The following is a 99,826-nucleotide window of genomic DNA, read 5'->3' as shown; positions in this document are numbered from 1 at the left end:
CTCCATAAACGGGTTCTTATGCCTCAGTTGTAAGTGTCTACCATGTCCCCGAACAAGTGTTCACTATGTCCCCGGACCGTACACCCACGGGGAGAGGGGATAAAGGCACGACGCCTTTCCCTAAGTATTTCGCGCTGCAGGAAGGCGGCAAACCTGTGAATCCCCGGGAGCTTACATAAGTAAGTGACCGGGGTGAACAGGTGCAGCCAACGCATCTGCAGCGTGAAAGACGACGGGAAATTAGCCGTCGATACCTTTGCTGCGCAGGTAATCTTCGTAGTTACCGCTGAAGTCCACCACGCGCTCTGGCGTAATTTCGATCACGCGGGTCGCCAGGGAGCTGACGAACTCACGGTCGTGAGAGACGAAGATCAGGGTGCCCTGGTACATCTCCAGCGCCATGTTCAGCGATTCGATCGATTCCATGTCCAGGTGGTTAGTCGGTTCGTCCATCACCAGAATGTTCGGTTTTTCCATCATCAGCTTGCCGAAGAGCATGCGGCCTTTTTCACCACCGGAGAGCACTTTGGCCGGCTTTTTGATGTCGTCCTGGCTGAACAGCAGACGACCCAGAATGCTGCGCACCGCCTGCTCGTCGTCACCTTCCTGCTTCCACTGGCTCATCCAGTCGAAGACGGTCAGGTCATTTTCGAACTCGTACTCATGATCCTGCGCGTAGTAGCCAATCTGCGCGTTCTCGGACCATTTCACGGTGCCGTTGTCCGGCTGCAGTTCACCCACCAGGGTTTTCAGCAGGGTAGATTTACCCACACCGTTGGCGCCCAGAATGGCAATTTTCTCGCCCACTTCCAGCAGCAGGTTGAAGTTTTTAAACAGCGGGCCTTCATCAAAGCCTTTGGTAAGCGCCTCAACTTCCAGCGCGTTACGGAACAGCTTCTTGTCCTGCTCAAAGCGAATGAACGGGTTCTGACGGCTGGAGGCTTTAACCTCTTCCAGCTTGATTTTGTCGATCTGACGGGCACGCGATGTTGCCTGACGGGATTTAGAGGCGTTGGCGCTGAAGCGGCTCACGAAGGATTGCAGGTCCGCAATCTGCGCTTTCTTCTTGGCGTTGTCGGCAAGCAGACGTTCACGCGCCTGGGTGGCTGCCGTCATGTACTCGTCGTAGTTGCCCGGATAAACGCGCAGCTCGCCGTAGTCCAGATCCGCCATGTGCGTACAGACCATGTTCAGGAAGTGACGGTCGTGCGAGATGATGATCATCGTGCTGTCGCGGTCGTTCAGCGTCTGCTCCAGCCAGCGGATGGTATCGATGTCCAGGTTGTTCGTTGGTTCGTCGAGCAGCAGGATGTCCGGGTTAGAGAACAGCGCCTGTGCCAGCAGCACGCGCAGCTTCCAGCCTGGCGCGACTTCGCTCATCGGGCCGTAATGCTGTTCAACCGGAATACCCACGCCCAGCAGCAGCTCGCCCGCACGCGCTTCCGCAGAGTAGCCATCCATTTCGCCGTACTGGGTTTCCAGATCGGCCACTTTATAGCCGTCTTCTTCGCTCATTTCGGCGAGACCGTAGATACGATCGCGCTCCTGCTTCACTTCCCACAGCTCCGCGTGCCCCATGATCACGGTGTCGAGCACGGTGAACTCTTCGAAGGCGAACTGATCCTGACGCAGCTTACCGATACGCTCGTTCGGATCGAGCGACACGTTGCCCAGCGTCGGCTCTAAATCGCCGCCGAGGATCTTCATAAAGGTGGATTTTCCGCTACCGTTGGCACCAATCAGGCCGTAACGGTTGCCGCCGCCAAATTTGACGGAAATGTTTTCGAACAGCGGCTTACTGCCAAACTGCATAGTGACGTTGCTGGTAACTAACACGGAGAGATTCCTGCGAAAAGTGTGATAAACATGGCATTATGCCACAATTCCGAATTGAGATCCCGTGTTGCGGCAATCCACTAAACTTTAACAAAATCGAAAAAAATGTGATTTCGTACACATCTGAATTCCCTGTAAGCGGGAATGCACATATAATGCGCTCCCATCACAGATTCAGACTTATCAACTCATCGCCTGAATGGCTTAGATACCTCGCACAACATGAACATGAAATTAACAACGCTTTTTGCGGCGGCGTTAGCCGTAGTAGGTTTTTGTAAGACCGCGTCTGCGGTGACGTATCCCCTGCCGACAGACGGAAGCCGTCTGGTGGGTCAAAACCAGGTGGTGACGGTGCCTGAGGGTAACTCTCAGCCGCTGGAGTATTTCGCCGCGCAGTACCAGCTGGGCCTGTCCAACATGCTGGAAGCGAACCCGGGCGTTGACCCGTATCTGCCAAAAGCGGGTACCGTGCTGAATATTCCTCAGCAGCTGATCCTGCCGGATACCGTTCATGAAGGCATCGTGATTAACAGCGCCGAAATGCGTCTGTATTACTACCCGAAAGGCACCAACACCGTTATCGTGCTGCCAATCGGTATCGGCCAGCTGGGCAAAGACACCCCGCTGAACTGGACCACCAAAGTAGAGCGTAAGAAAGCGGGCCCAACCTGGACGCCGACGGCTAAAATGCACGCAGAATACATCGCTGCAGGCGAGCCGCTGCCCGCCGTTGTGCCGGCCGGCCCGGATAACCCGATGGGTCTGTACGCGCTGTACATTGGCCGTCTGTACGCCATCCACGGCACCAACGCCAACTTCGGTATCGGCCTGCGCGTGAGCCACGGCTGCGTGCGCCTGCGTAACGACGACATCAAGTTCCTGTTCGAAAACGTGCCGGTCGGTACGCGCGTGCAGTTCATCAACGAACCGGTGAAAGCGACGTCTGAGCCAGACGGCAGCCGCTACATCGAAGTGCACAACCCGCTCTCCACCAGCGAAGACCAGATTAACAACAACGAGATCGTGCCGATTACGCTGAACAGCGCGGTGCAGTCCGTGACCTCTCAGCCAGACGTGGAAACCACCATCGTCGACCAGGCGATTCAGAACCGTTCCGGTATGCCGGTGCGTCTGAACTGATCACGCGTATTAAAAAAGCGGGCTTCGAGGCCCGCTTTTTTTTATCCGTTATTCACGATAACAATCCCGCCGTGGTCGTAGCGATAGTGGCAGTGCGCATACTCCAGCGGCGTGCCATCTTCCAGATAAATGACCTGCTCCACCTCCAGCACCGGATCGGTTTCCTCACAGACCAGATGCTCTCTGTCCAGCGCGCTGGGCTTTAGAGCCCGCACGATCCGGTATGACCCCATAATTTTCAGCCCCAGGGTTTCCTGAACGTACTGAAACACTGACCCTTGAAGGTGGTTTTTCGTCAGGCCCGGCACCAGATTCATCGGCATCACCGTGGAATCCAGCGACATGGGTTCGCCGTTCAGTAAACGCAGGCGAATGAAGTCGTAGATCGGCGCATCGGCGTTAATCATCAGCGACGCCTGCTCTTTTTCGTTCGGGAAGCGCAGTTCGAAATGCACCACCTGGCTCGTGACCGTACCCAGATGCGCCCAGGTTTTGGTCGCGCCAAAGTAGTCGCTGCCGGAGAGATCCCACTGCGAGAGCTGGAGGAAGTTTTTGCGGATGAACGTCCCCTGCCCCTGACGGGTGTAGACCAGCCCTTCGACGATCAGCTGGCGCATCGCCTGCTGAATAGTCATCCGGCTGGTGCTGAACTCCGCCGCCAGTGCAAACTGGTCCGGCAGGGGTTCGTTGGCGGCGTACTGCTGGCTGATAATGCGTTTCTTAATTTCCCGCGCTATGGTGATGTACTTCGCCGCCATCGTCCTTCCTTTCTGTTAGTTTTCTATCCCGCTGTTTTTCAAGGCCACTCGCTCGGCAATTTTGAGGAAAGGCAGGTAGAAGAATACACCAAATACGATGATTGCCAACTGGACCACCACCGCCCGCCAGTCCCCCGCCGTCGCCAGCCAGGCGCTGAGGATCGGCGGCGTGGTCCACGGGATCATCACCACGCAGCGCGACATTAACCCCAGCGTGGTGCAGAGCCAGGCGAAGTAAATGCCGATGGCGGGCAGCAGCACAAACGGGATCATCAGCGGCAGGTTAAAGACGATCGGCAGGCCGAAAATCACCGGCTCGTTGATGTTGAATAAGCCAGGTGCCAGCGACAGACGCGCCACCTGCTTCGCCGACTGCTGGCGCGAGAAGATAAAGATGGCGATCAGCAGCGAGATCGTGCTGCCCGTGCCGCCCACCATGCCAAACGTCGGCACAAAGATGTTGTTGATGATGTGCGGGATCGGTTGTCCGTTGGCGAAGGCCAGCATGTTCTCGTTGGTGTTGATCAGCAGGAACGGCTCCAGCACCACGCTGTTGACCACCGACTGATGAATACCGAGCGTGAACAGGAAGTTGCCGAAGCTGTAGATGAAAATCGTCCCCGGCAGGCTGGTGTTGATCAGCCTCAGCGGCTGCTGAATAAAGGTCGTAATGAGGTGGATCAGATCCGTGTGCAGCACGTTCGCCAGCAGCGCCGCCAGCACCGCGAACAGGGAGAGCGTGAGGATGGTCGGAATCAGCGCGGTAAAGGATTTGCTCACCGCCGGAGGTACGTTTTCCCCAAGCGAAATGTGCAGCGCCTTCAGGCGCGAAATAGCGATGAAGACCTCCGTTGAGAGCAACCCAATCAGCACCCCGGCGAAAATCCCGGTGGAGCCGATATTGGCGAACGTCAGCACCTGCGTCACGCTGACCGCAGCGTCGCTGCCGACGGGCGTAACCTGTAAGCGCATCGGCATCATGATGATAAAACTGCTGACGGCGATTACCACTGCCGAGACCGGATTGTCGAAATCTTTGTTGCGCGCCAGCGACCAGGCAATCATCGGGGCCAGCAGCAGCGCAGCGATGTTCAGCGTGCCGTTGATAATCGCCTCGCCCCATACCTGAAAGTGCGCCAGCGTATCGCCCTTGAACATCCACGGGAACACCACGTTGTTCACCAGCACCGCCAGACCAGCGAGGATGAAAATCGGCATCACCGTGGCGAAGGCGTCGCGCAGGGATCGCAGGTGCACCTGGTTTGCCAGGCGCGCCGAGAACTCAACAAATTTGTCGACAAAAGACTGCATGTGCGGTGTGATTTTTGTTTCAGACATAGCGGAGTGTTCCCATCAATCAGTCACAAAAACGGCCCGGCAGCGTACGGCTTACATCTCGCGTCCGTTGGTATGGATAACCTGTTTTAACCACGCGTAGCTCTTCTTCGGCACGCGCTTCAGGTCTTTCAGGTCATGATTCTCGCGGTTGACGTAGACCACGCCGTAGCGCTTACGCATATCCCCCTGCGAGCTGAGAATGTCAATTAACCCCCAGCCGAGATAGCCAATGACCTCTGCGCCATCCTCGAACATGGCTTCCTTCATGGCCTCGATATGCGCCCGGTGGTAGTCGATGCGGTAGGTATCCTCAATCGGGTTAACCCCGTCCCAGGACTCAATCACCCCAATACCGTTTTCAATCGGGAAGACCGGCATGCGCCAGTCGTTGGCATAACGCGTGATGATGGTGCGAAAACCGAGCGGGTCGATCTGCCAGTTCCACTCGGTGGCTTTCAGGTAGGGGTTATTTTTCTCACCGTGCAGCAGGTAATAGTTGACCGGCGTGCCTTCCGGGATCGCATCGCTGTCCAGCGTTTTGCTGGCGTAGTAGCTGAAGGCCATAAAGTCGTTTTTCGTGCGGGCAAACAGAGCGAGATCGTCGGCGCGATAGATATCACCGAAGCCCTCCTGCTCCACCACCGCCATCACCGCCGGGCTGTAGCCCTGACCGGCAAAGACGCGCAGCAGGTTCTGGTTGAGGAATTCGTCATACTGCTGGGCGCAGAAGATATCGCGCGGCTTGCAGGTGGCCGGATAGATCAGCTGGTGCGCCAGCATGCCGCCCATTAGCTGGCCCGGTTTTGTCTGGTGCAGATACTCGGTCAGCGACATGTGCGCCACCATCGCATGGTGCTGAAGCTCATACAGCTCGCGCAGGGTTTTCTCGCCTTTCATATAGCCGGAAATGCGGAACGCTTCCGGCATATGGAAGATGTTCTGCTCGTTAAAGGTCAGCCAGTACTTTACCCGGTCGCCGAAGCAGTCGATCATCTTTTTGCCGTAGCGGATAAAAGCCTCCACCACGCGGCGATCGTTGAAGCCGTTGTACTCCTGCGCCAGCGCCAGCGGCATGTCGAAGTGGTAGAGGCAGACCATCGGCTCGATGCCGCGGGCGATGAGATCGTCAATAAAGCGGTCGTAAAAGGCGATGCCCTCGTCGTTGAACGCGCCGTCGCCCTGCGGGCAGACGCGGCTCCAGGAGATCTGGAAGCGGTAGCAGTTCATGCCCAGATCCTGCATCAGATCGAAATCTTCCCGGTAGCGGTGGTAGGAGTCGGTCGCCACCTTCCAGTCGGAGACGTTTTCTCCGGCTTCACGAATGTCGTACACCGACATCCCCTTCCCACCCTCGTTCCAGGCCCCTTCCGTCTGCATGCTGGACACCGAGTTGCCCCATAAAAAGTTGGCCGGCAGTGAATTGTTCATGCTCTCTCCCTATATGACTAGTCATTTAAAATCTCATGACTAGTCATATAGGCGAAGATGAAATTTCGATCAAAGGGGAGGATCGTTTTTTGTGAGGAATGTCGGAAAGAAGCGCTGAGCAGGAAAAATGAATAGCGAAATCCTGTTATTTAGGCCTGAGCGCTAGCCTATGCAGAATCACATTTCCCGAACGTGCCACTGGCTGGCCTCATAAAATCATTATTAACTTAATGCGCACCAACCACGGCCCAGGCCAGAACATAAAAATCTCAACCCTATCAAATGGAAAATGACGCTCATGAAGATATCTACTCGCCGTATCGCATTCGCTCTCAGCTTAGCGTTGCCCGGCTCAATGACTCACGCGGCAACGGTGTATACGGGTGATAAAGTGCAGGGAGTGCCGGTTATCTCTACGCTGGATGTATCAGACCTGCCAGCCGGACAACATCGCTTCATGTTCGAGGGGGTTGAGACAGGAACGGGACAGCGCTGGTATGTACCCATAATGGTGGCAAAAGGGAAAACGGACGGGAAGAAAGTCCTTCTGCAGGCGGGCGTCCACGGGGATGAGCTAAACGGCGTGCGCATCGTACAAAAAGTGATGGAACAACTGGCCCCCGAAAAAATGAACGGCAGCGTTATTGGCATCATTGGCCCAAACCGTTCTGGCCTTGAGAGAGTCTCCCGGACATGGTCTGTTTCAACCGATGGGGGTGAAACGATCGACTACAATCGCGTCCATCCAGGAAAAGAAACGGGTAACCCTGCTGAGCGTCAGGCATGGATGATGTGGAACAAGGTTTACAAGGGAAATGTCGACCTGGCGATTGACTATCACACCCAGTCTACCGGAACGGCTTATCCGCTGTTCATTTATGCCGACTACCGCAATGCGGATGCCCGGACAATTGCGGAACTTTTTCCGGCAGATCAAATTAAGAAAGACCCCGGCGAAGCCGGCTCAATGGAAACCACCTTTATTCAACATGGTATCCCGGCGATAACGGCCGAGACGGGAGAGCCGAGGATTTACCAGCAGGATATGATTGCCCGGGGTTTAGAGGGTGCTCTCAATGTACTGATCCATTACAAGGTGATTGAAGGCAAAATCGGCGCAACCGCTAGCAGCAATAAAACGTATATTGGTAATGCTATCAGTTCCATACGAGCAACTACGGGTGGGTTTGCGGAAGTTTTCGTTAAACCCGGCGACACGGTAAAAGCAGGACAAGAGGTCGCCCTGCAGCGAAATGCTTTCGGTGATGTTGTCGCGAAGTATTCAGCGGAAAGGGACGGCAAAGTACTGGCAATTGGAACAGATGTGGTCAGAGAGCCCCGAGCCCTGCTGGTAAGAGTCCTTGAGCAAAACCCAGCCGCAACCTGCAAAGACGGCTGCTGATTACCGCCACAGCCCATCGTTGAATCGGCAAAAGCAGCTTATCGTCATTTCTTCGATATCATCCCCGGCAGGCGAAGCGCCGCCGGGGATGAGGAGCGTTATTGTTGCGCAAGCTGATTGCGACGATACTCCCCCTGCCGCTCCAGCATCCAGCCCGGATATTCACGCGGCAGCGCGCTGACGGCATCCAGCTGTTTAAGCTCGTCTTCGCTTAAGCGGATCCCGGTGGCGGCAATGTTGTCGTCCAGCTGTTCAACGCGCTTCGCGCCAATGATGACGCTGGTCACCGCCTTCTGGTGCAGCAGCCACGCCAGCGCGATTTGCGCCACGGAGACGCCCTTACTTTCGGCAATCACGCGCATCACGTCCACGCAGTCAAAGGCGCGATCTTTGTTCACCGGCGGGAAGTCGAACGCCAGACGGCGGCTACCGGCTTCGCTCTGCCCGTCGCGACCATATTTTCCACTCAGCAGGCCGCCCGCCAGCGGGCTCCAGACCATCAACCCGACGCCTTCGCTCTGCATCATCGGCACCAGCTCGCGCTCAAGTTCGCGCCCAGCGATGGTGTAGTACGCCTGGAGGGATGCGAAACGCGCCAGCCCGAGTCGCTCGGAAATGCCCAGCGCTTTGGCTATCTGCCACGCCGCCCAGTTCGAGACGCCGATGTAGCGCACGTGGCCGTGCTGCACCAGGTTATCCAGCGCATACAGCGTCTCCTCAATCGGCGTGGCCGGATCGAAACCGTGAAGCTGATAGAGATCGATATGATCGAGCTGCAGGCGGCGCAGGCTCTCCTTCACGCTGCTGATGATGTGATAGCGCGAGCTGCCGCGCGAGTTCACCCCCGCAGTGCCCGTTTCGCCGAACACCTTGGTGGCAACCACCACATTCTCGCGCGGGACATTGAGGTTTTTCAGCGCCTGCCCGAGGATCGCCTCCGAGCGCCCTTCCGAGTAAACGTCCGCGGTATCGATAAAGTTGATCCCGGCATCCAGCGCGCGGCCCACCAGCTGTTCTGCTTCGCTCTGCTGGAGCTGACCAATCTTGCCCCACATGCCGCCTTCTCCGCCGAAGGTCATGGTGCCGAGGCACAGTTCAGAAACGAACAGACCGGTGTTGCCCAGTTTTTGATAACGCATAAGATAATCCTCGCATGTCGATTGGGTACCCGATAGTTATACCCGCCCCTCAGCCATCGCGAATGTGGCGTTCCTGTCCGTTTCTTGCCCAATCCTCTGAATATTTATCCGCGCGGGGCGTCGCCAAAGACGCTGTAGTCCGGGAGCTGCACCTGCTGATACGGCTCCCAGCCGCCGCCGAGCGCCTTGTAGAGCGCCACCAGATCGAGAGCGCTTTGTACCTGCGCCTGCGCCCGCTGCTGCTCGGCCTGCGCCAGCTGCCGCTGGGCGTCCAGCACGTCGATAAAGCTGGCGATCCCCTGGCGGTAGCTGTCGCTGGCTAAATCAAAGGCGTTTTGCAGGGCATCAATGGTTTTCGCCAGGCCCGCCTCACGCTGCTGGTCGGTGCGATAGCTCACCAGGGCATTTTCGACATCGCCGAGCGCGGTCAGCACCGTCTGGCGATAGTCCAGTACCGCAGCGCCCTGCTGCGCGCGCGCCACCTTGACGCTGGAGACCAGCCGACCGCCCTGGAAAATCGGAATGGAAACCTGCGGGCCGAAGCTGTAGAAGTGGCTGCTCCAGTCGGTCAGCCAGCCGGATTCGCTGTTGCGCAGGCCAAACTGTCCGGAGAGGGTTAAGCTCGGGAACAGCTCGGCCACCGAGACGCCAATCTGCGCCGTGGCGGCATGAAGGTTGGCCTCCGCTTCGCGCACGTCCGGACGGCGGCGCGCCAGCGTGGACGGTATACCAGTCTGCACGATATCCGGCAGCGCGGGCATTGGCTGCGCGGATTGAAGCTCGCTATCCAGCGCCCCCGGCGGCTTGCCGAGCAGAATAGCCAGCCCGTTCATCGCCTGGCGTTCCTGGGCCTGATACTGCGGCAGCTGGGCTTCAAGATTACCCAGCTGCGCCCGGGCGTTTTCCACGTCCATCTGCGGTGACAGCCCGCCGCGCTGGCGGCTTTCGGTCAGGTCCAGCGTCTGCTGCGCGCTTTTAATCTGAGTGTTCAGGGTAGCGATAATGCTCTGCGCCCCGCGCAGCTGTAGCCACGCCCGCGCCACTTCCGCTTCCAGCGACACCAGCGCATCGTTACGCTGTTCGATGGCGGCCTTCTGCTGCGCCTCGGCGGCTTCCACCTGACGGCGCACCTTGCCCCAGAGGTCGATTTCCCACTGGGCGTCGAAGCTGCCCTGATAAAGGTTAATCGGCTGCGTCAGCGGTCCCAGCGCGCCTCTGAGTTCAGGGTCGACATTATCCAGCTGGTCGTACACGCCGTGGGATTTTAGCTCCCCTTCCAGCCCGAGCTGCTGGCGCGTCGCCTGCAGATTGCCGTTCACCGACGGGAAAAATGCCCCGCCCGCCTGGTTAATCTGTTCACGCGCCCCGGCAATGCGCAGTACCGTTTGCTGCAACGTCAGGTTTCCGGCGATGGCGCGTTCAACCAGACTGTCGAGCTGCGGCGAGCCGAAGGTTTTCCACCAGCGCGGATTGGTCGCGGCGGAGGTGGTTTGCGATTTTACCGCGCTGTCGCCCTTATCGTTCCAGTGCGTAACGGCGGGTGGCGCAGGCTGCTGGTAGTCCGGCCCGACGGCGCAGCCCACCAGCAGCATCATTATCATCAGGGGGTGTAAACGTCTGTGTATCATCAGTGTGCTCCTGCACTCCCCTCGCTCTTAACCGGCGAGAGCAACAAACAAAACGGAATCAATAGCAAGGCCACGGCGCTCAGAATGGTGAAGACGTCGATGTAGGCCAAAAAGCGCGACTGCTCGATCATCGTCTGGTACATCCGCCCGGTGGCAATCCCGGTCGGATCGCCCACCTGGGTGGTGAAGTTCTGGATCGCCTGGGCGCTTTCGCGAATCGCCAGCTGGAACTGCTCGTTAAACGGCGAGGCGTGGTAGGCAAGGTGTGCGCTGTGCGCCTGCGCGCGCTCGGTGATGGCCGCCGTCGAGAGAGAAATCCCGATGGATCCCGCCACGTTGCGGAACATGGTAAACAGCGCCGCCGCATCGGCGTTGAGCCGTCTCGGTATCGAGATGAAGGCGATGGTGGTGAGCGGCACAAACAGGAACCCCAGACCAATCGACTGGGCGCTGCGGAACAGCACCAGGGTTTCGAAGTCAATATCCGGCGTCAGCGTGCGCGACCAGAAGAACGACACCGCCAGGCAGGTAAAGCCAAAGGCGATGATCCAGCGCGTCTGCACCACCGGCATCAGCTTCAGCACCAGCGGGATGGTCAGCACGATCAGTACCGCGCCGGGCGAAAGCACCAGCCCGGACCAGGTGGCGGTATAGCCCAGATCCTGCTGCGCCAGCTGCGGGATCACCACCGAGCTGCCGTAGAGGATCATCGCCATCCCCGCCATCAGCAGGCTGGAGATCGCGAAGTTGCGGTCCTTCATGCAGTGCAGATCCACCACCGGCTTTTTGGCATACATCAGCCAGTAGATTGCGCCAATAATGCCAACCAGCGTCAGCACCGCGAAGGTGCGGATAAAGTTCGAGTAGAACCAGTCATCATCCTCGCCCCGGTCGAGCATCACCTGCAAACAGCCCAGGCCGAGGGCGATCAGGCCGATCCCCGTCCAGTCGATGGTCAGCTTCTCTTTTGATTTGCTCTCCCACGGCGGATCTTCCAGCAGCTGGTAGATCGCCAGCACCGTCACAATCCCCACCGGGATGTTGATAAAGAACACCCAGCGCCAGGAGTAGTTGTCGGTGATCCAGCCCCCCAGCGTCGGGCCGAGCACCGGCGCGACGATAATCGCAATGGAGGAAAGCCCAAACGCTTTGCCCCTGTCCTCCGGCTTGAAGTAGTCAAGCAGCACCGACTGCTGGGTGGGCTGCAACCCGCCGCCAAAGAAGCCCTGCATCACGCGGAACAGGATGATTTGCCACAGCTCGGTGGCGATGCCGCACAGAAACGAGCAGATGGTGAACATCACAATGCAAATGAGGAAGAACTGCTTGCGGCCAAACAGCCGGCTCAGGAACGCCGAGATGGGCAGCACGATGCCGTTCGCCACCAGGTAGCTTGTCAGTACCCAGGTGGATTCGTCGTAGCTGGCCGAGAGCGACCCCGCCACGTGCGGCAGCGCGACGTTGACGATGGTGGTGTCCAGAATTTCCATGAACACCGCCAGGGTGACGACAATCGCCACCGCCCACGGGTTACTGGCGGGCTTCCAGTTATCGTGGCTATGATCCGTCATTCCACGGTGACCTTCGGTTCAACCGACAGCCCCAGCGGCAGCGGCTTGTTCGGATCCAGACCTTTATCAATGACGATTTTTACCGGCACGCGCTGAACAATCTTCACGAAGTTACCGGTGGCGTTTTCCGACGGGAAGGCGGAGAAGCGCGAGCCGCTGCCCTGCTGGATGCTGTCGATATGGCCTTCAAGCTCCATATCCGGCCAGGCATCCACGGAGACGCTAACCTTATCGCCGGGCTTCATGCGCTCAAGCTGGGACTCTTTAAAGTTCGCCACCACCCATACGTTCGGGGAGACCAGCGAGAACAGCGCGGTGCCCGCCTGAACCAGCGTGCCGGGCTGCACGTTGCGTTTGGTGACAAAGCCGTCGAACGGGGCGCGGACTTCGGTGTAAGAGAGGTTCAGATTCGCGGTTTCCAGCTGCGCTTTGGCCTGTTCGACCTGACGCTCGCGGGCTTCGACGTTGGTCTCCTGCTGGCGGATTTGCAGCTGTACCTGCTCCGCCACTTCCAGCTGCGCCTGTGCGCTGGCAAGGCCAGCCTGGGCGCTGCGCAGCTGAGCGTTCGCAGAATCAATACTTTGCTGGGTGGTCGCGCGCGGGTCGACGCCGCGCTGGCGGCGGTATTCCGCCTGCGCGTTCGCCAGATCGGCCTGCGCTTTCAGCACCTGCGCTTTGGCTTCATCACGCTGGGCGGGATACTGCACTTTTGAGAGCGCCAGCTGCGCCTGGGCCTGATGCAGCTGCGCGATAGCCAGCCCAAGCTGAGCCTGAGCCTGATCGCGCTGGGCGGTGGTATCGCGAGGATCGATCACCACCAGCACGTCCCCTTTCTTCACGCGCTGGTTATCCCGCACGCGAAGCTCGGTAACGTAGCCCGCCGTTTTGGGGGCAATGGTCACCACGTCGCCGTCGGTAAAGGCGTCGTCGGTGGTCTCTTCGTTGCGGGTTAAAAACCACCAGACCAGCGCCACGATCACCATCACGATGACCACGATGCCAAGGATAATTAACGGTTTTTTGCCCGGGCGTTTACGCTCGTTATTGTTTTTATCCTGCTCGTCAGCAGGTGGATTTTGTTCTTCTGCCATAATTCAGCAACGGTCCTGTCAGTGAGCGGCATCACACTATGCCGTTCACTAAAGCTAGGACGTTGCTATACATTTGCCAGGAAAAACTGACAAATTGCGCACTATATGAGAAGGAATAGTCCGAAACCGATCGCCGCAGCCCAGAGCAGCATCGGGATCGACCAGAGGTGGAAGCGCCACCAGATGCGACGGTCGTTGGCCATGCGCAGGGCGATCAGGTTTGCCAGGGAGCCGGGCAGCAGCCCAAACCCACCGATGTTCACCGCCCAGGCCAGTAACGTGTCCGGCGGAACGTAGTTGAGCAGCAGAATGGTGGCAGGCACGTTGCTGATAAACTGCGACAGGCCAATCGCCGTCAGCCACAGCCCCGGCTGCGACAGCGTGCTGACACTGTGCAGAACGTTTTGCAGCACCGGAAGCTGAATAAGCAGATGCACGTCGATGAACATCGCCATAAAGACCAGCAGCAGCGTCCAGTCCACGCTCACCAGCACGCGCCGCGCCAGCACGACAAAGCCCGCGGCGACGAGCAGGACGCCCGCCAGCTCATACCTCAGCTCCAGGGCGAACAGGAAGACGATATACAGCCCGAGGCAGCTCCAGACCAGCCGCGGCTGCCACTGCGGGCCCGTGGTCCCGCTATGGTATTGCAGCTTTTTATCCGGAAACGCGAACCAGCAGACCGCCAGCAGCGATAGCATCATCACCAGCGCCAGAGGCGCCATCTGCCAGGTAAAGGCGGCGAATGACAGACCGGAACGTCCCCAGAGAAGAATATTTTGCGGGTTGCCGATGGGCGTCAACAGAGAACCGGCGTTAACGGCGAGCGCTTCAAAGATGATCAGTCTGCTGACCGGGATCTCGCAAAGCTTACGCAGGGTGAGCGTGAGGGGTACGATGATAAACAGCGCCACATCGTTGGTCAGAAACGTCGACAGCACCGCGGCGGAGAACACCATAAACAGGGCCAGCCTGCGCTCGGTGGCAAAACGGCGCACCATTTTACGCCCCAGGACGTCAAAATAGCCGCTCAGCTCGACCCCTTTGGTCAGCATCATTAACCCACTCAGGGTGATGATGGTGCGCCAGTCAATCGCCGCAGACCAGGCCTGTGGCGCAAACGGCACAAACAGGCTTAACCCGGCGCCAATGATTAATAAGAGATGGAAGAAACGATCACGTGAGAGGGCCTGCAGTCCAGGGATTTTCATTCAGCAGAGGGACCATATTTAAGGGTAAATTCGCGAAACTTCACCAGCGTCTCTTCGCTAACGTGGTGCTCCATTCCTTCCGCATCCCGACGGGCAATTTCCGGGCTGACGCCCAGCACCAGCAAAAAGTTCTCGACAAGCTGATGGCGCTCGCGGCTCTCCTGCGCAAGCTTCTCCCCTTCCGGCGTCAGAAACACGCCGCGCCAGGGGATCATTTCGATCAGGCCTACCGAGGCCAGACGTTTTAACATTTTAGCGACCGTTGGCTGCGAAACCCCCAGCCTGGCGGCCATATCGACCTGACGCGCTTCCCCAACCTCGCGGATCAGATCGGAAATCAGTTCAACATAATCATCAATCAGTTCACGCCGGTGCGCTTCACGGACCTGGCGAAAACCTTCGACATGTTCTTCAACATTCACCAGTTGCGTCGTTTTTTTAATGGCTGGCTTACCTGCGCGACGGTTCATTGTACTTCCTCATTGGGGTGACGCTTCCAGCGCCCGGTATCGAGAGCGCACATTGTAAACCATCCCTCCACAAGCACAAAAAATTAACGAAATAGCCATAGCTATACAATATAGCCTGTGCTATATCTGTATGTAATGCAGTCACCCTTCACGGATCGAAGGGATCAAACATCAGGAGGTTTCATGAACGAATTCAAGAGGTGTATGAACGTGTTTACCCACTCTCCTTTTAAAGTGCGCTTAATGCTGTTGAACATGCTGTGCGATATGTTTAACAACAAACCGCATCAGGACGACAAACCTTCCCACTAAGCGGCGTTGCGGTACGCCGCTTCATTTTTCTGTCACACTTCCGCTGTAAACTGACCAATTCCCGATAATTTTTGCGGATTTGCAGCCCCCTTCGCAAAACATCTGTTTAGCAACTGTTGACCTTAATTCACGCTCGCACTATCTTCTTGCAGCCCTGCACAATTTGCGGCTCGCTGAAGCGGACCTCTCATTCCCTTTCCACGCACTGTCCGGCAGGCTTTGACCCTTGGCGCCAGGGTGAGCACATGGCGTTTTTGTGATAGTGACCTATGAATGTAACCCTGATAGATACCATCGTTACCCGCAGCCGGGCCTTAAGCCCGTGGACGGGATTTTACTTTTTGCAGTCGCTGCTGATTAACTTTGCGCTCGGCTATCCCTTCAGCCTGCTTTATGCAGTGGCTTTCACCTGCATCCTGCATGTGCTGTGGCGAGCGGCCCCGCGCGTGCAGAAAGCGTTGGTAGGGGTCTGTTCGCTGATTGCTGCGATGTATTTCCCGTTTGGCCAGGCCTACGGCGCGCCAAACTTCAACACCCTGCTGGCGCTGCACTCCACCAATATGGAAGAGTCGACGGAGATCCTGACGATCTTCCCCTGGTACAGCTACGTCGTCGGCCTCTTTATCTTTGCGCTTGGCGTCATCGCGGTTCGTCGCAAAGCAGACGCGAAGAGATCATGGGGAAAAATGGAGTCTCTGTGCCTGGCGTTTAGCGTGGGGACGTTTTTCGTTGCGCCGGTGCAAAACCTGGCCTGGGGCGGCGTGTTCAAGCTGAAAGATACGGGCTATCCGGTGTTCCGTTTCGTTAAAGACGTCGTCGTGAACAATAAAGAGGTTCTCGACGAGCAGGCGCGCATGGCTGAACTTTCCAATATGAAAGAGACCTGGAACGTGCTGGCGGTTAAGCCGAAATACCATACCTATGTGGTGGTGATTGGCGAGAGCGCACGTCGCGACGCGCTGGGCGCATTTGGCGGGCACTGGAATAACACACCGTTTGCCAGCTCTGTCAACGGCACCCTGTTTACCGATTATGTGGCGGCCAGCGGCTCGACGCAGAAATCGCTCGGCCTGACGCTGAACCGCGTGGTGGATGGCAAACCTCAGTTTCAGGATAATTTTGTCACGCTGGCCAACCGCGCCGGTTTTCAGACCTGGTGGTTCTCCAATCAGGGGCAAATTGGCGAATACGACACCGCCATCGCCAGTATTGCTAAGCGTGCTGACGAAGTGCAGTTCCTGAAGAGCGGCGACTTTGAAGCCGACAAAAACACCAAAGACGAGGCGCTGCTGAAGATGACGGCGCAGGTCTTTGCTACCCAGCGCACCCAGCCGCAGCTGATTGTTCTGCACCTGATGGGATCGCACCCGCAGGCCTGCGATCGCACTGGCGGTAAATACGCGGAGTTTGTGCAGTCGAAAGAGACCTCTTGCTATCTCTATACCATGACGCAAACCGACGAGCTGCTCAGCAAGCTTTACGATCAGCTGCGCAATACGGGCGAAAGCTTCTCTGTGGTCTATTTCTCTGATCACGGGCTGGCGTTTAAAGAGCGTGGCAAAGAAGTGCAGTATCTGGCGCACGACGACCAGTTCCAGCAGAATTTCCAGGTGCCGTTTATGGTGCTGTCGAGCGATGATAAAACGCATCGCGTTATCAAAGCGCGGCGCTCGGCGAATGATTTCCTGCAGTTCTTCTCGCAGTGGACGGGGATTAAGGCCAAAGAGATAAAAAATGATTACCCGTTTATCTCCAACAAGAAAGCGCCCCCAGTGTACGTTACCAACTTCAAGTTACAGAAAGTTGACTATAACCATCTGGGTACCGATATTTTTGATATAAAGAGTAAGTAAGCTGTGCGATCTCGTGCGGTCTGATGCCCTCACCCTGACCCTCTCTCACAAGGAGAGGGGAAAAAGCTAAAAAAAAATCCGCCACATTGGGCGGATTTTTTATTAGCTCACCGAAGTGATTAGAAGCGGTAACCTACGCCCGCGATCCAGGTGCCAACGTCAACGTTGCGGATACGGCTCTGCTCATAGGAGAAGTCCAGCGCCACGTCCTGGATTGGGTTGAACTGCAGGCCTGCGCCATAGGAGAAGCCGTAGTCGCTGTTGCTTGCAGTGCGGTTCAGACCCTGGTTTTCGGTCTGCTGGAATTTACCGTAGCCAACACCTACAACACCGTAGATGCTCGCCCAGTCGTTCAGACGGTAAGCTGGACCAGCAGTGATACCGTAGTACTGGCCTTTGTTGTATGCGCCGTTTTCAGTACGATCTTTCTCGGTGTAGGTGAAAGAACCGATCACGCCCAGCGGGTTGTTATCCTGCTCGTAACGATACTTCAGGTTGAAACCGTTGGTTTTGTTCATCACGCCCTGCATATCGCTCTGAGCGTAACCACCAGTTACAGTAGAAGTAGCAGCTACAGCGGTACCTGCGGAAACAGCCAGTACAGCGGCCAGTGCTGAAAGACATGCAATTTTTTTCATAACCACCTCAAATGTGCTTCAAGTAAGTCCGTAAGTTTTAAATATATCAAAAAATTTTGCGAAACTCTTTGTGATTCGTGATGTCTAATGAGGCCTTTCCTGTAACAGAACGTTTCCAACCTCAGCTAACTCTTTCAAATCACATGCGATTTTTCCTACTAAACGCCCATATTGCGCGTCTGCGCCGTTACATTCATCCAGATTATTCCTAATCTTTCAGGTGATAAATCCACCAGCGCTTAACCATTTTACGGATTTCACGGGTCTTTTTTTTCAACCTAGTCTCAACCGTAGCTGTATATTTCCTTTACACTGCAACCTTTACTCCACTTGACATTAGCTGACAGGAGAAAGGATGCCTGGGTTATCCCGCACGTCGTCGGTCTGGTTGCCGGTAGCCGTCATACTTATTGCCATGTTGTCCATCCAAAGCGGTGCTTCGCTGGCAAAATCGCTTTTTCCACTGGTGGGTGCGCCCGGGGTAACAGCCCTGCGTATCGTGCTGGGAACGGCGATACTGGTCGTCATCTTCAAACCCTGGCGTCTGCGCTTCAAAAAAGAGCAACGTCTTCCCCTGCTTTTTTATGGTCTGTCCCTCGGGGCAATGAACTATATGTTCTACCTCTCCATCCAGACCATCCCGCTGGGGATTGCCGTCGCGCTGGAGTTTACCGGCCCGCTGGCGGTCGCGCTTTTCTCGTCACGTCGTCCGGTGGATTTTATCTGGGTCGTGCTGGCCGTTCTGGGCTTATGGTTCCTGCTGCCGCTCGGCCAGAATGTCTCTGAGATTGATCTCACGGGCGCAGCGCTGGCGCTGGGAGCAGGAGCCTGCTGGGCTGTCTATATACTCACCGGGCAGCGAGCGGGTGAAGAGCATGGCCCGGCAACGGTCGCCCTGGGTTCCGTGATTGCGGCTATCGTTTTTGTGCCGATCGGTATGGCGCAGGCCACGGAGTCTATCTGGCAATGGTCAGTCATGCCCATCGGGCTGGCGGTCGCTATTCTTTCAACGGCTCTCCCCTATTCTCTGGAGATGATTGCCCTGACGCGTCTGCCGACGCGCATATTTGGCACTCTGATGAGCATGGAGCCCGCCCTTGCGGCGATCTCCGGGATGGTGTTCCTGGGCGAAACGCTGACGTTTACCCAGACGCTGGCGCTCTGCTCAATTATCGCGGCGTCAATGGGGTCAACGCTCACCATGCGCCCTGAACCTAAAGTTGAGAAAATCGACATCGGCTAATGCCATATATTCTGCATGGCTTCACGGCCATGCAGAATAAAGGCCAGAATGCCATCCGTTATAATTTCTTACATAGTTTGTCAAATTACCGAAATATCCTTCCCCACCCATTCTCCTCAATGCGAATTAAGATTGATCTGTATCAATTTTAAAATTATCTTTTAATTTCAATAAATTAAATTATCAACCTCCTTCTTGCTATTAAACCGATAGGCACAGCCAGACCGCAGAGAAAAAATCCGGTGCTATACTTAGTTCCGTAATTACCTGGGACATAAACATCAAGAGGATATGAGATTATGAGTACCGCTAAACTGGTGAAAACGAAAGCGTCTAATCTGCTTTATACCCGTAACGATGTATCGGATAGCGACAAAAAAGCGACCATTGAGTTGCTGAATCGCCAGGTGATCCAGTTCATCGATCTTTCGCTGATCACCAAACAGGCCCACTGGAATATGCGCGGTGCAAACTTTATCGCCGTCCATGAAATGCTGGATGGCTTCCGCACAGCACTGGTGACACACCTCGATACGATGGCTGAACGTGCCGTTCAGCTGGGTGGTGTCGCGCTTGGTACCACGCAGGTGATCAACAGCAAAACGCCGCTGAAAAGCTACCCGCTGGATATCCACACCGTTCAGGATCACCTGAAAGAGCTGGCGGACCGCTACGCGATTGTGGCTAATGACGTGCGCAAAGCGATTAGCGAAGCCAAGGATGAAGATACCGCAGACATCTTCACCGCCGCATCCCGCGACCTGGATCAGTTCCTGTGGTTTATCGAATCTAACATCGAGTAATCCATAAGACTTTCCTGTCAAACCCTCGCCTCTGGTGAGGGTTTTGCACATTTATGGTGCACAGTTTTTGCCTGAGACGGTGCAAAAGTGAATAAATTGTAATAATCACCTCACACAACCGTTAATGGAAGATTGTTTTTTCGTCAGAATTTACGCTTAATATCTCCCCGTCAGTTGACCCAAACGAAGCGCACCAAAATGGTGCTCCATGCTGGTGCAACACGACATCATTGCCACGCTTTTTGTGCAATGGATGATTTCATCCCCTTTGTAAAACAACAGCTTGTAAAGTTGGCACGATTTTTTCATTGTGCCAGTCGTTCTCGCAGGGGATCGCCCCGTGGATATAAAAGGAAATGCTATGAAGTCTGTATTAAAAGTTTCACTGGCTGCACTTACCCTGGCTTTTGCGGTGTCTTCTCAGGCTGCCGACAAACTGGTTGTGGCGACCGACACGGCGTTCGTTCCGTTTGAATTCAAACAGGGTGACAAATACGTTGGTTTTGATGTTGATCTGTGGGCCGCTATCGCCAAAGAACTCAAACTGGACTACACCCTGAAGCCGATGGACTTCAGCGGCATCATCCCGGCGCTGCAAACCAAAAACGTCGATCTGGCGCTGGCGGGCATCACCATTACCGAAGAACGTAAAAAAGCGATCGACTTCTCTGACGGCTACTACAAAAGCGGCCTGCTGGTGATGGTCAAAGCGGATAATAACGACGTAAAAAGCGTGAAAGACCTCGACGGTAAAGTGGTGGCAGTGAAGAGCGGCACCGGTTCCGTGGATTACGCGAAAGCGAACATCAAAACCAAAGACCTGCGCCAGTTCCCGAACATTGACAACGCGTATATGGAACTCGGCACCAACCGTGCTGACGCTGTTCTGCACGACACGCCGAACATCCTGTACTTCATTAAAACGGCGGGTAACGGCAAGTTCAAAGCCGTGGGCGACTCTCTGGAAGCTCAGCAGTACGGTATCGCGTTCCCGAAAGGCAGCGACGATCTGCGCACCAAAGTTAACGGCGCACTGAAAACGCTGAAAGAGAACGGCACCTACAACGAAATCTATAAAAAATGGTTCGGTACTGAGCCTAAATAATTTTACCTGAATTCAGGTTTATAGCGCCCGGCGGCGCTCACGCTGGCCGGGCCTACATTTTTCGTTTTTCACCACGGTATACAGGAATACATCATGCAGTTTGACTGGAGCGCCATCTGGCCTGCCATTCCACTCTTGCTTGAAGGCGCTAAAATGACCCTGTGGATTTCGGTCCTGGGTCTGGTAGGTGGGTTGATTATCGGTCTTGTCGCCGGTTTCGCCCGCACCTACGGTGGCTGGATTGCAAACCACATCGCACTGGTTTTCATCGAAGTGATCCGCGGCACGCCGATTGTCGTGCAGGTCATGTTTATCTACTTCGCCCTGCCAATGGCCTTCACCGACCTGCGCATCGATCCGTTCAGCGCGGCCGTCGTGACCATTATGATCAACTCGGGCGCCTACATCGCGGAAATCACCCGCGGGGCGGTGCTGTCGATTCATAAAGGTTTCAGCGAAGCCGGTCTGGCATTAGGTCTTTCTCGTCGCGAAACGATCCGCCACGTTATTCTCCCGCTGGCGCTGCGCCGCATGCTGCCGCCGCTGGGTAACCAGTGGATTATCAGCATTAAAGATACATCGCTGTTCATCGTTATCGGCGTGGCCGAACTGACCCGTCAGGGCCAGGAAATCATTGCGGGCAACTTCCGCGCGCTGGAAATCTGGAGTGCGGTCGCCGTTGTTTATCTGATCATTACGCTGGTACTGAGCTTCGTTCTGCGCCGTCTTGAAAGAAGGATGAAAATCCTGTGATTGAATTTAAAAACGTCTCCAAGCACTTTGGCCCAACCCAGGTGCTGCACAATATCGATCTGAATATCAAGCAGGGTGAAGTGGTGGTGATTATCGGGCCTTCCGGTTCCGGTAAATCGACCCTGCTGCGCTGCATCAACAAGCTGGAAGAGATCACCAGCGGCGATCTGATCGTTGACGGTCTGAAGGTAAACGACCCGAAAGTGGACGAGCGTCTGATTCGTCAGGAAGCGGGCATGGTGTTCCAGCAGTTCTACCTGTTCCCGCACCTGACGGCGCTGGAAAACGTGATGTTTGGCCCACTGCGCGTGCGCGGTGCCAACAAAGCGGCGGCGGAAGCGCTGGCAAAAGATCTGCTGGCGAAGGTTGGCCTGGCGGAGCGGGCGCACCACTACCCTTCCGAGCTCTCCGGTGGCCAGCAGCAGCGCGTGGCGATTGCGCGCGCGCTGGCGGTGAAACCGAAGATGATGCTGTTTGATGAGCCGACGTCCGCACTCGACCCGGAACTGCGCCACGAGGTGTTGAAAGTCATGCAGGATCTGGCGGAAGAAGGGATGACGATGGTGATCGTGACCCACGAAATCGGCTTTGCTGAGAAAGTGGCTTCCCGCCTGATCTTTATTGATAAAGGCCGCATCGCCGAAGACGGTAACCCGCAGGAATTGATCGCGAATCCGCCTAGCCAGCGTCTGCAGGAGTTCCTGCAGCACGTCTCCTGATCCCTCGCTACATACCGAGCCGGGCTTGCCCGGCTTTTTTACGCCAGATTGTTCCCAAAAACTTCCCTCCGCCTCTCGCCCTCTATACTTATCATTTTGCACGATATTTTTGTCGGAGGACGCCGTGCCGTGGATCCTGCTGCTGTTGATAAGCCTGTTTAGTGCGCCATCGCTCGCCGTGGCAATCCCCGGCGTCACCACCGGAGCAACTGCTACTCAGCAAAATACGCCGCCTCCGGAGCCGGATGTAGAACAAAAAAAAGCGGCCTATAGCGCACTTGCCGACGTCCTTGAGAATGACACCTCCCGGCAGGAGCTGATCGATCAGTTGAGGAAGGTGGCCGCCACGCCGCCTCAGGATCCGGTTCCGACCATTACGCCACCGCAGGTCGAAGAGGAAAAGACGGTACTGGAAAACGTCACCGACATCAGCCGCCGCTACGGGGAAGCCCTGTCGTCGCGTTTTGCCCAGCTCTATCGAAATCTTATTGGCACCTCGTATAAACCTTTTAATCCCCACACCTTCACCGCAGCCGCCACGCAGTTTGCGATTCTGGCGGGTGCCGTATTCATTTTTTACTGGCTGCTGCGCCTGTGCGCCTGGCCGCTCTACCGGAAGATGGGCCACTGGGGACGGAAAAAAAATCAGCATAAAAGCAGCTGGCTGCACCTCCCGGCCATGATTACCGGGGCGTTTATCATCGATTTACTGCTGCTGGCCCTGACGCTGTTTGTCGGTCAGGTGCTGGCGGACCGCCTCAATACGGGCAACAAAACCATTGCCTTCCAGCAGGCGCTCTTCCTGAATGCGTTTGCGCTCATCGAATTTTTTAAAGCGGTGCTGCGCGTCATCTTTTGCCCGCGCGTGCCTGAACTTCGCCCTTTCAACATCAACGACGACAGCGCGAAATACTGGGCCGTGCGGCTAAGCGTGCTCAGCGGGCTGATAGGATACGGCCTGCTGGTTGCCGTGCCGATTATATCCAACCAGGTCAACGTGCAGTTTGGCGCGCTGGCGAACGTGCTGATTATGCTCTGTATAACCGTCTGGTCTCTGTACCTTATCTTCCACAATAAAAGGGCGATCACCGAGAGTCTGCTGCATCTGGCCGACCGTTCCCTCTCTTTCTTCAGCCTGTTTATCCGCGCCTTCGCGCTGGTGTGGCACTGGCTGGCAAGCGCGTACTTTATTGTGCTGTGCTTCTTCTCGCTGTTCGACCCGGGAAACAGCCTGAAATTTATGATGGGGGCGACGTTTAAAAGCCTGGCGATTATCGGCATCGCGGCGTTTGTGTCCGGGCTGTTGTCCCGCTGGATCTCGAAAACCATCACCCTGTCGCCGCAGGTGCAGCGTAATTACCCGGAACTGCAAAAGCGGGTGAACGGCTGGATGTCGGTATCGCTGAAGGTGGCGCGCATCCTCACCGTCTGCGTGGCAATTATGCTGCTGCTGAATGCGTGGAGCCTGTTTGATTTCTGGAACTGGCTGCATAACGGCGCAGGCGAGAAGACCGTCGATATTTTAATTCGTATCGCGCTGATTCTGTTCTTCTCCGCCGTCGGCTGGACGCTGCTGGCGAGCCTTATCGAGAACCGTCTGGTATCGGATATTCACGGCAGACCGCTCCCCAGCGCCCGCGCGCGCACGCTGTTGACCCTGTTCCGCAATGCGCTGGCGGTGATCATCAGCACCATCACCATCATGATTGTGCTATCGGAAATCGGCGTGAATATCGCCCCGCTGCTGGCGGGTGCTGGCGCGCTGGGTCTGGCGATCTCCTTCGGCTCGCAAACGCTGGTGAAGGATATTATTACCGGCATCTTTATCCAGTTTGAGAACGGGATGAACACAGGGGATCTGGTGACCATCGGGCCGCTGACCGGTACCGTGGAGAGGATGTCGATTCGCTCGGTAGGCGTGCGTCAGGATACCGGGGCATATCACATCATTCCCTGGTCATCGATCACTACCTTCGCCAACTTTGTGCGCGGCATTGGCTCCGTTGTGGCCAACTACGATGTGGATCGTCATGAGGATGCCGACAAAGCGAAGCAGGCGCTGCGGGATGCGGTCAGTGAACTGATGGAAATGGAGGATATTCGCGGGCTGGTGATTGGCGAGCCGTCGTTTGCCGGCATCGTTGGGCTGACCAACACGGCTTTCACCCTGCGCGTGTCGTTCACCACCCAGCCGCTGAAGCAGTGGACGGTGCGCTTTGCCCTCGACAGCATGGTGAAAAAGCACTTCGATCTGGCGAACGTGCGAACGCCGGTGCAGACGTATCAGGTATTGTCGCCGCCCGCCTCGCCGCTCCCTCCGCAGGAGCCGACGCTGTAACCGAGCCGGGTGGCGGCTTTGCCCTACCCGGCCTACGGCGGGATACTATTTGCGACGTTTGTTATCGTCCATAAACGACCAGGCGATAAAGCGGCTCTGCTTCTGGCCCTGCGCCATCTCTTTTTTCACCACTTTTACGGCGCCCGCTTCGCTCAGCGCGCGGTAGAGCGGCGGCAGGTTATCCCCGCGGGAAACCAGCGTCGTGAACCACTTCACCTGACGGCCAAACTGTTTGCTTTCCGCAATCATGCGCAGGATGAAGGCAACTTCACCGCCCTCGCACCACAGCTCCTGCTGCTGCCCGCCGAAGTTCAGCGCGGCGTCTTCCACCTGACCGAGGTTGCGGCGTTTACGTTCGCTGCCCGCGCGAGCCGCTGCCGCCGAATCATGAAACGGCGGGTTGCACATCGTAGCGTCATAGCTTTCGTTTTTATGAATAATGCCGTTGAAGATGGCAGCCGCCTCTTTCTGACGACGCAGACGAATGGAACGGCTCAGGCCAGGGTTCGCGCTGATAATCGCCTGCGCGCTGGCAAAGGCCTCGGCGCCGATTTCGCTCCCGGTAAAGCGCCAGTGATATTCATGTACGCCAATAAGCGGGTAAATCAGGTTTGCCCCGGTGCCTATATCCAGGATGGAAGCCTGCTGCGGTACAGCGCCGTCACGATCTTCGGCAAGCAGATCGGCAAGGTGATGAACGTAATCAGCACGGCCCGGCACAGGGGGGCAGAGAAAGCCTTCCGGAATATCCCAGTGAGCCACACCGTAAAAATGCGCCAGCAGGGCTTTGTTCAGCGTTTTCACCGCCTGCGGATCGGCAAAGTTGACGGTCGGCTCACCCGCTGGGGTCTGGACAATATAGTCCTGCAGCGCAGGGCAGCTCTGGCACAGGGCGTTCATGTCGTAGCGGCTGCGGTGGCGATTTCGTGGGTGCAATCCCGGCTTTTGGGAAGTCATGGCGTTCTCCTTTAAACAGCGGCGTAAGATACCCTGTGCTGGCCCAGCGGTAAATCTTTCTCTGCGGCGCTTAAAAAAACACCGTAAATCAAACACCTCTACGTCTATGATCTGTCAGCGAATTGTCAGTTTTTATCGTTCAAAAAATAAGCAGATCATCATCAAATATTTGCGCTAAGTCACACTCGTCAGGCTTCTAAACTTAAAGGGAATCACCTGTTGTTTCCTCATGAGGATGTGATTATGAAAAAGTACCTGACCCTTGCTGTTATCGCCGGCGCCCTGGCAACGGCTTCATTTTCTGCGATGGCCGTTCAGTCACTGAATGAAAGTACCGATACTAGCCAGCTGCGTCCGGCGGGCACCGTCTCGGTAAGTCGCGCAAGTAACCTTGACGATCTGCAGAATAAACTGGCCGAAAAAGCCCGCCAGGAAGGTGCGAAAGGCTTTGTCGTGAACTCCGCTGGCGGAGATAACCATATGTACGGCACAGCAACCATCTATAAATAATTTTTTCCTCCACAACAAGACTGCATCTGCCTGCCGGATGCAGTTCATTTCCACTTTATCTTGATTGTTCATTTTTTAACCCCATATTAAAAACAGGGTATAAACCGATTTCAGGAGGATGCCATGGCTTCCGGTTGGGCGAATGACGACGCCGTTAACGAACAGATCAACAGTACCATTGAAGATGCGGTTGCGCGCGCTCGCGGCGAGATTCCGCGCGGCGAAAGTTTGAAGGAGTGCGAAGAATGCGGAGAGCCGATCCCGGAGGCGCGGCGTAAAGCCATTCCAGGCGTAAGGTTATGTATTACCTGCCAGCAGGATAAAGATTCAAAAAATGCGTCACATTCAGGTTATAATCGCAGAGGATCGAAAGATAGCCAGTTACGCTGACTCTCCTTTACCTAAGTTAACCCTGCCTGCACTTACCTTTACGCTCACGGTTTTTAGCGAACCGCGTAGCAAAATGTGCCCTTCATCTTTGTTCTGTAAAGCGCATCCACAAGAAGTGTAAAGCGCTGGTTTGAATTTATTAATATTCAATAAGTTATTTGTCATTCAATTTTTTTGACTGATCACGTCAATTCTCTTCGATTTTATCCGTCAGGAAAAAACGTGATACTTATCACATCGACGGAACATCGTCCCCTTAACAGAAAACACCTGCGAGAGATTAATTATGAAAACCATCAAATATGCTGTAGCTGCTGTTGCCCTGTCCGCTCTGTCTTTCGGCGCATTCGCCGTAGAGCCTGTTTCATCCACTCAGGCCCAGAGCATGAATAAAATCGGTGTGGTAAGTGCAGAAGGCGCGACCACGCTGGACGGCCTGGAAGCCAAGCTGGCTGAGAAAGCCGCTGCTGCCGGTGCAAGCGGATACACCATCACCTCCGCTAACACCAATAACAAGCTGAGCGGTACTGCGGTTATCTACAAATAATCGCCTGAAATGAATGCTGTACCCTCGCCAAACCCTCTGGTGAGCTGCTCCAACCCTCATTGACCCTGTTGTTTGTTACCCTTGCTTGCCCGTCCGCCACTGGACGGGCTTTTTTTTGCTTAAAACGACTGTGCCACCCGCTGTAACCCCGCTTCCACCGTCTCTACCTCCCCTGTCGCCAGCAAGCAGCAGGCCATTTGCAGTTTGATCGACTGTGGGACCGGCACATTTCCGGCCAGGCACTGCGTAATCCAGTGCGCGGTAACCTGCGGATCTTTTGACTCCGGCAGAATCACATCGCTGTTTTCTTCCCCGCGTTCAAGCACAACGCGCGTACCGGCAGAATCGATCAGCATCAGCTGTGGGCAACGCTGCGGGTTGGCGTACACCTCCCCTTCTGTTCCGTGCATCAGCAGTGCGCGTCCACCGATTTCGGCAAAGAACTGACCGACGCGCGTCACGTACTCCGGATGAGAAACACTGGAAAGACGCAGTGCGGCATCCTCAGCAAACGGCGTTGCCAGCTTCGCCAGGGTGTGCGCACTGTTACGCACGCCCATGCGCCAGCGCATGTCCAGCTGCTTTTCCAAAGGCGGGCAGAGCGCACGAACGGGAATATAGACCGGCTGGTTCCCCTCCAGCTTTGCCTGCGCCTGGCCGGCATGGAGAGTCGGTTCAATGCCCAGCAGTTCAAAGATGGTTTCTGTCAGCACGCGCGTGGGATCTTCGCTGACCCCATGTACCACCACCGGGAACCCCAGCTTATGTAACAATATAGCCAGCAGCGGCGTCAGGTTTGCCTGCTTGCGCGCCCCGTTATAGCTCGGGATCACAATCGGCATCGGTTTTGCCACTGGCGGCGTTAAGCGCAGCGTTTGCGCCTGCATCGCCTCGTAGAAACCACGCATCTCCGCTTCGCCTTCACCTTTGATACGCAGCGCAATCAGGATGCCGCCCATTTCCAGGTCCGGTACCTCGCCGTTGAGCATACGGGTGTAAAGCGCGCGAGCGGTTTCATGGTCCAGGTCGCGGGCGTGGTTTTTCCCACGTCCTACCTCTTTGATAATTTTGCGATAATCCACGACATTTCTCCTGACAGCCTATCTTGTTAACACTATAGCCCTGATGAATGGCTCTCCGTTAGTTTTTTATCCCTTAAGGCAACCTTCTGTTTTAATAGCAAAAAATAAACACAAGCTTTTTTTCAATTATTTGTGATTTCTATAGCAGATTCGTATTCATACATTTTTTGATTAAATAACCAGCGGAAAGTCATTAAGGGTCAACGGTGAAAACGTCCAGGCAACGCTATCACCCGAAACATATCAGGATTTGCTATGAACAAGGTTGCTTTAGGTTTAATCATCGCCGCAGCGGTGGGATGTTCTGCATCCACGTTTGCGGCAACGAACGGTGAAGGGCAAATAAACTTCACCGGCGAAATTATCGATTCTGCTTGTCAGGTCGTAAATGGATTAAGTAATCCATTAAATGTACAGCTGGGGAAAGTGTCTAAAACGGTATTTACCGGTGCAGGCTCTACCAGCACCTTAACGAAGTTTGATATTCAGTTAACGAATTGTCCTGACACGGTCACCTCCGCCGCCATTAACTTTGGCGGAACACCGGATGCGAATAACAATTCAACGCTTGCCTTAACGCCAGATACCGATGCGGCGACAGGGGTGGCGATTCAGCTGGTGGATGCCTCGCAGCAGCCTGTCAGCCTGTATACGCCGTCTCAGCAGTATCAGTTAACCTCCGGCACGGCGGTTAACGATCTGGAGTTCGGCGCACGCTATATCCAAACCGGCCCGGCAATTACCGCAGGCCCTGCTAACTCCGTTTCAACCTTCACCGTTATTTATAACTGATCTTATCAATCCGGAGATATTAATGCTTTCGCGAGCATTAATATCTTCTCTATTCATTGAGAAATCTTTATGCGCCACGGTTATTTACTGAGCACACTTTTACTGGTAGCAACTGCTTCACATGCTGGGGTCATTATTAACGGCACCCGACTGGTCTATCAGGGAGATAAAAAGGAATCTTCTCTTGGTCTTTCAAATCCAGATGCGACGGATTATCTGGTGCAGTCCTGGGTTGATTCCGGCGGTAAAAACCTGGCCAAAGCCCCATTCCTGATCACCCCGCCGCTTTTCCGTCTGGATGCGCACGAAGATAACGTTCTGCGCGTGGTGCGTACGGGCGGAAATTTACCGGAAGACAGGGAATCCCTGTACTGGTTGAACATTAAAGCAATCCCTTCCTCAAAACACGTTGAGGGGGTAAATACGCTGCAAATCGCCATTAATACTCGAATCAAATTACTGTATCGCCCGTCTGCGGTAAAAGGCAGACCAGAAAATGTGGCGGATAAACTTGAATGGCGCCGCGAAGGGAACGATCTGGTGGTGAATAACCCCACGCCGTTCTATATGAATTTCCAGACCGTTACGCTGAATGGTCATAAAGTCGCGAAAGCCACCTGGGCTGTTCCGAAAACGGAAACGCATTTTGCCTTACCGGGTAATGTCGGGGGCGCGAACGTGACGTATTCCATTATTACCGACTTCGGCAGCATCAGCCATACCTGGTCGAAATCCGTTCATTAATTCTTTTGCCCGGTAATAAAATAATTATGTACAGCCATAAAAAGCCGTTCACCTGCCGATTATCTTCATTGCTGGTCATTCTCTGTGGCCTGGCAATGGCGATCTTTGCGCAGCAGGTTATGGCTGATGATTATTTTAACCCTGCCCTGCTGGATATTGATAATCCCCAGCAGGGTAAAACCGATCTGTCCATCTATGAAAAAGGGCCAGGTCAGGCGCCGGGGAAATATGAGGTCGCGGTATTTATCAATAATAATAAAATTGATACCCGCAACGTGACCTTTACGCTTCAGAAAGATTCGCAGGGCAACAGCACGCTGCAGCCTTGCTTTAGCCTTGAGGAATTAAAAAGCCTCGGCATCAAAACCAAAAAATTTCCGCAGCTGATGGCCAAAGGCCAGTGTGCTGATTTACATGTCATTCCTGCGGCATCCGCCACCTTTCGCGTTCGCAACCAGCAACTGCTGATGAGCATCCCTCAAACGGCGCTGGGCCAGGTGCCTCGCGGTTACATTGACCCGAAAGAGTTTGACGAAGGGATCACTGCGGGCCTGCTTAATTACAGCGCCAATGCCAGCCACAGCCGCGCGCGACAGCACGGTGAGCAGGATAACAGCAGCCAGTACGTAAACCTGCGCCCAGGCCTGAACGTTGGCGCATGGCGCATTCGCAACTATTCCACCTGGAATCGCAGCACCACCGGCCATGAGGAGGAACAGAAATTCACCTCCGTTTATACCTATGCGCAACGCGATATCGTGGCAATGAAAAGCGACATCACCGTCGGCCAGAGCTCATCCCCTGCCGACGTGTTTGACAGCGTTCCCTACACCGGGGTGGAGCTGAAATCCGACAGCGACATGCTGCCGGACAGCGAGAAAGGCTACGCGCCGATTATCCGCGGCACGGCCCACAGCAACGCGCTGGTGGTGGTTCGCCAGAACGGCTACGTCATTTATCAGAACACGGTCGCGCCGGGCGCCTTCGAAATTAACGATCTCTACCCCACCGGCAGCAGCGGCGACCTGCAGGTTACTGTGAAAGAGACCGACGGCAGCGAAAGCCATTTTGTCGTGCCGTTTGCCTCCGTGCCGGTCTTGCAGCGTGAAAAAAACCTGCGCTACAGCGTGACCGCCGGGCGTTATCGTTCCTATGACAACGATGTCGAAAAGACCCCGTTTGCCCAGGGCAGCGCCATCTACGGTTTACCCTACGGTATCACCGCCTACGGCGGCGTTCAGCAGAGCAGCCATTATCAGTCTCAGGCAGTGGGCGTCGGGAAAAACATGGGCGATTTAGGCGCCTTCTCCATTGACGTCACTCGCGCCAAAGCCCTGCTGAAAAAACAGCAGGCCAGCAAAGGCCAGTCGTGGCGCGTGCGCTACAGCAAAGATATCGCCCAGTCAGGCACCAACTTCTCGCTGGCCGGCTACCGCTATAACAGCAAAGGGTTTTACACCCTGGAAGACACCATGGAGTCGTATACCCGCTCTGACGACTGGTCTGAACCGCAGCAGCGCCGCGCCCGTACCGAAGCCACCGTCGATCAGACGCTGCCGGAAGGCTGGGGTTCCGTAACCCTGAGCCTGGTGAAAGAGACCTACTGGACCCAGAGCCAGGACATGACCTCGGTGAGCGTCAGCTACAACAACAGCTGGCACGGCGTGAGCTACAGCCTCAGCTACAGCATGAACAAAAACACCCGCGACAGCGACGAAGACGGCAATGAGGTGACGAACGACAACCAGTTCGCGCTGAGCGTCTCGGTGCCGCTGGACCACTGGATGCATAACACCTGGGCCACCTACAACCTGAACAACACCAAAGATGGCACCACGCAGAATATCGGTCTGAACGGTACGGCGCTGAAAGAAGATAACCTCAACTGGAATATTCAGGAGGGGGTGAGCAGTACCGGCAGCGGCAACTCCACCAGCCTCAACGCCGATTACAAAGCAACGTACGGCGAACTGAGCGGCGGCGTCAGCCAGGACAAATATCAGCAGACCGTGAACGTCGGCCTGCAGGGCGGCGTGGTTGCCCATGCGAACGGCATCACCCTGAGCCAGCCGCTCGGTGAGACCATCGCGCTGGTGAAAGCGCCGGGCACGCACGGGACGCATATCACTAATCAGACCGGCGTTGAAACCGACTTCCGCGGCTACACCGTTGTCCCGTATGTGACCGCGTATCGCCACAACACCATTGCGCTGGATACCGAAACGCTGCCGGACAATGCCGACGTCACCCACGCCGCGCAGGTCGTCACCCCAACTCGCGGGGCCGTGGTGCGCGCCAGCTTTAACACCCGCGTGGGCAACCGCGTGCTGATGACGCTGATGCACAACGGCAAACCGCTGCCGTTCGGCGCGACGGTCACTACAGAGGATAAGGACAGCGAGTTTATTGTGGGTAATGACGGCCAGACCTATCTTTCGGGTCTGCCGCAGCAGGGGCATCTCGCCGTTTCCTGGGGACAGGACGCGAGCGAGCACTGCATCGCTGACTATGCGCTAACGGATGAGAAAGAGAAAACCAGCATCATTAACGCTGCCGCGCAGTGTCATTGATACACCGTTCAGGCTAACGACTATGCAAATGTTAAAACAATGCTTTTTCTTACTGATTCTGGGCACCGCGGCATTATTTATGCCGCATGCGAAGGCTGACTGCACTACGCCCGATATGCCGAAAATGATCAACGTTGCCACCATTTCGGTCCCGACAACGCTGGCAGTAGGCGCTACCATTCCCGGTACGGAGCAGACTGTACACGTCGCGGGTAACTGCAACCATCCTTACGAAAGCGGGATGGAAATCATCTCCTGCTATTACGGAAGTGGTTCGGAGATACCCGGGTTGACCGGCGTTTATGACACAGGCGTGCCTGGAGTCGGCATTGCCTTAAGGAACGACCAGGGCCAGCGCATTTCAGGCGGGGGAAAGGTCGCCTGCGATTCCCGCAGTACGCCCATCGGCTATGTCTCGACCGATGGTTATCAGTCCTTTGATTTTAACGTCACGCTTGAGCTGGTTAAAACCAGTGATGCGGTACAGTCCGGCACGCTGCTTCAGGCGCAAACAGAGTTCGGTATTGGCGTATATGGCAACGACGGCATTGGTTCACCCAATGTTATCTCCTACGCAGGAAACGTTAACTTCCAGAACGTCACCTGCTCCGTTTCCCCAAAAAACCTGACCATTAATCTGGGCGACTTCCCGGTCAGCGATTTTATTAGCGTGGGGATGTTATCCAGCCCGGCGCAAAACTTTGACGTGACGGTGAACTGCAACAGCAACGTGCAGCCTGAAGTTAAGGTCACCAGTTCAAATGGTTATGAACCGGGGTCAGCAGGGGTGATCAAACTCACCCGGCAGCCCGGCATGGCAACCGGCGTCGGGGTCAGAATGCTGGTTGATAACCAACTCGCCACCTTTGACACCTACGTGAACACCCAAAGCCAGGCAATCGCCAACCAGACGCTGGCGATCCCGTTTGAGGTTCGCTACGAACAAACCAGCAACGTCGTGACGCCTGGCCCCGCCAACACCGTTGCCACCGTTACCCTCGCTTATAAGTGACGATCATGAAAAAAACAGCTTTGATGCTGGCGCTGGGCCTGATAGCCCAGGCCCACGCCGATGATATTCAGATCCAGATGACGGGGAATATTTACGCCAACACCTGCGTCATTGACAGCGCCAGCCGCAACCTGACGGTAGATTTAGGCCAGGCAGTATCAGGCAATTTCAGGGACGTCGGGGATACCGGCGAGTGGAAAGATTTTTCGCTCTCGGTATCGCACTGTCCCGCCACGCTGGCGCTTGCCACGGCCTATTTCTACGGCCAGGCAGACAGCGTGCACCCGACAAAATTCGCCAACACCGGCAGCGCGAAGGGGCTGGCGCTGGAGCTGGCCGACCGACAGGACAAGATCCTGATCGCCCCGCAGGCGGCGTTTAACGTGCCGATTAACCCGACTGACCACACGGCCACGTTTCCGCTCTCCGCCCGCTATTACGCCACGTCTATGCCCGTCTCCGCAGGCACGTTCAGCAGCGTGATTCAGGTGACCTTTACTTACCAGTAGGACCGCGCCCCTTAGCACGGATGCTTTTCCTGCGCCCGGCGGCCAGTTTTGCCGGGCGTTTTTTTACTTCAGGCACCTCCGGCTGCTCAATCGGAAAGATCGGCAGTGCGTTCAGCAGCCGCTGACCGTAGTTTTTGGTGAGCAAACGCTTGTCGTAAATCACTACCTCACCCCAGCAGCCGTGGCTACGAATAAGACGCCCCACCTGCTGAATCAGGTTAAACGACGCCGCAGGCAGGCTCTGCACCTCAAACGGATAGCGGTTGAGGCTTTTCAGCCACTCGCCCTCGGTGATCACCACCGGGCTGTCGATAGGCGGAAAGGCGATCTTATGGATATGCACCTGCGTCAGGTAATCCCCCTTCAAATCCAGCCCTTCGGCAAAGGACTGTAGCCCCACCAGCACGCTGCGCTCGCCGTTATCAATACGTTTGCGGTGCGTTTCCACCAGCCGGTAACGGGGCTGGTCGCCCTGCACCAGCAGGAGTAAACGCAGGTCGGTGACGTGCTCCAGGAAGCGCTGCATCGCCCGCCCGCTGGCAAACAGCACCAGCATGCCGGGATATTTTTTACTTTCGACCTGCTCGCGGAAGTAGGCCGCCATCTCCGCAATGTGCTGCTCTTCGTTGTCGATAAGCGGCTCGTATTTCATGCGTGGAATGACCAGCTTGCCCTGCTCGCAGTGGTTGAACGGCGAGTCCAGCGCCACAAAACGATCGCCCGCTTTCTCCTTCAGGCCACTCATCTCCTGCAACCGTGAAAAGCTGTTCAGAGAGCGCAGCGTCGCAGAGGTAACGACCACGTGCGGCACGCTGCGCCAGATCAGCTTTTCCAGCTGATCGGCCACGCGGATGCCCACGCAGTGGAAAAAGAGATGCACCTGCCCGTCGCGCACTTCGCGGGTGGCCCATTTGGTGACCGGCGCGCCCGACGCCTGCGCCATCGAGGCCAGCCGCCAGAGCTTGCTCTGCGCCTCAAACATCCCCAGCGCGCGGTTCATCTGCAGCAGGATGCGGTGCAGCCGCACCACGTCGTGCGAGCCAGTTTTCTCGCTGAGGTCGTTCAGGAACATCTCCGCCAGCCCGCGCAGCTTTTCCAGATGCTTCGCCAGCTGCTGGCAGATCTCCATCACCTCGTCCGGCAACTCGCCCATCGCGAAGCGGTGTTCTGCCTCCTGGGCTGCCGGAAGATAAAGATTGAGGATGTTGTTCAGAGACGAGATAAGGCTGTAAACCTCTTCGCAGTGGTCGCTCAGACGCTCGGGGACCGCCAGCGGCGGCGTGGTTTTCGGGCGAAACTGCTCCATGCAGGTCGCCACCAGTTTGCAGAACAGATCCAGCTGAAGTCGGAACCACGGAGCGGTGATTTCCGCGCTCATCTCCAGCGCGTCCCGCGCCACGTCAGGCAGGTGGTGGCCTTCGTCGAGCACCAGTAGCAGATTTTTCGGCTCCGGCAGCACCGCTTCGCTCTCCAGCGCCGCCATCACCAGCGCGTGGTTGGCGACAACCACCTCCGCCTCCTGGATCTCGCGCCGGGCGACGAAGAACGGGCATTCCCGGTAGTAGTGACAGTTGCGGTTCAGGCAGCTTGCTTTATCGGTACTGAGCCTGCGCCACAGGTCGTCGCTAATCGCCAGGCTGGTGTGATCCCGCAGGCCGTCCCACTTATAGCCGTCGAGCTCGGCTTTCAGCTTTGCGCACTGCTCCTGCTCGGCTTTATTGTTTGGCGTCAGCTCGTCATCCAGAAAGGCGAGCAGATCCTGCTGCGAGGGCTCGCTGCTGGCCAGCGCCGCCAGGTTACGCGGACAGACGTAGCGCCCGCGCCCAAAGGCGGCGGTGAAGCGGAGATCGGGGATGATTTTGCGCAGCAGCGGCAAATCTTTGCTGAAGATCTGGTCCTGCAAGGCCACGTTCGCAGTGCTGACCACCAGCGTTTTGTCCTCTTCCCGCGCGATGGCGATGCCGGGAATGAGATACGACAGGGTTTTCCCGACGCCGGTCGGGGCTTCAATCGCCAGATGTCGCCCGTCGTCCCCGGCGAGCGTTTTTGCCACGTCGGCAATCATCTGCCGCTGCGGCGCTCGGGGGATAAAATCGGGGATCTGCTGCTGAAGCGCCTTATACCAGGCGCCTATTTGCGCTTTCAGCGCCGCGGTTAAAGCCATTGGAAAACCTGAAATACTGTATAAACAGCCACTATTGTGGCACTTTCTCTTCGCCGTCGCAAAAAGAAAAGCCCGGCTTTACGACCGGGCTTCCAGATTACTGCGGGTTAGCAGGCTTGCGCGGGCGGCGTCGGCGCTGCCCCTCGCCTGCCGGTTTCCCTTCACCGCTGCGCCACGGGCTTTCACCGGCCGGCTTGCCGTCGTTATTACGACGCGGCGGTTTGCCGGATGACTTCGGCGCGCCACCTTCAGCACGACGCGGCTGCTGGCCGCGACCACCGCCGCCCTGACCGCGACCACCACCCTGACGACCGTTCTGAATCGGCTCGGCTTTGATGGACGGGTCCACTTCATAGCCCGGGGTTTCGATGCGCGGGATCTCTTTCTTCAGCAGGCGTTCGATGTCGCGCAGCAGCTTGTGCTCGTCCACGCAGACCAGAGAGAGCGCCTCACCTGTTGCTGCCGCACGGCCGGTACGACCGATACGGTGAACGTAGTCTTCCGGGACGTTTGGCAGCTCGTAGTTCACCACGTGCGGCAGCTCTTCAATATCGAGGCCACGGGCAGCGATGTCGGTCGCCACCAGCACGCGGATGTCGCCGGACTTGAAGTCCGCCAGCGCGCGGGTACGCGCGCCCTGGCTCTTGTTACCGTGGATCGCCGCGCTGCGGATGCCGTCTTTATTCAGCTGTTCCGCCAGGTGGTTGGCACCGTGCTTGGTGCGGGTAAAGACCAGCACCTGCTGCCAGTTGCCCTGACCGATCATCTGGGAGAGCAGCTCCCGCTTGCGCTTTTTATCCACAAAGTGAACGTGCTGCGTCACCTGCTCGGAAGCGGTGTTGCGGCGCGCCACTTCCACTTCCAGCGGGTTATGCAGCAGCTTTTCCGCCAGCGCCTTGATCTCATCAGAGAAGGTCGCGGAAAAGAGCAGGTTCTGGCGACGCGGCGGCAGCTTCGCCAGCACGCGACGAATATCATGAATGAAGCCCATATCGAGCATGCGGTCGGCTTCGTCCAGCACCAGAATTTCAATGCTGTCGAGCTTCACCGCGTTCTGGTGTTCCAGATCCAGCAGACGGCCCGGCGTTGCCACCAGCACGTCCACGCCGCCGCGCAGCTTCATCATCTGCGGGTTAATGCTCACGCCACCGAAAACCACCAGCGAGCGAATGTTGAGATAGCGGCTGTACTCACGCACGTTCTCGCCAATCTGGGCTGCCAGCTCGCGGGTTGGGGTGAGGATCAGCGCGCGCACCGGACGACGGCCTTTGGCGTGCGGCTGGTTTTTTACCAGAAGCTCTAACAGCGGCAGGGTAAAGCCCGCGGTTTTACCGGTGCCGGTCTGGGCGCTGGCCATCAGGTCACGGCCCTGAAGCACGGCCGGAATAGCCTGCTGCTGGATAGGGGTTGGCTCAACGTAGCCCTGCTCTGCGATCGCGCGCAGAATTTCCGGGTTCAGGCCAAGGGAATCAAAAGACATAAAAACTCCGAACCGCCCCGACCATCACAGGTGTAGTTTTCAGGGAGATATCACGAATAGAAGGACAAAAACCACAATGTCGCGAAGGTGCGGAGTGTAGCAGCTTTTGTGACGTGGCGCATAAAATATCCCTGTCATATCCCTCGACGATTTAGAGATTCAGGTATAATTTTAATCAATCGATTGATTAATTTTTAATGCCGACATGAATACGACACCGACGACAACCAAAGGTGAACAGGCCAAAAGCCAGCTTATCGCCGCCGCGCTGGCGCAGTTTGGCGAGTATGGCCTGCATGCCACCACGCGGGATATCGCCGCCCAGGCCGGGCAAAACATTGCGGCCATTACCTACTATTTTGGCTCAAAAGAGGATTTATACCTCGCCTGCGCCCAGTGGATTGCCGATTTTATTGGCAACAATTTTCGCCCGCACGTTGAGGAGGCCACCGCGCTGCTGAGCCAGCCGACGCCGGATCGTACCGCTATCAGGCAACTTATTCTCAATGCCTGCCACAATATGATCCGCCTGCTGACGCACGACGATACGCTCAACCTGAGCAAATTTATCTCCCGCGAGCAGCTCTCCCCCACTGCAGCTTATCAGCTGGTACACGATCAGGTGATTGCCCCGATGCACACCCATCTGACCCGGCTGATTGCCGCCTATACCGGGCGGGACGCCAGCGATACCGACACCATTTTGCATACCCACGCCCTGCTGGGCGAAATTCTCGCCTTCCGTCTGGGGCGTGAAACCATCCTGTTACGCACGGGCTGGGCACAATTCGATGAGGATAAAGCCGCGCAGATTAGCCAGGTCATCACCTGTCATCTCGATCTGATCCTGCAAGGCTTAACGCAAAGGAGCCTGAAGTGATGAAAAAACCTGTCGCCATCGTTCTGGTGGTTGTTGTTTTGCTTGCCGCGGGAATCGGTGGCTGGCTGTGGTATCAGAGCCAGCAGGATCGGGGCCTGACGCTGTACGGTAACGTGGATATTCGCACGGTGAATATGAGCTTCCGCGTCGGCGGACGTCTCGCCTCGCTGAGCGTTGACGAAGGCGACGCCATCAAAGCCGGGCAGACGCTGGGCGTGCTGGATAAAGCTCCCTTTGAGAACGCGCTGATGCAGGCAAAAGCCGGCGTCTCCGTCGCCCAGGCGCAGTATGACCTGATGCTGGCAGGCTATCGCGATGAGGAGATTGCCCAGGCCGCTGCCGCCGTTAAGCAGGCCAAAGCCGCCTACGACTACGCGCAGAACTTCTATAACCGCCAGCAGGGGCTGTGGAAAAGCCGCACCATTTCCGCCAACGATCTGGAAAACGCGCGGTCATCCCGCGACCAGGCGCAGGCGACGCTGAAATCCGCGCAGGATAAATTAAGCCAGTACCGCTCCGGTAACCGCGAGCAGGACATCGCCCAGGCGAAAGCCAGCCTCGAGCAGGCGCAGGCGCAGCTGGCTCAGGCGGAGCTGGATCTGCACGACACTATCTTAACCGCCCCGTCTGACGGCACGCTGATGACCCGCGCGGTAGAGCCGGGCAGCATGCTCAGCGCGGGCAGCACCGTCTTGACGCTGTCCTTAACCCGTCCGGTATGGGTGCGGGCCTACATTGATGAGCCGAATCTCGGCCAGATGCAGCCGGGCCGCGAGCTGCTGCTCTATACCGACGGTCGCCCGGACAAGCCGTATCACGGCAAAGTGGGCTTTGTCTCCCCTACCGCCGAATTCACGCCGAAAACCGTTGAAACGCCGGATCTGCGTACCGACCTCGTGTACCGTCTGCGCATCATCGTCACCGACGCGGACGACGCGCTGCGTCAGGGCATGCCTGTTACCGTAACCTTAAACGACGGGGAACGACATGAATGATGCGGTTATCCAGCTCAATAATCTGGTCAAACGCTTCCCCGGAATGGATAAACCGGCGGTCGCGCCGCTGAACTGCACCATTCAGAAAGGCTACGTGACCGGACTGGTGGGCCCGGACGGCGCGGGCAAAACCACGCTGATGCGGATGCTGGCGGGGCTGCTGAAGCCGGATGAAGGCTCGGCCAGCGTGCTTGGCCTTGACCCGATAAAAGACGACAGCGCGCTCCACGCCATGCTCGGCTATATGCCGCAGAAGTTTGGCCTGTACGAAGATCTGACGGTGATGGAGAACCTCAATCTGTACGCCGACCTGCGCAGCGTCACCGGTGAAACCCGGCAGAAAACCTTCGCCCGACTGCTCGAATTTACCTCCCTCGGCCCGTTCACCGACCGGCTGGCGGGCAAGCTTTCCGGCGGGATGAAGCAGAAACTGGGGCTGGCCTGCACGCTGGTGGGCGAGCCGAAGGTGCTGTTGCTCGATGAACCCGGCGTCGGTGTAGACCCGATCTCCCGCCGCGAGCTGTGGCAGATGGTGCACGAGCTGGCGGGCGACGGGATGCTGATCCTCTGGAGCACCTCCTACCTCGACGAAGCGGAGCAGTGCCGTGACGTGCTGCTGATGAACGAGGGCGAACTGCTCTATCAGGGCGAACCGACCGAGCTGACGCACACCATGGCCGGGCGCAGTTTTCTGCTGCACAGCCCGCAGGAGTCCAACCGCAGGCTGCTGCAGCGGGTGCTGAAGCTGCCGCAGGTGAGCGACGGGATGATTCAGGGCCGCTCGGTGCGCGTGATCCTCAAAAAAGAGGCCACCGTCGACGATATTCGCCGTGCGCCGGGCATGCCTGAGATTGAAATGGACGAGACCGCCCCGCGCTTTGAAGATGCGTTTATCGATCTGCTGGGCGGTGCAGGCACATCGGAATCGCCCCTTGGCGCGATCCTGCACACGGTGGAAGGCACGCCGGGCGAAACGGTGATCGAAGCAAAATCGCTCACCAAAAAATTCGGGGACTTCGCCGCCACCGACAACGTCAACTTTGCGGTGAAGCGCGGCGAGATATTTGGCCTGCTCGGGCCGAACGGGGCGGGAAAATCCACCACCTTTAAAATGATGTGCGGCCTGCTGGTGCCGACGTCCGGCAAGGCGCTGGTGCTGGACATGGATCTTAAAGTCAGCTCCGGCAAGGCGCGCCAGCATCTCGGCTATATGGCGCAGAAGTTCTCGCTGTACGGCAACCTGACGGTCGAGCAGAATCTGCGCTTTTTCTCTGGGGTGTACGGCCTGCGCGGGCGGGCGCAGAATGAAAAAATCCGCCGCATGAGCGACGCCTTCGGGTTAACGAATATTGCGTCCCACGCCACCGACGAGCTGCCGCTCGGCTTTAAGCAGCGGCTGGCGCTGGCCTGCTCGCTGATGCACGAGCCGGATATCCTGTTTCTTGATGAACCCACGTCAGGCGTCGATCCCCTCACCCGCCGCGAGTTCTGGCTGCACATTAACAGCATGGTGGAAAAAGGCGTGACCGTGATGGTCACCACCCACTTTATGGACGAGGCAGAGTATTGCGACCGCATCGGGCTGGTCTACCGCGGCAAGCTGATTGCCCACGGCACGCCGGACGACCTGAAAGCGCAGGCCGCCGACGACGCACAGCCAGACCCGACCATGGAGCAGGCGTTTATCACCCTCATCCACGACTGGGATAAGGAGAATGCTCATGCGCAGTAACGCCCTTTCCTGGCGCCGGGTGCGCGCCCTGTGCATCAAAGAGACGCGGCAGATCGTGCGCGATCCCAGCAGCTGGCTGATTGCGGTGGTGATCCCCCTGCTGCTGCTGTTTATCTTTGGCTACGGCATTAACCTCGACTCCAGCAAGCTGCGGGTCGGTATTTTGCTGGAGCAGCAGAGCGAAGAGGCGCTGGACTTCACCCATGCCATGACCGGCTCACCCTACATTGACGCCACCGTCAGCGACAACCGGCAGGAACTGATTCAGAAAATGCAGGCCGGGAAAATTCGCGGCCTGATCGTCATCCCGGTGGATTTCGCCGCCAACATGGCGCGCCCGGGCGCCGATGCGCCGATTCAGGTGATTACCGACGGCAGCGAGCCGAACACCGCCAACTTCGTGCAGGGCTATGCGGAGGGGATCTGGCAGCTCTGGCAGATGCAGCGCGCCGAAGACCGGGGCGAGACGTTTGAACCGCTCATCGATGTGCAGACGCGCTACTGGTTTAACCCCGCCGCCATCAGCCAGCACTTTATTATTCCGGGGGCGGTGACCATCATTATGACGGTGATTGGCGCGATCCTCACCTCGCTGGTCATCGCCCGCGAGTGGGAGCGCGGCACTATGGAGGCGCTGCTCTCCACCGAGGTGACGCGGGTTGAGCTGCTGCTGTGCAAGCTCATCCCCTACTACTTCCTCGGCATGCTGGCGATGCTGCTCTGCATGCTGGTCGCGGTCTTTATTCTTGGCGTGCCGTATCGCGGCTCGCTGGTGGTACTGTTCTTTATCACCAGCCTGTTTTTGCTCAGCACGCTGGGGATGGGGCTGCTCATCTCCACCATCACCCGCAACCAGTTTAACGCCGCGCAGGTGGCGCTCAACGCCGCCTTCCTGCCATCGATTATGCTCTCCGGTTTTATCTTCCAGATAGACAGCATGCCGGCGGTGATCCGCGCCGTGACCTACATCATTCCGGCGCGCTACTTCGTGAGCACGCTGCAAAGCCTGTTCCTGGCGGGGAATATCCCGGTGGTGCTGATTATCAATACCCTGTTTTTGCTGGCGTCGGCGGTGATGTTTATCGGGTTGACGTGGCTGAAAACCAAACGGCGACTGGATTAAGGAGCGCACATGTTTCACCGCTTATGGACATTGATCCGCAAAGAGCTGCAGTCCCTGCTGCGCGAGCCGCAAACCCGCGCCATTCTGGTGCTGCCGGTGCTGCTTCAGGTTTTATTGTTCCCGTTTGCCGCCACCCTTGAGGTAACTAACGCCACCATTGCCATTTATAATGAAGACAACGGCAAACACGCCGTCGAGCTGACGCAGCGTTTTGCCCGGGCGAAAGCCTTTACCCACATCCTGCTGCTGAAAAGCCCGCAGGAGATCCAGCCCACTATCGACACGCAAAAAGCGCTGCTGCTGGTGCGTTTCCCGGCGGATTTCTCCCGCAATCTGGACACCTTCCAGACCGCGCCGATGCAGCTGATCCTCGACGGGCGCAACTCCAACAGCGCCCAGATAGCGGCCAACTACCTGCAGCAGATAGTGAAGGAGTATCAGCAGGAGCTGATGGAGGGCAAACCGAAGCCCAATAACAGCGAGCTGGTGGTGCGCAACTGGTACAACCCGAATCTGGACTACAAGTGGTTTGTGGTGCCGTCGCTGATCGCCATGATCACCACCATCGGGGTGATGATCGTGACCTCTCTGTCCGTGGCCCGCGAGCGCGAACAGGGCACGCTGGATCAGCTGCTGGTTTCCCCGCTCGCCACTTGGCAGATTTTCGTCGGCAAAGCGGTGCCGGCGCTGATCGTCGCCACCTTCCAGGCCACCATCGTGCTGGGAGTGGGAATTTGGGCCTACGAGATCCCGTTCGCCGGATCGCTGGCGCTGTTTTACTTCACGATGGTGATTTACGGGCTGTCGCTGGTGGGGTTTGGGCTGCTGATTTCAGCGCTCTGCTCCACGCAGCAGCAGGCGTTTATCGGGGTATTCGTCTTTATGATGCCGGCGATTCTGCTCTCCGGGTACGTGTCGCCCGTCGAGAACATGCCGGTGTGGCTGCAGGATTTAACGTGGATAAACCCAATTCGACACTTTACGGATATCACCAAGCAGATCTATCTGAAGGATGCGAGTCTGGACATTGTCTGGGGAAGTTTGTGGCCGCTACTGGTCATAGCGGCCACGACGGGGTCAGTGGCCTATGCGATGTTTAGACGCAACATTGCGTAGCTTTTTCTCTTTAGTGAGCAGCGACACTACCGCTGGCCCTGCAAGGATTGCCAGACCCGCGAGGGCCAGCAGCAGGTTGTTTTGCAGCACGCGTGACAGCAGCCACAGCACGATCATCGCGGCACCAAAGTACCAGGTGGTGGTGAGCTCTTCGAGCACATCACCCACCTCGCGCCAGCGCGCGTCATGGTGGCGCTGTAAGAACAGCATCGACAGCACGGTGACGCCATAGAGGACGCATAGCCCTAAGCCAACACGCACCAACGTGCCGCTCATCAAGCCCATCACCAGTACGGCCACGACCAGTAAATGCAACATTATCTGCCAGCAACTCAAACCCGTTGCGACACGAACACGTTGTTGCCACTTCATGGCTTCTCTCCTGAAGGATTTTTCTCTGCTTAATCAGACTACCGCACTTTACGGAAAATTCCGTAACGCCGCATCTTTTTGTGACGCCGACTACACTTTATTTTCATCGGGATAGTCACCCAGGAAGGTGTTTATGAGCAAAAAAACGCAGCATTTCTCGCTTAAGGTGCTGACGATAAACATTCATAAGGGCTTCACAGCATTTAACCGCCGCTTCATTTTACCGGAGCTGCGCGACGCGGTACGCACCGTCAGCGCGGACATTGTCTGCCTGCAGGAGGTGATGGGCGCGCACGAGGTACACCCCATGCATTTTGAAAACTGGCCCGATACGCCGCACTATGAATTCCTGGCCGACACCATGTGGAGCGATTACGCTTACGGCCGCAACGCGGTCTATCCGGAAGGCCATCACGGTAATGCGGTGCTGTCGCGTTTTCCTATAGAACATTATGAGAACCGGGACGTTTCCGTCGGGGAGAGCGAAAAGCGCGGGCTGCTTTACTGCCGCATCACGCCGCCGGAACTTGACGTTCCGGTTCACGTGGGCTGCGTTCACCTCGGACTGCGTGAAGCCCACCGCCAGGCGCAGCTGCAGATGCTGGCGGACTGGACCAATGCGCTGCCGGACGGCGAACCCGTGGTGGTCGCCGGGGATTTTAACGACTGGCGGCAGCGCGCCAACCATCCGCTGAAGGTCAAAGCGGGACTGGAGGAAATTTTCACCCGGGCACATGGTCGTCCCGCACGGACGTTTCCGGTGCGCTTCCCCCTGCTGCGCCTGGACCGCATCTACGTGAAAAATGCGCATGCCAGCAGCCCGACGGCGCTGGCGTTACTGAACTGGCGACATCTTTCCGACCATGCCCCGCTGAGCGCGGAGATCCACTTATGAAATGCACATGGCAGGAAGGTAACCGTATTACGCTGCTGGAAAACGGCGATAACTTTTATCCGGCGGTCTTTGAGGCGATTAGCCACGCACAGCAGAAAGTCTACCTTGAAACGTTTATCTGGTTTGAAGACGACGTTGGCAGGCAGCTGCACAGCGTACTGCTGCATGCCGCCCGGCGCGGGATAAAAATCGAGGCCCTGCTCGATGGATATGGCTCGCCGGATCTTAGCGATGAATTTGTTAACGAGCTCACCGCCGCCGGCGTGGTGTTCCGCTACTACGATCCCGGTCCGCGTCTGTTCGGCATGCGCACCAACCTGTTCCGCCGCATGCACCGCAAAACCGTCGTAGTGGACGAAACGGTGGCGTTCGTGGGCGGCATTAACTACTCCGCCGAGCATATGTCGGATTACGGCCCGGAGGCCAAGCAGGACTACGCGATCCGCATTGAGGGACCGGTTGTTCAGGACATCCAGCTGTTCGTGCTGGAAAACTTGCCCGGTAAAGAGGCCGCTCGCCGCTGGTGGCGACGCCGTCATCGCCCGGAAGAGAACCGCAAGCCCGGCGAAGCGCAGGCGCTGTTTGTCTGGCGGGACAACGAGGAGCATCGGGACGATATTGAACGTCATTACCTGAAGATGCTGGCCAATGCGAAGCGCGAAGTGATTATCGCCAACGCCTATTTCTTCCCCGGCTACCGTATTCTGCACGCCATGCGCAACGCGGCCCGACGCGGCGTGAGCGTTAAACTGATTGTGCAGGGCGAGCCGGATATGCCGATTGTTAAGGTGGGCGCGCGCCTGCTCTACCGCTACCTGGTGAAAAGCGGCGTGCAGATATATGAATACCGCCGCCGCCCGCTGCACGGCAAAGTGGCCGTCATGGATGACCACTGGGCAACCGTCGGCTCCAGTAACCTCGATCCGCTGAGCCTGTCGCTTAACCTGGAAGCGAACCTGATCATCCACGACCGTCAGTTTAACCAGACCCTGCGGGATAACCTTCAGGGACTTATCCATAAGGACTGTGTGCGGGTGGATGAGTCCATGGTGCCGAAACGGAGCTGGTGGAACGTTGGCATCGGCGTGGTGGTGTTCCACTTCCTGCGCCACTTCCCGGCGATGGTCGGCTGGCTGCCGGCGCATACGCCAAAGCTGGCGCAGGTTGATCCGCCGGTACAACCTGAAATGGAAACCCAGGACCGCGTTGAAGCGGAAGATGGAGGCAAACCCTGATGTCAAAATCTCATCCTCGCTGGCGGCTGGCGAAAAAAATCCTCACCTGGGTATTTTTTATCGCGGTCGCGGTACTGCTGGTGGTCTACGCGCAGAAAGTGGACTGGGAAGAGGTGTGGAAGGTTATCCGCAACTATAACCGGCTGGTGCTGCTGGGTGCCGTAGGGCTGGTTATAGTCAGCTACCTGATGTACGGCTGCTACGACCTGCTCGGTCGCGCCTACTGCGGCCACAAGCTGGCTAAACGTCAGGTGATGCTGGTGTCGTTTATCTGCTACGCCTTCAACCTGACGCTGAGCACCTGGGTGGGCGGCATCGGCATGCGCTATCGCCTGTACTCGCGTCTCGGATTACCGGGTGGCACCATCACCCGCATTTTCTCGCTGAGTATCACAACCAACTGGCTGGGGTACATTCTGCTGGGTGGGGTGATTTTCACCATCGGCGTGGTGCAGCTGCCCGCGCACTGGTATATCGACGAGGCCACGCTGCGCATTCTCGGCATCGTGCTGCTGCTGATCATCGCAGTGTATCTGTGGGCCTGCGCCTTTGCCAAACGCCGCCATATGACCATTAAAGGGCAGAAACTGGTACTGCCGTCGTGGAAGTTCGCGGTGCTGCAGATGGCGGTATCCAGCGCCAACTGGATGGCGATGGGGGCGATCATCTGGCTGTTGATTGGCGAGGACGTGAACTACTTCTTCGTGCTGGGCGTGCTGCTGGTGAGCAGTATCGCCGGGGTTATCGTGCATATTCCGGCGGGAATTGGGGTGCTGGAGGCGGTGTTTATCGCGCTGCTGGCCGGAGAACATGTTTCACAGGGGACGATTATTGCCGCCCTGCTCGCCTACCGCATGCTCTATTACTTCCTGCCGCTGGCGCTGGCAACGGTCTGTTATCTGGTGCTGGAGAGCCGGGCGAAAAAGTTACGGGCGAAAAATGAGAAGGCAATGGCGAAATAAAAGCAAAACGGCAACCTTGTTGCCGTTTTTAGTGTTTGTTCCCTCTCCCGTGGGAGAGGGTCAGGGTGAGGGCACCAGACCGCACCGCCACCCGGCAAAGCAACCTCAGCGACGGTTGCCGAAAATCCGCAGCAGCATCAGGAACAGGTTGATGAAGTCCAGATAGAGCGTCAGCGCACCCAGAATCGAGTATTTGCGCAGGTTTGAACTGTCGCGCACGTCAATCTGCTCGCCGATGTTTTTCAGCTTCTGAGTGTCGTAGGCCGTCAAGCCAACGAAGACCACCACCCCGATATAGGTCACGGCCCACATCAGCGCGTCGCTCTTGAGCCACAGGTTCACCAGCGATGCCAGCACAATCCCGATCAGCCCCATAAACAGCATATTACCTAAGCCGCTCAGGTCACGTTTGGTGGTGTAACCGTACAGGCTCATCACGCCAAACATCCCGCCGGTCACCACGAAGGTGCTGGCGATGGAGGAGTAGGTGTAGACGATGAAAATGCTGGAGAGCGTCAAACCGGTCAGCGCCGAATAGAGCATAAACAGCGTGGTCGCCATTCCGGCACTGAGTTTCTGCACCAGACCGGAAAGCACAAACACCAGCGCCAGCTGTGCGATAATCAGCCCAAAGAAGGTGATTTTGCTGGAGAAGATAAACATCATCAGCTCAGGTGTGTTCGCCGCATACCACGCGATGAACGCGGTAAGCAGCAGGCCGACCGTCATCCAGCCGTACACCTGCGCCATATACGTCTGCAGCCCGCTACGGGTCTGCTGTACTATTGAATCGGAACGCGGAAATCGGTCCATGATTCACTCCTGATTAAGGTTAAGAAGACACACACGTTAAGAGTAACACATCCACGTAAACCGACTACCAACGACTGGCGGCCTGTTTATCGCTGTCGCGAGATTCCACCCAGCGGTCACCTTCCGGCGTGGCTTCGCGCTTCCAGAACGGCGCTTTGGTTTTGAGGTAATCCATAATGAACTCCCCTGCCGCAAAGGCGCTACCGCGGTGCGCGCTGGTCACGCCGACAAAAACAATCTCTTCGCCGGGCCACATCTCGCCGATGCGGTGGATCACCGTGACCCGCCCGAGCGGCCAGCGGCCTCGCGCTTCATCCACAATTGCCGCCAGCGATTTCTCCGTCATGCCCGGATAGTGCTCCAGCGTCAGCGCTTTTACGCTGTCGCCGAGATTGTGGTTACGCACTTTACCGGTGAACGTAACGACCGCGCCGTCTTCATCGCGCTCCGCCAGCCAGTCATATTCTGTACCGACGTTAAAGCGCTCGGGACCGACCAGAATTCGGGTTTCAGCCATCTTAGCCCCCTGTGACCGGCGGGAAGAAGGCCACTTCATCCCCTTCAGTCAGCGGGTGGGTGAACTCCACCAGCGTCTGGTTAACGGCCGCCAGCAGCTTGCCTTCGTCGAGCGCCAGCGCCCAGCGGTCGCTTTGTGCCGCCAGGTGCGCGCGCAGGGCGGCGACGTTTTCAAAAGAGGCGTCCAGCGTCAGGCTGTCGGTATTGACCAGCTCACGCACCTGGGCGAAAAAGAGCACCTTAATCATGGCTGTCCACCTTAAAATCACCGGATTTGCCGCCGCTTTTTGCCAGCAGACGAACCGGGCCAATCACCATATCTTTCTGCACCGCTTTGCACATGTCGTAGATGGTCAGCGCGGCGACGGAGGCCGCCGTCAGGGCTTCCATCTCCACGCCGGTTTTGCCGGTTAAGCGGCAGAGGGACTCAATACGCACGCGGTTGTGCTCCGGCTGCGCCTGCAGGTTCACTTCCACCTTGCTCAGCATCAGCGGATGGCAGAGCGGGATGAGGTCCCAGGTCCGTTTTGCAGCCTGAATACCGGCGATGCGGGCGGTGGCAAAGACGTCGCCCTTATGGTGACTGCCGTCGATAATCATCGCCAGCGTCTCCGGCAGCATGGTGACGAATGCCTCAGCACGCGCCTCGCGCACCGTTTCGGCCTTGGCGGAGACATCCACCATATGCGCTTCGCCAGCGGCGTTAATGTGGGTCAGTTGTGACATAGTTTACTTCTTCAAATGGGGATGAAAATTACACGGACGGGTACGGGCATCCAGCTGCGGGGCAATAATATTTTCCCATGCGGTGCGGCAGGCTTTGGTCGAGCCCGGCATGGCGAAAATCAGCGTGTTGTTTGCCACGCCGGCCACCGCGCGCGACTGCAGCGTGGAGGTACCAATCTCTTCAAAGGAGAGCATGCGGAACACTTCGCCGAAGCCTTCCACCTCGCGGTCAAACAGCGGGATCAGCGCCTCGGGGGCCTGATCGCCTGCGGTAAAGCCGGTGCCGCCGGTGATCAGCACCACCTGCACCTCAGCACTGGCGATCCACTGAGAGACCTGCGCGCGAATGGCGTAGCGGTTCTCTTTCACAATCGCTTTATCGACGATGGTATGCCCCGCGTCATGGGCCGCCTCACGCAGCCAGTGGCCGGAGGTATCATCATCTTCTCCACGGCGGTCGGAAACGGTAAGAATAGCAATGCGTGTCGGGATAAATTCTGCGCTGACCTGACTCATCTTCTGGTTCCTTCTAAAGACTGATTACCCGCCGATGTAGGACAGGTTCTGAGTAATGCCGGTATTGCCCTGATGCAGGAAGTGGGTCTGCTTTTTGTGCGTCAGCGCTTCAGAAATGCGCGCTTCAAGCGCGGCCTGCTGCGCATCGTCTTCCAGCAGATCGCGCAGTTCTACGCCGCCATCCCCGAACAGGCAGAGGTGCAGCTTGCCCACCGACGATACGCGCAGGCGGTTGCAGCTGGCGCAGAAGTCTTTCTCATAGGGCATGATAAGCCCAATTTCGCCTTCGTAATCCGGGTGACAAAAGACCTGTGCCGGGCCGTCGCTGCGCTGGCGGATCTGGTGGATCCAGCCGCGTTTCAGCAGCTCGTCGCGCAACACCATGCCGGAAATATGGTGACGGCGGAACAGTTCGCTGCCCTCGCCCGTTTCCATCAGCTCGATAAAACGCAGTTGAATGGGACGGGATTTAATCCACGCCAGGAAGGTGTCCAGCTGATGGTGGTTTACGTCGCGCATCAGCACCGTGTTGACTTTGACCTTTTCGAACCCGGCGGTAAACGCCGCATCGATGCCGTCCATCACCTGGCGGAACTTGTCCTGACCGGTAATGGCGTGAAACTGCCGGGCATCAAGGCTGTCCACGCTGACGTTGATCGCGGTTAGGCCAGCGTCGCGCCAGTTGGCCACGTCACGCGCCATGCGATAACCGTTGGTGGTCACCGCGATCTGGCGGATGCGTTCGTTTTCGCGTACCGCGGCAATGATGTCGGGGAAATCGCGGCGCAGGGAGGGTTCGCCACCGGTCAGACGGACTTTTTCAGTACCGAGCTCAGAGAATGCACGCGTGACGCGGCGCACTTCATCCACGGAGAGAAAGCCATTATTGGTGACGCTGCCCGGCTTGTAGCCATCGGGCAGACAGTAGGTGCAACGGAAGTTGCACACATCGGTAATCGACAGACGCAAGTAGTAAAACTTACGCGCGAAAGCATCAGTAAGTTGTGAAGCCATGTACACCTTTCCAGATCGGGAGGCACAGTCATTTCTTTCTGTACCCTGGTGGCAAATCCGCCACGGCCAGGGCGCCATATCATTCGACACAGGCGCCAGGGCTAGAGTGTATGTTTTCAGTTTTGAAAACGTGGTTATGGCGATAGTAGCGTGGAAATCGACACTCCGCCATTGTCGCTTTTCGCTATATAATTATGTATATAGCGATTCAGTCCTGCATTTTCGCTACAGAATACCTAAAAACCGCATTTTCGCATTGATATACGTCATTTTGCATTGGGTGAGGCATCGTCTTTTGGGGGTAGTTAGGTTACTGTTACGCGATCGAACGTGATAAGGAATACGTATGCGCAATCGCACTTTTGCGGATCTTGACCGAGTGGTCGCTCTTGGCGGAGGCCACGGCCTGGGCCGCGTCATGTCCTCTTTGTCGTCACTGGGCTCACGGCTGACAGGGATAGTGACAACCACCGACAACGGCGGCTCAACCGGGCGGATCAGGCGGGCTGAAGGCGGCATTGCCTGGGGAGATATGCGCAACTGCCTGAACCAGTTAATTACCGAGCCGAGCGTCGCGTCGGCGATGTTTGAGTACCGTTTTGGCGGCAATGGCGAACTTTCCGGGCATAACCTCGGAAATCTGATGTTAAAGGCGCTGGATCACCTGAGCGTACGGCCTCTGGAAGCCATCAACTTAATCCGTAATCTGCTCAAGGTGGATGCATTCCTGATCCCCATGTCTGAACAACCGGTTGACTTGATGGCAATCGATGCCGAAGGGCATGAAGTTTACGGCGAGGTGAATATTGACCAGCTCCTCCTGCCGCCAACGGAGTTGATGACCTATCCGAGCGTGCCCGCCACGCGAGAAGCGGTGGAGGCCATTGGTGAAGCGGATCTTATCCTGATCGGTCCAGGCAGTTTTTATACCAGCCTGATGCCCATTCTGCTGGTAAAAGAGCTGGCGCAGGCGCTGCGTCGCACCCCTGCCCCGATGGTCTATATCGGTAACCTGGGCCGTGAGCTGAGCCCGGCAGCGGCGAGCCTGTCGCTGGCGGACAAGCTGGACCTGATGGAGCAGTACGTCGGTAAGAAAATTATCGACGGTGTCGTGGTTGGGCCAAAAGTGGATGTGACAGGGATTGGCGATCGCGTGGTGGTGCAGGAGCCGCTGGAAGCCAGCGATATTAAATATCGTCACGACCGCCACCTGCTGCGCGAGGCGCTGGAGAAAGCGATTCAGGCGTTGGGTTAGGTTCGCTTTGTGCGGCCTGATGCCCTCACCCCAGCCCTCTCCCACGGGGAGAGGGGGAATACACGCCGCTTTACCTATGATGCCGCGATAAACAGATCCCGCAGCTGATGCAGCTGGTCGCGGATCTGTGCCGCCTCTTCGAACTCCAGGTTCTGGGCGTGCTGCATCATCTGCCCTTCCAGCTCGTGGATTTTCTGCTGCAGCGCCTTCGGCGTCAGTACGACGGTATCTTCTTCCACCACTGAACGTGCCTTGCCGCGGCCTTTCGCTTTGGTCTTAGCAATGTTCTGACCCAGCGCCAGAATATCCACCACCTTCTTGTTCAGCCCCTGCGGTGTAATGCCGTGCTCTTCGTTGTAGCGCTGCTGCTTCTCGCGTCGGCGTTCCGTTTCGCCAATCGCTTTCGCCATCGACGGGGTGATTTTGTCGCCGTACAGAATCGCTTTCCCGTTGACGTTACGCGCGGCGCGGCCAATGGTCTGGATCAGGGAGCGTTCAGAGCGCAGGAAGCCCTCTTTATCGGCGTCCAGAATCGCCACCAGCGAAACTTCCGGCATATCCAGACCTTCTCGCAACAGGTTGATCCCCACCAGCACATCAAATTCTCCCAGACGCAGATCGCGGATAATCTCCATGCGCTCCACGGTGTCGATATCCGAGTGCAGATAGCGCACCTTCTCACCGTGTTCTTCAAGATACTCGGTCAGGTCTTCCGCCATGCGCTTGGTGAGCGTCGTCACCAGCACGCGCTCGTTGATGGCGGAACGGGCGCGGATCTCAGAGAGCAGATCGTCCACCTGGGTCGCCACCGGGCGCACTTCGATAATCGGGTCCAGCAGCCCGGTCGGACGGACCACCTGGTCGATCACCTCATCGCCCGATTTTTCCAGCTCGTAGTTGCCCGGCGTAGCCGACACGTAGATGGTCTGCGGCGCCAGCGCCTCAAACTCTTCAAACTTCATCGGACGGTTATCCAGCGCTGACGGCAGGCGGAAGCCGTACTCCACCAGCGTCTCTTTACGCGCGCGGTCGCCGCGGTACATCCCGCCGATCTGCGGGATCGTGACGTGGGATTCGTCGATCACCAGCAGACCGTCGGCCGGAAGGTAGTCAAACAGCGTCGGCGGTGGCTCGCCCGGCCCGCGCCCGGAGAGGAAGCGCGAGTAGTTTTCGATACCCGAGCAGTAGCCCAGCTCGTTCATCATCTCCAGATCAAACTGGGTGCGCTGGCTCAGGCGCTGCTCTTCCAGCAGCTTATTGTTAGCCAGAAGCACCTTACGGCGCTCTGCAAGCTCCTCTTTGATCTCTTCCATCGCCTGCACGATACGCTCGCGTGGTGTCACGTAGTGCGTTTTAGGGTAGATGGTAAAACGCTGTATCACCGACTCAACGTGGCCGGTCAGCGGGTCGAACAGTGACAAACGCTCGACCTCTTCGTCAAACAGCTCGACGCGCAGCGCCATATCGTCCGATTCCGCCGGGAAGATGTCGATCACCTCACCACGTACGCGGAACGTCCCGCGCTGGAAGGCCTGGTCATTACGGGTGTACTGCAGTTCGGCCAGACGGCGCAAAATTGCGCGCTGATCGATGATCATCCCCTGCGTCAGGTGCAGCATCATCTTCAGATAGAGATCCGGATCGCCCAGGCCGTAAATCGCCGAAACAGACGCGACCACAACCACATCGCGACGCTCAAGCAGCGCCTTGGTCGCCGACAGTCGCATCTGTTCGATGTGTTCGTTCACCGAAGCATCTTTCTCGATGAAGGTATCAGAGCTCGGCACATAGGCTTCCGGCTGGTAGTAATCGTAGTACGAGACAAAATACTCCACCGCGTTTTCCGGGAAGAACTCTTTCATCTCGCCGTAAAGCTGTGCCGCGAGGGTTTTATTGGGTGCAAGCACCATCGTGGGGCGCTGCAGGTCAGCGATCACGTTGGCGACAGTAAACGTTTTGCCCGAGCCGGTTACTCCCAGCAGCGTCTGGTGCGCCAGCCCGTCTTCCAGCCCCTCTTTAAGACGACGGATCGCCTCAGGCTGATCGCCAGAGGGGCGGAAAGCAGAATTCAGTTTGAACGGTTTACTCATGGGCGACGACCTGATGACGTTATAAGCGGCAGGTGAGTAATTTTACTCGTTGTTGCCAGGAATGCCAGTAAAAAACACTGGATGAAAAACCAGTAGCGTGTCAGGATATTTAGCGTAGCGGCGGAGTCATTAGCGCGTTAGGGGACAAAATTTAGGCTCTGACGAGATAAAAAACCAGCCAGGTTGGGTTATCCCCAGAACTTTTTCTTTTTTAACATTTGTCAAGCCAGGTAATGATAGTTTTATGGCAACGAGTGACACTTTCATTACGGTAATTGCTTTTATCTAAGCAATTAAATTTTAAACGATATTTTCTAAAGCCGCGTTTCGCGTCAATTTGGGCGAAAGCCGCGTCTTCTCTCGCTTATCGCGTGTTTTCTAACTCTAATGCACATGGTTATCCACAGGAATAGTGGATAACTGCTTCCAGCCCGTGTAGACCGCCGCTCAGCAAATTCCCGGATTTTCCCACGAGGCGGCAACAAAAAATTTTTATAGCTCTTTTTTGACGATAAACAGTTGAGTCATTCATAACCAACAGATGCGATCCTGCTCACATTTCAGCCATTTTTCGTCCTGCACCACAACTCATCATTCCCGGCACCGTCGATGTGCAAGCCACGCGTTTTTACCCTGCTCTCTTGTGGCTTATTCCTAAAAAAGTCGTTTTTTTAATCGATTTCAGGTTTCTGGCAAGCGTTTTGCAGCTTCACGTCAGGCCTATCCCTACGCATTTTTAAGGAGAGAAAGATGTTGAGTCTGCGTGCAGTGAATCAGTTTTACGGAAGCCAACATACGCTATGGAACGTGGATTTGGATTTTCCGCAAGGGATGTGTACAGGCGTCATAGGCCTGCCGGGGATGGGCAAAACCACCCTGATGAACTGCATTACCGGAAACATCCCCGTCGAAAGCGGCACGATTATCTGGCATGAAGCGGGCGCACCGCCGCGTGATTTGCTCAGCCCGGCACCGGAACAACGTTCAGAGCCGGGAATAGGCTATGTGCCGCAGGACAGGCGTATTTTCTCTCAACTGACGATTGAGGAGAATCTGCATATTGCCATGCGGGCGATGGGGAAACCCGACCCGGCGGCGAAAAGCGACGTATACGATCTGTTCCCGGAACTCTACGCGCGTCGTCAGACGCGGGGCAATACCCTTTCGCCAGAGGATCAGTATCAGCTTGCCCTGGCGAATGCACTGGTCAACCGCCCACGGATGCTGATTCTGGATGAGCCTACGCATGGGGCAGGACACGGATTTGCCCAGAAGCTGGCGCAGCTGCTGGTGCGCTTAAACCGGGAGTTAGGCATGACGGTGCTGCTGGCGGAGCAGCAGCTGCCGTTTATCCGCCGGGTGGCGGATCGGTTTTGCATGCTTTATCGCGGGCGTAACGTGGCTCAGGGCCACGTTAGCGAGCTGAACGATGAGCTCATTGCCCACTGGATGTCGCGGGAAGCAAGACGCTGAGGTCGAGATAACGCCCGGTTTCGGCCTGCTCAGCATCGCCAGCAATCCAGGGGATTTCCCCGAGGAACGGTGCCGGGAGCACGCGCTTGAGGGTCGCCAGATACTCCTGATGCCGCCTGCCCGGCGCAACCACGTCGTTGGCTATCCAGCCTGCCAGCGTCAGCCCTGCCTGCTGAACGGCCTGCGCCGTCAGCATGGCGTGATTGATGCAGCCCAGCTTCACGCCGACGACCAGAATGACCGGAAGCCGCTCGGCCTGTACCCAGTCAGCAAAGGTCTGCGTGTCCGAAAGCGGCGTAAACCAGCCTCCCGCGCCTTCCACCAGCACCCAGTCGGCCTGGCTTTCCAGCGTCCGTAACCCGGCAGACAGCACGGCGAAATCAATCGGACGGCCTTCGTCAGCGCTGATAATGTGCGGCGACGTCGGCTCGGCAAAGGTATAGGGATTCACCGCCGAATAGGCAAGCTCAAGGCTACTGTTACGCTGGAGCGTCAGCGCGTCGGTGTTGCGTAACCCTTCCCCCGTCATCTCGCTGCCGGAAGCCACGGGCTTATATCCGGCGGTGTTTTTTCCGAGCCGTCGTGCCGCCTGCAGCAGCGCAGCGCTGGCAACCGTTTTGCCCACTTCCGTATCCGTGCCGGTAACAAAATAACGTTCAGTCACGTTCGATAATCCCATGAAAAAGTTGATAAGAGAGCGGGAAAAGGCCCCGCTGCTGCGGCCAGGCCAGCTCCAGGCGTTGCAGCTGCCCCCGGGTCAGCGGTTTTTTCTCCCGCCCGGCGTGCAGGTGCGTGGCGCCGATACCCTTCAGAGAGCGCATGGCGCTGAACGCGTCGCTAAAATTAAGCGTGATGGTTTGCACCGTGCTGCGACAGCGCCAGCCTGCCAGCGCCTGCGTCACCTGCTCATACGATAAAAAGCGGTTCGCGTGCGGCTGCTCATCCACCGCTTTCCACGCCTGATTCAGCTCCGGCAGAGAACTTTCCAGCAAGGTGGTAAAGGCCACCTTTCCGCCCGGTCGTGCGACGCGATAAAGCTCGCGTAACGCCTGCGGCAGGCTGCTGCACCACTGCACCGCCAGATGGCTCCAGACCAGATCGAACTGCGCGTCCGCCAGCGGGATCGCCTCGATATCGGCCACTACATAGTGGTGCGCAGCCTGCTGCTGGCGCGCCTCGTCCAGCATGGCGGGCGACAGGTCGATGGCCGTCACCTCGCTCCCCGCCTCGCGCCAGTAGCGGCTGTTGCTGCCGGGACCACAGCCGGCGTCCAGCACCTGCGGGAAACGGTTCTCGCCAAGCGCGGCCAGAAGCCCCTGCGCGCTCTGGCGCTGGAGTTCATCGTGCTGCGAATAGCTCCGCGCGGCCCGGCCAAACGCCGCCGCAACGGCCTGCTTATTCACCGGCATCATGAAGCGCCTCCAGCAGCGTCTGGATATCCTGCGCCTCATGCGCCGCCGTCAGGGTTAAGCGCAGACGCGCGGTGCCCGGCGGAACGGTTGGCGGACGAATGGCCGTTACCCACATCCCCCGCTCGCGCAGCGCCTGGGCCAGCGCCAGCGCGCGGCCGTTTTCGCCGACAATCACGGGCTGGATGGCGCTCTGCGAATCGGGACTCTGGAAGGGAAGCGCCGCCAGTCCCTGACGGAAGCAGGAGATGTGCTCTGCCAGCTGCTGACGGCGTTCATCCCCTTCTGCGCTACGGATCACCGCCAGCGACGCCGACAGCGCCACGGCCTGCGCCGGGGGCATGCTGGTGCTGTAGATGAGGTGACGGGCAAACTGCAGCAGATAGTCGGCGACAGATTCGCTGCACAGCACGGCGGCGCCGCTGACGCCAAAGCCTTTGCCGAAGGTAACCACCAGCAGTTCCGGCTTCACGTTTTGTTGATGGGCGCTGCCGCGTCCTTCATCGCCCATCACCCCAGTACCGTGAGCATCATCGACCAGCAGCCAGGCCTTTTGCCGCTTTGCGGCCTCGTGAAGCGCGGCAAGCGGCGCACTGTCGCCGTCCATGCTGAACACCCCTTCCGTGACTGCCAGCTGTTGCCCGTCGCAGGGTTTGTCCAGCAGCGAGGCGAGCTGTGACGCATCGTTATGGGCAAAACGCCGCAGCTGGGCGGGACTTAAGTTTGCCGCCTCCAGCAGCGAGGCGTGGCTTAAACGGTCGGCGACAATGCGGTCCTCTTTCCCCATCATGGCCGCGATGACCGCCTGGTTGGCGGCAAAGCCGGAGATAAACAGCAGCGCGCGCGGATAGCCCAGCCAGTCGGCCAGCTCTTCCTCCAGCGCCTGATGCGCCGTGGTGTATCCGCTGACGTGCCCCGAGCCACCGCTGCCCACGCCAAACCGCTCCGCGCCCTGCTGCCAGGCGCGGACGATGGCCGGATGCTGGCTCAGTCCGAGATAGTCATTGCTGGAGAAATTACAAAACTGCCGTCCCTCGCGGGTCAGAAAACGGCCCGCGCCGTTTTCCACCACCCTGCGAACGCGAAACGCCTCTGCCGCCCGGCGTTCTTCCAGCGCGGCATTAATCCGTACCTGCCAGGTCATACGGCTGCCGCGTTGTAGAACTGGTCGGTGTCGGCGTTGAGAATCTGCTGCTCCAGCTGCTGCTGTTGCTCGTTATCGCCCGTCAGCACCTCGGTCTGGTGCGGGTTCAGCCCCAGCTTGCGGAACAGCTGGACGTCTTTGTCCTCTTCCGGGTTCGGCGTGGTCAGCAGCTTGCAGCCGTAGAAGATGGAGTTGGCGCCGGCCATAAAGCACATCGCCTGGGTCTGCTCGTTCATCTGCTCGCGGCCCGCAGAGAGGCGAACGTAAGACGTTGGCATCATGATGCGCGCCACCGCGATGGTGCGAATAAAATCAAACGCATCCACATCCTCGTTATCCGCCAGCGGCGTGCCCTTGACCTTCACCAGCATGTTGATCGGCACGCTTTCCGGCGGGGTGGGCAGGTTCGCCAGCTGCAGCAGCAGACCCGCGCGGTCTTTCACCGTTTCGCCTAAGCCCACGATGCCGCCGGAGCAGACCTTGATCCCTGCATCACGCACTTTGTCCAGCGTATCCAGACGCTCCTGGTAGGTACGCGTGGTGATGATATTGCCGTAAAACTCCGGGGAGGTGTCGAGGTTGTGGTTGTAGTAATCCAGCCCAGCCGCCGAGAGGCGCTGCGCCTGCTCCTCGTTCAGCGTGCCGAGGGTCATGCAGGCCTCAAGCCCCATCTCCTTCACGCCTTTCACCATCTGCTCCAGATACGGCATATCGCGATCGTGCGGGTTTTTCCACGCCGCGCCCATGCAGAAGCGGGTTGAACCGGCGTTTTTCGCCTTGCGCGCGGAGTCGAGGACCTGCTCGACCTCCATCAGGCGCTCTGACTCCAGGCCGGTTTTGTAGCGCGCGCTCTGCGGGCAGTATTTGCAGTCTTCGGGGCAGGCGCCGGTCTTGATCGACAGCAGCGTGCTGACCTGAACATGGCGAGGATCGAAGTGCTGACGATGCACCTGTTGGGCTTCGAACATCAGCTCAAGGAAAGGTTTGTTGAATAATTCAGTAACTTGCGACATCGTCCAGCGTGCGTGGTGAGCCATTGGGCTTCTCCAAAGGGTTTTGTTAATTTTCGGTTCGGTTTATACTCGTAAACCTAAAACTTTTCAAAATGGTTTACAAGTCGATTATGACCCAGGACGATCTCGCCTTCGACAAGCAGCATATCTGGCACCCTTACACCTCCACTACCCGCCCCCTTCCCGTCTATCCGGTGGCCTCTGCCCACGGCTGCGAGCTGCATCTCGCCAGCGGCGAGCGGCTGGTTGACGGAATGTCCTCCTGGTGGGCGGCCATTCACGGATACAACCATCCGCGCCTGAACGCGGCGATGAAGGCCCAGATTGACCAGATGTCGCACGTGATGTTTGGCGGAATCACCCATCAGCCCGCGGTGGATTTATGCCGTCGCCTGGTGGCGATGACGCCTGACTCGCTGGAGTGCGTGTTCCTGGCGGATTCCGGCTCCGTGGCGGTGGAAGTGGCGATGAAGATGGCGCTGCAGTACTGGCATGCGAAGGGCGAAAAGCGCCAGCGGTTCCTCACCTTCCGCAACGGCTATCACGGGGATACCTTCGGGGCGATGTCGGTCTGCGATCCGGACAACTCCATGCACAGCCTGTGGAAGGGCTATCTGCCGGAAAACCTGTTTGCCCCTGCGCCGCAAAGCCGCTTCGACGGCGAGTGGAACGAGACGGACATGGTGGGCTTCGCGCGGCTGATGGCGGCGCATCGCCATGAAATCGCCGCCGTTATTCTCGAACCGATCGTGCAGGGCGCGGGCGGAATGCGGATGTACCATCCGGAATGGCTGAGGCGCATTCGCAAGATGTGCGACCGCGAGGGCATTCTGCTGATTGCCGATGAAATTGCCACCGGCTTTGGCCGCACCGGCAAGCTGTTTGCCTGCGAACACGCGGGCATTGCGCCGGATATTCTGTGTCTGGGTAAAGCGCTGACTGGCGGCACCATGACGCTCTCCGCCACCCTCACCACTCGTCAGGTTGCCGACACCATCAGCGACGGCGAGGCGGGCTGCTTTATGCACGGCCCGACGTTTATGGGCAACCCACTGGCCTGCGCCGTGGCAAGCGAAAGCCTCGCCATTCTGGAGAGCGGCGAGTGGCGGACGCAGGTTGCGGCGATTGAGGCACAGCTGAAAGGAGAGCTGAGCGCCGCCTCGGGGGCGAATTTTGTGGCGGACGTGCGCGTGCTGGGTGCCATCGGGGTGATTGAAACCACCCGCCCGGTGAACATGGCGGCGCTGCAGCGCTTCTTCGTTGAGCAGGGCGTCTGGGTGCGGCCTTTCGGCAAGCTTATCTACCTCATGCCGCCGTACAGCATCACGCCGGAGCAGCTGCGTAAATTAACCGACGCGGTCGTAACAGCCGTTAACATTCCCGCGCATTTCGCGATTTAATCCCATGCGTTACACTTCCTGAACGAGTGAATAACGAGGGTAAACCGTATGAAAATCATCAGTAAAGATCTGCGCGACGGTGAAAAACTCCCCGAACGCCACGTTTTCAACGGCATGGGCTATCAGGGGGATAATATCTCCCCGCACCTGGCGTGGGACGACGTTCCTGCAGGAACCAAAAGCTTTGTCGTGACCTGCTACGACCCGGACGCGCCGACCGGCTCGGGCTGGTGGCACTGGGTTGTGGCGAACCTGCCCGCCGACACGCGCGTGCTGCCGCAGGGTTCCGGTTCAGACCTGGTTGCCCTGCCTGAAGGTGCCATTCAGACGCGCACTGACTTTGGTAAAGCGGGCTACGGCGGCGCGGCGCCGCCAAAAGGGGAAACCCACCGCTATATCTTCACGGTGCACGCGCTGGATGTGGAGAAGATTGAGGTCGATGAAGGCGCGAGCGGCGCGATGGTCGGGTTTAACGTGCATTTCCATTCCCTGGGGAGCGCGTCGATTACGGCGATGTATTCCTGAAAAAAGCCGGGTGGCGGCTACGCCTTACCCGGCCTGGATTTCGCATTTGTTGGCCCGGTAAGCGCAGCGCCACCGGGCAAAACATCACAGCACCGAAGGTAGCAGTCCTACAAGGCGTCCCTCTTCCAGAAGCTGCATCGCCTTATCAATATCCGGCGCAAAGAAGCGGTCGTCATCGTAATGCGTGACGTGCTCGCGCAGCACATGGCGCGCCTGCTCCAGCAGCGGGCTGGATTTAAGCCCTTCGCGCAGATCGATACCCTGACACGCCGCCAGCCACTCCACCGCCAGCACGCCGCGGGTGTTGGAGGCCATCTCCCACAGACGACGCCCGGCCGCCGGGGCCATCGACACGTGATCTTCCTGATTCGCCGAAGTTGGCAGGCTGTCCACGCTGTGCGGGTGCGACAGCGCCTTGTTCTCACTTGCCAGCGCTGCGGCCGTCACCTGAGCGATCATAAAGCCTGAGTTAACCCCGCCGTTACGCACCAGGAACGGTGGCAGCTGGGACATGTGTTTATCCATCATCAGCGCGATGCGGCGCTCGGACAACGCCCCGACTTCGGCAATCGCCAGCGCGATATTATCCGCCGCCATCGCCACCGGCTCGGCGTGGAAGTTGCCCCCGGAGACCACCTCGTTTTCCTCGGCGAATACCAGCGGGTTGTCGGAGACCGCGTTGGCCTCCACCAGCAACACTTCCGCCGCCTGGCGCAACTGCGTCAGGCACGCGCCCATCACCTGCGGCTGACAACGCAGGGAATACGGATCCTGCACCTTCTCGCAGTTATGGTGTGAATCCGCAATCTCACTCGTGTCGGTAAGCACGTGGCGGTACATGGCGGCGGCATCAATCTGCCCGCGCTGGCCGCGCACCGCGTGAATACGCGCGTCAAACGGACGACGCGAGCCGAGCACCGCCTCGGTGGTCAGCGCACCGCACACCACCGCCGAGGCAAAGAGATCTTCCGCTTCAAACAGGCCGCGCAGCGCAAAGGCCGTCGACGCCTGCGTGCCGTTGAGCAGCGCCAGCCCCTCTTTTGCCGCGAGAGTGATTGGCGTTAAGCCGGCTTTTGCCAGCGCTTCTTTCGCAGGGAGCCACTCGCCCTGCCAGCGCGCTTTGCCCTCACCCAGCAGCAGCAGCGACATGTGCGCCAGCGGGGCGAGATCGCCGGAGGCGCCGACGGAGCCTTTTGCCGGGATCCACGGATAGACTTCTGCATTCACCAGGGCCATCAGCGCCTGGATCACGCTCAGGCGAATGCCCGAGAAACCGCGCGCCAGGCTGTTGATTTTGAGCACCATCATCAGACGGACAATCTCATCATCCAGCGGCTGGCCGACGCCTGCCGCGTGCGACAGCACCAGCGAACGCTGTAAGTTTTCCAGATCGTGCGTGGCGATGCGGGTCTGCGCCAGCAGGCCAAAGCCGGTGTTAATCCCGTAGGCGGTGCGCCCTTCGGCAACAATCGCTTCTACACAGGCGACGCTGTCGTTTATCGCGGCGTGGGCGCTTTCATCTAGTGAAAGGGTGACCGGCTGGCGCCAGACGTTACGCAGCTGTTTGAGCGTCAGCGAGCCGGGAGTGAGAGTTAACGCGTTCATGCATGCTTTCCTTGTGTGGCAGGGATCATCGGCAGGTTCAGTCCCTGCTCTTTGGCACAGTCAATGGCAATCTCGTAACCCGCATCCGCGTGACGCATCACGCCGGTTGCCGGGTCGTTGTGCAGCACACGGGCGATGCGCGCGGCCGCTTCATCGGTTCCGTCACAGACGATGACCATCCCTGAGTGCTGGGAGAAGCCCATCCCGACGCCGCCGCCGTGGTGCAGAGAGACCCAGGTGGCGCCGCTGGCGGTATTCAGCAAGGCATTAAGCAATGGCCAGTCGGAGACCGCGTCAGATCCGTCGCGCATGGCTTCGGTTTCACGGTTCGGGCTGGCGACGGAGCCGGAGTCCAGATGGTCGCGGCCAATGACGATAGGCGCGGAGACTTCACCGCTGCGCACCATTTCGTTGAAGGCCAGACCCAGCTTTTGCCGCCACTCCAGCCCTACCCAGCAGATGCGCGCCGGCAAGCCCTGGAAGCTGATGCGTTCGCGAGCCATATCCAGCCAGTGGTGCAGGTGTTCGTCGTCTGCGACGATCTCCTTCACTTTAGCGTCAGTTTTGTAGATATCCTGCGGATCGCCGGACAAGGCCACCCAGCGGAACGGGCCGATGCCGCGGCAGAACAGCGGACGGATATAGGCAGGCACGAAGCCGGGGAAGTCGAAGGCGTTATTCACGCCCATCTCTTTCGCCATCTGGCGGATGTTGTTGCCGTAGTCAAAGGTTGGAATACCTAACTGGCTGAAAGCCAGCATCGCGGAGACGTGTTCCGCCATCGAACGCTTAGCCGCCAGTACCGTGCCTTCAGGGTCGGTTTCCGCTTTTTGCTGGTAGTCTTCCCACGTCCAGCCTTTTGGCAGGTAACCGTGCAGCGGGTCATGGGCGCTGGTCTGGTCGGTAACGAGATCCGGACGCACGCCGCGGGCAACCAGCTCCGGCAGAATATCCGCCGCGTTGCCGCACAGGGCAATCGACACCGCTTTGCCTTCGGACGTGTATTTTTTGATGCGCGCCAGCGCGTCATCAAGATTCTCGGCCTGTTCGTCGACGTAACGGGTACGCAGACGGAAATCAATGCGGCTCTGCTGGCATTCAATGTTCAGCGAGCACGCGCCGGCCAGCGTGGCGGCCAGCGGCTGCGCGCCACCCATCCCGCCCAGACCGGCGGTAAGCACCCAGCGGCCCTTCAGCGAGCCGTTATAGTGCTGACGCCCCGCTTCCACGAAGGTTTCGTAGGTGCCCTGCACAATCCCCTGGCTGCCGATGTAGATCCAGCTCCCGGCGGTCATCTGGCCATACATCGCCAGCCCTTTCGCGTCCAGCTCGTTGAAGTGTTCCCAGGTGGCCCAGTGTGGCACGAGGTTAGAGTTGGCGATCAGCACGCGCGGCGCGTTCTTATGGGTTTTGAATACGCCAACCGGCTTGCCGGACTGCACCAGCAGGGTTTCGTCGTGTTCGAGTTCGGTCAGGGATTTTACAATTGCGTCATAGCATTCCCAGTTGCGTGCGGCGCGGCCTATGCCGCCGTAGACCACCAGTTCGTGGGGGTTTTCCGCCACCTCAGGATCAAGGTTGTTCATCAACATGCGCAGCGGGGCTTCGGTGAGCCAGCTTTTGGCAGTAAGCGTGGTGCCGCGCGCGGCGCGGACGTCCTGCTGGCGGTATTTACCTGACGACATTGTGTGCTCCTCATAAGGGACAGATGATGCATTTAGATATACTTGTATAGACAAGCACACACAAGGTCGGATTTAACAAAAAAGATACAATTTTGTTATATTGCGTTAGCGATCACGCTTATAAAACTTATGACATAAAGTGGCCCTGCAGCCGGTAACGGTTCCCCGGGAAAAGCAGTCGGGCATGCGACACGATATGCGATGATGACCAGGTACGACGGCGGATCAGCAGGCACGGATCGTGTTCTTTAATGCGCAACAGCTCGCACTCCTGCGGCGTCGCGCGTACGGCCTCCACAATGTGCTCCCCTTCCGTGAGCGGTGCAACGAGCGAGAGATACGCGTGCGGCGTGGTGTGGGTGTAATCCTGGTTCAGGTATTCCGGTATCCGCTCTGCGTTGACGCAGCGATCTTCAATCTGCACCGGAATGTCGTTTTCAAAATGCACCATCACAGAGTGGAAGATGCGGCTACCCTCTTTGACATTTAGCTCAACGGCCTGCTCGGCGCTGGCCTGAGTCTCTTCCAGCACCAGCACTTCGCAGCGGTGCTGATGATTACGCGAGGTTATCTCATCGGCAATGCTGCGGATTTCAAACAGGGCGGACTGCCCTTTCGGTTCCGCCACGAACGTCCCCACGCCCTGCAGGCGCACCAGAAGTCCTTCGTCGGTGAGCTCGCGCAGCGCCCGGTTGACGGTCATCCGGCTAAAACCGAACTGCGCCACCAGCTCGGCCTCCGACGGAATGCGATCGTGCGGGCGCCAGACGCCGGTGGCGATTTTTTCGCTGATCGCCTGCTTCACCTTTTCATAGAATGGCGCGGGCGGGCTCGGTTGCGGCAGGGGTGAGCGTGAAAACATCATGACTCCTTTAATAGTGTTATGCCCACCAGTGAGCAATTTGCCAGGCCAGACGGGCGGCGAGCTTTGCGCCCTGTCCGTCCCGATCGTACTGCGGGTTAAACTCTACCAGATCGGCGGCCTGCAGCTTACCGCTGCGGCAGATTTGTTCAATAACCGGCATTAGATCCATTGCCGGGACGCCTAACGCCGCAGGGGCGGAAACGGCAGGCATTTCGCCCGCGGGCAGGACGTCCAGATCGATTGTCAGATAGATACGATCGGCCTGCGCCAGCACCTTTTCCAGCGCCGATAATGCCTCGCGTCTGAAATGAAGATCCTCCACCAGCGTGACGTTCAGGCGCTCGGCCTCATCCCACAGCGCCTGCGTGTTCGCCGCCCGGCTCACGCCAAAGCAGGCGTACTGAAATGCCCGCCCGCGCTCAGCGCAGTAATGCGCCAGCTGGCGAAACGGCGTGCCGGACGTCGCCCGGTCGGCCTTGCGCAGATCGAGATGCGCATCCAGGTTTATCACCGCCACGCGCTCGCCGGGGAATGCATCCAGAACACCCCGTCCATGCGCCCAGGCAGTTTCATGCCCGCCGCCAAAAACCAGCGTGCGCATCCCGGACTGCTGGCAGGCCGTCACGGCATGGCTTAACGCCCGCTGCGCGTGTTCAAGCTCATCGCCTTCAACGTACACCGAGCCCATATCCGCCAGCCGTTCGTGTCCCTGATGGCTTGCCATATTCGCCAGCGCTTTGCGCAGAATATCAGGGGCCTGCGCGGCGCCGGGCCTGCCCTGATTGCGTTTAACCCCTGCATCGCATTCAAAGCCTATCAGCGCGATGCCGGATGAAAGCGGCGTGAACTGCGCCTGCTGTTGTATCGTCTGGAAAATGCGCGTTGCATTGCTGGCTTCGGCGCTGTCGTCTCGCCCCTGCCAGACCGTTTCGGCGACGGGCCGCCATAACTTCATACTGCCTCCCCACGGAAAATACGTTGATACAGCGGATTGCGTCCCGGCTCGTAGACCATCTCCACCGGGTGGTGAGCATCCCAGACGATAAAATCAGCGACAAACCCCGACTGCAGCTGCCCGTGCGTTGCGCCGCGGCCCAGCGCCTGCGCCGCATGCCGCGTGACGCCAGCCCAGGCCTCTTCAGGGGTGAGGCCAAACTGGACGCAGGCCATATTCATCGCCAGGTGCAGGCTGGCAAACGGGCTGGTGCCGGGGTTATAGTCGGTGGCGACGGCCATCGGCACACCACGTTTTCGGAGCTGATCAACCGGCGGACGCTGGCGCTCCTGCAGAAAATAGAACGCGCCGGGGAGCAGTACCGCAACCGTACCGCTTTGCGCCATCGCCTGAACGCCCGCGTCGTCGAGATATTCGATATGATCGGCCGACAGTCCGTTATATTGGCTGACCAGCGCCGCTCCGCCCTGATTCGACAGCTGTTCAACATGCCCTTTCACCGGGATACCGAGCGCGGCGGCGGCCTGGAAGAGGCGCTCGGTTTGCGACGGGGTAAAGCCGACGTTTTCACAAAACACGTCTACTGCTTCATATAACTCTTTTTGCCACAGCGTGGGTAGGATCTGCTCACAGACCAGCGTGAGATACGCATCCGGATCCTGTCGGTATTCCGGCGGAACCGCATGGGCCGCCAGCAGCGTTGGGCTGATATCAACCGGGTTATTGAGGCTCAGCTGGCGGGCAACCTGCAGCATCTTCTCTTCGGCCTCGGCGTTGAGTCCGTATCCCGATTTGATTTCAACGGTCGTTACACCTTCATTCATCAGACGCTGGAGCCGCTGCTGCGCCAGTTTCAGCAGGGTTTCCAGGGAACTGCTGCGCGTTGCCGTCACGGTGGCGTTAATCCCGCCCCCCTGAGCGCTGATGGTCTGGTAAGAGACGCCGTTCAGACGCTGTTCCCACTCCGCCGCGCGGTCGCCGCCAAATACCAGATGGGTATGGCAGTCAATCAGGCCAGGCGTGACCAGACGTCCCTCAAGATCGATGACGTGACGGTGTCCGGAAGGAAGGTCAGATTCAGGAAGCACGCCAAGGATAGTTTGGCCGCGCACGACCAGCGCGTGCTGCTCTTTCAGGCCATAAGGCGCGGATGTATCGGGAACCATTGTTGCCAGGCGCGCATTTCGCCATATAACATCGTCAGGTTGAAGCTGCATGGGCATTCCACTTGTCATGGGTTGTATAGACATTTATTTGCATCCATCGTCTGCTGTCAACCGCCTTAAGGGAAAATGTTATTTATTTGTGATGACTTTCCCGTCACCTCCGGGCAAAAAATGCAACTTTTACCCTTTTTATCTTCCCGTTTCGCTCAACTTAGTATAAAAAAGCAGGCTATTTCGTCTATCCCGTAAAGACTTGCATACCCAGGAGCTTCACCTTGAACATTTCCAGGATTTCCCGTCTGGCGTTAGCGCTCGCCTTTGGCGTGACATTATCCGCATGCAGTTCTACACCACCGGATCAGCGTCCTTCTGAGCAGGTAGCGCCCGGTACCGCCTCCCGCCCGATTTTGTCCGCGGATGAAGCGAAGAATTTCGACCGCACCCATTACTTCTCGGCGATGGATCCTAACGCCGCGCCGTGGACACCGTCTTCTATTAACCTGCCTAAACAGCCTGACTTCGTTGTTGGCCCGGCTGGCGCGCAGGGCGTAACGCATACCACTATCCAGGCAGCGGTTGACGCGGCAATCACTAAACACAGCGCGTCTCGCCAGTACATCGCGATCCTGCCGGGTGAATACGAAGGCACCGTGTATGTTCCGGCGGCTCCTGGCAGCATTACGATTTACGGTCTGGGTGAAAAAGCCATCGACGTAAAAATTGGCCTGGCGATTGATTCCGAAATCGACAGCACCGCCTGGCGTCACCTGGTGAACCCGGCAGGCAAATATATGCCGGGCAAACCGGCGTGGTATATGTTTGATAACTGCCAGAGCAAGCGTTCCGCCACCATTGGCGTGATGTGCTCGGCGGTGTTCTGGTCGCAGAATAATGGCCTGCAACTGCAGAACCTGACCATTCAGAATACCCTGGGTGACAGCGTGGATGCCGGTAACCATCAGGCCGTGGCGCTGCGTAGCGACGGCGATAAGGTGCAGATTAACAACGTCAATATTCTGGGCCGTCAGAACACCTTCTTCGTGACCAACAGCGGCGTACAGAACACGCTGCAGAACAACCGTCTGACCCGCACGCTGGTGACCAACAGCTACGTTGAAGGTGACGTGGATCTGGTGTCCGGTCGCGGCGCGGTGGTGTTTGATAACACCGATTTCCGCGTGGTGAATTCCCGTACCCAGCAGGAAGGCTATGTGTTTGCTCCGGCAACCCAGTCTAACCTGTTTTACGGCTTCCTGGCCGTGAACAGCCGCTTTAACGCGGCCGGTGACGGCGTGGCGCAGCTGGGCCGCTCCCTGGACGTGGACTCTGCGACCAACGGCCAGGTCGTTATCCGCGACAGCGTGATCAACGAAGGCTTTAACGTGGCGAAGCCGTGGGCTGATGCGGCTGTCTCCAAACGTCCGTTCTCCGGCAACACCGGTGCGGTGGACGATAAAGGAAACGTGCAGCGCAACCTGAACGACGCGAACTTCAACCGCATGTGGGAATACAACAACCGCGGTCTGGGCAGCAACGTGGTTGCTGAGCCGAAGCAGTAACGAGATGAGAGTAAAAGGGGGAGTTTAATCCCCCTTTTTACTGCGACTGAATGCGTCAGGCTCCAAACTTAAGATACGCATCCAATAGTTGCATAATCGCAACCATGAGTTGCAGGAACAGAATTGCCCATTCCACACCGCTCATACGCCACTCCTTTGGTATAGAGCACTTCTCCTCTGGTTTATCTTTCCGCTGCCTGTCACCAGAGGTGTGTTGGTTATGTTTTGATGTGCTCCGCAGTTTAGGCACCGTCGGCACCACCCGACAGCCAGGACTTAAAAAGGATCCTGAATTGCGGAACTGCAACACATCGAACCAACGCACAGAATGATATCAAATCACTACTGTACATAAAAACAGTTAAAACCAATTTAGGAATTTATAAAGCAAAAGCACTTAAGTGACTGATTATTATTTATATACTATTTACTGATCATTCCGTGTTCTCCTTTGTTCGTTGACGATGAATTTACATCGCCTTGAGTCGACATTATGATGACCCTGTTGGTTACGTTTTGATGTGCTCACCCGGCTACCACCGGGCATAAAAAAACCTCGCATCCGCGAGGTTTTTTTGTTTTAAGCCGCTTAGTGAGCGTTAACCACCACCCACATTGGCCCCTGACCTACCGCATAGCGTCCTTTCTCTTCCAGCAGGCCCTGCTCGCCTTTGATTTCATACAGCGCGATGTGGTGGGATTTCTGTCCCGCCGCAATCAGGTATTTACCGCTGTGATCGATATTAAAGCCGCGCGGCTGGGTTTCCGTTGGCTGGAAGCCCTCAATAGCCAGCACGCTGCCATCTTCGGAGACGCTAAACACGGTAATCAGGCTGGAGGTGCGGTCGCAGGCGTACAGATGGCGACCATCCGGCGTGATGTGAATATCTGCCGCCCAGCGAGTGTCAGAGAAGTCAGACGGCATCATATCCAGCGTCTGCACGCACTCAATCTGGCCGTTTGGATCTTTCAGCTCCCATACGTCCACCGAGCTGTTCAGTTCGTTAACGACGTAGGCATATTGCTGGTTCGGGTGGAATACCATATGGCGAGGACCTGCGCCCTCAACGGTGGTGACTTCAGCAGGATTCTGCGCCACCAGGTGACCATCGTCGCTCAGGGTGAACAGGCAGATTCGATCCTGCTTCAGCGCAGGCACCCACAGCGTGCGGTTGTCCGGGGAGATATTCGCCGAATGGCAGCCTTCCAGCCCTTCCACCACGTCGACAGTTTCTACCGGAATACCATCGTCAAGACGGGTCACGCTGACGCAACCGGCATTGTAAGAACCGCTAAAAATGAAGCGGCCTTTACGATCGGTCGAGATGTGGGTTGGGCTGCCCGGCAGTGGCGCTTCAGCGGTGTAGGTCAGCGCGCCGTCGTCAGGAGAGATGCGGTAGGCCAGCACGCGAAACTCCGGGCGCACACCCACGTATAAGAAACGTTTATCCGGGCTGACGACCATCGGTTGCACCTGGCCCGGCACATCAACAACCTGAACCAGCGTGAGCGAACCTTCTGCATTCAAGCGCCAGACGTGGATCTGCTGACTTTCAGGACTGGCGGTATAAACGGTTTGTTTCATGAATACTCCTTTCCTCACTGCACGTGAAAGTGATTATTTTTAACGGTGAATGCTGAATTTTAGCCAGGAATTTTGCAGCGATTTACTCTCGGTGTAACATCCCCTGAGACCTAAAATTCAACATTAACCCGGAAGAACAAATGACCTCGCGTGTGATTGCACTGGATTTAGACGGAACATTACTTACCCCTCAGAAAACCCTGCTCCCCTCCTCCCTTGAAGCGCTTAAACGCGCGCAGGAAGTGGGATATCAACTCCTTATCGTAACGGGTCGACATCACGTTGCCATTCACCCTTTTTATCAGGCACTGGCGCTGGATACACCTGCAATTTGTTGTAATGGCACTTATTTGTATGATTATCAGGCAAAAAAGGTTTTAGCCTCCGACCCGCTACCGGTTCCCCAGGCGCTGCAGCTGATTGATCTGCTGGATGAGCATAACGTTCACGGCCTGATGTATGTGGATAACGCGATGGTGTACGAGCGCCCAACCGGCCATGTGGTACGCACCAGCAACTGGGCGTTGTCCCTGCCAGAAGCGCAGCGTCCGGTCTTTACCCAGGTTTCCTCTCTGCGTCAGGCGGCCCAGGACGTTGAGGCTATCTGGAAGTTTGCCCTGACGGATGAAGACACCACCAAGCTGAATACCTTCGCGAAACACGTCGAGGACACGCTGGGGCTGGAGTGCGAATGGTCCTGGCACGATCAGGTGGATATTGCCCGCAAAGGCAACAGCAAAGGCAAGCGTCTGAAGCAGTACGTGGAATCGCAGGGCTGGTCAATGCAGGACGCGATCGCCTTCGGCGACAACTACAACGACATCAGCATGCTGGAAGCCGTCGGTACGGGCGTGGCGATGGGCAATGCCGACGACGCGGTAAAAGCGCGCGCTAACGTGGTGATTGGCGACAACACCACCGATAGCATCGCGCAGTACATTTATACCCACCTGCTGTAATCAGGCGGTGATCGAAACGCTCTTGATTTGCGCGTAAAGCCACAGGCCGGGCTTGATTGCCAACTCATCCCTGGCCCACGGGCTGATGCGCGCCCAGAGCGTCCTGCTGCCCACGTCGAGCTTCACCTCTACCTGCCCGTTATCATCAAAACACTCCGCCACTTTGGCGCGCAGAATATTTCGAATACTGGTTTGCAGCGGCGGCTGCAGCACCAGCGAGACGTCCGATGCCTGGATGCGGATCCGCAGCGCGGACTGCAACGGTTTGTCGATCTTATTGACCCAAAGATGCTGGTCGCCCAGCGCCAGGGCGGTCATCGCGTAGTGCGGATGATGCTCCAGAACGCTCACCTTCAGGATGCTGCTCTGCTGTTCCCTGGGTAACCAGGGGTGCATCACGCTACTGCCCCACACCTCTTCCAGGTTGCCGAAGGCCTTCACGCAGCCCTCTTCCAGCACCAGCACTTTGTCGGCCAGATGCAGGATCTCATCCAGCGAATGGCTGACGTAGAGCATCGGAATATTAATTTCGCGGGTCAGACGCTGCAGGTACGGCAGGAGCTCACGCTTGCGCGGAATATCCAGCGAGGCCAGCGGCTCGTCGAGCAGCAGCAGTTCGGGGGCGGTCAGCAACGCGCGGCCTATAGCCACACGCTGTTTCTCCCCGCCGGAGAGCGAGGACGGCAGCCTGTCGAGCAGGGGTTCAATGCCTAAAAGCGTCACCAGCTTATCAAACTGCCCGGCCATGCTTTTCGCCATGCCGTAGCGCAGGTTGCCGCGCACGCTGTAGTGCGGGAACAAGCGCGCGTCCTGAAAAACATAGCCGATGCGGCGTTTATCCGGCGAAAGGTAAATCTTGTTCTCCACGTCATTCAGGACGCGGTTGTTCAGGACAATGCGCCCTGACTGCGGGCGCGTCAGGCCGCTGATGGCGTTAATCAGAGACGTTTTACCCGCGCCCGACACGCCGAAGACGGCGGTGATGCCGCTTGCAGGCAGCGTCTCGTTAAGCGTCAGGGTATGGTTTCCCAGCGTCTGGGTGAAATTCAGTTCCAGCATCGTTATTTCCCCATCCGTTCGCGGCTTAGCCGTGCCAGCCATTCAGAAACCAGCAGCGAAACCAGGGCTAATACGATAGAGATGATGCACAGCCGCGCTGCGGCACTCTCTCCCCCTGGCGTCTGAATCAGGGTATACATGGCCGATGGGATGGTCCGCGTCTCGCCGGGAATGTTCGACACAAAGGTGATGGTCGCACCAAACTCGCCCAGCGAGCGGGCGAACGCCAGCACCGTCCCGACAATGATGCCCGGCAGCGTAAGCGGAAGCGTGATGGTAAAAAAGACGCGCCAGCGCCCGGCACCGAGCGTGCGGGCTGCCTGTTCGAGCTTCATATCCACGCCTTCCAGCGCGAGGCGGATCGCTCTGACCATCAGCGGGAATGACATCACCGCCGCCGCCAGTACCGCACCGCGCCAGCTAAAGGCAAAGGTGATTCCGAACCAGTCGTAGAGCTTTTCGCCGATAAAACCGCGTCGCCCCATCGAAATCAGCAGCAGATAACCGACCACTACGGGCGGTAAAACCAGGGGAAGATGAAGGACGCTGTCGAGCAGCGCTTTGCCGGGGAACCGACAGCGAACCAGTAGCCAAGCAAAAAAGATCCCAAAGGGCAAACTCAGCGCAACCGCCAGGGAAGAGACTTTAAGGCTCAGCAGAACAGCCTGCCATTCAGGATCGGTCAGTATCATCAGTGAGTCGTAAATCCATAACGTTTAAAGATTGCGGACGCCTCCGGCCCCTTCAGATAATCGCGGAAGGCCGTTACGGTCGCATTTTTATGTCCATCAACAATCGCCACAGGATATTCCACTTTCTTGTGGGAGTCTTCCGGGAAGGTGCCAACCACTTTTACGCCCTTGCTGGCAACGGCATCGGAACCATACACAATGCCCAGCGGAGCTTCGTTACGCTCCACCAGCGCCAGCGCGCCGCGCACATCTTCCGCCGGGGCCAGTTTTGGTGACAGGGTCTCCCACGCGCCCAGCTTTTGCAGCGCTTCTTTGGCGTAAATCCCGGCCGGAACGTGTTCCGGGTCACCCACCGCCAGACGGCCACCGTTCAGCAGGCGGGTCCAGTTTGTCTCTTTGTTGATGGTGATTTCACCCTGCACGCTGGCCTTCGGTGCAACCACAACCAGGCTATTGCCCAGCAGCGTTTCGCGGGTCGCCGCATCAATCGATTTCTTCTCCACCGCGTAGTCCATCCACTTCTGGTCAGCAGAGATAAACAGATCTGCCGGAGCGCCCGCTTCTATCTGCCGTGCCAGCGTAGAGGAAGAGGCAAAAGAGGAGACTACCTCGACGTTTTTCTCTTTTTTATACGCCGCCGCAATATCCTGCAGCGCGTTGGTCAACGACGCCGCCGCAAAGACCGTAATTTTACCTTCGTCCGCCAGCGCGTGTCCGGTAAGTGAAAGCGTCAGCGTTGCCCCTGCGAAAAGGCGTACCCATGAACGTGCCATCTGTAACTCCTGTGAGTAGCGTTATATACATATTAATATAACGGTATCGTCAGGGAGATCCCAGCGGTAATTCGTACCGCTCAAGGGGTAACACGGTGTGTTACGTTAAATAATATCGGCGAAAGTAAGAAAAGCTTGAGAGCAAAACGCCCGGGCAAGCCGGGCGTTTTGTGGGAAATTAATGCTGCTTTTTCGCACGGTCTCGGTGACCGATATTCGAAAAGACGTTGAACACTTCACCCAGGCCGTAGATGGCACCGAGGATGATGGCCATCACTACTGGTACCATGATCACGGCGAATACCAGACTTTTCAACAACTCTAACATGGTTTTCTCCAGATTTTGTGAATGGGCTATTCTACCCTGAAAAGTAAGAAAAACATCCCCTTTTGTGCGGTGCCCTTTGCGCCCTGCACCATTTGGGTCACAATATTCTTTTTGCCAGGACACTGTTATGCAGGCCGAAATTCTTCTTACTCTCCGACTTCAGCAAAAGCTTTTCGCCGATCCCCGACGTATTGCCCTGCTTAAACAGATAGAACAAACCGGCTCAATTAGCCAGGGCGCTAAGAACGCCGGGATCAGCTATAAAAGCGCCTGGGATGCCATCAATGACATGAACACCCTGAGCGAGCATCCGCTGGTGGACAGAGCCACAGGGGGCAAAGGCGGTGGAGGTGCTGTTGTCACACGCTACGGCCTGCGCCTGATTCAGCTCTACGATCTCCTGGGCCAGATTCAGCAAAAAGCGTTCGATGTATTGAGTGACGACGACAACGTTCCGCTGGACAGCTTGCTGGCCGCCATTTCCCGTTTCTCGTTGCAGACCAGCGCCCGCAACCAGTGGTTTGGTACGGTGACAGCGCGCGATAATCTCCAGGTACAGCAGCATGTTGAGATCCTGCTTGCCGATGGTGTCACCCGTCTGAAAGCGGCGATAACGGCCCAGAGCGCAGAGCGCCTTGACCTGGATGAAGGTAAAGAGGTGCTGGTGTTGCTGAAAGCACCCTGGGTCAATATCACACGCGACCCGGACAAGGCAAAGGCGGCTGATAACCAGCTGCGGGGAACCATCAGCCATATAGAACGCGGCAAGGAGCAGTGCGAAGTGCTGATGCCCCTGGCAGACGGACAGGCGCTTTGCGCCACGGTCCCGCTCAGCGAGGCGAACGATTTAGAAGAAGGTGCTGTCGTCACCGCATATTTCAACGCGGACCGGGTGATTATCGCCACATTGTGCTGAGCGCATTGACAATCGTGACGACAGTGCGTATCCCTGATATCTATTGCTGCAAAAAATGGGATACATCATGTCATCATTGCATATTTCGCAAGGTACGTTTCGTCTTGGCGATACCCGAACGCTGACGATTGCCGATCTGACAATACGCGCGGGTGAAAGCTGGGCGTTTGTCGGCACTAACGGCAGCGGTAAATCCGCGCTGGCCCGCGCGCTGGCCGGAGAGCTTACCCTTCTCAAAGGCGAATGCCGGAGCGATTTCACGCGCCTGACGCGCCTGTCCTTTGAACAGCTGCAGAAGCTGGTCAGCGACGAGTGGCAGCGCAACAATACCGATTTACTCAGTCCTGGCGAAGAAGATACCGGCCGCACGGCGGCGGAAATTATTCAGGATGAGGTGAAAGATCCTGCCCGCTGTCAGCATCTGGCGGAACAGTTTGGCATTTCCGCGCTGCTGAACCGGCGCTTTAAGTACCTTTCTACCGGCGAGACGCGGAAAACGCTGCTGTGCCAGGCGCTCATGAGCCAGCCGGAGCTGCTGATTCTGGATGAGCCCTTTGACGGGCTGGATGTCCACTCCCGCGCCCAGCTGGCTGCCCTGCTGGACTCTCTGAATCAGGAAGGCTATACGATCGTACTGGTGCTGAACCGCTTCGATGAAATTCCTGACTTCGTGCAAAACGCGGGCGTGCTGGCAGACTGTAGCCTGATCGAAACCGGAGAAAAATCCGCGCTGCTCCGACAGGCGCTGATTGCCCAGCTTGCGCACAGCGAAAAGCTGGCGGGCATTGCGCTGCCGGATCCCGACGCGCTGGCAGCACGCCACGGTCTCGATCCCCGGCAGCCGCTTATCGTCCTGCGCGATGGCGTAGTCTCCTATGACGAACGACCGATCCTGAATCACCTCAGTTGGACGGTTAATCCTGGCGAACACTGGCAGATTGTCGGTCCCAACGGCGCGGGGAAATCCACGCTGCTGAGCCTGATAACCGGCGATCACCCGCAGGGCTACAGCAACGATCTGACGCTGTTTGGCCGCCGTCGCGGCAGCGGCGAAACCATCTGGGATATTAAAAAGCACATTGGCTACGTCAGCAGCAGCCTGCATCTGGATTACCGGGTCAGTACCACGGTACGCAACGTGATCCTTTCCGGCTATTTTGATTCCATCGGCATTTATCAGGCGGTGTCAGATAAACAGCACAAGCTGGCCCAGCAGTGGCTGGATATTCTGGGGATGGATAACCGGGTGGCTGACGCGCCGTTTCATAGCCTGTCGTGGGGGCAGCAGCGCCTGGCACTGATCGTTCGCGCGCTGGTAAAACACCCTACGCTCCTGATCCTCGACGAGCCGCTGCAGGGGCTGGATCCGCTTAATCGACAGCTGGTCCGCCGCTTTGTGGACGTGCTGATTAGCGAAGGTGAAACGCAGCTGCTGTTCGTTTCACACCATGCCGAAGATGCCCCCTCCTGCATCACCCACCGCCTCGAGTTTGTCGCGGACGGTGAGGGTTATCGCTACCTTCTCAGCAACGTAGATTAACCGCGGAGGGCACCGCCCTCCTCTTTTCAGATAACTTGCATCAATACATCGCTATCTCTTTGATCTAGAATGCTCTACGTCATCGAAAAAGCGAGTGTGAAAACGAGTGTAAACGATTCCACTATTTTATCCCATGTCACACTTTTCGCGTCTCTGTTATGCTATGGTTATTACATACCATAAGCCCAATGGAGCGAATTATGCGAGTTCTGGTAACAGGTGGTAGCGGTTACATCGGAAGTCATACCTGTGTGCAGCTGCTGCAAAATGGTCACGATGTGATCATCCTCGACAACCTGTGCAATAGTAAGCGCAGCGTGCTGCCGGTGATTGAACGTCTTGGCGGTAAACAGCCGACTTTCGTGGAAGGCGACATCCGCAACGAAGCGCTGATGACCGAGATCCTTCACGACCACGCCATCGAAGCGGTGATCCACTTCGCGGGTCTGAAAGCGGTCGGTGAATCCGTTGCGAAACCGCTTGAGTATTACGACAACAACGTCAACGGTACCCTGCGTCTGATCTCCGCCATGCGCGCGGCAAACGTCAAAAACTTTATCTTTAGCTCCTCCGCCACCGTCTATGGCGATCAGCCAAAAATTCCTTACGTTGAAAGCTTCCCGACCGGTACGCCGCAAAGCCCATACGGCAAAAGCAAGCTGATGGTAGAGCAGATCCTGACCGACCTGCAAAAAGCCCAGCCGGAGTGGAGCATCGCATTGCTGCGCTACTTCAACCCGGTCGGCGCCCATCCGTCTGGCGATATGGGTGAAGATCCGCAGGGCATTCCGAACAACCTGATGCCGTACATCGCCCAGGTGGCGGTAGGCCGTCGCGAGTCGCTGGCCATTTTTGGCAATGACTACCCCACCGAAGACGGCACCGGCGTGCGTGACTATATCCACGTGATGGATTTAGCAGACGGCCACGTTGCAGCCATGCAGCAGCTGGCTGACAAACCGGGCGTGCATATTTATAACCTCGGTGCCGGGGTCGGCAGCAGCGTGCTGGACGTGGTTAACGCCTTCAGCAAAGCCTGCGGTAAGCCAGTGAACTACCACTTCGCTCCGCGTCGTGATGGCGACCTGCCTGCTTACTGGGCCGATGCCACCAAAGCCGATAAAGAACTTAACTGGCGTGTCACCCGCACGCTTGATGAAATGGCACAGGATACCTGGCACTGGCAGTCACGCCACCCGCAGGGTTATCCGGACTAAGGATCCGTCATGACTTCGTTTAATCCCGTCGATCATCCGCATCGTCGTTTTAACCCGCTAAGCGGGCAATGGATTTTGGTCTCTCCGCATCGCGCCAAGCGTCCCTGGCAGGGGGCGCAGGAGACGCCTGCAAAACAGACCCTGCCGCAGCACGACCCGGATTGCTTCCTCTGTCCGGGCAACACGCGCGTGACCGGGGATAAAAACCCGGACTACAAAGGCACCTTCGTGTTTACCAACGATTTTGCCGCCCTGATGACCGACACCCCGGATGCCCCCGCGAGCCACGACCCGCTGATGCGCTGCGAAAGCGCGCGCGGTACCAGCCGCGTGATCTGCTTCTCGCCCGATCACAGCAAAACGCTGCCGGAGCTGAGCGTGGACGCGCTGAAAGAGGTGGTCAGCACCTGGCAGGCGCAAACCGCTGAGCTGGGGCAGAGCTATCCGTGGGTGCAGGTGTTCGAAAACAAAGGCGCGGCGATGGGCTGCTCTAACCCGCATCCGCACGGCCAGATCTGGGCGAACAGCTTCCTGCCCAACGAAGCCGAGCGTGAAGACCGTCTCCAGAAGGACTATTTCGCAGAAAACGGCTCCCCCATGCTGGTGGACTACACCCAGCGCGAGCTGTCCGACGGCAGCCGTACCGTAGTGGAAACCGAACACTGGCTGGCGGTCGTGCCTTACTGGGCCGCCTGGCCGTTTGAGACGCTGCTGCTGCCGAAAGCGCACGTTCAGCGCATTACCGATCTCAGCGACGCGCAGCGCGACGACCTGGCGCTGGCGCTGAAAAAGCTGACCAGCCGTTACGACAACCTGTTCCAGTGCTCCTTCCCGTACTCCATGGGCTGGCACGGCGCGCCGTTTAACGGCGAAGATAATCAGCACTGGCAGCTGCACGCCCATTTCTATCCGCCGCTGCTGCGCTCTGCAACGGTGCGTAAATTTATGGTGGGCTATGAAATGCTGGCGGAAACCCAGCGTGATCTGACGGCAGAACAGGCGGCAGAGCGTCTGCGTGCCGTCAGCGACGTCCACTATCGCGAATCAGGAGTCTAAAAATGAGTCTGAAAGATAAAACACAATCCCTGTTTGCTGAGAAATTTGGCTACCCTGCCACCCACGTAATTCAGGCGCCTGGTCGCGTCAACCTGATCGGTGAACACACCGACTACAACGACGGCTTCGTGCTGCCGTGCGCCATCGATTACCAGACGGTTATCAGTTGTGCGAAGCGCGATGACCGTAAAGTCCGCGTCATTGCGGCGGATTACGGTAATGAGACGGACGAGTTTTCCCTTGATGCCCCGATTGTGACGCACGACAGCCAGCAGTGGTCTAACTACGTGCGCGGCGTGGTGAAGCATCTGCAGAAGCGCAATAAAAACTTCGGCGGCGCCGATTTAGTCATCAGCGGCAACGTGCCGCAGGGTGCGGGCTTAAGCTCGTCGGCCTCGCTCGAAGTGGCCGTGGGAACCGTCTTCCAGCAGCTGTATCATCTGCCGCTGGACGGGGCGCAAATTGCCCTGAACGGTCAGGAAGCGGAAAACCAGTTCGTGGGCTGCAACTGCGGCATCATGGACCAGCTGATCTCCGCGCTGGGCAAAAAAGAGCATGCGCTGCTGATCGACTGCCGCTCGCTTGGTACCAAAGCCGTTCCCCTGCCAAAAGGCGCGGCCGTCGTGATTATCAACAGTAACTTTAAACGCACGCTGGTGGGCAGCGAGTACAACACCCGCCGCGAACAGTGCGAAACCGGCGCGCGCTTCTTCCAGCAGCCTGCCCTGCGCGACGTGACGCTCGATGAATTTAACAAAGTGGCGCACGAGCTGGATCCTGTCGTCGCCAGACGCGTTCGCCACGTGCTGACCGAAAATGCCCGTACCGTTGAAGCCGCCTCCGCGCTGGCGAAAGGTGACCTGAAGCGCATGGGTGAGCTGATGGCGGAATCTCACGCCTCCATGCGCGATGATTTTGAAATCACCGTGCCGCAGATCGACACCCTGGTGGACATCGTCAAAGCGGTTATTGGCGATAAAGGCGGCGTGCGCATGACGGGCGGCGGCTTTGGCGGCTGCATTGTCGCGCTGGTGCCGGAAGAGCTGGTCCCTGCCGTCCAGGACGCCGTGGCGAAGCAGTACGAAGCGCAAACGGGCATCAAAGAAACGTTCTATGTATGTAAAGCATCACAAGGAGCCGGACAGTGCTAAACGAAACACCTACCCTCGCACCGGATGGTCTGCCGTATCGCCTGTTAACCCTGCGCAACAGCGCGGGGATGGTGGTTACGCTGATGGACTGGGGTGCGACCCTGCTTTCTGCCCGCGTACCGATGCCGGACGGCAGCGTGCGCGAAACCCTGCTGGGCTGCGCCTCACCCGAGCAGTACGTTAATCAGTCTGCCTATCTGGGCGCGTCCGTCGGGCGCTATGCCAACCGCATCGCGAAAAGCCGTTTTGAGCTCGACGGCGTGCAGTACCCGCTGCTGCCAAGCCAGGGCGAGAACCAGCTTCACGGCGGTCCGGACGGGTTTGATAAACGCCGCTGGAAAATTGTTCGTCAAAACGACGGCGAAGTGCTGTTCTCGCTGGATTCGCTTGATGGCGATCAGGGCTTCCCGGGGAACCTTACCGCGTCCGCGCGCTTTACGCTGACGGACGACAACCGTATCGCTATTGAATACCGTGCGACGGTCGACAAGCCGTGTCCGGTTAACCTGACTAACCATGCCTACTTCAATCTCGACGGCAACCAGTGCGACGTGCGTAACCACAAGCTGCAGATCCTGGCGGACGCGTATCTGCCGGTTGACGAGATGGGCATTCCGTATCAGGGCCTGAAAGACGTGAGCGGGACCAGCTTTGATTTCCGCAGCGCGAAAGTTATCGCCCAGGATTTCCTGAGCGATGACGATCAGCGCAAGGTGAAAGGCTACGATCATGCGTTCCTGCTGCACGCCAAAGGTGATGTGAAGCAGCCTGCCGCACAGGTCTGGTCCAGCGATGAGAAACTGCAGATGACGGTGTATACCACCGCCCCTGCCCTGCAATTCTACTCGGGCAACTACCTCGGCGGCACGACGGCGCGCGAACACAATGAGTACAGCGACTGGCAAGGACTTGCGCTTGAGAGCGAGTTCCTGCCGGACAGCCCCAATCATCCTGAATGGCCGCAGCCGGACTGCGTGCTGCGCCCCGGTGAAGAGTACATTAGCGTGACGGAATACCATTTTATTCCGAAATGATTTCCAGCCCTCCCATCGGAGGGCTTTTTTCTGCGCGTCTTGCTGAAAATAGCGCCGATCGCTGACAAAATCCTAACCCTGGATTCACAAGCATCTTACACTCAGAGACTATTTTCGCTATGGTTAGGGTTAAGCGTTGCTGCTGGCACGGCCACAGCAATATAATGAGAATTGTTATCATTCTAAAAATGCTTGAGGAGTAAGAGATGGCTATTACTAAGCTGGTCCTGGTGCGTCACGGCGAAAGCCAGTGGAACAACGAAAACCGCTTTACCGGTTGGTACGACGTTGATCTGTCCGAGAAAGGCGTAAGCGAAGCAAAAGCAGCAGGTAAACTGCTGAAGGAAGAAGGCTTCAGCTTTGATTTTGCTTACACCTCTGTGCTGAAACGTGCCATCCACACCCTGTGGAACGTGCTGGACGAACTGGATCAGGCCTGGCTGCCGGTTGAGAAATCCTGGAAACTGAACGAGCGTCACTACGGTGCGCTGCAGGGTCTGAACAAAGCGGAAACCGCTGAGAAATACGGCGACGAGCAGGTTAAACAGTGGCGTCGCGGCTTCGCGGTCACCCCACCAGAGCTGACCAAAGATGACGAGCGCTATCCGGGCCACGACCCGCGCTACGCGAAACTGACCGATGCTGAGCTGCCAACCACCGAGAGCCTGGCGCTGACCATCGACCGCGTTGTGCCTTACTGGAACGAAACCATTCTGCCACGCCTGAAAAGCGGTGAGCGCGTGATCATCGCTGCTCACGGTAACTCCCTGCGCGCGCTGGTGAAATACCTGGATAACATGGGCGAAGACGAGATCCTCGAACTGAACATTCCAACTGGCGTACCGCTGGTATATGAGTTCGACGAAAACTTCAAACCAATCAAACATTACTACCTGGGTAACGCGGACGAGATCGCAGCGAAAGCAGCGGCTGTCGCGAACCAGGGTAAAGCGAAGTAATTTTCGCCGGACATAAAAAAAGCGCGGAGCCTTCCGCGCTTTTTTATTTGTGCGTGAGGACTCAGCCGCGGCGCGCTTTTACCGCATTCGCCAGCTGACGCAGGATGGCATCGGTATCGTCCCAGCCAATGCAGGCATCGGTGACGCTTTTGCCATACACCAGCGGCTCGCTGCCTTCCAGGTTCTGGTTACCTTCAACCAGATGGCTTTCGATCATCACCCCAATTACCGCCTTCTCACCGTTAGCGATCTGCTGACAGACGTCTGCCCCCACTTCCATCTGCTTTTTGAACTGCTTGCTGGAGTTGGCGTGGCTGAAGTCGATCATTACCTGCGGTGGCAGCCCGGCTTTTTCCAGCCCGGCCTTCACCTCTGCCACGTGTTTTGCACTGTAGTTTGGCTCTTTACCGCCACGCAGAATGATGTGGCAATCACCGTTACCGCTGGTGTTGACGATGGCGGAGTGACCCCATTTGGTCACGGACAGGAAGCAGTGCGGCGCACCCGCGGCGTTGATGGCATCGATAGCCACTTTGATGGTGCCATCAGTACCGTTTTTGAAGCCCACCGGACATGAGAGACCGGAAGCCAGCTCGCGGTGAACCTGAGATTCAGTGGTACGGGCACCAATGGCGCCCCAGCTCATCAGGTCTGCCAGGTATTGTGGCGTAATCATATCCAGGAACTCGCCGGCAGCAGGCAGGCCGCTGTCGTTGATCTCCAGCAACAGCTTGCGCGCAATGCGCAGGCCGTCGTTGATCTGGAAACTGTTATCCATGTGCGGATCGTTAATCAGCCCTTTCCAGCCCACGGTCGTGCGTGGTTTTTCAAAATAGACGCGCATGACGATTTCCAGCTCATCCTTTAACTCTTCACGCAGGGTGAGCAGACGCGCCGCATACTCTTTCGCAGCGGCAGGATCGTGAATGGAGCACGGGCCAATCACCACCAGAAGACGATCGTCATTACCTTTCAGGATCTTGTGGATCGCTTTACGAGCATGAGAAACCGTATTTGCGGCATTTTCAGTGGCGGGGAATTTCTCAAGGAGTGCTACGGGAGGTAATAACTCATTGATCTCTTTGATGCGTAAATCGTCGTTCTGATAATTCATCTTCTTTCCAGCTCTGCCATATCTTTAGTAATGAAAGCAATCCTTTCAATCTATCTTGTCGACCAGGAAGTGTAAACACGGTTTTACACTTCACGCAGATAATTCCTGGAATTCGCCTAAAAATCGCCACAAAATAGCGAAAAATGAGATCTAACCTAAGCTTTTTAACTGTAACAACCATTTTTAAACGCTTAAACGCGATTCCCTACTGACGTAAGTCCGTAAGGCGGAATCTTTCGCCTCTAAAAAGATGCACTGTTGGAGAATGTTATCCAGCGTAACGACAAGAACAGGAGCACCATCATGAAAATGACAAAACTGACTACCCTCTTCCTGACTGCCACACTCACCCTTGCCAGCGGCAGCGTCCTGGCCGCAGAAACGGGGGCTTCAGACAGCAACGGTGATGCCAATGCGGCAGCAGCGGCAGGCCAGGTTGCGCCTGATGCGAAACAGAATATCGCCCCGAATAATGTCGATAACAGCCAAATCAATACCGGCAATACCAATACCGGCGGTACCATGCTGCATCCGAACGGTAGTGCTTCCGACACCATGAATCATGACAACATGAGCTCGGATGAGGTTCATAAGAACTCGATGTGCAAGGACGGCAAATGTCCCGATCCGAACGACAAAGTGGGTAACGACGCCAATACCAAAACTGATGGCACAACCCAGTAATTCTTGATGCTTCAAATGCGAAAGGAGAGCCCAGGCTCTCCTTTCTTTTTGGAGTAACCTGTTAAAAACGCTACACTAAAATAATAACGAATCAGGAAAGCAGACATGGCGCACACCCACTCACACCCATCTTCTCCCGGCAACGACAACGCAAAACGACTTATGCTGGCCTTTGGCGTTACGGCCACGTTTATGGTTATCGAGGTCATTGGCGGCCTGGTTTCCGGCTCGCTGGCGCTGCTGGCTGATGCCGGACATATGCTGACCGATGCCGCAGCGCTGCTTTTCGCCCTGCTGGCGGTGCAGTTTGCTCGCCGCCCACCCAACGCGCGTCATACCTTCGGCTGGCTGAGGCTGACCACCCTTGCCGCGTTTGTTAACGCCATCGCGCTGGTGGTTATTACTGTTCTTATCGTCTGGGAGGCCGTACAGCGTTTCAGGCACCCGCAGCCCATCGCCGGAACGACAATGATGGTGATTGCCGTGGCGGGGTTGCTGGCAAATATTCTGGCGTTCTGGATTTTGCATCGCGGCAGCGGGGAAAAGAACCTCAACGTTCGCGCTGCGGCTCTGCATGTGCTGGGGGATTTGCTCGGCTCAGTCGGGGCGATTGTCGCCGCGCTGGTGATCCTCTATACCGGCTGGACGCCTGTCGACCCCATTCTCTCCGTGCTGGTATCGTGTCTGGTCTTGCGCAGCGCCTGGCGGCTGCTGAAGGAGAGCGTCAATGAACTGCTGGAAGGGGCGCCGGCATCAATGGACATTGACGAGCTGAAACGAAACCTGCGCCGTACTGTCCCGGAAGTGCGTAACGTTCATCACGTGCACGTCTGGCTGGTAGGCGAGAAGCCGGTCATGACGCTGCACGTCCAGGTCATCCCGCCCCACGACCACGACGCGCTGCTTGAACGCATCCAGCACTTTCTTGAACATCACTATGAGATAGGTCACGCCACCATCCAGATGGAGTATCAGCCCTGTAGCGGGCCGGACTGCCACCTTAACGAGGCGCAGCCCGACCATTCACATCATCACCACTAGCTTGAAAGCGCGTGTGAGCCACGCTCACGCGCGCTCTTGATCCACATCCGGCTGCCGTTCAGGGCAATGAAGGTCAGCAGCAGATACTCCAGCGACATGGCATAGACGCCCTGAAGGGCAAAAATCACCACGCTGATGACGTTGATGATGACCCATAGTAACCAGTTCTCAACATATTTACGGGTCATCAGGACCATCGCCGCGATCGACAGCACCATCATGCAGGAATCCCAGAACGGGAAGGCATCCGGCTGAAGCTCCGGCATCGTCACGTTGAGGCCAATCGCGGACATGACCGAAACGGCAACGCGGGTCAGGAACGCAAACACCGGGTTGATGTAGACGGTCATCAAACCAATGGCGACGACGCAGGCGACAAACCAGGCGATGGCTTTCGGTAAGGGCAGCCAGCGGATCTGCAGCTCCGCCTCCTGCTGGCTGTTCTGCCGGGACCAGGCGTACCAGCCGTAAATATTGGCGGCGAAGAAAAACAGCTGTAAAAGCAGGCTGGCGTAAAGCTGGATCTGGAAGAAGATAATCGCAAACAGCGTGACGTTAATCAGCCCGAACGCGTAGTTGCTGATCTTCTCCAGGCTTGCCAGCCAGATACACAGCAACCCCGCCAGCGTGCCTACGGCTTCAATCCATGACAGGTCATAGCCACCTGCACCAATCGGTATATGAACCAGAATGTTTTGCGTGCTAAAAAAATCCATCTTTTCCCCAGGGCGTTTTTGAATTAAGTACGTAGTGTAGCCGCAAAATCCAGCATGCGGTTAAGCGGAATTAACGCACCGTCACGCAGAGCGGCGTCCACATGAATTTCATGCGCTGCACCGCCTGTCTCGAGCCCTTCGGCAATGGCCTTCAGGCCGTTCATCGCCATCCACGGGCAATGCGCGCAGCTGCGGCACGTCGCGCCCTCACCTGCCGTTGGGGCTTCCAGCAGCTCTTTCTCCGGTACGGCCTGCTGCATCTTATAGAAGATACCGCGATCGGTCGCGACGATGAGCTGCTTGTGTGGCAGCGTCCTGGCCGCGTTGATAAGCTGGCTGGTTGAGCCAACCGCATCGGCCATATCAACAATCGACTGCGGTGATTCAGGGTGCACAAGAATGGCCGCGTCAGGATAAAGCGCCTTCATACGGGACAGCGCCTGGGTCTTGAATTCGTCGTGCACAATGCAGGCGCCCTGCCAGCAGAGAACGTCAGCGCCGGTCTGCTTCTGAACGTAATTGCCAAGATGGCGGTCCGGGGCCCAGATAATTTTCTCACCCAGGCTGTCCAGATGCTCAATCAGCTCAACGGCGATGCTCGACGTGACCACCCAGTCTGCGCGCGCTTTTACCGCCGCAGAGGTGTTGGCGTAAACAACCACGGTCCGGTCAGGATGGGCGTCGCAGAAGGCGTTGAATTCGTCAATCGGGCAGCCGAGATCGAGCGAACACTCCGCATTGAGCGTCGGCATCAGAATGGTTTTTTCCGGGCTGAGGATCTTTGCCGTTTCGCCCATAAAGCGCACGCCTGCAACCAGCAGCGTGGAAGCGGGATGTTTTGCACCGAAGCGGGCCATCTCCAGTGAATCAGAAATACAGCCCCCGGTCTCTTCCGCCAGCTGCTGGATTTCCGGATCGGTGTAGTAATGGGCAACCATCACCGCATCGCGCTCTTTGAGAAGCCGTTTGATCTTCTCGCGGTAGAATTGTTTTTCATCCTGGCTTAATGGCACAGGCTTTGGCGGAAACGGATAGATTGCGGCTTCAGGATCGAACATCACGCTCATTATGGCTTCTCGTTTTACTGGCTTAACAATATTGCCTTTCTTTTGCCTGACAAAGCAAAACGCAGGGCAATTGTGTTTTATATACTAAACAAGATAGCGAATCTGGAGTGAAAAGTCACCGGGAATAGATGTGAGGAGCATTTGTTGTACGGCAGATAGCAAAAAGGCGCCTTTAGGGCGCCTTTCTACACTGGTGGGTCGTGCAGGATGACTCGCTTCGCTCGCCCTTCGGGCCGTCGCCGTAAACGGCTCCGGTGCCTCACTACGTTCGGCTCGAACCTGCTGCAGGTTCGAATCATCCAGATCGCAGATAGCAAAAAAGCGCCTTTAGGGCGCTTTTTTACATTGGTGGGTCGTGCAGGATTCGAACCTGCGACCAATTGATTAAAAGTCAACTGCTCTACCAACTGAGCTAACGACCCCTTGCGGGATGTACTGCTAATTTATTCAGGCTGGTGGGTCGTGCAGGATTCGAACCTGCGACCAATTGATTAAAAGTCAACTGCTCTACCAACTGAGCTAACGACCCATTCGGGTGTTGCCTGAATTATCACTCGGCACCAATAAAATTGGTGGGTCGTGCAGGATTCGAACCTGCGACCAATTGATTAAAAGTCAACTGCTCTACCAACTGAGCTAACGACCCGAGTGGTGGGTGATGACGGGCTCGAACCGCCGACCCCCTCCGTGTAAAGGAGATGCTCTACCAACTGAGCTAATCACCCACTCTGTACTGCCGGAACTGCGTTAAGTGGTGGGTCGTGCAGGATTCGAACCTGCGACCAATTGATTAAAAGTCAACTGCTCTACCAACTGAGCTAACGACCCACTTTTATGCTGCTTTCACGTTGTTTGATATCCCGTGGCAACGGCGGCATATATTACTGATTTAAGAATTCTGCGCAACAAAAATTTCGATGAAGATCACTTAACTGCTTAGTAATCATGCTGCACGACCAGAAATAACGCGATTTCTGGTCATGCGATAATCATCCCATCGAATTCAGGCGTTTTTGCGCCTGCTTAGCACCTTCGGTGCCCGGGAATTTTGCGACCACCTGCTGATAAACCGCTTTGGCTTTCGCCGTGTCGCCTTTGTCCTGCATGATCACGCCAACCTTAAACATCGCATCTGGCGCTTTCGGCGATTTCGGGTAATTTTTTACCACGGAGGCAAAATAAAACGCCGCATCGTCCTTTTTACCCTTGTTGTAATTCAACTGACCGAGCCAGTAATTCGCATTTGGCTGATAGGTTGAGTCAGGGTATTTCTTGATAAAGTTCTGAAACGCAGCGAGCGCGTCATCCTGACGAGATTTATCCTGCACCAGGGCAATGGCCGCATTGTAATCCGTATTCGCGTCACCGCTCTGTACAGGCGCTCCTGTTGAGGCTGAAGCATCAGCAGACGGCGCAGGCGCTGAGGTTGCCGCGCCGCTTTGATCGCCCGCTGCGGGTTGTGCTGCTGCACCGCCGCTGCTCAGGCTATCTATCTGCAATAAAATTTGCTTCTGACGTTCCACAACCTGGTTAAGCTGATACTGACTTTCCTGAATCTGACCACGGAGAGAGTCAATATCGTTTTGGTTATCGGAAAGTTGCTGCTGGAGTTGGGTTAAAAGCTGACTGTGAGCGTTAGAAATACGCTCGAGCTGAGTGACCCGGTCTTCTACCGAGCCTGAGCCGACACTACTGATTGGTGCCTGAGCAAAAGCGGCCCAGGGGGCCGCTATTCCAACCAGTAACGACAGACTCAACAGATGATGTCTGAAGTTACTGCTCATGCAATTCTCTTAGTAAACCAGTACGGCACGACGGTTTTTGGAGTAAGCCGCTTCGTCGTGACCCAGTACTGCAGGTTTTTCTTTACCGTAAGAAACGATGGAGATCTGGTCAGCAGAAACGCCTTTACCCTGCAGGTACATCTTAACGGCGTTAGCACGACGTTCACCCAGGGAGATGTTGTACTCTGGAGTACCACGTTCGTCCGCGTGACCTTCTACGGTGACTTTGTAAGATGGGTTGCTACGCAGGAAGTTAGCGTGAGCATCCAGCATCGCAGCGAAGTCAGAACGGATGTCGTATTTATCCAGATCGAAGTAAACGATGTTGTTCTGCTGCAGCTGCTGCATCTGAAGACGCGCTTGCTCTTCAGAAGACATGTTGCCATTGCCGTTCGCGTCCATACCGGTACCGGCACCCATCATGCCTTCGCCGCTCTGGTCATTGCTGGCGTTCTTGTTAGAAGAACACGCTGCGATTGCCATTACAGGCAGAGCGATCATCAGCCCCTTCAGCACTTTGTTCAGTTGCATTTCTATGATTCCTTTAGTAATCAATTAATTATTATTTACAGATACGGCGACCAGGCAGGTGATTTTACCTGTCCATCAGTTGCCGGAATACGCGCTTTGAAACGCCCATCTGTAGAAACCAGATTCAGCACAGATCCCATCCCCTGAGAAGAGCTGTAGATTACCATAGTGCCGTTAGGTGCCAGACTTGGCGTTTCATCCAGGAACGTTGACGACAGAACTTGAACGCCACCCGCTACCAGATCTTGTTTGGCAATGTGCTGCTGCCCACCGTTGGAGCTGACCATTACCATGAATTTACCGTCGCTGCTCACGTCTGCGTTCTGGTTCTGAGAACCTTCCCAGGTGATACGCTGCGGAGCACCGCCGTTAATGTTCACTTTATAGATTTGTGGACGGCCTGCCTGGTCAGAGGTAAACGCCAGGTTTTGGCTGTCCGGGAACCATGATGGTTCAGTATTGTTGCTGCGACCGTCGGTCACCTGACGGATCTGGCCAGAGCCAATGTCCATCACGTACAGGTTCAGGCTACCGGTTTTAGACAGCGCAAACGCCAGTTTAGACCCATCTGGAGAGAAGGAAGGCGCACCGTTGTGACGTGGGAACGACGCTACCTGACGCACCGCACCGTTAGCCAGCGTCTGGATAACCAGCGCAGAACGACCACTTTCGAAGGTCACGTAGGCCAGCTTAGAACCGTCCGGAGACCAGGCTGGAGACATTAGCGGCTGTGAAGAGCGTTTCACCAGGAACTGGTTGTAACCGTCGTAGTCAGAGACGCGCAGCTCGTACGGGAACTGACCGCCGTTGGTCTGTACCACATATGCGATACGGGTACGGAACGCACCTTTAATACCGGTCAGCTTTTCGAATACCGCGTCGCTGGCCGCGTGTGCCGCGTAGCGCAGGTACTGTTTAGTGACCTTGTAAGAGTTCTGTGCCAGAACGGTACCCGGTGCACCGCCGGTATCCACCAGCTGCCAGGCCACGTTGTAAGAACCGTCCGGGTTAGGCGTAACCTGCCCCACCACCACGGCATCGATACCCAGCGCAGACCATGCAGCAGGCTGGACTTCCTGCGCACTGCCCGGCTGCTGCGGCAGACGAGAACGATCTAACGGGTTGAATTTACCGCTGTTACGCAGGTCAGCCGCCACGATGCCACCGGCATCTTCAGGTGCAGCGCCAGGACCGGCCCACTGGAACGGAACAACACCGATTGGGCGTGCCGAGTCCACCCCCTGGGTGATCTCGATACGTACTTCTGCGTGCAGGACTGCTGCCCACAGCATTAAAAAACTAAATGCTACACGTAATGCCTGCTTCATCATATCTCCCTTATCCGGGTAACCTTACCCACGATAATTTAGCAGAATGTTAACAAACTCAAATAGACAAAACTACCCGAACCCTGTGACTAAACCTGGTCTATTTTTCCCCGTTTGCACGGGGAAAATGTAACTTAAGGTTTGAAGTCCAGCGGCGCATTTTTGAAGACTTCGTAGACTGCCTGAGAAGGCGGTTTAGGCATCTTCGCCTGACGCGCTGCAGCCAGAGCCGCAGTACATAAAGCCGGGTCGCCACCTTCAGACTTAATATCAAGCAGCATGCCGTCCGGAGCCAGTTTTATACGCAGCGTACACGTTTTACCGGCATAGGAAGACGCATCGTAGAACCGGCTTTCAATCGCCGATTTAATCTGCGCGGCATAGCCGTTGATTTCAGCCCCTGTCGCACCGTTACTCTTAGTGTTACCACTTCCGGTCGGCGCTGCGTTGTTTCCTTTCGCACCACCGCCCGTTTTCGGTGCATTCTTACCGGAGCTTAAATCCCCCAGCAGATCGTCAACCCCTGCGGCGGCCGCGGCTTTTTCAGCGGCAGCAGCCTTTTTAGCAGCCGCTTTTTCAGCAGCGGCTTTCTTATCGGCAGCGGCCTTCTCAGCTGCAGCTTTTTTATCAGCAGCGGCTTTTTCAGCGGCGGCAGCTTTTTCTGCAGCAGCCTTCTCAGCCGCAGCGGCTTTCTTCGCAGCCTCGGCAGCCGCTTTCTTCTCTGCGTCCTGAGCGGCTTTCTTCGCGGCTTCCGCTTCAGCTTTCTTCTGTGCGTCAGCAGCGGCTTTCTTCGCGGCTTCCGCTTCGGCTTTCTTCTGGGCATCCGCAGCGGCTTTCTTCGCGGCTTCGGCCTCAGCTTTCTTCTGGGCATCGGCAGCCGCTTTCTTCGCCGCTTCTGCTGCTAATTTTGCCTGGGCATCAGCCTGCGCTTTGGCATCCGCTGCGGCTTTTGCTGCCGCCTCTTCCGCCTGCTTTTGCTGTTCCTGCGCTTTCTTCGCGGCCTCTTCGGCTTGCTTCTGCTGTTCCGCCTGTGCTTTCGCGGCTTCCTGCGCCTGCAAACGTTCTTTCTCAAGCTGCTTCAAACGCTCCTGCTCGGCGGCCTGCTTTTCACGCAGCTCTTCCGCCTGCTGTTGCGCCTGTTTTTCACGCTGCTCTTCAGCCCGTTTGGCACTCGCCTTCTGCTGTTGTTCGCGATTATAGTTTTGCACTACCGCACCGGGGTCCACCATTACGGCGTCAATGGAAGACCCTCCACCGCCGCCTGCTGATGCATCAATATGCTCGTCGAACGAACTCCAGATCAGCGCTGCAAAAAGAATAACGTGCAGCACTGCGGAGACGATTATCGCTCGCTTAAGCTTGTCGTTCTGTTCGGTTGCCTTTGACACTATCGGTTCCCAAAAACTACGCGGATGATCAAATAGGTTGAGTCATTAAGCCAACTGACTTAACACCCGCACTATGTAGCAAGTTCAGCGCTTTAATAATTTCATCGTAGGGTACGTCTTTCGCGCCACCGATTAAGAAGACCGTTTTCGGATTTGACTCCAGGCGACGCTGCGCTTCGGCAATAACCTGCTCAGGTGGCAGCTGATCCATACGATCTTTCTCAACCACCACGCTGTACTGCCCTACGCCGGAAACTTCAATGATGACCGGAGGATCGTCATTGGTGCTCACCGCCTGTGATTCTGTCGCATCCGGCAGATCGACTTCCACACTCTGGGTAATGATGGGCGCTGTTGCCATGAAGATCAGCAGCAGTACCAGCAGAACGTCTAGCAGTGGCACGATATTGATTTCGGACTTGAGCTCGCGACGACCTCGTCCACGCGATCTGGCCATGGTTTACCCCTTGTTGCTCTCGGTGCTGGTAAACGCCTGACGGTGCAGAATCGCGGTGAACTCTTCCATAAAGTTGTCGTAGTTCAGTTCCAGTTTGTTCACGCGCTGGTTCAGACGGTTGTAAGCCATTACCGCCGGAATTGCCGCAAACAGACCGATAGCGGTCGCAATCAGTGCTTCAGCGATACCCGGTGCAACCATCTGCAACGTCGCCTGCTTCACCGCGCCCAGCGCGATAAAGGCGTGCATGATCCCCCACACGGTACCAAACAGACCGATATACGGGCTGATAGAACCCACGGTGCCGAGGAAAGGAATGTGCGTTTCAAGATTTTCCAGCTCGCGGTTCATGGAGATACGCATCGCACGCGATGCCCCTTCCACGACGGCTTCCGGCGCATGATTGTTTGCCCGATGCAGACGAGCGAACTCTTTGAATCCGCTATAGAAAATTTGTTCGGAGCCGGTCAGGTTTTCACGGCGTCCCTGGCTCTCCTGATACAGGCGAGAAAGTTCAATACCCGACCAGAACTTATCTTCAAATGCTTCCGCTTCACGGCCAGCTGCATTGAGGATACGCGTTCTCTGGATAATGATGGCCCAGGATGCGATTGAAAAACCAATCAAAATCAACATGATAAGTTTAACCAGAAGGCTTGCCTTCAGGAACAAATCAAGGATATTCATGTCAGTCACTGCTTAAACTCCGCGACAATAGACTTAGGAAGCGCACGAGGCTTCATTATGGTTGGATCAACACAAACAATCAGTACTTCAGCTGAGTTCAGTACGGTGTTCTCTGCGTTGACTATCCGCTGCGTGAAAACCAGTGAGGTCCCGCGCATTGATGTAATTTCTGTTTGGACTTCGAGCATATCGTCGAGTCTGGCAGGCGCAAAATACTCAAGCGTCATCTTGCGTACCACGAAGGCAACTCGCTCAGCCAACAGCACCTGTTGACTAAAGTGATGATGGCGCAGCATCTCTGTGCGTGCCCGTTCATAAAAAGCAACGTAGCTGGCGTGGTAAACCACACCACCGGCATCGGTATCTTCGTAATAGACACGAACCGGCCATCGAAACAGCGTTGTATTCACTTTACATCCCAGTAATGCAACAAAAGTTAGAGCTTTTAAACTTCGCTACTATACGCGCGGGAAAGATGGTTTGGAATGGGGGAAAGTAAACGGAGAGTAAATTTTTATGGGCTCGGGTAAGCCCATAACGTTAACGGACATTTCTTATTCAGAAGAAGAAGAAAATCAAACCGGCGAGAAGCACCAGATCGGCAATCAGCGGGCAAAAAATTCCCTGCCAGTGAACGGCTTTCGGACGAAAGCCCACGCCGTGGATCACCCCGGCACACACTGCCCACATGATGAGGAAGCCGTGCCAAATCTCAAGCTCGCTGGTCTTTGCCGCAAAGCGCGACGGGTCCCAGAAGATACAGCCTGCCAGCAGTAATGCCATCACTAAAGAAAGCGCCCGTAACGGGCGCTTATCCATTACCGCGTAAAGCTTCGCGATAATATTCATCAGTGTTTTTCTTCACCCGCTTTGGTCGCTTCGACGTGCTCAAGCGCCAGGGCAGTGATGACACCAAAAGCACAGGCAAGAAGCGTCCCTAAAATCCATGCGAAATACCACATATTCAGCTCCTTACTTAGTACATAGAGTGGGTGTTGCTTTCGATATGTTCTTTGGTGATACGACCGAACATTTTCCAGTAGCACCAGATGGTGTAGGCCAGAACAATCGGAACGAACACGCAAGCAACGTAAGTCATTAAGTTCAGCGTCATATGGCTGGAGGTTGCATCCCACATGGTCAGGCTAGCATTCAGCATGGTGCTGGATGGCATGACGAATGGGAACATGGCAATACCCGCCGTCAGGATGATGCACGCCAGCGTCAGTGAAGAGAACACGAACGCCAGAGCACCTTTCTCCAGACGAGACGTCAGCACGGTCAGCAGCGGCAGCAGCACGCCCAGAGCCGGGATCGCCCACAGCGCAGGGGTATTGTTGAAGTTCACCAGCCATGCACCAGCCTGACGCGCCACTTCTTTGGTCAGCGGGTTAGACGGTGCCGAGTGGTTAATCGCAGACGTCACCACGTAGCCATCAATACCGTACACCACCCACACGCCTGCCAGAGCGAAGCAAACCAGCGTCACCAGTGCCGCCACCTGAGCAGTAGCACGGGAACGCAGGTGCAGTTCACCCACAGTACGCATCTGCAGGTAAGTTGCGCCCTGAGTGATGATCATCGCCACGCTCACCACACCGGCCAGCAGGCCAAACGGATTCAGCAACTGGAAGAAGTTACCGGTGTAGTAAAGACGCATGTATTCATCGAGGTGGAACGGTACGCCCTGCAGCAGGTTACCGAATGCCACGCCAATCACCAGCGGTGGAACGAAGCTACCAATGAAGATGCCCCAGTCCCACATGTTGCGCCAGCGGGTATCTTCAATCTTGGAACGGTAGTCGAAACCGACCGGACGGAAGAATAAAGAGGCCAGCACCAGAATCATCGCCACATAGAAGCCGGAGAACGCAGCCGCGTAGACCATCGGCCAGGCAGCGAATAGCGCGCCGCCTGCGGTGATCAGCCACACCTGGTTACCGTCCCAGTGAGGGGCGATGGAGTTAATCATGATTCGACGCTCGGTGTCATTACGACCGAGGAAACGGGTGAGCATCCCCACCCCCATGTCGAAACCATCCGTGACGGCGAAACCGATCAGCAGAACGCCAACCAGCAGCCACCAGATAAAACGCAATACTTCATAATCGATCATTTGATGACTCCTGTCTTAGCGTGCCGGCTGAGTAGTCGCAGCGGACTGCTCGTAGTGATAGCGACCGGTTTTCAGGCTGCTTGGGCCAAGGCGCGCGAACTTGAACATCAGGAACAGTTCAGCCACCAGGAACAGGGTGTACAGACCACAGATCAGCAGCATGGAGAAGATCAGGTCGCCTGCCGTCAGGGAAGAGTTCGCGACCGCCGTTGGCAGCACCTCACCAATCGCCCATGGCTGACGGCCATACTCCGCTACAAACCAGCCGGATTCAATCGCGATCCACGGCAGTGGAATACCGTACAGCGCGGTACGCAGCAGCCATTTTTTCTCGCCGATGCGGTTACGAATCACGGACCAGAAGGACGCCGCAATGATCAGCAGCATGATGATGCCGCAGCCCACCATGATACGGAATGCGAAGTACAGTGGCGCAACGCGTGGAATCGAGTCTTTGGTCGCCATCTGAATCTGTGCTTCCGTCGCATCAGAAACGTTCGGGGTATAACGTTTCAGCAGCAAACCGTAGCCCAGGTCTTTCTTCACATCGTTAAATTGATCGCGAACGGCCTGATCGGTAGAGCCGGCACGCAGCTGTTCCAGCAGCGAGTAAGCCTTCATACCGTTACGGATACGCTCTTCGTGCTGAACCATCAGCTCCTTCAGACCCGTTACCTGCTTATCGACAGAACGGGTTGCGATGATACCCAGCGCGTAAGGAATTTGGATGGCGAAGCGGTTTTCCTGCGCGTCCTGATCGGGAATACCGAACAGCGTAAAGGCAGCAGGCGCCGGTTGGGTTTCCCATTCGGCTTCGATAGCGGCCAGTTTGGTTTTCTGCACGTCACCCATTTCGTAACCGGATTCATCACCCAGAACGATAACGGAGAGGATTGCAGCCATACCGAAGCTTGCAGCGATAGCAAAGGAGCGCTTGGCAAACGCGAAGTCACGACCGCGCAGCATATAGTAGGAGCTAATACCCAACACGAACATCGCGCCGCACACGTAGCCAGATGCCACGGTGTGAACAAATTTAACCTGAGCAACCGGGTTCAGGACCAGCTCGGCAAAGCTGACCATCTCCATACGCATGGTTTCGAAGTTGAAGTCAGACGCGATCGGGTTCTGCATCCAGCCGTTCGCCACCAGGATCCACAGCGCGGACAGGTTCGAACCTAATGCCACCAGCCAGGTTACGGCCATGTGCTGGACTTTACCCAGACGGTCCCAACCGAAGAAGAACAGACCTACAAAGGTGGATTCGAGGAAGAAGGCCATCAGGCCTTCAATGGCCAGCGGCGCACCGAAGATATCCCCTACATAGTGGGAATAGTAGGACCAGTTAGTCCCGAACTGGAACTCCATGGTCAAACCGGTTGCCACGCCCAGCGCGAAGTTGATACCGAACAACTTGCCCCAGAACTTGGTCATATCTTTATAAATCTGTTTGCCGGAGAGGACGTAAACCGTTTCCATAATTGCCAGCAGGAACGCCATACCGAGCGTCAGCGGCACAAACAGGAAGTGGTACATCGCGGTCAAGGCAAACTGTAAGCGCGACAGTTCGACTACGTCTAACATTATGACTCCTTGCTCATCGCATGAAGACTCCGAGAGTGAACCCCGTCAGAAAGAGATTCACACGCATGCCCCAATACAAATTATTCGCATCCTGGTCGTCGTTATTACCCTGGAGAAGGATAAAAACGATGACGACAGGTTACAAATAGGTTAATAAAAAACTCAAATTGATCCCGCAAATATAATACGCTGCAAAACCCTTACAATAAACAGGTTTTTATTGAATCACATTTACGTTTTTCGACGGCGATCAATTTATAGCAAAATTACCACTTTTCGGCCATTTTGATCGGGGACAATTTAGCGCTTTTCGGCATCTTTTTCCAAGCATTAAACTTTGATTTAAATCAAAAACCAGTCTTGATGTTAATCATGTTTAGCTGCGGTGAGAATGGTAAAAACCATGTTAATGATATGTGCATGCAAAGATGCGATTGGTTATCGAAGACCAAAAAAAATATAAACAGAAGTGATTTTAATTAACGCGAGAGAAAAATGCCCTATCGAAGCGGGACAAACAATAAGCGTAGCTGGGCCAGTTTATTTTTCCATTCTGTTTTTGCAACTCTTAGAAATTACATTTGATTTACTTTTATTATCCCGGAAGTTAACACCGAAGCGTGACTATCTAATGAAAAAAGGCCGCAAACTCTGCGGCCTTTTGATCGTGTCAGCGGTTTTCAGGCAAGAAGAATGCTGAAGGTTCGTGACTGTCCCGGTCTGAACGCCCCGACGATGCCCTCTTCTTCACGATTGTCTATTATCCGTTCATTCATGTCCGTTTCGCAGCACCGTTTCACGGTCGGATCCACGGATAAGGTCGCGTCACATGCGCTGGACTCGGAAGGGTTGAACAGACGAAGAATGAGCTCGTCTCGATCTTCAGCCTTTTTGAGCGTACTGAGCACGCATCCCGTGGGCGAAAGCGCCAGCAGGCTGTAACTTTCCGGCGTGGTAAACGACGAGCGATTGAGCTTCATCGCGTCCCAGGGAATTTTGTTATAGCACTGCACCGGCGTTAACCACGATTTAGCCTGCTGCGCGACGCCCGCGTTTTCCGGCGTACCACTGAAGCTGAAAAGGCTAAAGCGACAGCTTAACGAACCGCGCACCTGGGAGTCAGGAACAGGCATTTTGATTCCTGAAGGCCTACCGGGGCGCAACAGCAAATCTTCTTTGCCGAGTAACCCCACGCCGCGCAGCAGGGTCAGGGCAAAGGCTTTTTTATCCTCGCCTACTACTTCAAACTCGCGCAGTCCTTCAGTGAACAGCGCAAGCCCGTTTCGTTTTTCCTGCAGGACGGCATAGTTGAGTAAATTCCAGACGGGAACCGGCGCTTCTTTCCACCCCTCCTCCTGCCAGTTTTCCATCGCCGCGTCCTGCACCGGACGAGTGAGGGTGCCAAACTGCGTATCCGCTAACACGCCCTGGGTTGTAAACGGCGTAGGGATCAGCACGCGAACGCGGTGGTCGTCAGCCTGATTATCCAGACGCACCGCCACATCAATACGCCTGCTGTGGTTGCTAAGCGTGATTTCAACCTCAGCGCCGAGAGACCCGTTTCGCTGACCCGCCGCGCGTTCGGCCAGATTAGCCGGTACCGCGATCTGATGGCGAATCACCGCCCTGCTCTGCCAGCCTTCGTGTATAACCTCGACCTGATGCTCGCCCTGCGCTGAAGTGAGTCTCCACTCTTCCCGCGAAGGCGAGTAGTCGTACTCATCGCCATCATCCGAACTCTCTTCGATTTCCAGCACCCGGTCATAAATCAGCCCGGTTTCTTTGTCGCGCAGGCGCAGCGTACCGTCGTTATTTAAATCAATCTGCCAGAAGGCGTTTTCGAGCAAGGATTCGGTGTTTATCACCGGAGAGATCACCTTCCCGGCCACGTTTGGCTCGATAAACAGCGTACGGTAGCCCATCGACGGCAGTATCTGGCTGAGCTGAATATCAAACTCCATAAACGGCTCATAATTACCGTAATGGACAATCTGCCTGTCAATGAGACCAGGGTCCAGCTCGCGCGCGCTGCGAATGAAATACGGGATCTCGTTGCCTTTATCATCCAACAGACGGAACTGGCTGGCGCGCAGTCGAATCGTGGTGTTCATCACCTCTTCACGCGGCCAGGGCATCAGGTTGAACATCACCAGTTTGTCGGCGTCGCTTTGCGGCATGTTGTCGACAATCTTGCGCATATAGAAACGCACCAGGTTATCTGCCATGTCTTCAGCCAGTTCAAAACGAGAGACAATCTCACGATGCACCTTGTCGCTGCAGCAGCAGCCGATGCTGTCGTGAGCGTGGTTTTTAAGGATCTCTTTCCACATCTTCTCCAGCAGGCCGTGGTGATAATCGAAGCCCAGCGTCCATGCAAGCGTCGCCAGCGGTTCGAGGATGTTGACAATTTTGTTCTCAATACGCGCATGGGCAATTTTGATATCCATGCGCGTGGAGCCGATTGTCCGGTGCACGCGCATGTATTTCCCGTCGATAAACTCCCCTTTCAGGGTCGCCAGTTCATCGCGGCGTGCCTCAATGTGGTCAAACACCTCTTCAAAGCGGCTCATTACAAATTGACGCTGCGGATAGATTTCACGCAGCTTATCCATCACGGAGAAAATGTTCTGCTGCAGCGGCATCTGATCGTGACCGTTGGGCAGCAAAATCTCTTTGGTGACGGAGGCCTTTTCCAGAACGTCGAAATAGCTGTCGAGCCGTTTTCGCAGCCCGGCTTCGTCCTCCGGTAAGTACTTACCAATCGCGTAGCCCAGCGGCAGCACCTGCGCCGTGACTTCACTGCCGTCCTGGCTCTGCCAGAGAAATTCGGTTTTATCGGTCCCGTGTCGTTCCGAGCAGCCGCGCCAGAACATCGTCCGGGTAATGCCAAATCCGTTATAGATATGCGGAAGCTGGCCGGACATACCAAACGAATCCGGCAGATAGCCGATCTTCATCGGCTCGCCGAACGCCATACAGTCCCGGATGCCGTACATCAGGTTGCGGACAATCGACTCGCCGCTGACAATCGTGGTATCGGTCTGGGTATACCAGGGGCCGATAATCAGTTTTCCGCGCTCCACAAGCGCCTTTACCCGCGCGCGGTTTTCGGGCACGACGGCAAAATAATCTTCCAGCACCGCCGTCTGGCCATCAAGGACGTAATATTTATACTCGTCGTCCTGCTCCAGGCGGGTCAGGATCTCTTCCATATTATTGACCAGAAGAATGCGCGACTCTTCAGTGGTGAAGTACCACTCACGGTCCCAGTGCATATGCGGCGTGATATGAACGCGAGATACAGCTTTCATCTTCGTTTCCTGTTTTGTGAGTTTTTACGGTATGGCGTCTTCTGTGAGGTATTTGCCCTTTTTTACCGCCTGACGTCGCCAGAGCAGCAGAACAAACGTGGAGACAGCGGTCCCCGCCAGCGCCGCGCCAAACCAGCCCACCGCCGCAACCACACCTGTCTCTTATACACATCT

At 56.7% G+C, this 99,826-nt stretch carries 95 protein-coding genes, 5 tRNA genes, 1 other RNA gene and 1 riboswitch; of the genes, 41 read left to right on the top strand and 60 right to left on the bottom strand.

Annotated features, from left to right (window positions below; translation table 11 throughout):
- Positions 1–240: 240 nt before the first annotated feature.
- Positions 241–1,836 (bottom strand): ABC-F family ATPase, encoded by a 1,596-nt coding sequence (locus tag HBA26_RS07950; protein WP_047368156.1) that lies wholly within the window; start codon positions 1,834–1,836, stop codon positions 241–243.
- Positions 1,837–2,058: 222 nt separating this feature from the next.
- Here HBA26_RS07950 and ldtB point away from each other — a divergent pair, with 222 nt between their 5' ends.
- Positions 2,059–2,979, top strand: a complete 921-nt coding sequence (gene ldtB, locus HBA26_RS07945; RefSeq protein WP_008501186.1) for a L,D-transpeptidase — start codon at positions 2,059–2,061, stop codon at positions 2,977–2,979.
- Positions 2,980–3,020: 41 nt separating this feature from the next.
- Here the strand turns inward: ldtB and HBA26_RS07940 are convergent, their stop codons facing one another.
- The 3 genes from HBA26_RS07940 to HBA26_RS07930 are packed head-to-tail and all read right to left on the bottom strand — an operon-like array spanning position 3,021 to position 6,503.
- A complete protein-coding gene (locus HBA26_RS07940; protein ID WP_126346131.1) occupies positions 3,021–3,737 on the bottom strand; it encodes a GntR family transcriptional regulator in 717 nt (238 codons plus the stop codon).
- A gap of 15 nt (positions 3,738–3,752) precedes the next feature.
- A complete protein-coding gene (locus HBA26_RS07935) occupies positions 3,753–5,075 on the bottom strand; it encodes a PTS transporter subunit EIIC (RefSeq protein WP_126346130.1) in 1,323 nt (440 codons plus the stop codon).
- A 51-nt stretch (positions 5,076–5,126) separates the two neighbouring features.
- Positions 5,127–6,503: a glycoside hydrolase family 1 protein gene (locus HBA26_RS07930; RefSeq protein WP_049136955.1), complete on the bottom strand. Its 1,377-nt coding sequence runs from the start codon at positions 6,501–6,503 to the stop codon at positions 5,127–5,129.
- A gap of 298 nt (positions 6,504–6,801) precedes the next feature.
- Here HBA26_RS07930 and HBA26_RS07925 point away from each other — a divergent pair, with 298 nt between their 5' ends.
- On the top strand, positions 6,802–7,905 hold the full coding sequence (locus HBA26_RS07925) for a succinylglutamate desuccinylase/aspartoacylase family protein (RefSeq protein ID WP_088204901.1): 1,104 nt from the start codon (positions 6,802–6,804) through the stop codon (positions 7,903–7,905).
- A 98-nt stretch (positions 7,906–8,003) separates the two neighbouring features.
- On the opposite strand, the gene HBA26_RS07920 is transcribed toward HBA26_RS07925, so the two are convergent.
- From HBA26_RS07920 to mntR, 6 genes are all read right to left on the bottom strand, one after another.
- Positions 8,004–9,044: an aldo/keto reductase gene (locus HBA26_RS07920; RefSeq protein ID WP_126346129.1), complete on the bottom strand. Its 1,041-nt coding sequence runs from the start codon at positions 9,042–9,044 to the stop codon at positions 8,004–8,006.
- 104 nt (positions 9,045–9,148) lie between these two features.
- Complete coding sequence (locus HBA26_RS07915; RefSeq protein ID WP_126346128.1) at positions 9,149–10,672, bottom strand: efflux transporter outer membrane subunit; 1,524 nt, start codon at positions 10,670–10,672, stop codon at positions 9,149–9,151.
- On the bottom strand, positions 10,672–12,243 hold the full coding sequence (locus HBA26_RS07910; protein ID WP_028012453.1) for a DHA2 family efflux MFS transporter permease subunit: 1,572 nt from the start codon (positions 12,241–12,243) through the stop codon (positions 10,672–10,674). Before HBA26_RS07910 ends, HBA26_RS07915 begins: the two co-directional genes overlap by 1 nt.
- A complete protein-coding gene (locus tag HBA26_RS07905) occupies positions 12,240–13,334 on the bottom strand; it encodes an HlyD family secretion protein (protein WP_041910714.1) in 1,095 nt (364 codons plus the stop codon). Before HBA26_RS07905 ends, HBA26_RS07910 begins: the two co-directional genes overlap by 4 nt.
- A gap of 101 nt (positions 13,335–13,435) precedes the next feature.
- Positions 13,436–14,545, bottom strand: coding sequence for an anion transporter (locus tag HBA26_RS07900; RefSeq protein WP_028012451.1), 1,110 nt, complete (start codon positions 14,543–14,545; stop codon positions 13,436–13,438).
- Complete coding sequence (mntR, locus tag HBA26_RS07895; protein ID WP_028012450.1) at positions 14,542–15,015, bottom strand: manganese-binding transcriptional regulator MntR; 474 nt, start codon at positions 15,013–15,015, stop codon at positions 14,542–14,544. The genes HBA26_RS07900 and mntR overlap by 4 nt, the downstream gene beginning before the upstream one ends.
- Positions 15,016–15,198: 183 nt before the next feature.
- Between mntR and mntS the strand changes: the two genes are divergently transcribed.
- Both mntS and HBA26_RS07885 read left to right on the top strand, forming a co-directional pair.
- On the top strand, positions 15,199–15,327 hold the full coding sequence (mntS, locus tag HBA26_RS07890) for a manganase accumulation protein MntS (RefSeq protein WP_032644847.1): 129 nt from the start codon (positions 15,199–15,201) through the stop codon (positions 15,325–15,327).
- Positions 15,328–15,596: 269 nt separating this feature from the next.
- A complete protein-coding gene (locus HBA26_RS07885) occupies positions 15,597–17,180 on the top strand; it encodes a phosphoethanolamine transferase (RefSeq protein ID WP_166720866.1) in 1,584 nt (527 codons plus the stop codon).
- Between the two features lie 119 nt (positions 17,181–17,299).
- Here the strand turns inward: HBA26_RS07885 and ompX are convergent, their stop codons facing one another.
- Entirely contained in the window at positions 17,300–17,818 is a 519-nt protein-coding gene (gene ompX / locus HBA26_RS07880) for an outer membrane protein OmpX (RefSeq protein ID WP_028012448.1), read from the bottom strand.
- A gap of 355 nt (positions 17,819–18,173) precedes the next feature.
- Here ompX and rhtA point away from each other — a divergent pair, with 355 nt between their 5' ends.
- The 6 genes from rhtA (at position 18,174) to ybiO (ending at position 24,779) form a co-directional block, all read left to right on the top strand.
- On the top strand, positions 18,174–19,061 hold the full coding sequence (rhtA, locus tag HBA26_RS07875) for a threonine/homoserine exporter RhtA (RefSeq protein WP_041910716.1): 888 nt from the start codon (positions 18,174–18,176) through the stop codon (positions 19,059–19,061).
- 299 nt (positions 19,062–19,360) lie between these two features.
- Positions 19,361–19,864, top strand: a complete 504-nt coding sequence (dps, locus tag HBA26_RS07870) for a DNA starvation/stationary phase protection protein Dps (RefSeq protein ID WP_008501171.1) — start codon at positions 19,361–19,363, stop codon at positions 19,862–19,864.
- A gap of 361 nt (positions 19,865–20,225) precedes the next feature.
- Positions 20,226–20,969 carry a glutamine ABC transporter substrate-binding protein GlnH gene (gene glnH, locus HBA26_RS07865; RefSeq protein ID WP_014831177.1) on the top strand — a complete coding sequence of 248 codons (744 nt, stop codon included), beginning with the start codon at positions 20,226–20,228 and terminating at the stop codon, positions 20,967–20,969.
- A gap of 93 nt (positions 20,970–21,062) precedes the next feature.
- Complete coding sequence (glnP, locus tag HBA26_RS07860) at positions 21,063–21,722, top strand: glutamine ABC transporter permease GlnP (RefSeq protein WP_003858462.1); 660 nt, start codon at positions 21,063–21,065, stop codon at positions 21,720–21,722.
- Positions 21,719–22,441 carry a glutamine ABC transporter ATP-binding protein GlnQ gene (gene glnQ / locus HBA26_RS07855; RefSeq protein WP_028012446.1) on the top strand — a complete coding sequence of 241 codons (723 nt, stop codon included), beginning with the start codon at positions 21,719–21,721 and terminating at the stop codon, positions 22,439–22,441. Before glnP ends, glnQ begins: the two co-directional genes overlap by 4 nt.
- Before the next feature lie 124 nt (positions 22,442–22,565).
- The gene (gene ybiO, locus HBA26_RS07850; RefSeq protein WP_126346134.1) at positions 22,566–24,779 is read left to right on the top strand and encodes a mechanosensitive channel protein; all 2,214 of its coding nucleotides are present in this window, start codon (positions 22,566–22,568) and stop codon (positions 24,777–24,779) included.
- 45 nt (positions 24,780–24,824) lie between these two features.
- Here ybiO and rlmF read toward each other — a convergent pair whose 3' ends face one another.
- On the bottom strand, positions 24,825–25,736 hold the full coding sequence (rlmF, locus tag HBA26_RS07845; protein WP_164558242.1) for a 23S rRNA (adenine(1618)-N(6))-methyltransferase RlmF: 912 nt from the start codon (positions 25,734–25,736) through the stop codon (positions 24,825–24,827).
- Between the two features lie 243 nt (positions 25,737–25,979).
- Between rlmF and mcbA the strand changes: the two genes are divergently transcribed.
- The 3 genes from mcbA (at position 25,980) to ybiJ (ending at position 27,183) form a co-directional block, all read left to right on the top strand.
- Positions 25,980–26,246: a DUF1471 family periplasmic protein McbA gene (gene mcbA / locus HBA26_RS07840; RefSeq protein WP_028012443.1), complete on the top strand. Its 267-nt coding sequence runs from the start codon at positions 25,980–25,982 to the stop codon at positions 26,244–26,246.
- A gap of 123 nt (positions 26,247–26,369) precedes the next feature.
- Entirely contained in the window at positions 26,370–26,636 is a 267-nt protein-coding gene (locus HBA26_RS07835; RefSeq protein ID WP_028012442.1) for a DksA/TraR family C4-type zinc finger protein, read from the top strand.
- A 286-nt stretch (positions 26,637–26,922) separates the two neighbouring features.
- Complete coding sequence (ybiJ, locus tag HBA26_RS07830) at positions 26,923–27,183, top strand: DUF1471 family protein YbiJ (RefSeq protein ID WP_014883102.1); 261 nt, start codon at positions 26,923–26,925, stop codon at positions 27,181–27,183.
- A 119-nt stretch (positions 27,184–27,302) separates the two neighbouring features.
- On the opposite strand, the gene ybiB is transcribed toward ybiJ, so the two are convergent.
- Positions 27,303–28,265: a DNA-binding protein YbiB gene (gene ybiB, locus HBA26_RS07825; protein WP_048999192.1), complete on the bottom strand. Its 963-nt coding sequence runs from the start codon at positions 28,263–28,265 to the stop codon at positions 27,303–27,305.
- Between the two features lie 255 nt (positions 28,266–28,520).
- Here ybiB and HBA26_RS07820 point away from each other — a divergent pair, with 255 nt between their 5' ends.
- From HBA26_RS07820 to HBA26_RS07800, 5 genes are all read left to right on the top strand, one after another.
- Complete coding sequence (locus HBA26_RS07820; protein WP_028012440.1) at positions 28,521–29,057, top strand: fimbrial protein; 537 nt, start codon at positions 28,521–28,523, stop codon at positions 29,055–29,057.
- Between the two features lie 69 nt (positions 29,058–29,126).
- Positions 29,127–29,801 (top strand): molecular chaperone, encoded by a 675-nt coding sequence (locus tag HBA26_RS07815; protein WP_126346127.1) that lies wholly within the window; start codon positions 29,127–29,129, stop codon positions 29,799–29,801.
- 26 nt (positions 29,802–29,827) lie between these two features.
- Positions 29,828–32,371 (top strand): fimbria/pilus outer membrane usher protein, encoded by a 2,544-nt coding sequence (locus tag HBA26_RS07810; RefSeq protein WP_164558241.1) that lies wholly within the window; start codon positions 29,828–29,830, stop codon positions 32,369–32,371.
- Between the two features lie 22 nt (positions 32,372–32,393).
- Positions 32,394–33,383 carry a fimbrial protein gene (locus HBA26_RS07805; protein WP_126346126.1) on the top strand — a complete coding sequence of 330 codons (990 nt, stop codon included), beginning with the start codon at positions 32,394–32,396 and terminating at the stop codon, positions 33,381–33,383.
- Between the two features lie 5 nt (positions 33,384–33,388).
- Complete coding sequence (locus tag HBA26_RS07800) at positions 33,389–33,892, top strand: fimbrial protein (RefSeq protein ID WP_126346125.1); 504 nt, start codon at positions 33,389–33,391, stop codon at positions 33,890–33,892.
- Here HBA26_RS07800 and dinG read toward each other — a convergent pair.
- Together dinG and rhlE are read right to left on the bottom strand one after the other, a co-directional pair.
- On the bottom strand, positions 33,879–36,056 hold the full coding sequence (gene dinG / locus HBA26_RS07795; protein ID WP_028012435.1) for an ATP-dependent DNA helicase DinG: 2,178 nt from the start codon (positions 36,054–36,056) through the stop codon (positions 33,879–33,881). The two genes, HBA26_RS07800 and dinG, sit on opposite strands and share 14 nt — an antisense overlap.
- Before the next feature lie 97 nt (positions 36,057–36,153).
- Complete coding sequence (gene rhlE, locus HBA26_RS07790; RefSeq protein ID WP_028012434.1) at positions 36,154–37,536, bottom strand: ATP-dependent RNA helicase RhlE; 1,383 nt, start codon at positions 37,534–37,536, stop codon at positions 36,154–36,156.
- Between the two features lie 205 nt (positions 37,537–37,741).
- Between rhlE and cecR the strand changes: the two genes are divergently transcribed.
- The 5 genes from cecR to HBA26_RS07765 are packed head-to-tail and all read left to right on the top strand — an operon-like array spanning position 37,742 to position 43,382.
- Positions 37,742–38,416: a transcriptional regulator CecR gene (gene cecR, locus HBA26_RS07785; RefSeq protein WP_028012433.1), complete on the top strand. Its 675-nt coding sequence runs from the start codon at positions 37,742–37,744 to the stop codon at positions 38,414–38,416.
- Positions 38,416–39,411 carry a secretion protein HlyD gene (gene hlyD / locus HBA26_RS07780; protein WP_049136972.1) on the top strand — a complete coding sequence of 332 codons (996 nt, stop codon included), beginning with the start codon at positions 38,416–38,418 and terminating at the stop codon, positions 39,409–39,411. Before cecR ends, hlyD begins: the two co-directional genes overlap by 1 nt.
- Positions 39,404–41,143, top strand: a complete 1,740-nt coding sequence (locus HBA26_RS07775; protein ID WP_126346124.1) for an ATP-binding cassette domain-containing protein — start codon at positions 39,404–39,406, stop codon at positions 41,141–41,143. Before hlyD ends, HBA26_RS07775 begins: the two co-directional genes overlap by 8 nt.
- Positions 41,133–42,266 carry an ABC transporter permease gene (locus tag HBA26_RS07770; protein ID WP_028012430.1) on the top strand — a complete coding sequence of 378 codons (1,134 nt, stop codon included), beginning with the start codon at positions 41,133–41,135 and terminating at the stop codon, positions 42,264–42,266. Before HBA26_RS07775 ends, HBA26_RS07770 begins: the two co-directional genes overlap by 11 nt.
- A 9-nt stretch (positions 42,267–42,275) precedes the next feature.
- Entirely contained in the window at positions 42,276–43,382 is a 1,107-nt protein-coding gene (locus tag HBA26_RS07765; RefSeq protein ID WP_041910726.1) for an ABC transporter permease, read from the top strand.
- Here the strand turns inward: HBA26_RS07765 and HBA26_RS07760 are convergent.
- The gene (locus HBA26_RS07760) at positions 43,344–43,754 is read right to left on the bottom strand and encodes a YbhQ family protein (RefSeq protein WP_028012428.1); all 411 of its coding nucleotides are present in this window, start codon (positions 43,752–43,754) and stop codon (positions 43,344–43,346) included. The two genes, HBA26_RS07765 and HBA26_RS07760, sit on opposite strands and share 39 nt — an antisense overlap.
- Positions 43,755–43,887: 133 nt before the next feature.
- Between HBA26_RS07760 and HBA26_RS07755 the strand changes: the two genes are divergently transcribed.
- The 3 genes from HBA26_RS07755 to HBA26_RS07745 are packed head-to-tail and all read left to right on the top strand — an operon-like array spanning position 43,888 to position 46,846.
- Positions 43,888–44,649, top strand: coding sequence for an endonuclease/exonuclease/phosphatase family protein (locus HBA26_RS07755; protein WP_063437837.1), 762 nt, complete (start codon positions 43,888–43,890; stop codon positions 44,647–44,649).
- The gene (gene clsB / locus HBA26_RS07750) at positions 44,646–45,884 is read left to right on the top strand and encodes a cardiolipin synthase ClsB (protein WP_166720865.1); all 1,239 of its coding nucleotides are present in this window, start codon (positions 44,646–44,648) and stop codon (positions 45,882–45,884) included. Before HBA26_RS07755 ends, clsB begins: the two co-directional genes overlap by 4 nt.
- Positions 45,884–46,846, top strand: coding sequence for a YbhN family protein (locus HBA26_RS07745; protein ID WP_028012425.1), 963 nt, complete (start codon positions 45,884–45,886; stop codon positions 46,844–46,846). The genes clsB and HBA26_RS07745 overlap by 1 nt, the downstream gene beginning before the upstream one ends.
- 105 nt (positions 46,847–46,951) lie before the next feature.
- On the opposite strand, the gene HBA26_RS07740 is transcribed toward HBA26_RS07745, so the two are convergent.
- From HBA26_RS07740 to moaA, 6 genes are all read right to left on the bottom strand, one after another.
- Positions 46,952–47,659, bottom strand: coding sequence for a Bax inhibitor-1/YccA family protein (locus tag HBA26_RS07740; protein WP_010428846.1), 708 nt, complete (start codon positions 47,657–47,659; stop codon positions 46,952–46,954).
- Positions 47,660–47,723: 64 nt separating this feature from the next.
- Positions 47,724–48,176, bottom strand: a complete 453-nt coding sequence (gene moaE / locus HBA26_RS07735; RefSeq protein ID WP_028012424.1) for a molybdopterin synthase catalytic subunit MoaE — start codon at positions 48,174–48,176, stop codon at positions 47,724–47,726.
- Position 48,177: 1 nt separating this feature from the next.
- A complete protein-coding gene (gene moaD / locus HBA26_RS07730) occupies positions 48,178–48,423 on the bottom strand; it encodes a molybdopterin synthase sulfur carrier subunit (RefSeq protein WP_045259953.1) in 246 nt (81 codons plus the stop codon).
- Positions 48,416–48,901, bottom strand: a complete 486-nt coding sequence (moaC, locus tag HBA26_RS07725; protein WP_008501142.1) for a cyclic pyranopterin monophosphate synthase MoaC — start codon at positions 48,899–48,901, stop codon at positions 48,416–48,418. Before moaC ends, moaD begins: the two co-directional genes overlap by 8 nt.
- Positions 48,902–48,904: 3 nt before the next feature.
- Positions 48,905–49,417 carry a molybdenum cofactor biosynthesis protein B gene (gene moaB / locus HBA26_RS07720; RefSeq protein ID WP_126346123.1) on the bottom strand — a complete coding sequence of 171 codons (513 nt, stop codon included), beginning with the start codon at positions 49,415–49,417 and terminating at the stop codon, positions 48,905–48,907.
- 24 nt (positions 49,418–49,441) lie between these two features.
- Positions 49,442–50,431 carry a GTP 3',8-cyclase MoaA gene (gene moaA, locus HBA26_RS07715; protein ID WP_100170577.1) on the bottom strand — a complete coding sequence of 330 codons (990 nt, stop codon included), beginning with the start codon at positions 50,429–50,431 and terminating at the stop codon, positions 49,442–49,444.
- Positions 50,419–50,552: riboswitch (molybdenum cofactor riboswitch) on the bottom strand. Its footprint overlaps the gene before it by 13 nt.
- A 225-nt stretch (positions 50,553–50,777) precedes the next feature.
- Between moaA and yvcK the strand changes: the two genes are divergently transcribed.
- On the top strand, positions 50,778–51,686 hold the full coding sequence (gene yvcK, locus HBA26_RS07710; protein ID WP_028012420.1) for a uridine diphosphate-N-acetylglucosamine-binding protein YvcK: 909 nt from the start codon (positions 50,778–50,780) through the stop codon (positions 51,684–51,686).
- A gap of 74 nt (positions 51,687–51,760) precedes the next feature.
- Here yvcK and uvrB read toward each other — a convergent pair whose 3' ends face one another.
- Positions 51,761–53,776 (bottom strand): excinuclease ABC subunit UvrB, encoded by a 2,016-nt coding sequence (gene uvrB, locus HBA26_RS07705; RefSeq protein WP_028012419.1) that lies wholly within the window; start codon positions 53,774–53,776, stop codon positions 51,761–51,763.
- Positions 53,777–54,526: 750 nt separating this feature from the next.
- Between uvrB and HBA26_RS07700 the strand changes: the two genes are divergently transcribed.
- Positions 54,527–55,249, top strand: coding sequence for an ATP-binding cassette domain-containing protein (locus HBA26_RS07700; RefSeq protein WP_126346122.1), 723 nt, complete (start codon positions 54,527–54,529; stop codon positions 55,247–55,249).
- On the opposite strand, the gene bioD is transcribed toward HBA26_RS07700, so the two are convergent.
- Genes bioD through bioB form a run of 4 tightly spaced genes read right to left on the bottom strand, consistent with a single transcriptional unit; the run spans position 55,212 to position 58,839 of the window.
- Complete coding sequence (gene bioD, locus HBA26_RS07695) at positions 55,212–55,913, bottom strand: dethiobiotin synthase (protein WP_126346121.1); 702 nt, start codon at positions 55,911–55,913, stop codon at positions 55,212–55,214. The two genes, HBA26_RS07700 and bioD, sit on opposite strands and share 38 nt — an antisense overlap.
- The gene (bioC, locus tag HBA26_RS07690; protein ID WP_045259949.1) at positions 55,906–56,661 is read right to left on the bottom strand and encodes a malonyl-ACP O-methyltransferase BioC; all 756 of its coding nucleotides are present in this window, start codon (positions 56,659–56,661) and stop codon (positions 55,906–55,908) included. Before bioC ends, bioD begins: the two co-directional genes overlap by 8 nt.
- The gene (bioF, locus tag HBA26_RS07685; RefSeq protein ID WP_126346119.1) at positions 56,645–57,802 is read right to left on the bottom strand and encodes an 8-amino-7-oxononanoate synthase; all 1,158 of its coding nucleotides are present in this window, start codon (positions 57,800–57,802) and stop codon (positions 56,645–56,647) included. Before bioF ends, bioC begins: the two co-directional genes overlap by 17 nt.
- A complete protein-coding gene (bioB, locus tag HBA26_RS07680) occupies positions 57,799–58,839 on the bottom strand; it encodes a biotin synthase BioB (protein ID WP_045259947.1) in 1,041 nt (346 codons plus the stop codon). The genes bioF and bioB overlap by 4 nt, the downstream gene beginning before the upstream one ends.
- 68 nt (positions 58,840–58,907) lie before the next feature.
- Between bioB and bioA the strand changes: the two genes are divergently transcribed.
- Positions 58,908–60,215 (top strand): adenosylmethionine--8-amino-7-oxononanoate transaminase, encoded by a 1,308-nt coding sequence (gene bioA / locus HBA26_RS07675; protein WP_166720864.1) that lies wholly within the window; start codon positions 58,908–58,910, stop codon positions 60,213–60,215.
- A gap of 48 nt (positions 60,216–60,263) precedes the next feature.
- Complete coding sequence (locus HBA26_RS07670) at positions 60,264–60,740, top strand: kinase inhibitor (RefSeq protein ID WP_028012412.1); 477 nt, start codon at positions 60,264–60,266, stop codon at positions 60,738–60,740.
- Positions 60,741–60,824: 84 nt separating this feature from the next.
- Here the strand turns inward: HBA26_RS07670 and hutH are convergent, their stop codons facing one another.
- The 5 genes from hutH to hutI all read right to left on the bottom strand — a co-directional run bounded on the left by hutH (position 60,825) and on the right by hutI (position 67,067).
- Positions 60,825–62,345, bottom strand: coding sequence for a histidine ammonia-lyase (gene hutH, locus HBA26_RS07665; RefSeq protein WP_047367760.1), 1,521 nt, complete (start codon positions 62,343–62,345; stop codon positions 60,825–60,827).
- A complete protein-coding gene (gene hutU / locus HBA26_RS07660; RefSeq protein ID WP_028012410.1) occupies positions 62,342–64,030 on the bottom strand; it encodes a urocanate hydratase in 1,689 nt (562 codons plus the stop codon). Before hutU ends, hutH begins: the two co-directional genes overlap by 4 nt.
- 127 nt (positions 64,031–64,157) lie before the next feature.
- Entirely contained in the window at positions 64,158–64,892 is a 735-nt protein-coding gene (locus HBA26_RS07655) for a histidine utilization repressor (RefSeq protein WP_047367758.1), read from the bottom strand.
- A gap of 19 nt (positions 64,893–64,911) precedes the next feature.
- Positions 64,912–65,850, bottom strand: coding sequence for a formimidoylglutamase (gene hutG / locus HBA26_RS07650; RefSeq protein ID WP_126346118.1), 939 nt, complete (start codon positions 65,848–65,850; stop codon positions 64,912–64,914).
- Positions 65,847–67,067, bottom strand: coding sequence for an imidazolonepropionase (gene hutI, locus HBA26_RS07645; RefSeq protein WP_126346117.1), 1,221 nt, complete (start codon positions 67,065–67,067; stop codon positions 65,847–65,849). The genes hutG and hutI overlap by 4 nt, the downstream gene beginning before the upstream one ends.
- Before the next feature lie 224 nt (positions 67,068–67,291).
- Here hutI and HBA26_RS07640 point away from each other — a divergent pair, with 224 nt between their 5' ends.
- A complete protein-coding gene (locus HBA26_RS07640) occupies positions 67,292–68,575 on the top strand; it encodes a putative acyl-CoA thioester hydrolase (protein ID WP_063154687.1) in 1,284 nt (427 codons plus the stop codon).
- 55 nt (positions 68,576–68,630) lie between these two features.
- On the opposite strand, the gene tisB is transcribed toward HBA26_RS07640, so the two are convergent.
- Together tisB and pgl are read right to left on the bottom strand one after the other, a co-directional pair.
- Positions 68,631–68,720, bottom strand: coding sequence for a type I toxin-antitoxin system toxin TisB (tisB, locus tag HBA26_RS07635; protein ID WP_023332440.1), 90 nt, complete (start codon positions 68,718–68,720; stop codon positions 68,631–68,633).
- A gap of 444 nt (positions 68,721–69,164) precedes the next feature.
- The gene (pgl, locus tag HBA26_RS07630) at positions 69,165–70,160 is read right to left on the bottom strand and encodes a 6-phosphogluconolactonase (protein ID WP_041910746.1); all 996 of its coding nucleotides are present in this window, start codon (positions 70,158–70,160) and stop codon (positions 69,165–69,167) included.
- Positions 70,161–70,300: 140 nt separating this feature from the next.
- Here pgl and HBA26_RS07625 point away from each other — a divergent pair, with 140 nt between their 5' ends.
- The gene (locus tag HBA26_RS07625) at positions 70,301–71,119 is read left to right on the top strand and encodes a pyridoxal phosphatase (protein WP_049001166.1); all 819 of its coding nucleotides are present in this window, start codon (positions 70,301–70,303) and stop codon (positions 71,117–71,119) included.
- Here HBA26_RS07625 and modC read toward each other — a convergent pair whose 3' ends face one another.
- From modC to HBA26_RS07605, 4 genes are all read right to left on the bottom strand, one after another.
- Positions 71,120–72,178 (bottom strand): molybdenum ABC transporter ATP-binding protein ModC, encoded by a 1,059-nt coding sequence (gene modC, locus HBA26_RS07620; protein WP_063154688.1) that lies wholly within the window; start codon positions 72,176–72,178, stop codon positions 71,120–71,122.
- 2 nt (positions 72,179–72,180) lie between these two features.
- Complete coding sequence (modB, locus tag HBA26_RS07615) at positions 72,181–72,870, bottom strand: molybdate ABC transporter permease subunit (RefSeq protein ID WP_041910749.1); 690 nt, start codon at positions 72,868–72,870, stop codon at positions 72,181–72,183.
- Entirely contained in the window at positions 72,870–73,643 is a 774-nt protein-coding gene (modA, locus tag HBA26_RS07610) for a molybdate ABC transporter substrate-binding protein (protein WP_063438065.1), read from the bottom strand. The genes modB and modA overlap by 1 nt, the downstream gene beginning before the upstream one ends.
- 178 nt (positions 73,644–73,821) lie before the next feature.
- A complete protein-coding gene (locus tag HBA26_RS07605; RefSeq protein WP_013097516.1) occupies positions 73,822–73,971 on the bottom strand; it encodes an AcrZ family multidrug efflux pump-associated protein in 150 nt (49 codons plus the stop codon).
- A 127-nt stretch (positions 73,972–74,098) separates the two neighbouring features.
- On the opposite strand from HBA26_RS07605, the gene modE reads away from it, so the two are divergent.
- The 7 genes from modE (at position 74,099) to gpmA (ending at position 81,844) form a co-directional block, all read left to right on the top strand.
- Positions 74,099–74,887: a molybdenum-dependent transcriptional regulator gene (modE, locus tag HBA26_RS07600; RefSeq protein WP_047367754.1), complete on the top strand. Its 789-nt coding sequence runs from the start codon at positions 74,099–74,101 to the stop codon at positions 74,885–74,887.
- A gap of 67 nt (positions 74,888–74,954) precedes the next feature.
- On the top strand, positions 74,955–76,427 hold the full coding sequence (modF, locus tag HBA26_RS07595; RefSeq protein WP_126346116.1) for a molybdate ABC transporter ATP-binding protein ModF: 1,473 nt from the start codon (positions 74,955–74,957) through the stop codon (positions 76,425–76,427).
- Between the two features lie 200 nt (positions 76,428–76,627).
- Complete coding sequence (gene galE, locus HBA26_RS07590) at positions 76,628–77,644, top strand: UDP-glucose 4-epimerase GalE (protein WP_041910754.1); 1,017 nt, start codon at positions 76,628–76,630, stop codon at positions 77,642–77,644.
- A 9-nt stretch (positions 77,645–77,653) separates the two neighbouring features.
- Positions 77,654–78,700, top strand: a complete 1,047-nt coding sequence (gene galT, locus HBA26_RS07585) for a galactose-1-phosphate uridylyltransferase (protein WP_126346115.1) — start codon at positions 77,654–77,656, stop codon at positions 78,698–78,700.
- A 2-nt stretch (positions 78,701–78,702) separates the two neighbouring features.
- Complete coding sequence (galK, locus tag HBA26_RS07580) at positions 78,703–79,851, top strand: galactokinase (RefSeq protein WP_028012396.1); 1,149 nt, start codon at positions 78,703–78,705, stop codon at positions 79,849–79,851.
- Positions 79,845–80,885, top strand: coding sequence for a galactose-1-epimerase (gene galM / locus HBA26_RS07575; RefSeq protein ID WP_059357964.1), 1,041 nt, complete (start codon positions 79,845–79,847; stop codon positions 80,883–80,885). The genes galK and galM overlap by 7 nt, the downstream gene beginning before the upstream one ends.
- A 206-nt stretch (positions 80,886–81,091) precedes the next feature.
- A complete protein-coding gene (gene gpmA / locus HBA26_RS07570) occupies positions 81,092–81,844 on the top strand; it encodes a 2,3-diphosphoglycerate-dependent phosphoglycerate mutase (RefSeq protein ID WP_008501111.1) in 753 nt (250 codons plus the stop codon).
- Between the two features lie 61 nt (positions 81,845–81,905).
- On the opposite strand, the gene aroG is transcribed toward gpmA, so the two are convergent.
- Positions 81,906–82,958, bottom strand: coding sequence for a 3-deoxy-7-phosphoheptulonate synthase AroG (gene aroG, locus HBA26_RS07565; protein ID WP_028012394.1), 1,053 nt, complete (start codon positions 82,956–82,958; stop codon positions 81,906–81,908).
- Between the two features lie 303 nt (positions 82,959–83,261).
- On the opposite strand from aroG, the gene HBA26_RS07560 reads away from it, so the two are divergent.
- Positions 83,262–83,642, top strand: a complete 381-nt coding sequence (locus tag HBA26_RS07560; RefSeq protein ID WP_045259933.1) for a protein YbgS — start codon at positions 83,262–83,264, stop codon at positions 83,640–83,642.
- 105 nt (positions 83,643–83,747) lie between these two features.
- A complete protein-coding gene (zitB, locus tag HBA26_RS07555; protein WP_028012392.1) occupies positions 83,748–84,683 on the top strand; it encodes a CDF family zinc transporter ZitB in 936 nt (311 codons plus the stop codon).
- Here zitB and pnuC read toward each other — a convergent pair.
- The 21 genes from pnuC to HBA26_RS23055 all read right to left on the bottom strand — a co-directional run bounded on the left by pnuC (position 84,680) and on the right by HBA26_RS23055 (position 99,805).
- On the bottom strand, positions 84,680–85,399 hold the full coding sequence (gene pnuC, locus HBA26_RS07550) for a nicotinamide riboside transporter PnuC (protein WP_028012391.1): 720 nt from the start codon (positions 85,397–85,399) through the stop codon (positions 84,680–84,682). The two genes, zitB and pnuC, sit on opposite strands and share 4 nt — an antisense overlap.
- Before the next feature lie 23 nt (positions 85,400–85,422).
- Positions 85,423–86,466, bottom strand: a complete 1,044-nt coding sequence (nadA, locus tag HBA26_RS07545; protein ID WP_047363817.1) for a quinolinate synthase NadA — start codon at positions 86,464–86,466, stop codon at positions 85,423–85,425.
- Between the two features lie 191 nt (positions 86,467–86,657).
- Positions 86,658–86,786: non-coding RNA, RtT sRNA (locus tag HBA26_RS07540), on the bottom strand.
- Positions 86,787–86,812: 26 nt separating this feature from the next.
- A tRNA-Lys gene (locus HBA26_RS07535) sits at positions 86,813–86,888 on the bottom strand.
- Positions 86,889–86,919: 31 nt separating this feature from the next.
- Positions 86,920–86,995, bottom strand: a tRNA-Lys gene (locus HBA26_RS07530).
- 41 nt (positions 86,996–87,036) lie between these two features.
- Positions 87,037–87,112: transfer RNA gene (locus HBA26_RS07525), tRNA-Lys, on the bottom strand.
- A 3-nt stretch (positions 87,113–87,115) separates the two neighbouring features.
- Positions 87,116–87,191: transfer RNA gene (locus HBA26_RS07520), tRNA-Val, on the bottom strand.
- A 27-nt stretch (positions 87,192–87,218) separates the two neighbouring features.
- Positions 87,219–87,294 (bottom strand) — tRNA-Lys (locus HBA26_RS07515).
- Between the two features lie 161 nt (positions 87,295–87,455).
- On the bottom strand, positions 87,456–88,250 hold the full coding sequence (cpoB, locus tag HBA26_RS07510) for a cell division protein CpoB (protein WP_028012389.1): 795 nt from the start codon (positions 88,248–88,250) through the stop codon (positions 87,456–87,458).
- Between the two features lie 9 nt (positions 88,251–88,259).
- Positions 88,260–88,781, bottom strand: a complete 522-nt coding sequence (pal, locus tag HBA26_RS07505; protein ID WP_003858578.1) for a peptidoglycan-associated lipoprotein Pal — start codon at positions 88,779–88,781, stop codon at positions 88,260–88,262.
- Between the two features lie 35 nt (positions 88,782–88,816).
- Positions 88,817–90,109, bottom strand: coding sequence for a Tol-Pal system beta propeller repeat protein TolB (tolB, locus tag HBA26_RS07500; RefSeq protein WP_013097529.1), 1,293 nt, complete (start codon positions 90,107–90,109; stop codon positions 88,817–88,819).
- Positions 90,110–90,243: 134 nt separating this feature from the next.
- Entirely contained in the window at positions 90,244–91,497 is a 1,254-nt protein-coding gene (tolA, locus tag HBA26_RS07495; protein WP_028012388.1) for a cell envelope integrity protein TolA, read from the bottom strand.
- 28 nt (positions 91,498–91,525) lie between these two features.
- Complete coding sequence (tolR, locus tag HBA26_RS07490; protein WP_003858589.1) at positions 91,526–91,954, bottom strand: colicin uptake protein TolR; 429 nt, start codon at positions 91,952–91,954, stop codon at positions 91,526–91,528.
- A 3-nt stretch (positions 91,955–91,957) separates the two neighbouring features.
- On the bottom strand, positions 91,958–92,650 hold the full coding sequence (tolQ, locus tag HBA26_RS07485) for a Tol-Pal system protein TolQ (RefSeq protein ID WP_008501101.1): 693 nt from the start codon (positions 92,648–92,650) through the stop codon (positions 91,958–91,960).
- On the bottom strand, positions 92,647–93,051 hold the full coding sequence (ybgC, locus tag HBA26_RS07480) for a tol-pal system-associated acyl-CoA thioesterase (RefSeq protein WP_003858593.1): 405 nt from the start codon (positions 93,049–93,051) through the stop codon (positions 92,647–92,649). The genes tolQ and ybgC overlap by 4 nt, the downstream gene beginning before the upstream one ends.
- Positions 93,052–93,199: 148 nt before the next feature.
- Positions 93,200–93,490, bottom strand: a complete 291-nt coding sequence (gene ybgE / locus HBA26_RS07475) for a cyd operon protein YbgE (RefSeq protein ID WP_008501100.1) — start codon at positions 93,488–93,490, stop codon at positions 93,200–93,202.
- Entirely contained in the window at positions 93,490–93,603 is a 114-nt protein-coding gene (gene cydX, locus HBA26_RS07470) for a cytochrome bd-I oxidase subunit CydX (RefSeq protein ID WP_003858598.1), read from the bottom strand. Before cydX ends, ybgE begins: the two co-directional genes overlap by 1 nt.
- A 14-nt stretch (positions 93,604–93,617) precedes the next feature.
- On the bottom strand, positions 93,618–94,757 hold the full coding sequence (cydB, locus tag HBA26_RS07465; protein ID WP_028012386.1) for a cytochrome d ubiquinol oxidase subunit II: 1,140 nt from the start codon (positions 94,755–94,757) through the stop codon (positions 93,618–93,620).
- A gap of 15 nt (positions 94,758–94,772) precedes the next feature.
- A complete protein-coding gene (gene cydA / locus HBA26_RS07460) occupies positions 94,773–96,341 on the bottom strand; it encodes a cytochrome ubiquinol oxidase subunit I (protein ID WP_048959964.1) in 1,569 nt (522 codons plus the stop codon).
- 680 nt (positions 96,342–97,021) lie between these two features.
- Entirely contained in the window at positions 97,022–99,652 is a 2,631-nt protein-coding gene (mngB, locus tag HBA26_RS07455) for a mannosylglycerate hydrolase (protein ID WP_126345026.1), read from the bottom strand.
- A 24-nt stretch (positions 99,653–99,676) separates the two neighbouring features.
- Positions 99,677–99,805 carry a hypothetical protein gene (locus HBA26_RS23055; RefSeq protein ID WP_279589265.1) on the bottom strand — a complete coding sequence of 43 codons (129 nt, stop codon included), beginning with the start codon at positions 99,803–99,805 and terminating at the stop codon, positions 99,677–99,679.
- Between the last annotated feature and the right edge of the window lie 21 nt (positions 99,806–99,826).

It is taken from the genome of Enterobacter sp. 725m/11, from assembly GCF_011683705.1.
Taxonomy (GTDB): domain Bacteria; phylum Pseudomonadota; class Gammaproteobacteria; order Enterobacterales; family Enterobacteriaceae; genus Enterobacter; species Enterobacter bugandensis.
The sequence above is the reverse complement of the archived record's forward strand: the minus strand, read 5'-3'. Positions and strand labels throughout refer to the sequence as shown.

What these genes read in the sequence shown, in the direction of transcription:
- ldtB (WP_008501186.1), top strand. Translation starts at nt 2,059, where the DNA reads ATGAACATGAAATTAACAACGCTTTTTGCGGCGGCGTTAGCCGTAGTA.
- HBA26_RS07940 (WP_126346131.1), bottom strand. Translation starts at nt 3,737, where the DNA reads ATGGCGGCGAAGTACATCACCATAGCGCGGGAAATTAAGAAACGCATT.
- HBA26_RS07935 (WP_126346130.1), bottom strand. Translation starts at nt 5,075, where the DNA reads ATGTCTGAAACAAAAATCACACCGCACATGCAGTCTTTTGTCGACAAA.
- HBA26_RS07930 (WP_049136955.1), bottom strand. Translation starts at nt 6,503, where the DNA reads ATGAACAATTCACTGCCGGCCAACTTTTTATGGGGCAACTCGGTGTCC.
- HBA26_RS07925 (WP_088204901.1), top strand. Translation starts at nt 6,802, where the DNA reads ATGAAGATATCTACTCGCCGTATCGCATTCGCTCTCAGCTTAGCGTTG.
- HBA26_RS07920 (WP_126346129.1), bottom strand. Translation starts at nt 9,044, where the DNA reads ATGCGTTATCAAAAACTGGGCAACACCGGTCTGTTCGTTTCTGAACTG.
- HBA26_RS07915 (WP_126346128.1), bottom strand. Translation starts at nt 10,672, where the DNA reads ATGATACACAGACGTTTACACCCCCTGATGATAATGATGCTGCTGGTG.
- HBA26_RS07910 (WP_028012453.1), bottom strand. Translation starts at nt 12,243, where the DNA reads ATGACGGATCATAGCCACGATAACTGGAAGCCCGCCAGTAACCCGTGG.
- HBA26_RS07905 (WP_041910714.1), bottom strand. Translation starts at nt 13,334, where the DNA reads ATGGCAGAAGAACAAAATCCACCTGCTGACGAGCAGGATAAAAACAAT.
- HBA26_RS07900 (WP_028012451.1), bottom strand. Translation starts at nt 14,545, where the DNA reads ATGAAAATCCCTGGACTGCAGGCCCTCTCACGTGATCGTTTCTTCCAT.
- mntR (WP_028012450.1), bottom strand. Translation starts at nt 15,015, where the DNA reads ATGAACCGTCGCGCAGGTAAGCCAGCCATTAAAAAAACGACGCAACTG.
- mntS (WP_032644847.1), top strand. Translation starts at nt 15,199, where the DNA reads ATGAACGAATTCAAGAGGTGTATGAACGTGTTTACCCACTCTCCTTTT.
- HBA26_RS07885 (WP_166720866.1), top strand. Translation starts at nt 15,597, where the DNA reads ATGAATGTAACCCTGATAGATACCATCGTTACCCGCAGCCGGGCCTTA.
- ompX (WP_028012448.1), bottom strand. Translation starts at nt 17,818, where the DNA reads ATGAAAAAAATTGCATGTCTTTCAGCACTGGCCGCTGTACTGGCTGTT.
- rhtA (WP_041910716.1), top strand. Translation starts at nt 18,174, where the DNA reads ATGCCTGGGTTATCCCGCACGTCGTCGGTCTGGTTGCCGGTAGCCGTC.
- dps (WP_008501171.1), top strand. Translation starts at nt 19,361, where the DNA reads ATGAGTACCGCTAAACTGGTGAAAACGAAAGCGTCTAATCTGCTTTAT.
- glnH (WP_014831177.1), top strand. Translation starts at nt 20,226, where the DNA reads ATGAAGTCTGTATTAAAAGTTTCACTGGCTGCACTTACCCTGGCTTTT.
- glnP (WP_003858462.1), top strand. Translation starts at nt 21,063, where the DNA reads ATGCAGTTTGACTGGAGCGCCATCTGGCCTGCCATTCCACTCTTGCTT.
- rlmF (WP_164558242.1), bottom strand. Translation starts at nt 25,736, where the DNA reads ATGACTTCCCAAAAGCCGGGATTGCACCCACGAAATCGCCACCGCAGC.
- mcbA (WP_028012443.1), top strand. Translation starts at nt 25,980, where the DNA reads ATGAAAAAGTACCTGACCCTTGCTGTTATCGCCGGCGCCCTGGCAACG.
- HBA26_RS07835 (WP_028012442.1), top strand. Translation starts at nt 26,370, where the DNA reads ATGGCTTCCGGTTGGGCGAATGACGACGCCGTTAACGAACAGATCAAC.
- ybiJ (WP_014883102.1), top strand. Translation starts at nt 26,923, where the DNA reads ATGAAAACCATCAAATATGCTGTAGCTGCTGTTGCCCTGTCCGCTCTG.
- HBA26_RS07820 (WP_028012440.1), top strand. Translation starts at nt 28,521, where the DNA reads ATGAACAAGGTTGCTTTAGGTTTAATCATCGCCGCAGCGGTGGGATGT.
- HBA26_RS07815 (WP_126346127.1), top strand. Translation starts at nt 29,127, where the DNA reads ATGCGCCACGGTTATTTACTGAGCACACTTTTACTGGTAGCAACTGCT.
- HBA26_RS07810 (WP_164558241.1), top strand. Translation starts at nt 29,828, where the DNA reads ATGTACAGCCATAAAAAGCCGTTCACCTGCCGATTATCTTCATTGCTG.
- HBA26_RS07805 (WP_126346126.1), top strand. Translation starts at nt 32,394, where the DNA reads ATGCAAATGTTAAAACAATGCTTTTTCTTACTGATTCTGGGCACCGCG.
- HBA26_RS07800 (WP_126346125.1), top strand. Translation starts at nt 33,389, where the DNA reads ATGAAAAAAACAGCTTTGATGCTGGCGCTGGGCCTGATAGCCCAGGCC.
- dinG (WP_028012435.1), bottom strand. Translation starts at nt 36,056, where the DNA reads ATGGCTTTAACCGCGGCGCTGAAAGCGCAAATAGGCGCCTGGTATAAG.
- rhlE (WP_028012434.1), bottom strand. Translation starts at nt 37,536, where the DNA reads ATGTCTTTTGATTCCCTTGGCCTGAACCCGGAAATTCTGCGCGCGATC.
- cecR (WP_028012433.1), top strand. Translation starts at nt 37,742, where the DNA reads ATGAATACGACACCGACGACAACCAAAGGTGAACAGGCCAAAAGCCAG.
- hlyD (WP_049136972.1), top strand. Translation starts at nt 38,416, where the DNA reads ATGAAAAAACCTGTCGCCATCGTTCTGGTGGTTGTTGTTTTGCTTGCC.
- HBA26_RS07775 (WP_126346124.1), top strand. Translation starts at nt 39,404, where the DNA reads ATGAATGATGCGGTTATCCAGCTCAATAATCTGGTCAAACGCTTCCCC.
- HBA26_RS07770 (WP_028012430.1), top strand. Translation starts at nt 41,133, where the DNA reads ATGCGCAGTAACGCCCTTTCCTGGCGCCGGGTGCGCGCCCTGTGCATC.
- HBA26_RS07765 (WP_041910726.1), top strand. Translation starts at nt 42,276, where the DNA reads ATGTTTCACCGCTTATGGACATTGATCCGCAAAGAGCTGCAGTCCCTG.
- HBA26_RS07760 (WP_028012428.1), bottom strand. Translation starts at nt 43,754, where the DNA reads ATGAAGTGGCAACAACGTGTTCGTGTCGCAACGGGTTTGAGTTGCTGG.
- HBA26_RS07755 (WP_063437837.1), top strand. Translation starts at nt 43,888, where the DNA reads ATGAGCAAAAAAACGCAGCATTTCTCGCTTAAGGTGCTGACGATAAAC.
- clsB (WP_166720865.1), top strand. Translation starts at nt 44,646, where the DNA reads ATGAAATGCACATGGCAGGAAGGTAACCGTATTACGCTGCTGGAAAAC.
- HBA26_RS07745 (WP_028012425.1), top strand. Translation starts at nt 45,884, where the DNA reads ATGTCAAAATCTCATCCTCGCTGGCGGCTGGCGAAAAAAATCCTCACC.
- HBA26_RS07740 (WP_010428846.1), bottom strand. Translation starts at nt 47,659, where the DNA reads ATGGACCGATTTCCGCGTTCCGATTCAATAGTACAGCAGACCCGTAGC.
- moaE (WP_028012424.1), bottom strand. Translation starts at nt 48,176, where the DNA reads ATGGCTGAAACCCGAATTCTGGTCGGTCCCGAGCGCTTTAACGTCGGT.
- moaD (WP_045259953.1), bottom strand. Translation starts at nt 48,423, where the DNA reads ATGATTAAGGTGCTCTTTTTCGCCCAGGTGCGTGAGCTGGTCAATACC.
- moaC (WP_008501142.1), bottom strand. Translation starts at nt 48,901, where the DNA reads ATGTCACAACTGACCCACATTAACGCCGCTGGCGAAGCGCATATGGTG.
- moaB (WP_126346123.1), bottom strand. Translation starts at nt 49,417, where the DNA reads ATGAGTCAGGTCAGCGCAGAATTTATCCCGACACGCATTGCTATTCTT.
- moaA (WP_100170577.1), bottom strand. Translation starts at nt 50,431, where the DNA reads ATGGCTTCACAACTTACTGATGCTTTCGCGCGTAAGTTTTACTACTTG.
- yvcK (WP_028012420.1), top strand. Translation starts at nt 50,778, where the DNA reads ATGCGCAATCGCACTTTTGCGGATCTTGACCGAGTGGTCGCTCTTGGC.
- uvrB (WP_028012419.1), bottom strand. Translation starts at nt 53,776, where the DNA reads ATGAGTAAACCGTTCAAACTGAATTCTGCTTTCCGCCCCTCTGGCGAT.
- HBA26_RS07700 (WP_126346122.1), top strand. Translation starts at nt 54,527, where the DNA reads ATGTTGAGTCTGCGTGCAGTGAATCAGTTTTACGGAAGCCAACATACG.
- bioC (WP_045259949.1), bottom strand. Translation starts at nt 56,661, where the DNA reads ATGATGCCGGTGAATAAGCAGGCCGTTGCGGCGGCGTTTGGCCGGGCC.
- bioF (WP_126346119.1), bottom strand. Translation starts at nt 57,802, where the DNA reads ATGACCTGGCAGGTACGGATTAATGCCGCGCTGGAAGAACGCCGGGCG.
- bioB (WP_045259947.1), bottom strand. Translation starts at nt 58,839, where the DNA reads ATGGCTCACCACGCACGCTGGACGATGTCGCAAGTTACTGAATTATTC.
- bioA (WP_166720864.1), top strand. Translation starts at nt 58,908, where the DNA reads ATGGTTTACAAGTCGATTATGACCCAGGACGATCTCGCCTTCGACAAG.
- HBA26_RS07670 (WP_028012412.1), top strand. Translation starts at nt 60,264, where the DNA reads ATGAAAATCATCAGTAAAGATCTGCGCGACGGTGAAAAACTCCCCGAA.
- hutH (WP_047367760.1), bottom strand. Translation starts at nt 62,345, where the DNA reads ATGAACGCGTTAACTCTCACTCCCGGCTCGCTGACGCTCAAACAGCTG.
- hutU (WP_028012410.1), bottom strand. Translation starts at nt 64,030, where the DNA reads ATGTCGTCAGGTAAATACCGCCAGCAGGACGTCCGCGCCGCGCGCGGC.
- HBA26_RS07655 (WP_047367758.1), bottom strand. Translation starts at nt 64,892, where the DNA reads ATGTTTTCACGCTCACCCCTGCCGCAACCGAGCCCGCCCGCGCCATTC.
- hutG (WP_126346118.1), bottom strand. Translation starts at nt 65,850, where the DNA reads ATGAAGTTATGGCGGCCCGTCGCCGAAACGGTCTGGCAGGGGCGAGAC.
- hutI (WP_126346117.1), bottom strand. Translation starts at nt 67,067, where the DNA reads ATGCAGCTTCAACCTGACGATGTTATATGGCGAAATGCGCGCCTGGCA.
- tisB (WP_023332440.1), bottom strand. Translation starts at nt 68,720, where the DNA reads ATGAGCGGTGTGGAATGGGCAATTCTGTTCCTGCAACTCATGGTTGCG.
- pgl (WP_041910746.1), bottom strand. Translation starts at nt 70,160, where the DNA reads ATGAAACAAACCGTTTATACCGCCAGTCCTGAAAGTCAGCAGATCCAC.
- HBA26_RS07625 (WP_049001166.1), top strand. Translation starts at nt 70,301, where the DNA reads ATGACCTCGCGTGTGATTGCACTGGATTTAGACGGAACATTACTTACC.
- modC (WP_063154688.1), bottom strand. Translation starts at nt 72,178, where the DNA reads ATGCTGGAACTGAATTTCACCCAGACGCTGGGAAACCATACCCTGACG.
- modB (WP_041910749.1), bottom strand. Translation starts at nt 72,870, where the DNA reads ATGATACTGACCGATCCTGAATGGCAGGCTGTTCTGCTGAGCCTTAAA.
- modA (WP_063438065.1), bottom strand. Translation starts at nt 73,643, where the DNA reads ATGGCACGTTCATGGGTACGCCTTTTCGCAGGGGCAACGCTGACGCTT.
- HBA26_RS07605 (WP_013097516.1), bottom strand. Translation starts at nt 73,971, where the DNA reads ATGTTAGAGTTGTTGAAAAGTCTGGTATTCGCCGTGATCATGGTACCA.
- modE (WP_047367754.1), top strand. Translation starts at nt 74,099, where the DNA reads ATGCAGGCCGAAATTCTTCTTACTCTCCGACTTCAGCAAAAGCTTTTC.
- modF (WP_126346116.1), top strand. Translation starts at nt 74,955, where the DNA reads ATGTCATCATTGCATATTTCGCAAGGTACGTTTCGTCTTGGCGATACC.
- galE (WP_041910754.1), top strand. Translation starts at nt 76,628, where the DNA reads ATGCGAGTTCTGGTAACAGGTGGTAGCGGTTACATCGGAAGTCATACC.
- galT (WP_126346115.1), top strand. Translation starts at nt 77,654, where the DNA reads ATGACTTCGTTTAATCCCGTCGATCATCCGCATCGTCGTTTTAACCCG.
- galK (WP_028012396.1), top strand. Translation starts at nt 78,703, where the DNA reads ATGAGTCTGAAAGATAAAACACAATCCCTGTTTGCTGAGAAATTTGGC.
- gpmA (WP_008501111.1), top strand. Translation starts at nt 81,092, where the DNA reads ATGGCTATTACTAAGCTGGTCCTGGTGCGTCACGGCGAAAGCCAGTGG.
- aroG (WP_028012394.1), bottom strand. Translation starts at nt 82,958, where the DNA reads ATGAATTATCAGAACGACGATTTACGCATCAAAGAGATCAATGAGTTA.
- HBA26_RS07560 (WP_045259933.1), top strand. Translation starts at nt 83,262, where the DNA reads ATGAAAATGACAAAACTGACTACCCTCTTCCTGACTGCCACACTCACC.
- zitB (WP_028012392.1), top strand. Translation starts at nt 83,748, where the DNA reads ATGGCGCACACCCACTCACACCCATCTTCTCCCGGCAACGACAACGCA.
- pnuC (WP_028012391.1), bottom strand. Translation starts at nt 85,399, where the DNA reads ATGGATTTTTTTAGCACGCAAAACATTCTGGTTCATATACCGATTGGT.
- nadA (WP_047363817.1), bottom strand. Translation starts at nt 86,466, where the DNA reads ATGAGCGTGATGTTCGATCCTGAAGCCGCAATCTATCCGTTTCCGCCA.
- cpoB (WP_028012389.1), bottom strand. Translation starts at nt 88,250, where the DNA reads ATGAGCAGTAACTTCAGACATCATCTGTTGAGTCTGTCGTTACTGGTT.
- pal (WP_003858578.1), bottom strand. Translation starts at nt 88,781, where the DNA reads ATGCAACTGAACAAAGTGCTGAAGGGGCTGATGATCGCTCTGCCTGTA.
- tolB (WP_013097529.1), bottom strand. Translation starts at nt 90,109, where the DNA reads ATGAAGCAGGCATTACGTGTAGCATTTAGTTTTTTAATGCTGTGGGCA.
- tolR (WP_003858589.1), bottom strand. Translation starts at nt 91,954, where the DNA reads ATGGCCAGATCGCGTGGACGAGGTCGTCGCGAGCTCAAGTCCGAAATC.
- ybgE (WP_008501100.1), bottom strand. Translation starts at nt 93,490, where the DNA reads ATGAATATTATCGCGAAGCTTTACGCGGTAATGGATAAGCGCCCGTTA.
- cydX (WP_003858598.1), bottom strand. Translation starts at nt 93,603, where the DNA reads ATGTGGTATTTCGCATGGATTTTAGGGACGCTTCTTGCCTGTGCTTTT.
- cydB (WP_028012386.1), bottom strand. Translation starts at nt 94,757, where the DNA reads ATGATCGATTATGAAGTATTGCGTTTTATCTGGTGGCTGCTGGTTGGC.
- cydA (WP_048959964.1), bottom strand. Translation starts at nt 96,341, where the DNA reads ATGTTAGACGTAGTCGAACTGTCGCGCTTACAGTTTGCCTTGACCGCG.
- mngB (WP_126345026.1), bottom strand. Translation starts at nt 99,652, where the DNA reads ATGAAAGCTGTATCTCGCGTTCATATCACGCCGCATATGCACTGGGAC.